This is a genomic window from Pectobacterium quasiaquaticum (genome assembly GCF_014946775.2).
Taxonomy (GTDB): Bacteria; Pseudomonadota; Gammaproteobacteria; order Enterobacterales; family Enterobacteriaceae; genus Pectobacterium; species Pectobacterium aquaticum.
Map to the genome: position 1 here is coordinate 1,899,628 of NZ_CP065177.1, position 115,343 is coordinate 2,014,970.

Below are 115,343 nucleotides of genomic sequence, written 5' to 3' on the forward strand. Positions count from 1 at the left end.
AGCGCACTTACCATGTTTTACTCCGTAACCTAACCGAAAACGGCTTGCAGAATAATAGCTTTACCTAACGCAACTGTCGCCTGTAAAGGCCGATTTTTTTAGCGGAAATGCGTTGCGTTGCAAAATTGTTTATAACCAAACGGGCTAACACATGCCAGTGGCAGAGGTATCAGCGGATATATCAAAAGAGCGTTGCCTGCTGTGGCCAATCCGGCGGGGGCGGAAAGGTCGGGTCGATTTCGGCGAGCAAGGGCCAAAGCTGCTGCGCCAGAGGTGGGGCATCACCGATATCTGGTGTATGGATAAAGAAGAAGGGATTTGCCTCACGCCACTGCGGCAGCTTGTTACGCCATGACTCGAACCAACGAAGATTTTCTTCCTGCTTTTCACTGCCGATAAAGCGAATCAGCGGCTGCGTGGCCGTCAGCACAGCGTGAACGGGCACGCGAGGCTTCTTCCGCTGGGCTTCACGCATCGCAGCGCTCTCTGGTGCGGCGTGGTGAACCGGGCGGCTGTCGAGGATCACGCGGTTAATTCTGCGCTGCTGTAGCCCCTGATTCAGCGTGCGTTCTTCATCGCCTTTGGCAAAAAACAGCGGGTGGCGGACTTCCACACCGTAGCTAAATCCCTGCGGCAAAGCATCAAGAAAGCGCCACAGCACGGGCAACTGCGCAGGGCTGAAAGTCGCGGGAAGTTGCAGCCAGAGTTGTCCGATACGGTGTGCAATCGGTTCAAGGCATTGATAAAAAAGTCCGACATCGCTAGCACAGTTCTGCAAGGCGGCTTTATGGCTGATCGCGGAGGGAAACTTGAAACAAAAGCGAAAGTCATCATGCGTCATATCACGCCAGCGCTCGACAACCTCGCGTGAAGGTAACGCATAAAAGGTCGTATTACCTTCAACACAGGTAAAATAGCGGCTGTAGTCGGCAAGGTCGTTTAAGCCCAACCGACTCCAGGCGGGATGCTGCCATTGTGGTAATCCGATATACATCATGTCGTCGCCATCAATAGAATGCCGAGCATTATCGCGTAATTGTCGGGGCAGTGCGAGTGAACTGGGAGACATCGTTTATAAAATCTCGTCTGCCCACAGTGCGGCTTCCATGATCGTGCTAAAGCCATTTTCTTCATCGGCACCCAACTGGGTTAAAAACTGCTCAAGCACTTCCCACTCTTGCTGTTCATAAATCCACAGAGCAACGCCTCGGTGGTATTGTCCTTCACATTGAAAGAGGCATGCAAGGGAAGATCGGTTTTGCAACAACTCTGCCTCGATTAGTGAACATTCCGTTAACCGGAAAGGAAATTTCGTAAAAAGAGTAGGCGGCAGCGTCGCAGAGCGTTACCTTCATGCTTATCGTTCGGGCGAATATCCTTTATAATAACCGCCTTTTTTCATCGGACAGTAACCCAGAAAAACCATGCCGTGCAGCGAAAATGCCACTGTTTTTGCACTGTGATTTACCGTGAAAAGTGATCTACCGTGAAAACGTGTGAGCTGGCGGATGAGTAAAAGGACATCGTGATGCGTACTAATTATTGCGGGCAGTTGAATTCGTCCCATGTGGGCCAGGAAGTGACATTGTGCGGTTGGGTTAACCGCCGCCGCGATCTGGGTGGTTTGATTTTTATTGATATGCGTGACCGCGAAGGGCTGGTTCAGGTGTTTTTTGACCCGGATCGTCAGGACGCATTTAAACTGGCATCCGAGTTGCGTAACGAGTTCTGCATCCAACTTACCGGTGTCGTACGTGCCCGTCCAGAAAGTCAAATCAACAAAGATATGGCGACGGGTGAAGTCGAGATTTTTGCCAACGCACTGACGATCGTTAACCGTTCTGAAGCGCTGCCGTTGGACTCCAACCAAACCAATACTGAAGAAGCGCGTCTCAAATTCCGCTATCTGGATTTGCGCCGTCCTGAAATGGCGCAGCGCCTGAAAACGCGTGCCCGTATCACCAGTTTTGTGCGTCGTTTTATGGACGACCACGGCTTCCTGGACATCGAAACCCCGATGTTGACCAAAGCGACGCCGGAAGGCGCGCGTGACTATCTGGTGCCAAGCCGCGTACATAAAGGCAAATTTTATGCGCTGCCGCAGTCCCCACAGCTGTTCAAGCAGCTGCTGATGATGTCCGGCTTTGACCGCTACTATCAGATCGTCAAATGCTTCCGTGACGAAGACCTGCGTGCCGACAGACAGCCTGAATTTACCCAGATCGATGTGGAAACCTCTTTCATGACCGCGCCACAGGTGCGTGAAGTGATGGAGAAGCTGGTGCGTGAACTGTGGCAGGACGTGAAAGGCGTCGATCTGGGCGATTTCCCGATCATGACGTTCGCAGAAGCCATGTGCCGTTTCGGCTCCGACAAGCCAGATTTGCGTAACCCGCTGGAACTGGTCGACGTTGCCGATCTGGTTAAAGACATTGAATTCAAAGTCTTCTCCGGCCCGGCAAACGATGCTAAAGGCCGCGTTGCCGCTATCCGCGTACCGGGCGGCGCACAGCTGAGCCGTAAGCAGATTGATGAATACGGCAAGTTTATTGAAATCTACGGCGCGAAAGGTCTGGCTTACATCAAGGTCAACGAGCGTGCCAAGGGCCTGGAAGGCGTTCAAAGCCCGGTAGCCAAATTCCTGAGTGAAGACGTTCTGTCTGCCGTGTTGGATCGTACTGCGGCACAAGATGGCGACATCCTGTTCTTTGGTGCGGACAGCGCGAAAGTGGTGACCGATGCGCTGGGGGCGCTGCGTCTCAAGCTGGGTCGCGATCTGAACCTGACGAAAGACAATAGCTGGGAACCGCTGTGGGTTGTCGATTTCCCAATGTTTGAAGAAGATGGCGAAGGCGGTCTTGCTGCGATGCACCATCCGTTTACCGCACCGCGTGACATGCTGCCTTCTGAACTGGCTGCCAACCCAGTTTCGGCAATCGCCAACGCGTATGACATGGTCATTAACGGTTATGAAGTGGGCGGCGGTTCCGTGCGTATTCACAGTGGTGAGATGCAACAAACCGTGTTCAGCATTTTGGGCATTACCGAACAAGAGCAGCGTGAGAAGTTTGGCTTCCTGCTGGACGCGTTGAAATATGGTACACCGCCGCACGCGGGTCTGGCGTTTGGCCTTGACCGTCTGGTGATGTTGCTGACGGGTACCGATAACATTCGTGACGTTATCGCCTTCCCGAAAACGACGGCAGCAGCGTGTCTGATGACGGAAGCGCCGAGCTTCGCCAACCCGGCTTCGCTGGAAGAGCTTGCCATTGCGGTTGTTGTGAAAGGGAAAGCGGCTCAGGATGGAAAATCCGAGAACGAATAAGATGGTATACAAGCGACCCGTTTCGGTTCTGGTGGTGATTTATGCTCGTGACACCGGGCGGGTGCTGATGTTGCAGCGGCGTGACGATCCTGAATTCTGGCAGTCGGTAACAGGCAGCATAGAAGAAGGGGAAAGCGCGTCGTATGCCGCACAGCGTGAAGTCAAAGAAGAAGTTAACATCGATATATCCGCGGAAGCGTTATCACTCTTTGACTGTCAGCGCTGTATTGAGTTTGAGCTATTTGCTCATTTGAGACGTCGCTATGCGCCGGGGGTTACGCACAATACCGAACACTGGTTTTGTCTGGCGTTACCTGCTGAGCGCGAGGTGCAATTATCCGAGCATCTTGCTTACCAGTGGCTGGATGTGCCCCACGCGGCACAGTTGACCAAGTCCTGGAGCAACCGGCAGGCGATTGAGGAATTTGTTATTTATCCGGCCTGAACAGGCTTTTTTCGGAGATTTTTATGGCAGGTCATAGTAAGTGGGCTAACACAAAGCATCGTAAAGCAGCACAGGACGCCAAACGCGGTAAAATCTTTACCAAGATTATCCGCGAACTGGTTACCGCAGCCCGTCTGGGCGGTGGCGATCCGGGTTCTAACCCACGTCTGCGCGCCGCGATCGATAAAGCTCTGTCCAACAACATGACGCGCGATACGCTGAACCGCGCGATTGCCCGTGGCGTCGGCGGTGACGATGATGCCAACATGGAAACCATCATTTATGAAGGCTACGGCCCGGGCGGCACGGCCGTCATGGTGGAATGCCTGAGTGACAACCGTAACCGTACCGTTTCCGAAGTGCGTCACGCGTTTACGAAAACCGGCGGCAATCTGGGTACCGATGGCTCCGTTTCGTACCTCTTCACCAAAAAGGGCGTTATTTCTTACGCGCCGGGTCTGGATGAAGATGCGGTGATGGATGCGGCGTTGGAAGCCGGTGCCGATGATGTCGTGACATACGACGACGGTGCTATTGACGTCTTCACGCCGTGGGAAACGTTCGGTGATGTGAAGGACGCGTTAGATGCAGCTGGCCTGAAAGCGGAGTCGGCTGAAGTGTCGATGATTCCGTCTACCAAGGCGGATATGGATGCAGAAACGGCACCGAAGCTGATGCGTCTGATCGACATGCTGGAAGACTGCGACGATGTGCAGGAGGTTTACCACAACGGTGAGATCTCCGATGAGGTGGCTGAACTGCTGTAATGGCAGGTCGGTAATGCAACGTAGCAACAGCTATCTACACGGGCGAATCGGCGGAGCGGCACGATGACAGTCGTAGCACCATGGCAATCATAGCACTATGACAATAATAGTAGGCATTGACCCCGGTTCGCGCGTGACGGGTTATGGCATTATCCGCCAGCAGGGTCGTCATCTGACGTATCTCGGCAGCGGCTGTATCCGCACCGTGGTGGACGATATGCCCACGCGATTGAAGCTGATTTACGCTGGCGTCAGTGAAATCATTACGCAATTTCGTCCAGACTGTATGGCGATTGAGCAGGTCTTCATGGCGAAAAACCCAGATTCAGCCTTGAAGCTGGGACAGGCGCGCGGTGTGGCTATCGTCGCGGGCGTGAATCAGGATCTGCCCGTGTTTGAATACGCGGCGCGGTTGGTGAAACAAACCGTGGTCGGAACGGGCGCGGCGGATAAAAAGCAGGTGCAGCATATGGTTCGCTCACTGCTGAAACTGTCGGCCAGTCCGCAGGCGGATGCCGCCGACGCGCTGGCGATTGCCATTACTCACTGCCACTTTAGCCAGAGCCTGCTGCGAACCGCGGCGGTGAAAGTGAACCCGCTGGCAGGAAGACTGCGCTGAAACAGGAGGCTGGATATTCATCCAGCCTTTTTTATGTTATATACTCGTCATACTTCAAGCCATTCTTTCCCTACGTAAAAGGAAGCGCAACGTGATAGGTCGTCTCAGAGGCATTATTCTGGAAAAACAGCCGCCGCAGGTGCTGATAGAAGCTAACGGCGTGGGTTACGAAGTCCATATGCCGATGACGTGCTTTTACGAACTCCCTGAACTCAATCAGGAAGCGATCATCTTTACCCATTTTGTTGTCCGCGAAGATGCACAGCTGCTGTTCGGTTTTAATGATAAGCAGGAGAGAGCGCTGTTCCGTGAGCTGATTAAAGTGAATGGCGTCGGGCCGAAGCTGGCGCTGGCGATCCTCTCCGGGATGTCCGCGACGCAGTTTGTCAGCGCTGTTGAGCGTGAAGAAATCGGTGCATTGATTAAACTGCCGGGCGTCGGTAAGAAAACGGCGGAAAGATTGGTTGTTGAAATGAAAGATCGCTTCAAAGGCTTGAGTGGCGATCTATTTAATCCAGTCAGCGATATTCCGCTGGCCTCACCCGCTGCCGCAGACAGCCGAGTCGGCGAGCCTGAGGCGGAAGCCGCCGCTGCACTGGTTGCGCTGGGCTATAAACCACAGGAAGCCAGCCGCATGATTTCCAAGATTTCGCGTCCCGATGCTGACTGTGAAACCCTGATTAGGGATGCACTGCGCGCGGCGCTGTGAGGTATTCATGATAGAAGCTGATCGTTTGATTTCCGCTGACGCCGTTCCTGAAGAAGAATTTCTCGACCGCGCGATGCGACCTAAGCTGCTGACCGAATATGTAGGGCAGCCGCAGGTGCGTGAGCAGATGGAAATTTTCATCCAGGCGGCCCGTAAGCGCGGGGATGCGCTGGACCATCTGCTCATTTTTGGTCCTCCTGGTCTGGGTAAAACGACGCTGGCGAATATTGTTGCTAACGAGATGGGCGTGAATATGCGCACGACGTCGGGCCCGGTGCTGGAAAAAGCAGGTGACCTTGCCGCACTGTTGACCAATCTCGAACCGCATGATGTGCTGTTCATCGATGAAATCCATCGCCTGTCACCTGTGGTGGAAGAAGTGCTGTATCCGGCGATGGAAGATTATCAGTTGGATATCATGATCGGTGAAGGGCCTGCTGCCCGCTCAATCAAACTCGATCTTCCTCCTTTCACATTGATTGGCGCAACGACGCGTGCGGGGTCGTTAACCTCGCCGCTGCGTGATCGCTTTGGTATTGTGCAGCGTCTGGAATTTTATAATGTGGCGGATTTACAGTATATCGTGGGTCGCAGCGCACAGTGTTTAGGGCTGGATCTGACATCTGAGGGGGCGCTTGAAGTGGCGCGGCGCGCGCGGGGGACGCCGCGTATTGCTAACCGATTATTGCGACGGGTGCGTGATTTCTCCGAAGTTAAGTCAGAAGGGGCGATTACCGGTGATGTAGCGACACAGGCACTGGATATGCTGGCGGTAGATACCGAAGGCTTTGACTACATGGATCGTAAGCTGCTGTTGGCGATCATCGATAAATTCATGGGTGGCCCCGTTGGTTTGGACAATTTAGCGGCAGCGATTGGTGAAGAGCGAGAAACGATTGAAGACGTGCTGGAGCCGTTTCTGATTCAGCAAGGGTTCATTCAGCGTACGCCGCGCGGTCGCATGGCGACGCAGCATGCCTATCGACATTTTGGCCTAACGCGTGAAGATTTAGGTTAACGGGTGAAAAAGCGTATCGCCTAAAAAATGCTTTCCCTATTCAGGGAGACCACGCGGTCTCCCTACGTTTATGTAATTAGAACCAGGCTTCCCACATTGCCCCAACGTTGAACGAATCAAGCTGCGTGTTGACGCTGGTCGTTGTCCGCGCGGTGTGCTTGTTATCCACTTCACCGTCGGTGACATAGAAGCGCAGCATCGGTCTGAACTCCGGCCCCATGGCGATCGAGACATTCTGGGAAAGCGTCAGTTTCCACCCTTTGTTATCACCTCCCTGACCGTAATCTACATGCTGGTAGCCCGCTTCAAGCCAGGTACGGGCGAATCCGACAGTGGTATCGGCGGTAAAGCCATCGCGGATAGCGATCATGATTGGATATCATATGGAAATCGTTTTCCATGCTGGATAGAAACGGTTATACTGCGAAGTAGCGCAATGCGCGGTTGGTGTTCAGAGTTTTGAGTCGGATTTAGCGTTTTCCAGAGGAAAATGATGTCTACAATCAACGATGTATCGCGTTTAGCTGGGGTGTCCAAAGCCACAGTCTCTCGGGTGTTGAGTGGTTCACGCGGCGTAAAGGAAGCTAGCCGCCTTGCAGTGTTAAAAGCGGTTGATGAGCTTAAATATCGGCCGAATGTCATCGCCCAATCTCTGTTAAGTCAATCAACCGGATGTATTGGCGTCATTTGTGCTCAGGACAACATCAACCAGACGACCGGCTACCTTTATGCGCTGGAAAAACACTTTAGCCGACATCAAAAGCATCTCTTGCTGCGCTTTGCCAGCAGCAGGACTGAAGTGATGAACGTGCTTGATGAGCTGACCAGCGGCCTGTGTGATGACATTTTAATCATTGGCGCGCGTTTTCCGCTGAATCTGGCCGATAAGAACATCATTTTGATCGATTGCATGGAAACGGATACCACGAATAGCCTGCAATTCGATCACGCTTTCGCCACAGAAACTGCGTGTAATTACCTGATTCGACAAGGAAGACGGCAAATTGCGCTGATCAATCCCGCCGCCAGCAGCTCAGCGGATCAGGTGCTTTTAGGGTATAAGCGGGCGCTGGAAAATAACTTCCTACCGTTCAACCGTAACCTGATCTTTATGGATGCATCTTCATCGTCGTCGGTGGCACTGCAAGTGTTGCTTAATAACAGTACGACGCTGAATTTCAATGCGCTTCTGGTGGCGGATGAACTGGAAGCCAAACGGGTTATTACGCAGCTTCAGGCGTTTAACAAATCCGTGCCAAAAGACATCATGGTATTCAGCCTGGCGGGGTCTCTCGATATTCCGGGCATTCCGGCGATACCGGCCATTGAATATTCGATGGATGCGGTGGCGGCCAGAATCGTGTCCTGGCTCAATGAGAAAACACAGGATGTGCTGGGATCGTATGTTTTGCGGGGTGATTTAATCATTCCAGATATGGCTAACCGGCAATAAACGCTGTTCGTACAGTCTTCAAAATATAAAGCCCTTCTGAATCACGTATTCGGAAGGGCTTTTTGTTATTGATTCTCTAGGCGGGTTGTCGCTTAATCAGACTGACAATAAACAGCAGCGATGCGCACAGCACCACAGACGGCCCCGCGGGCGTATTGTAGCCAGCTGAAAATGCCAAACCGCCCGTTACGGCAATCATTCCTACAATAATCGCGATGCTTGCCATTTGTTCCGGCGTCCGTGCGAAGCGTCTGGCGCTTGCCGCAGGAATAATCAGCAATGACGTAATGATCAGCGCACCCACAAATTTCATGGCGATACCAATCGTTAACGCGGTGGTCAGCATCAAGAGCAGCTTGGTGCGCTGTAGCTTCACGCCATCCACGTGCGCCAGCTCTGGGCTGATCGTCATAGAAAGGAGTGCGCGCCATTGCCAGCACATAATGGCCACCACAACGATGACACCCGCGGCGATCACCCACAGATCCTCTGTTGTGACAGAGAGCAAATCGCCAAACAGATAAGCCATCAAGTCCACGCGCACGTTATTCATCAGGCTGACGACCACCAATCCAAGCGACAGCGCGCTGTGCGCCATGATGCCGAGTAACGTATCGATAGCCAGATAGGGGCGTCGCTCCAGCCAGACAAGCCCCAACGCCAGAATGAGCGTCACGGCAATAACGGCAGCAAACAGGTTGATGTTCAGCAGCAGGCCGAAGGCGACGCCGAGTAAAGACGCGTGCGCCAGCGTGTCGCCGAAGTAAGACATCCGTCGCCAGACGACAAATGAGCCGAGCGGGCCAGCCGCAATCGCCAGCAACATCCCCGCCAGCCAACCGGGAAACAGCAGTTCTATCATGCGTCGTTTCCACCTTGTCTTTTCAGAATGATACGTCCCTGTAGATCGTGACGATGATTATGATGATGGCGATAAATTGCCAATTGCTCCGCGCCGCGGTGGCCGAACATTGCTAAAAACTCAGGATGAAGTGAAACCACTTCAGGTGTGCCGGAGCAGCAAACATGTTGATTAAGGCAGAGAACTTCATCGGTTTTCGCCATCACCAAATGCAGATCGTGCGACACCATTAGCACGCCGCAGTGGAATTCTTGCCGCAATTGGTTAATGAGATCGTACAGCGCCAGTTGCCCATTGACGTCTACCCCCTGCGTCGGCTCATCGAGTACCAGCAGTTGGGGCTGATTGAGCAGTGCACGAGCCAGCAGGACGCGTTGGGTTTCGCCACCGGAAAGTTTCTGCATCGGCTGTTCCAGCAGATGTGCAGCCTGAACCCGCTTGAGCGCCGGTAAAATATCCTGCTTTTTCACGCTGGGGCGCAGTTGCATAAAACGGCTGACGGTCAAGGGCAGGGTGGTATCCAGATGCAGCTTCTGCGGAACGTAGCCGATACGCAGCGCGGGATCCCGTACCAGCGAACCGGAGGTGGGCGACAGTAGACCTAATACCACGCGCACCAGCGTCGATTTCCCTGCGCCATTCGGCCCGAGCAGCGTCAGAATTCGATCTGCCTGCAAGGTAAGAGAGATATCTGACAGAATCTTGCGGCTGCCAAATGTAACTGAAATATTATTAAGTGATACCAATGTGGACATAGAATTCGGTTTGCATAACTCATGTGACGTTATAATATAACAAATAACACCATAAAAATCGATGGGATCGACTTTCATGCAGCAATCTATTCAACAAAAAAAATCTACTCAACAAAAAAAATGGTTAAAAAGTGTGTTTGTTGCCAGCGCGCTACTCGCAAGCGGGATGTCAATCAGCGCGGCATCCGCTGCGGTCATTACGTCAATTCGTCCTTTGGGATTCATTGCCTCGGCTATTGCCGATGGCGTGACGCCAACGGAGGTTTTGTTACCTGATGGCGCGTCACCCCACGATTATGCCTTGCGCCCGTCTGATGTCCAGCGTTTACAGTCCGCAGAACTGGTGATTTGGGTTGGGCCGGAAATGGAAGTCTTTCTCGGAAAGCCCTTAGCGAAAGTCTCACCTGAAAAGCAAATCGCACTTTCCGCGCTCCCCGCGATTAAATCTGAGCTGGAAAAAGAGGCTGGACACGATCATGAAGATGACCATGAACAGATGCATGATGACCATGAAAAAGGCCACGATCATAGCCATGCCGCCCATGATCACGGCGACGATGGCCACCATCATGGTGAGTACAATATGCACATTTGGCTGTCGCCGGAGATGACAAAACAGGCGGCTATGGCCATTCATGCAAAATTATTGGAACTTATGCCTCAGAATAAGGACAAACTAGACGCGAATCTGCTTTATTTCACGGATAAAATCGGGCAGGCAGATGAAAAAATTGTTAAGATGCTAGCGCCTGTGCGGGGTAAAGGGTATTTCGTGTTCCATGATGCCTATGGTTATTTTGAGAAACATTACGGGTTAAGCCCGTTGGGTTACTTCACGATTAACCCCGAAATCCAACCCGGAGCACAGCGTTTACACCAAATACGAACACAGTTGGTTGAGCACAGAGCCGTATGCGTTTTTGCTGAACCACAATTCAGGCCAGCCGTTATTAATGCTGTTGCCAAAGGAACCGACGTGCGCTCGAGTGTGCTCGATCCATTGGGAAGCAATATTGCACTGGGTAGAGATAGCTATGCCGATTTCTTGTTGCAGCTATCAAACCAGTATGTGAGCTGCCTGGAGGAAAAATCATGAGGATACGAATAAGTGCAGCAGATAGTCCGAACTATCGCTCTGGCGTATAACAGCTTACCTCGGCCCCATCGTGTCATGCTGGGGTCGCTTACCGTTGTGACATTGGCCGTTGCCGTTTGGCGGCCTTTTGTTTATCCCCACGTCGATGATGCTCCTGTTGTCGATGATGCTCCTGTTATTGTGAAAGATGTCGATCTGGAAACCAGCCAGCTACGTACGTTGACACCTGAAGCCAGTGAACCGATAGACCAACCCTCGCCGGATGATGATATTCCACAAGATGAGCTGGATGATAAGGGTGCCGATGAAGGTGACGTACATGAGTACGTGGTCTCTACGGGAGATACCTTAAGCAGCATTTTGACGCAGTACGGTATTGATATTGCAGATATCACCCAGCTTGCAGAGCAGAATAAAGATTTGCGGAACCTGAAAGTCGGTCAGCAAATTTCATGGGCTTTAGCAGAAAACGGCGACCTGCAAAGTTTGACTTGGCAGATGTCCCGCCGTGAAACACGCATTTATGAGCGCGCGGGTAACGATTTTAAAGAGCGTATTGAGACGCTGAAAGGCGAATGGCGCAATAGCGTCCTGAATGGCCGTGTCGGTGGTAGCTTTGTTAGCAGTGCAAAAAATGCCGGTTTGACCAGCACAGAAGTGCGGGACGTGATCAAAGCGCTGCAATGGCAACTGGATTTCCGTAAATTACGCAAAGACGATACCTTCTCTGTCTTGATGTCACGCGAAATACTCGATGGTAAAAGTGAACAGAGTGAGCTGATCGGCGTCCGTCTGAATACTGGTGGCAAAGATTATTACGCGATTCGTGCAGAAGACGGTAAATTCTACGATCGTGAAGGTTCCGGTTTGACGCGTGGCTTTATGCGTTTCCCGACCATGAAACAATTCCGTGTTTCCTCTAACTTTAATCCGCGCCGTTTAAACCCAGTGACAGGGCGTGTTGCACCGCATAAAGGTGTCGATTTTGCTATGCCAGTCGGTACACCGGTTCTGGCCGTTGGTGACGGTGAAGTTGTGATTGCGAAACGCAGTGGCGCAGCCGGTAACTATGTTGTCATCCGTCATGGTCGTCAGTATACGACTCACTTTATGCATTTGAATCGTATATTGGTAAAATCTGGCCAGAAAGTGAAGCGTGGCGATCGCATCGGGTTGTCTGGTAACACCGGTCGTTCCACTGGCCCGCATCTGCACTACGAATTCTGGATCAACCAGCAGGCGGTAAATCCGTTAACGGCTAAACTGCCGCGTTCTGAAGGGCTGGCGGGTAAAGAGCGCCGCGATTATCTGGCGCAGGTGAAGGAAGTAGTACCGCAGCTTAAGTTTGATTAATTCTACTGATTGCATGTTATGCCGGTGGCTTGCTGCCGGCATTTTCATTTATAGAACATTTGATAGAACACAGGTTCCTATTTTTTTATTATCGAGCAAACGTGTTTTTACGTAACTGTCGTCGGTGTTGCTAAACGCCGAGCGGCAATGATGATTATGTTTATTGATTGATCTGAAGAGTTTAGGCATGGAAAAAGAAAAAAAATCGAACGCTGAATTTGTTCCCCAGTTTCAACGCGCCTTTTTTCATCCGCGTTATTGGGGGGTTTGGTTAGGTGTTGGTGTGATGGCGCTTGCTGCCTATGTTCCTGCGCGATTAAGAAATCCTGTGCTGGGTGGGTTAGGGCGTTTTGTCGGGAGAATATCAAAAGGCGCACGCCGCCGTGCCCGCATTAATCTGCTGTATTGCATGCCGGAATTAACGGAAGCACAGCGCGAAGCTATCATCGATGACATGTTTGCGACAGCCCCTCAGTCGATGATTATGATGGTGGAAGTGGGAATTCGGAACCCGAAGAAAATCGAGAAATATGTTCGCTGGCATGGCGAAGACATTCTGGATCGTATTAAGGAACAAAAGAAGAACGTGATTTTTCTGGTTCCGCACGGTTGGGGGGTTGATATTCCCGCGATGCTGCTGACCTCGCGCGGTCAGCGTATGGCTGCCATGTTCCACAACCAGAAGAATGCACTGGTGGACTACTGGTGGAATCGGTTACGCCGTCGTTTTGGTGGCCGCATTCATGCTCGCAACGATGGTATTAAGCCGTTTATCAGCTCCGTACGCTCTGGGTGCTGGGGTTATTACCTGCCCGATCAGGATCACGGCGCTGAGCATAGCGAATTCGTTGACTTTTTCGCGACCTATAAGGCAACGCTGCCTGCCGTCGGTCGGTTGATGAAAGTGTGTCGTGCGGATATCGTGCCGCTGTTCCCAGTGTATAACGCTAAAGACGGTTGTCTGGATGTGTTTATTCGCCCACCGATGGACGATTTGGCAGATGCGGATGATGCATACATTGCGCGTCGCATGAATGAAGAAGTGGAAATTTTGGTCAAACCGAACCTTGAGCAGTACACCTGGATTCTGAAGCTGCTGAAAACTCGCAAACCGGGTGAGATTGAACCGTACTGTCGGGATGATCTATACCGCGACTAATTTATACCGCAGCTAATTGTGGGCTGATAGGCCGCATAGATAAAAAAGCCGGACGAGAAATCGTCCGGCTTTTTGCTATGACACTTTTGCTTTCACACCTCTCGCTATCACAACCGTCCGCTCACTCAGTTGCGGACGGTTGTGACAAGGATTATTCCACGCGCAGAATGCGGATCGTGTTGGTGGTGCCCACGGTTCCCATGATGTCACCCTGTGTGACGATGACCAGATCCCCAGACATCAGGAACCCTTTGTCACGCAGCAGGATCACTGCATCATTGGCGGCAGCAACGCCGTCCGTGTAGCTGTCGAAATGCACAGGGGTGACGCCACGGTACAGCGCGGTCAGATTCAGCGTGTGCTCATGACGAGACATAGCGAAAATCGGTAGACCGGAACTGATACGGGACATCATCAGGGCGGTACGACCCGATTCCGTCATGGCGATCAGCGCCGTAACCCCTTTCAGGTGGTTGGCGGCGTACATGGAAGACATCGCGACGGATTCTTCCGTGTTATCAAACTGTACGTCAAGACGGTGCTTGGAGACATTGATGCTTGGTATTTTCTCTGCACCTAAACACACTTTCGCCATCGCCGCGACGGTTTCAGCCGGATATTGGCCCGCAGCGGTTTCTGCCGACAGCATCACGGCATCGGTGCCATCCAACACGGCGTTAGCGACGTCCATCACCTCTGCACGCGTTGGCATCGGGTTGGTGATCATCGATTCCATCATCTGCGTGGCGGTAATGACCGCGCGGTTCAGTTGACGAGCGCGACGGATCAACTTCTTCTGAATCCCTACCAGCTCTGGGTCGCCGATTTCAACGCCCAGATCGCCCCTCGCGACCATCACCACATCGGAAGCCAGAATTATGTCATCCATGGCGGCGTCTGAGCAGACGGCTTCAGCACGTTCAACTTTTGAGACGATCTTTGCGTGACAACCCGCATCACGCGCGAGGCGACGTGCGTAGTTGAGGTCTTCACCAGTACGCGGGAAAGAGACAGCCAGATAGTCGACGCCAATTTTTGCGGCTGTAATAATGTCGGCTTTATCTTTTTCCGTCAGGGCTTCGGCAGACAGACCACCACCGAGTTTATTGATGCCCTTGTTGTTAGACAGGGGCCCACCAACGGTGACCTCGGTGTAAACTTTCAGACCTTCAACCTGAAGGACTTTCAGCTGTACGCGGCCGTCATCCAGTAACAAGATGTCGCCAGGCACCACATCGCTTGGCAAGCCTTTGTAATCGATCCCGACTTTTTCTTTATCGCCTTCGCCTTTCGCTAAATCGGCATCCAGCAAGAATTTGTCGCCGATATTCAGGAAAATTTTACCTTCTTTGAAGGTAGAAACACGAATCTTTGGACCCTGTAGATCGCCAAGAATGGCAACGTGGCGGCCTAATTTAGCCGCAATTTCACGAACTTTGTTGGCACGTAATTGATGATCTTCTGCTGTACCGTGAGAAAAATTCATGCGTACTACGTTAGCGCCCGCACTGATAATCTTTTCAAGATTATTATCACGGTCGGTAGCGGGCCCCAGGGTGGTGACAATCTTGGTTCTTCTGAGCCGTCTGGACATGTATAACTCCGTTCACTTGTGAAGCTGTAGTGTTGCGATTAAGCGTCGAATAACGGTGCAAAATGTCACTTTACAACAAAACTATTTCACCTGCGTTATCCGAACATCGTGTTGAGTCTGATTATCATACTGTACAGGTAATTCCTGCCATCTTTCCATGCCCGTAGTCTCTGACCATATCAAGATGAAACAGGGTGATGATACCGCTCATTTTTCATAGGTATAACTCAAAAACAAAGCACAACATAAACTTATCTATCACCTGAAGGGGTTAATCAATCGTTCGTCTTTATCAAAGCGTGATTCACGCAGGGCCTCTTTGACCCGTTTCAGGTTATCACGAAATTTTTCCCCACGGCGCAGCGTGAACCCTGTCGCCAGAACGTCGATCAATGTCAACTGAGCGATACGGGACACCATCGGCATATAGACATCGGTATCTTCGGGCACATCAAGCCGCAAGGCCAGGGACGCCTCACGCGCTAGCGGCGTGCCATCCGAGGTGATGGCGATAACGGTCGCGTCGTTCTCGCGTGCCAACTGCGCCATGTCGACCAGACTTTTGGTTCTGCCAGTGTGGGAGATCAATACCACGACGTCGCCGTCGCTGGAATTCATACAGCTCATACGCTGCATAACGATGTCATCGAAATAGACGACGGGGATATTGAAGCGGAAAAATTTGTTCATCGCATCATGTGCGACAGCAGCGGAAGCGCCCAGGCCAAAGAAAGAGATTTTCTTCGCCTGTGTCAGCAAATCCACGGCGCGGTTGACAGCGGCGACATCCAGACTGGATTTCACCTGCTCCAGACCAGCCATGGCGGATTCAAAAATTTTACTGGTATAGGCATCAACGTTGTCATCTTCTTCAACGTTACGGTTCACATACGGTGTACCGTTTGCCAGACTTTGCGCCAGATGTAGTTTAAAATCGGGAAAACCTTTAGTTTCAAGGCGGCGACAAAAACGATTAACCGTTGGCTCGCTGACATCGGCCATTTTGGCTAAGGTCGCGATGCTGGAGTGAATGGCTGTCTGTGGCGTGCTCAGGATCACTTCAGCAACTTTTCTTTCTGACTTGCTCAAGAGTTCTAAGTGACTCTGGATTTTTTCCAGCATATTCATACGACAAGGGCCATGTAAGTTTTTTCCAATTCCAACTAAAGGTACACTGGCATGCATTACGTGAAAAAATGCACGTCGTGAAAATATACTACGACCCTGTAGTGGTTGGCAGAGGGCAACAGGCTAAGTTGGGTCCTTTTTTTGCCAGAACATGACATGTGTCTAACTTTCAGAAAAGTAATCGACTGTCAGAAACGACGAAAAATTTCATTTTAGGGCGAATGCATAAGTGACTTCAGCCACTGTACAGACCGATTTATGCATGGTTTTCAGTCAATGCCGACCATTATTTGGCATTTTTATGATGGGTTTACTGGCTGTAGTCAAAAAGAGTACATTATCGCTGTAATAAAATTACAGCATCCTGCAACGAGGAGATGAACATGGCGGTAACTTCAACAGCCCAAGCGTGCGATCTGGTTATTTTCGGTGCTAAGGGCGATCTGGCACGCCGTAAATTGCTGCCTTCCCTTTACCAGTTGGAAAAAGCAGGTCACATCCATGCGGACACCAGAATTATCGGGGTGGGCCGTGCGGATTGGGATAAAGCGGAGTATACCCGCGTCGTGCGCGAAGCGCTTGACACCTTTATGAAAGAAGCCATCGACGATAAGTTGTGGGAAACGCTAAGCAGTCGGCTGGATTTCTGCAATCTTGATGTGGAAGACACCAAAGCGTTCAACAAACTGGGCAAGATGCTTGACCAGAAAAACCGGACTACCATCAACTATTTTGCTATGCCGCCGAGTACATTCGGTGCGATCTGCAAAGGGTTGGGAACCGCAGGGCTGAATAAAGAGCCCGCGCGTGTGGTAATGGAAAAACCGCTTGGGACCGATCTGGCGTCTTCTCGCGTCATTAACGATCAGGTCGCGGAATTCTTTAACGAGTGTCAGGTTTACCGTATCGACCACTATCTGGGTAAAGAAACCGTTCTGAACCTGCTGGCGCTGCGTTTTGCCAACTCGCTGTTCTCCTCAAACTGGGACAACCGGACGATCGACCATGTGCAGATCACGGTAGCCGAGGAAGTTGGGATTGAAGGGCGCTGGGGCTACTTTGATAAAGCCGGCCAGATGCGCGATATGATCCAGAACCACCTGTTACAAATTTTGACGATGATTGCGATGTCGCCGCCGTCTGATTTGACGACCGACCGCATCCGTGATGAAAAAGTGAAAGTGCTGCGTTCACTGCGTCGTATCGATCGCTCCAACGTGCATGAAACGACCGTACGCGGCCAATACACGGCTGGTTTTGTTCAGGGACATAAAGTGCCGGGTTATCTGGAAGAAGAGGGCGCGAACAAAAGCAGTAGCACGGAAACCTTCGTTTCGATTCGCGTTGATATTGACGACTGGCGCTGGTCTGGCGTGCCGTTCTACCTGCGTACGGGTAAACGTCTGCCGACCAAATGTTCAGAAGTCGTCGTGTACTTTAAAAACCCAGCGCTGAACCTGTTCCATGATTCCTACCAGCAGTTGCCGCAGAACAAGCTGATCATTCGTTTGCAGCCGGATGAAGGTGTGGAAATTCAGATTCTGAACAAAATCCCAGGGTTAGAGCACAAACACCGCCTGCAAACGGTAAAACTGGATCTGAGCTTCTCGGAAACCTTTAATCAGCAGCATTTAGCGGATGCTTACGAGCGTCTGCTGCTGGAAACCATGCGTGGGATTCAGGCGCTGTTCGTCCGCCGTGATGAAGTTGAAGAAGCTTGGAAATGGGTGGATTCCATCATGGATGCGTGGTCGATGGACAACGATGCACCGAAGCCGTATCAGGCAGGAAGCTGGGGGCCGGTGGCATCCGTGGCGATGATTACCCGCGATGGCCGTTCCTGGAATGAGTTTGAGTAATTTTTTGGTAATACGTCAGTAATGGGGGGCTGGCCGACAACGGTCGGCCTCCCACAGTTTTTAATGTATGGCTCACGGTGCGGTCGGACATCTGCGGCGACGCAGATCCCTGTGGCAGGGGCGCGCTATATAATTAATGATGCCTTCGGGCATGACTGGAGATAACTTTTGATGAAAAACTGGAAAACGAGCGCGGAACAGATTTTGACAACGGGTCCTGTTGTTCCTGTGATTGTGGTCAACAAACTGGAACACGCAGTGCCGATGGCAAAAGCGTTAGTCGCGGGCGGCGTTCGCGTTCTGGAACTGACATTGCGTACCGATTGTGCCATCGACGCGATTCGCGCGATTGCGAAAGAAGTACCGGAAGCTATCGTGGGTGCGGGTACGGTAACAAACCCTGAGCAACTGGCTGCGGTGGTTGAGGCGGGTGCGCAGTTTGCCATCAGTCCAGGTCTGACCGAACCGCTGCTGAAAGCCGCAACGGAAGGCAATATCCCGTTGATCCCGGGTATCAGCACCGTATCTGAACTGATGCTGGGTATGGATTACGGCCTGCGTGAGTTCAAATTCTTCCCAGCGGAAGCTAATGGCGGCGTGAAAGCGCTTCAGGCGATCGCAGGTCCGTTTGCTCAGATCCGTTTTTGCCCAACCGGTGGTATTACGCCGAATAATTACCGCGACTATCTGGCGCTGAAAAGCGTGCTGTGCGTGGGTGGCTCCTGGCTGGTGCCGAACGACGCGCTGGAAAGCGGTGATTACGCACGTATTACGGAACTGGCACGTGAAGCCGTTGCGGGTGCAAAAGCGTAAGTTTGCTCGTGACTGAATGACGAAGGCCACTCACTGCGAGTGGCCTTTTTTTATGTCGGGCAATTTATCTGTCGTCAGTGATGTCTGATTTCACCCGTCAGCAATAGAACGGTATCAGCCGCTGACTTTTACGCCCGCGGCAACGCGCTTGGCGATGGCTACGGCATCATCCGTGGTTTCCGCACTGGCTAACGCGACCCCCATACGGCGCTTGCCGCTGATATCCGGTTTACCAAACAGACGAATTTGCGTATGAGGCAGCAGTGCGCTTTCCAGCCCCTGATAACGCACGTTGTTGCTAGCCAGTTCCGGTAAAATCACGGCGGAAGCCGATGCGCCATACTGACGAACTGCGCCAATGGGCAGCCCCAGGAAAGCACGCACGTGCAGTGCAAACTCGGACAGATCCTGAGAAATCATCGTCACCATGCCGGTATCGTGCGGGCGAGGGGAGACTTCACTGAAAATAACCTCATCGCCGCAGACGAACAGCTCCACGCCAAACAGGCCATAGCCGCCGAGCGCTTTCACGACATCGCTGGCCATCTTCTGTGCGCGTTCCTGCGCCAGCGCGCTCATCTGCTGTGGCTGCCAGGATTCACGATAGTCACCGTCTTCCTGTCGATGACCGATTGGCGCACAGAAATGAATGCCGTCAACCGCATGGATCGTCAGTAAGGTGATCTCAAAATCAAAATTAACCAGCCCTTCCACGATGACGCGCCCGCCACCTGCTCGTCCACCCTGCTGGGCATAGTACCACGCCTGATCTAATTGCTCCGCAGAGCGAATCAGGCTTTGCCCTTTGCCAGAGGAACTCATGACCGGCTTAACAATACAAGGGTAACCAATCGCCTCTACCGCCTGGCGAAAGTTCTCTTCGCTGTCGGCAAAACGGTAGGTGGAAGTGGGAACGCCGAGCGTTTCAGCGGCCAGACGACGGATACCTTCGCGATTCATCGTCAGGCGCGTCGCTTCGGCACAAGGAACAACATGGTGACCCTGCTTTTCCAGCGCCACCAGCATGTCAGTTGCGATGGCTTCGATTTCCGGCACGATGTAATCAGGACGTTCGGCTTCAACCAACGCTTTTAATGCATCGCCATCCAACATATTGATGACGTGGCTGCGATGCGCAACCTGCATGGCGGGGGCATCGGCATAGCGATCGACCGCGATCACTTCGATTCCCAGGCGCTGACACTCAATCGCCACTTCTTTGCCTAATTCACCGGAGCCAAGCAGCATCACTCGTGTGGCATCCGCACGCAGGGCGGTTCCAATTGTTAACATAACCTTATACCTGATCGGGTTGTGAAAAATGGCCGCAGTATAAACGAAAACGTTTGCGTACGCATTAATGAGGGCAGGCAGTGGAATGCGATGCGCAAAAGCGCACCAAGAGACAATGACGTGGCTTGGCATTGCCTGGCAATCGTGCCACTCTTCTTGCAAAGCAAAAATTTTATGTCAAGACAACGAGATCCGACGCCATGAAGACACCGCAAGCTGAAAAAAGACCCCATGCACTAAGTACACATGGCGATACGCGTATCGACAATTATTACTGGCTGCGTGATGACCAGCGTACCGATCCGCAGGTGTTGGACTATCTGAAGCAGGAAAACGCCTACAGTGAAGCTGTCATGTCACCTCATGACGCACGCAAGCGGGCACTGTATGACGAAATGGTTAAACGCATTCCGTCGACGGATATGTCTGTGCCGTATATCAGAAAAGGCTATCGCTACCAAAGCCGCTATGAGCAAGGGAAAGAGTATGCCATCTATCTGCGCCAGCCTGAGCAGGCAACAGACGTGTGGGAAACGCTGCTGGATGGGAATCAACGTGCGGAAGGGCATGAATTTTACAGTCTCGGCACGCTTGAGGTTAGCCCTGACAACACGCTGCTGGCGCTTTCGGAGGACTTTTTATCCCGTCGGCAGTACACGCTGCGTTTTCGCGATCTGAACAGCGGCGAGTGGTTACCCGATGTGATCGAAAATGTGACCGCAGGGGCGGAATGGTCGGCGGATTCGACGGTTCTGTATTACGTGCGCAAACATGAGCAAACGCTGTTGCCATATCAGGTCTATCGCCACCGTCTGGGGAGTGATCCGGCGTTGGATGAGCTGGTCTATGAAGAGAAAGACGACACCTATTACGTTAGCCTGAGTAAAACGACATCAGAGCACTACATCACTATTTATCTCAGTAGCACGACGACGAGCGAGGTGTTGTTGCTTGACGCGACGCGCCCGGATGCGTTGCCGCAGGTAGGCATTCCACGTCGAAAAGATCATGAATATGGCATCGATCACTATCAGGATAAGTTTTATCTGCGCTCCAATCGGGAAGGGAAAAATTTTGGCCTCTACCGTTCGGATAGGCCCGATGAGCAAACGCTGGAAACGCTGATTGCACCACATGAACACCGTGTACTGGAAGGTTTTGAGCTGTTCCGTGACTGGCTGGTGGTTGAAGAACGGGAGCGCGGTTTGACCCGCTTGCGCCAGATTCACTGGCAGACGCAGGAAGAAAAAGCGATCGCCTTTAATGATGCGAGCTATGTGACGTGGCTATCGTACAACCCTACGCCAGAAACGGCATTGATGCGGTATGGCTATTCATCAATGACAACGCCCAGCACGCTGTATGAATTGAATCTGGACACAGGCGGGCAGCAGTTACTTAAACAAGCCGAAGTGAAAGATTTCTCACCGGAAAACTACCGGAGCGAGCGCTTGTGGATCACGGTTCGGGATGGCTTCGACGTTCCCGTTTCCCTCGTTTATCATCGCGATCATTTCAGCCCAGGCAAGAACCCGATACTGGTCTACGGCTATGGTGCTTATAGCCATAGCATGGATCCTGATTTTAGCGTTAGCCGTCTGAGCTTGCTGGACAGAGGATTCGTCTTTGCCTTAACGCACATTCGCGGTGGCGGTGAGCTGGGTCAGCAGTGGTACGACGATGGTCGCCTGCTCAATAAAATGCATTCCTTCACCGATTTCATCGATGTGTCTCAGGCATTGATAGAAAAAGGTTATGGCGATAGGAACAATATGTTCGCTATGGGGGGCAGCGCGGGCGGACTATTGATGGGCGCGGTAGTGAACATGGCTCCCGATCTATTTAAGGGCGTTGTTGCTCAGGTTCCATTCGTTGATGTGCTGACGACAATGCTGGATGAGTCTATTCCGTTGACGACCGGCGAGTATGACGAGTGGGGCGATCCGAATGAAAAAATCTATTATGACTACATCAAACAATACAGCCCCTATGATGGCATTACCGCGCAACGCTATCCGCATTTGCTGGTAACTACTGGGTTACACGACTCTCAGGTTCAGTATTGGGAACCTGCGAAGTGGGTGGCGAAATTGCGGGAAGTTAAAACGAACGATCGTTTGGTGCTGCTGTACACCGATATGGATGCGGGACACGGTGGAAAATCCGGTCGTTTTAAACGCTATGATGACATTGCATTGGAATATGCTTTTCTGCTGATGGTGCTTGAAATGGTTGAGGATGCGCGCGAATAAGAGCTTACAACTGTGGTTATGAGGGTAAACCCATTTTGGGGTTTACCCGATCGGCATGGCTCATTACTTAGGACACATCACATCTCAGGTTATATCAGCCTGGGGTTTCTTCGCCTTTTTATCGGCCCGTTTTTCGGCGGCCGTTTTCAGGGGCTTCTTCTTACTGTTCTTTTTGCTATCCAGTCCTTTACTCATAATTACCTCTCTTGATAAAAGGTCAGGTTGTTACACCATTAACCGCTTGTGCGGCCCGATATGCAAGCAGAAAATCATTTTTGCTGTATAAGAATGTAACCCGTGGAAAGGGGGGCCACGGCAAGGCAGCTTTCGAGCGGAATCGCTATTTAGACTTGGGTTCGTAGGGTAAACGAGAGAACTGCAGTGAACGCTGGCGGTAAAACATCACGCGTTCGCGAAAGTAGTAGCGCAAGTTCTCGGGCTGTTCCCTCTCAACGACCTCTGGTATGACCGGCATATTGTAACGTTCTTTGAAGGCTACGCCTGACGCCGCCAAGTCTACGTTAACTTTATCCATCTCTTCTTTGGACAATTCTGCCAGATTGTATCCCATACTGTTTTCTCCTGCCTATTCGCCACAGACTGATGCGTGCCACGGTAAAGTAGTGACAGGAAAATGGCAAGCGTTCACCTTATCATGTGGATGTTTATTATTCTCATTACGAAATAGGAATCATTTTTAATACAGGAATGCCATAAATCATATCGCTCGTAGTTGTTATTTTTGATAATAAAAATGATTCTCAATAATATATTTAAGCCAAAGGTTTAATGATAATAAATATCAGTTAGATTGTGCTTAAGCCATTGACTATTAGGTTATTTTTTAAATTACTATCAATGTTAATAAAGTGTTTTTTATTTTGTTTTTTCAGGCATAATGCCCTGAATAATTTCACCTGCCGGGAAAATAGGGAGTTAACATGTTAAAAAAAGAAATGATTCAGAAGCTGAATGAGCAACTTAATCTGGAGTTTTATTCCGCGAATTTGTATCTGCAAATGAGCGCATGGTGCGGTGACAAAGGTTTTGAAGGCGCATCCAGTTTCCTGAAGACACATTCTCAGGAAGAAATGCAGCACATGCAGCGCCTGTTTGACTATCTGGACGACACCGGAAGCCTGCCTGTATTAGGCGCGATTGCTGCACCTCCGATTGATTTTGATTCACTGGCTGATGTCTTCAAGCTGACCTATGAACACGAACAGCTCATTACAGCAAAAATTAATGAGCTGGCACATGAGGCGATGGCGCTGCAGGATTACTCCACATTTAACTTCCTGCAATGGTACGTTGCTGAGCAGCACGAAGAAGAGAAACTGTTCCGTTCTATTCTGGACAAACTTGCGTTGGTCAAAGCCAGCGAAGGCGGTCTGTTCTTCATCGATCAGGATCTGAAAAAAATGTCTATGGCGGCACCGTCAGCTTAACGACAAGCGACGTTTCTGTCGGCTAATGGGTATTTGAATGACGCGGGATAATATTCCCTTTATCCCGCGATTTCCCTTCTCGAACGACCTCTCTGTCTATGGCGCACTTGTAGGTTTTATTCCTGACTTCGTGCTCGACTTCACCTTTCGCTGTCGTTATGATCTCGTCAGTCGTAATATACAACTTTCTGTTTTATAAGGTTTGAGGCTGTCTTTCTCTGATCCGGATAAGGCCGAAAAACTCACACACATCATTGTCTGAATACGCCATGTCGGGAATACCATGATGAAGAAATTTTTGCTATCTGTCGTGCTTGCCTCACTTTCAGTGAATGCTTTTGCTGCCGCTAAACTGGCAAATATCAGCCGGTTTGAATACGGAGATCGCTGGGCTTTCACGCGTGAAGAAGTTCAACTGATTTGCCGTCCTGGTAATGCGCTGTACGCCTTACATACAGGGACGTTGATGCAATATCCGCTAAACGATGTTGCTATTGCGCAAATGAAATCTGGACAGGTGAGTGCGCAGCCGATAGACGTCATCTGGCTAGACGACCCTAAACATCCTGGACAGAAAAAAAGCCTCCAGCCATTTATCGAACGTGCTGAGCAACTGTGTCAGCCAGACACTAAATCATGAAGTAATTGATTTACTTATTTATGTTAAATAATTGCTTCTTTGTGGTTAAGGTAAAGTGTGAAACCTGTTCCATTTGTGATAATTGCGAATAGGCTAAGGCTGGAAAACGCGGGGGAGTTGGCTAAGCTTAAGTCTACAGGGCTACTACAGCTTGTATAAATGCCAACTTTTAGCGCACGGCTCTCCCAAGAGCCATTTCCCTAGACTGAATACAGGAATCGTATTCAGTCTTTTTTTTAATCATTGTTTTTAAAGGATTTATTTTTTAGATCCACGAAAATACACGAAAAATCCACGAAAATCGATATACGGTCTTTTATAGATAAGCGTATTCCTTCCCCCGCGTATCCAGATACTTCTCTGTCATTTTTGCTGACGTATGTCCCAACAGCTTCTGTGCAAACTCTCTTCCACGTTCCTTCTCATACAGCCGCCCAGCCAGGCTTCTTATCTCATGGAATGTCGGCGGCTTCTCATCTAATTCAATCCCCGATGCCTTTCTCGCTTTAACAAACCCCTTTGTTAACCCATTAAGCTCCACAGCTCCGTTAGGGCTATTTTTTCTAATACCGACACTAATCATGTAATCCGTCTTACTGGTATTACGGCAGTGCTCAATGACATCGGACAAGCGCAGTCCTATGGCATTGATTGTCAGGTCGAGAGGGATTGCAATTTTAGCTCCTGTTTTCTGCTGTTCGACGAGCAGCCTGTCACCAACAATATTACTAAATTTAATTGCAGCGACATCTTCCCTACGCTGGCCAGTAACGAGCGCCAAATCCATCGCCAATTGAAACCACAGGGCCTGCTTTTCAGCAGCGATGCGAATGGCTTTATATTGCTCAAGCTCCAGTCTCTCTCGCTTTACGTTTGGCTGGGGCGTTCGCGTTGGCAGCACTGGGTTATTGTCTATATGCCCCTCAACAATAGCTTCTCGGAAGATATCAGATAAAACAGATCGGAAACCTGCGGCCATTGATAACTTTTCTTGCTGTAAATAAATCTCCAAAAAACCAGCAATATCTTTCGTTGTAACCTCTTTTAGTATTTTCACTCCCAGCGATTGCTGAATTGTAGCGAGCTGGCCAGAGCGTATTTTGTAGGTATTAGCGGCCAGATCTCGGCGCTTAATAATCACATCGTAACGCTCCAGCCACTCAGCGACGGTGAGTTCTTTTTTCACCTTTAACTTTTCAATCAGAGCTATCGGGGAGAAGTTCTGCTCAATAAAACTGTTTGCTTCTATTGCCTGGCTAATTGCATCCCTGCGCGCGATCTGTCCCAGCGATATTTCTTTTCCTGTTAACGGGTTCCGCCAATAAAATGATTTATATTTCTTACGGTACGTGAGGTTGCGCGGCAAATTGGCATCATACCTTGTCGTCCTTGCCATTGATGATCCTCCTCACTAAATCTGAATTAAAGCCTTTTCTTTCGGCAATTATCCGGCGCGATAACTTGTAATCTTTTGGATTGATATATACGGCATCTTCATGAACGCGATATTCCCGCCCCTGTATTTCTGGAGCTGGATAAATCTTCCCAGCTCGCGCCCAGCGCTGGAGGGTTTGAATTGTTGGCAGGCTGTCATTTGAGTAATGACGCTTTCCCCATTCGTTTAGCGTGATGAGCTTTCCCATATTCGCCTCATAACGTTATGTGTTTAGATTTCACAGAATCAGTTTTAGCGGGGAGGGCAAGCCTCCCCATTTTAATTAGTAGACGTATTCAGGTTTCATATCGCACAGCGTTACAGCGAACTGATCATGGAGTTCGTCGCCGAGGTGACGCTTTGCCGCCGCCAGTGATTTTTCCAGCGCCGCAAATTTCTCCACGGCATCGGGTTCGTCAGGTTGGGGGAGAGAGTTAATCTCCGCCTCAATCTGGTTTTTTGCGTTAACTAGGTAATAGCGTTTCACCGCCTTGTTTTTCAACTCAGTAAATAACGCAGTACCCAGCGCTGATTTTTGAGTTTCAATATCAGCACGAATGGCTTTAGCTTTATCAACATCATCAGCCTTTTCAATTTGATCGCGAAAATCGTCAGCTAGCGCATCAATATTGCTGGTGGACTCCTGCGAGCTGACTGTTTTTTCTGGCGCGTCAGCGGTCGATGATTTAACAATCGCCTTTAGACTGACTTGTGTTGTACTTGCTGGCGTGACGTCCTTCTCGCTTCGTTCTTCAAGCTCATCAGGCGTGTACACACCAAGAATCACATCTGGGCAATAAAGCCGAGACCAGCGCTTAACTGCCAGATAAGCCAGTTGCTGGTATGGGTCATCGGCCCATAGCGTTGAGTTACGGACACGAGCCTGAGCGAGAAACAGCTCTAACTCACGCGGAACATCCTCACCTCGTAATGTCGCCCATATCTTTATCCCGACCCCCTCCTCGTCAGCCATGCTCCAACCCGGAACCCGATACTCCTGCCCCTCTTTATTTTTACGAATTTCAAAGCGACCAAGTATTTTTTCCCATGGCCCAAACCGTTTGTACTCAAAGCGATTGGACAAAACCCCGCTACGTGAGATTACTGCGTTAACTAGTTGCGCCTCATAACCCAATACGCCCTTAATTAGATGCGTCTTCTGTGCAACGGCGAACGGGTTCATCTGCCACTGTGCGGCTTGCATCGCCACTGCCATGCAGTCAGCCTGATTACCCTGAAGATGAGCGGGAACTGTAGCTGAGCCCTGCGCCATAATCTGTGCGAATGTGCTAATTGCGTTCAGATATTGTGAGTCAAACAGTGCAACGTTTGAGTTAACTACTGTGTTTTGATCACTCAGTGATACGTTAGAATTTTGCATTGTCATCCCCTTATGCTATGCGCAGCGCTTCAAGGCGGCGCTGGTCAAAATCGTTTAGTTCGTCGGCGTAGTCATCGATTATCGGAGCTGGCCACACGCCAGTATCAAAACCCGCAGCGATCGCGCGCATAGCTTTTCGATACTCAAGCATGCCCAATTCCAGAAGTTCCGCAGATGCCTCGACGATGGCGATCCAGTGGTAGTTTTCGTCCTTATTGACGAAAATCCAGAAAAACTGATCGAGCGTCGCGGTTTCGCTATACATTGCCGCGCTCAGGTGGTAATCGCGGTCGATAATCTCCCGATGCAATTTCGCGCGCAGACCATCTTGCTTAACGTTCCACATGCTGATTGTTTTCAGATCACAGCCGATGCGTACACCGTCAAGGTCAATTTCAATGTCGGGGCGCACACGGACTTCCAGCCCTGTTTCATCGTCAAACCCAAAATAACTAACTTCAACAGCTCGGCTCGGATGTGTCAGCAGCTTCCCAGCGGTCGGGTGATTCAGTAGTGCTTTCTGAATAGCTTGGGCTGTTGCCAGCTGCGCGCGGGTGACCAATATTTTGTCTTCTGGGTTCTCGCGCCATGCATCGAGCAGTTCGTCAGCGAATACCGCATCTGGATTAACCGATTTAACGGACTGAATCAGATCGGACTTTGTTCCCGAAACTTTCAACTGCGCGGGCTTCTGTGCTTCCTGTGCGACCAGATCGGGATTAATGAGCGTCAGTTGCTCGATCAATGTGTCACGGCTACCGCTGGTCTTCATTTGAGCGGGCAGGGTGGCGTTGTATTCTTTGATGCAAGCCTTCATCGCCGCCACCGTTTGTTTCTGGCCTTCTTCAATGCGCTGGTATTCTGGCGGCAGAGACATATAGCTCTGACCTGTTTCATCCGCAGATGAACCCATTGGGATCTGAGCGGGCAGGGTGGCGTTGTATTCTTCCAGCAGCGCTTTTATATCATCAGCAGAAAGCGGAGCTGGCAGGGTGGCGTTATGCTCATCGATAAACGCGCGGATCGTCGCTGTCGTAGTAAATGCGCCCTCAGGTATTACCGGCTCAATGCTGAATTCAGCCAGCAGGTTTTCTGGTTGCAGCGCCAGCGCATGCACCAAGTTACCCATGTCCAGCACTTTGGAATTCTCACGCGCGATAGTCTTGGTTACGTGGCGTGCGTTGAAGTACATCAGGCTGACCCGCGCATCTTTTACCTGAGTGCTGCTGACGCCGTTCGCCGCGTGGTAATCGTTATTTGACACCCCTTCATAGCGACCAGGCTCGAAGTGTGGCGGCTCGTTCGTGGCTGCTGGCTCGATTGGCTCCTCGGACGCACCTTCACCAACCCATTTATTTACTGCTGATTCGAGAGCTGCTCTCGCTTCTTCAATAGAGCCATCATCATTCGCTGACGCTGATACCGCTGAATTAGTTTCGCTCGATTGGTTGCCAGCCGTTTCCATCTGCACATTACCGATACCCTCAACATAGAACTCTTCTTTAGGTTCAAGGCTCTTTCTTACAAACTCAGCTTGAAGCTCCGTGAATTTCTCGCGATCAATTTCCACCCAACCATCGTTAATTAACTGAGTTAGTCTGTGATGATTGAATAGTTCGCTGAGTTTTCCCGTGGTGGAGTGAACGATGTAGAAGTGGCCATCAAGACCCTCCTGCTGTGTGGCGCTGTCATTAACAAGGCTATCAACAGAGAACACGCCACCACCCAAGCTCTTTATTTCTGGCTCCGCTTGTTGGGTTACTTCTTTTACGAGAGCATCACCTACGGTCTGAAATTCCGTATTCAGCACAACGTCGGAATCAACTGATTTGCCAGCGCGAGCGCTGTCTATTTTTGATAGAACAGTTGATGCGGACCTGTGCTGGCGTGCCTGCTGCAACGTTTCCGGCGTTGGATTCGCATGATCGGATTCGGTCAGGTTTGCGTTGATGTAACGCTGCATGCTGTCAGGGAAATGCGTTATGTCAGCGTTGGCACCGCGAATCAGAGCAAAAATTGCGGCGCGGGAGTAATCCAGAATGCCGGGCATAGCGCATAGCTTTTGGCTCCACGTTTTGAACGGTTCTTCTTTGTTGGCAATGATCTCTTTCGCGCGGCGATGTAACGACACCGGAATTTCGTAGATGTCAAAATCCATAGGCAGAGTTGCCAGAGCGATTTCAATATCGAGTGTATCGAGCGTATGCGTGTAATCAGGGTTGCGATCCGTTTCATTATCGCTGCCAGCAATGGCACCAGATTCAGTGCGCTGTACGCGAGATTTCTTCGCCCATTTGGCGGTTACTTCGTGACGATACGGACCCGAACGCTCGAGCGTAGAATCCTCGTTACGTGCGTTTAGCCACTCTTTCGAGAATGAGACGATGTCGCCCACTGACGGGGCTTTGCCGTTCTGCGGCCACACTGATTTGATTGAGTCAATCAGGCTGAATAGCGTGTCAGGAAAAACATGTTGTGCCTGTAATAGCTCCTTAGCGTTATTCAGCGCCAGCAGCAGATTCTGAACATAAGTCGCGTCCATATCGTGTTGCAGCGTAGAAATATCGGTCTGCTGTCCAGCAAACAATTTAGTGAATGAGCCGAACAGCCAACCGCCGAGAACGCGCTGAGCGAAGGAGGCTTGCTCGATAGTGATTGTGCCGTTAGATTCCGGCGCGCTGGCGGATTGAGTCAATACGGTTTGCCCCGCGACAGCCTCATGGTCATCCTGAATGCTGGTTGACGCTTGTTCTGTTGATGGAAAGCCACCTGCCCATTCTGCGGTCAGCGCATTACGGGCATCTGGTTTTGCGGCGATCCAGTCGGCCATGAACTCGGCCATAAGCACAGGATCGGGCTCATCATCCAGCGGGAACGCCTCTTTAACTGCTTGCACCAACTTCCACTCGACGTGCAGCGACAGGTCGGCAAATTCAGCAACGTCGCTGGTAGCTTGCAGCAACTTCTGCAGATAGGCATTATTAGTTTCGAGAGCGGATTCACTGGAGGCCAATTCGCTGGCGGCCAGCTGCTGTTCCTTCGTCACGTGGGTCATGTATTTGTCGTTCTGCAGGTGAATCGCCATGCGAACGCTCTTAGAGCGGTTTTCTACCAGAACCGTTGCTTCTGCAGGTGGTGTAGTTGTGTTCTTGGTGATAACTTCCGTATATTGAGGTTCGATAATGCAGATTTTTTTGCATGTAACCCCATCCTCAGCCAGTTCGTAGCGATCGAACCAGGTGTAATCAAGGCATCCTTCTTCGGGTAAGTCGTTAAAGACAGGGAAATCAATGCGGACGGGCAAGTTATAATCACCGCCGCGGCCGGTTGTGATCTCCTCGTCTTCCAGAATGTTCATGATTTCACGCTCTGCGCGTGAGTCGGATTTAGCAGATAACCAGCAGAACAGGCTCTTCTTGTCTGATTTTGCCTTTGCTTTGATGAGAAACGCGAAGGTGTTCATTGCGTTATAGCTCCTTTGGATAGTAAACTACCTGGGACTTTGATAGCTCCCATCTGGTAGTGGTCATTGGTCAAAACTCGATTCCGGTAAGCTTTGGTCGGCGAACCGGCGTACTAACCCGCTTCGGCGGGTTTTTGCGTTTTAAAAAGCGGTGGATTGGCAAAGAGAAACCGCACCACCGAAAGACATCACAACAAAGTACTTCTAAGCACAGCTATCACGGTCCTAACGTGATGGGGTTGTGGCACTGACGCGCTACCGTCACTTATTTCCCGCCGCTCTGTTTTTGTATTGGTCACCAGTTGCTGTGACTCAGCCGATTTTCGGGTCTTTGCGTCGGCCGGCGCTGCATCTCGCTTGAGAACGCCACAATCAAAAAGAGCGGAATCTCCACTGTTCGACAGGTTTCCCCGTGCACCTCAGGAACCGGCATTTCCTTTGTTGAGGGTGGAGCAGTCTTTTTTGCCCGCCGCGCTCTTTGATTGTGGTGCTCCGTAACGTGGAGCAGACGTTTCCCTGGTGCCAGCAATCCGCTAGCTAATGGTTATTATTCAAAACTCGATTAACGTGTAGCAGGGCGTTGGTCGTCGCCCGTGGAGATAACCCCCTCCACTGGATAGCATTCGCCGTGAACGCGCTGATCGTACATATCAGCAACGCAATCCTGCTTCGTGTCGTAAACACCCAGCACAGCCTCGTGACATTCGCCAGTCGTCGTACAGATGACGAGAACCAGCGCGAATAGTGTTTCCGTCATACTCCAAATCCGTATTTTTCGTTGTCAACAATCAGCCATTCATAGGTGAAGGATTCGATGGTTACCTGCTGTTTGTCTGCGTCACAAACAACCTCATCACCCTGAATTTCGTAGATACATTGAAGATCTGTAACCTTCACATCTTGGTATTTCTTAACCATCGCTTATCCCTTCTTATTGCCGTTGTCGCCCGGCTGGCGGAACGTTGATAAAACCTGCTGCGCGTTTGACATAGAGCGTTTCGCTGGTGCGGTGAGTGTCGGGCTGGTCAGGCTCAACTTTTCGTCAGGGAAACTCGACAACCTTCACGAAAACCTTACTCACCACACCGCGAAACGCTCTCAATACTTCCAGCAACTGCCGTCATGTTCTTTCGCCTCAGGCTGGCTACTTAGCTCGTTCGCATTACTGAGTAACTCGTGGTATTGCTCAGCGGGTTATGCGTTGGGGCGTTGCTGCGTTGTGTGCTTATAGTATTATCGATTAAATCGTAATGTGTCAATTAAATTTGATATCGGGGTTTGTAATGCCCGTTTCTATTGATGGATTTTTCGGTGGACGCAGGAGTTAAAAGGGAGGATGGCTATGAGAAAATAAAAAACCCGCCGAAGCGGGTTATGGGGAGAGGGATTCTTACAGAGAGTCAGGAGGGTCTATCTTTCGCCTTTTGAGGTATTCAGCCATGACATTATCAAGTTCCTTCAATCTATCCTCCATGTAACCGACGAATCGCTGCTGATCTTCTGTTGGCAACTGGCAGAATACATGCAAAAGATGAGACACATCTCTGTCCACTGAGCTGTGGTTGCCTTGCCTATTAGTTAACTGCATCGATAGCTCGTCGCTGGCATCCATGAAAAACCAATAGAGTGGCTTGCCTGTGGCCTGCGGCAATTGTTCGAGGATTTCTTTTCTCGGCAAAATGCCAGCCTGGCACCAGCCACTTACAGATTGCGGTGTTGCACCAACCCGCCTCCCAAGCTCGGACTGAGACATTCCCATTTCATCCAGTGCTTGTTGTAAACGCTCTCCGAAGTTCATTAACCAGCCTCTGCGCACATTTGTGCATAAGTATACAGATTTTTTCTACAGCAAGAATTATCGAAATAATTTGACACTATCGATTTAATTTGAATAATTGAGTCATCTTCAATCAACGAGAGAGATGTATGAAATTATCCACCCAACGAAAACTACTGTCTGTGTGCAGCCAGGCTGAGCTGGGTCGCCGACTTAATCGTCGGGCTCAGACGGTTAACGGCTGGTTTAAAAATAAGGTTCCGGGGGAGTTGGTGGTCAAAGTGGCCCGCGCCATTGACTGGAAAGTCACCCCTCACGAACTACGCCCAGACCTTTACCCAAACCCAACTGACGGCCTACCCAAGGAAAAGGAAGCCTAACCATGCATACGCAAACTTATCAGGATGATAACTACGCCAAAACGGGATTGCTGAAATCCAGAAATCAATCTCGCCAGTCTGTGTCGGCACACGCTGCTGTTCGTGACGCCGTTGATGCGTGGCAGAAAACTTTGCCAGGTAAAGCGCAAGAGGCGATCGCTCAGTTGGTGGTCGACGAATGGCGCCGTCGTGGTGGCCGCGGTCTGCAACTTGGCGATTCAGCACGCAACAACAAACAAAACCTGTTTCGTTGGCTTGATAACCCTTTCAACTCTAAGCGTTACGCAGGGTACATCGAGCAACTGACTCCGGCTATCGCTGATGTAATGCCGCTGGAGATTGCGCGCCAGTACGGGTTAAAGAAAGGGAAGACAAAGGCGGAGCTGGTGGCCACTGCGTCGCGCGAATGCTCTGAAGCAAAACAGTCCGCGCTGCTGGGCGAACCGCTGCGTGAACTTGAGCAAAAGATAAAAGAGGGGGTCATGTCGCTTATTCAGTTGGCGCCGCCCGATCGCTGGGCTGCTGTTCTGGATAGTACCGTGACGATGTTCAACGGGATTTTCTAATCGAGTTTTGACCAAAGACCATTAAGAGGTAAACCAAATGATTACTGTTTCACTGAAAGAGATTCTTGACGCTGGCGCGTGTAAAGACGGCTTCCTGCGCGTATTGCATGCTCGCGGGAAAATCACCATCGAACAGCGCGACGAACTGATCGAGGATGGCGATATTGATGGTACTGACGAACTGCCTGAAGAGATTCTATCTCTGGCTGATGATGAGCAGTTCCCGGCAGCGTCCGTAGTGACCGCTGAACACATTCAGGATGCAATTTGGGCGCTCCGCGTTCGCCCTGAATGCAAAAATCTTTGGCGTAAATACGCAGTCTGGTGCGCACGACGGGTTCAGTACCTGATGAAAGATGAGCGAAGCATCGCGGCTCTGGATGTCGCGTGGCGGCACGCTGAGGGTCTGGCCACCGACGAGGAGTGGGCCGCAGCACGGGACGCAGCAGGGGCCGCAGCAGGGGCCGCAGCATGGGACGCAGCAGGGGCCGCAGCACGGGCCGCAGCACGGGCCGCAGCAGGGGCCGCAGCACGGGCCGCAGCACGGGCCGCAGCACGGGCCGCAGCATGGGACGCAGCAGGGGCCGCAGCATGGGACGCAGCATGGGCCGCAGCACGGGCCGCAGCATGGGACGCAGCAGGGGCCGCAGCACGGGCCGCAGCACGGGACGCAGCATGGGACGCACAGACCAAAAAGCTTATCCAGATTCTCAATGCAGCCGAATGGGTTGATTGAGGTGAGCCATGAATCATCAGGATTTCATAGCCAAGCACGTTCGCGAGGATTTGCTGAAAAAGGGCTACACGCCCGGTATCGCGCAGGGGGGGGTAGCCAAGGCGCTGGAATATTACCGCCGTGTATCCCAATCCAGCGGCAAGGGCAAGATGATTGACGACTGTCTGCGAGAAGGACGGTTGTGGGCTGAGAAGTACAGTACGAAGCAGCCCAAAGCACGAACAACGAAGTAACGAGTTTTGACCAATCAACATTACTAAGGAGCCCGGTTATGAAAGAGACCGGAATTATTTTTAACGGCGAAATGGTTCGGGCGATTTTGCCCGGTCAGAAAACGCAGACGCGGCGGGTTGTGGCTAACGTCAGTCCTGATAACTGCCTTGTTTTACGCAAGCCGACAAAAACCAAAAACGGGGTGTATACGCATGTTCTGGACGCACCTCAGCATGACCTTTGCCCGTTCGGCAAAGTTGGCGATCGTCTGTGGGTGCGGGAGACGTTTAACGGATTCTGGCTTGACGATGATGCGATTCAAGAAATTAAGGACGGCATATCAAAAGCGTCAGATCTTTGCGATTACCGATCTGATTACCCCGACAGTAGCCAGCCAGTGGGAGGCTGGACGCCGTCGATCCACATGCCGCGATGGGCGTCCCGCATCACGCTGGAAATCACTGGTGTGCGCGTTGAGCGTCTGAACGATATCAGCGAAGAGGATTGCTGGTCAGAGGGTATTGATGAGGTAGATGGGCGATTTGAAAACATAGAAATCATTGATATGGCGCTAAAGATAGGGTGTTGCGCTGAGGATGCGAAACCTACGTTTGCGTTGCTGTGGCAATCCATCTACGGCGAGGAATCATGGGACGCTAACCCATGGGTATGGGCAATCACCTTTAAGCGCATTAAGGGGGCCTAATGGCTTACGAATGGATCAAGGTTGAGGTCATTACGCCCGACAAGCCGGAGATTTACCAACTGGCCGAAATATTGAGCATCGACCCTGATTCAGTGCTAGGAAAACTGATCCGCCTGTGGTCGTGGGCTGACCAACAAACGATAGACGGTAACGCAAATGGTAACGCTACGAGCGTTACAAAAAACGCTATCGATCGCATCACTTTTTTCCCCGGCTTCGCTGACGCACTGCTTCAAGTCGGTTGGCTCAAGGCTGAGGGCAATACCCTGATGTTTCCCAACTTTGAACGACATAACGGGAAATCTTCTAAAAAACGGACACTTAGCAATAGGCGCGTTACAGAACACCGTAAAAAACCGTCAAACGGTAACGCAAATAGTAACGCTACGAGCGTTACATCTGAGTTTCAAAAAGCGTTACCAGAAGAAGAATTAGAAGAAGAAGTAAAAGATAAAACCCCACACATAACGCGCGAGGAAAATTTACCTCCTGCTGAAAACAACGGACTACCTGAATACCTGCCGGGTATCGATGAACCTATCGGTAAATTCCCGATGTTTTCCGACTGGAGACCGTCGTTAGATTTTCGACAACGGGCTGCGCTGGCGGGGGTGGTTCTGACAGAGGACTACCAGCCAACTGAGTTAGCGGGTTTTGTCATGTACTGGCAGCCGGAGGGTAAGGCATTCCACCAGCTCCAGTGGGAACAGAAATTTGCTCGGCACATCCAGCAGGTGCGGGCAGGAGCAGGTAAACAAAAAACCGAGGTGAATAATCATGAGGGAGTTAACCAGGATTCAACCGCGCCACGCGCCGTTCAGCGTATCAGGGCAGCCCGTGAGCAGTGGGAGCGAGAAAACTCAGGCAACTCAGATGGCATGGCAACTATGGGAGGTTATGGGGGAAATATTCACAGACCGCTGGGCAGCGAAGAACGGGACAGCACCGTCGGAAATCTGGGTGGGAATTATCAGCGGGATGACACCTGAGCAATTGCAGCAGATTTGTGCGGGGTGCCTGGAACGCTGTGCTGCTGGAAATTCGTGGCCGCCAGATTTAGCGGAGTTTGTATCGCTGGTTGCTGAGTGCGGAGCCAACCCGTTCGGGCTGAGCACCGATGACGTGATGGCCGAATACAAGCGCTGGCGCAACGAGTCGTATCGCTATTCGAGCAGCACGGAATTCCCGTGGCGCCAGCCTGTGCTGTACCACCTCTGCATCGAGATGCGACGTGTCGGCACTGAACGCCGCATGACGGACGGCGAACTGGAGAGGCTGGCAGAGCGTTTGCTCGCGAAGTGGGTGAAAAACATCAGCCATGGCATGAGCATTCCGCCGATTCGCCGTCAGCTTGCAGCACCAAAACATCCAGGCGGGCCAACACCTGCGGAGCTGGCTTATGCGGAATTCAAGCGCCGCAAGGCCGCTGGAATGTTTGATTAACCAACAATCGAGATTTGACCAATGAAAACTAAAATGCCCGTTTCGCAGCGCATGCTGCGCCACATTCGCCGCCACGAGGGTATGACCCGACAGGAAATCGCTCGTGCACTCAACATCACATCGAAAGAGGCTGGTTCAACGCTAAATACGCTGAGAGAAAATCAGCGAGTAGTGGCAGTTGGTGCGCCCGGGAAATACACGTATTTCCTATTCCGTGAAACCCAACCAGCATTCGGCGTTCACCCCGTACAGGCTCGTTTCACTCAACTGCTGGCAGGAGTACGCGCATGAAACCTGAAATGTCTACAGTCGTGATGATTGAACGTCTGCGCGCACTGGCATCAGAGAGCCAAGACAGCGTGTTACTGAGTTCGGCAGTAAGCCGCATCGAGCTGCTGCTAGCGGCTGAATCTGGCATGTCACGCGAAATGGCCTGCATTCGTCATGCACTCGATATCCCGGCAGATCAATCCGTTCAGTCTGGCGTCGTTAACGAGTGCGTGCGGCTGAATGCGGAAATTCTGGAGCTGCGTAATCAACTGGCAGAGCTGCGGGGGCAAGAGCCGGATTTATACGTATGTCCGGTAACACGCGGCGGGGAGAAGTTGTTTTCGCAATGTGGGCGAGATTACCCGCGAGGTCGTGGATACTACATCCGCCCCGTCCCGCAAGCTGTAAGCCAGCAAGTGCCTGATTATTGGGTTTATGACACAAAATTCGGGTTGGATATATCGCGAGAGAAACCAGAGCATGAGGAAAACGTTGAGCCATATTTCCCTGTGTTTAAGGCAGCAAGCCAGCCTTACACGGTGCCGGATGAGCGTGCGGCCTATGAAACGTTTATTGCTAAGCGTCTGGGCGACAGCATCGATACTCAGCGCGCTAGAAACGGTGACCCAGAAAAACCGGATTACATGGCATGGGATATGACCGTGGGCTGGATTGCGTGGCAAGGCCGCGCCGCTATGCTCCAGTCTGGCAACTCTCCAGTATCGCCGGATAGTTCAGTGCCGGAAGGGTACGCACTGGTGCCTGATGGATATGCGCTGGTATCAATTGATTTACTGAATAAATTCCCCGAGATCAATATCTGCAACTACAACCACGATGATGTTGGAGAGTTAAATTCGTGGGGTATTGAGCTGGTTTCATCCACTGATCAGAAGCCAATCAGCAAGGACGGTGACGCATGAAGTGGAATCATAATCAACTCGCCCATGATTTGGCGGAACACCTGCGCCAAAACACAGCACGGATTGTTTGGGAAGATATGCAGTTGGGGCCAAGCGGAACGGCGCGGCCTGATGTTTATGCACTGCCATGCTCGTTCAGTAAGTTTTGTCCGGTTGTTTACGAAATCAAGGTTAGCGTCTCTGACTTTCGCGCCGATGTTACTGCTGGAAAATTCACGAAGTACTTCAAATACGCTAGCGCTGTGGTGTTTGCAGTTCCTGATGGAATGTTAAAAAAATCCGACATACCGGATGGTTGCGGCCTGATGATCAGGAAAGAATCAGGATGGCACACACTCAAAGGTCCTACTATGCGACCTATTGATAACATACCTCGCGACGCATGGATTAAGTTGGTTATCGATGGGATTAAGCGCGAAACAGAACGCAATCGAGTGAATTTTCGTTCTGCCTCCACATACTCAACAGAAAGAGAGTTAGCCAAACAGCATGGGGGCGATATCGCCAGTCTGGTTTCGCAGGCTTACTCCGCAAAGGAACAGCTCGAAGACGCAATCAAGCAGCAAGAAAAACGCAGGGCGGAGGTTTTCAAACAGACGGCCGAAGAGTCGCGCCGACATAGAGAATCCATTGAACGTGATGCGGGTCGCCTTAATGATGCACAAGTTGAGTTAGCCGTAACGCTGGGGCTGCCCGCTAACGCAACTATACACCAGCTAACTCGCGCTATTAGTCAGGCCTGTTACCGGCTATCTGAGGATGCAGAGATTCAGCGACTGCGCCGTATTTTTGGTAGCCTGGAGCGAATGTTATCTGACGCTAACGAAAAATTGCCAGGTGAATCATCAAGGGAGAGCGCAGCATGACTGACGTTCTACTCAATTACGCCACCAGCGGCTAAGTTATATAATTTATTGATGTAAATTAATATCACAGGGCTCTTAGGAGCCTTTTTGTTGCAAATGGAAATATTTTATATAGTATCTTTACTGTATGGATGTACAGTAATTTTAAGGTGAAACCGTGGCAGCAAAATTACCAGCAGCAGGCTACGCAGTTGTCCGTTGTAGCGACGATGTTGTCGTTGCAACATTTCATGATTTTCCAGAATTTGACCGCGCTCTGACTTACCGACAGGGCGATACGATCTCATTTATGCCGCTTCAGACTGACGAGATTATCGGAACGCCGACACTGTTCACACAAATGTTAGAACGAGCCGGATATAGAGTAAGCCAAGTGTAAAATAACCATATATAATTCCCGCTGATGGCTTGAACAACCATCACTGCTGCGCCAACGGAGATAAACCAATGGCGCAAAAAAACGTATCAAATCCCCAGTCACTGACGTTTAACGACGCCAGCGACTTTCTGTATTCAGCGGTCATCCTGTGGGGTGTCGCATGAAACAGCAATTCCATCTGGCAAATGATGCCGTCAAGCAAAACGCTATTAATTTTATTCGGCAGTTACCCGTTAACGAAAAGCGCCCCCTCGTCGTGGACATCAAGGAGCCCAGCCGCACGAAGGCTCAGAACGATAAGATGTGGCCGCTCCTACAAGACCTTTCCGATCAAGTCGTCTGGTTCGGTAGCAAATACGATAAGGAGGATTGGAAAGATCTGATCACTGCGATGATTGCTAAATCCAAGAAGCAAGAACAGCGCATGGCTCCCGGTCTGGATGGCGGCATTGTGATGTTCGGTCAGCGCACCAGCAAAATGAACATCCCGCAAATGGTGGAGGTGATCGAGGCCATCTACTGGTTTGGTACTCAGCAGCGCGTAAATTTCAGTGAAAAATCCAAGCTGGAAATAGAGTGGGCTAAACGCTGGGGTGATCGGAATGGCTAAATTACCCCGCCGTAAATGCAAAATCTGTGGCGAGAAATTCACCCCGCAATTTGAAAACGTCCGCTGGTGCTGCCCTGAACATGGTGCGCAGTACGCGATACAGCTCCGTGAAAAAGAAAAGCAGCGCCAGCAGCAGAAAAAACAGAAAGCGGATCAGGCTGCATGGCGTGAGCGCAAAGCGGCGGTAAAGCCGCTTTCACATTGGATTGGCATGACACAGCGTGCCGTGAACGACTGGCGGCGAGAATCCCTGCTAGCCGCTGGTGACTGTTGCATATCCTGTGGAACGCGTGAAGCGTTCGCCTGGCACGCAGGGCACTACAGAACAACCGCAGCCGCATCACACCTGAGGTTTGAGCCTGACAATCTGTGGCTACAGTGCCACACCTGCAATGTCCACAAATCAGGGAACATCGAGGCATACCGTATTTCGCTGGTGGAGCGAATTGGCGAGGATCGCGTGCAGGAGTTGGAAAGTAATAACAGCTCACATCGATGGGCGCGGGAAGAGCTCGACAAAATCCGTGCAACCGCCCGAGCTAATTTACGTGAACTGAAAAAGCAGGAGGCAGCATGACCCCACGCCAACGTCGCCAACATAATGCAGGATTGGGAGTTGTAGCCACTGCGCCTCGGAAAAGTTATCTGGGGCGTTTTACTCCATTATCCAGCATCCAGTCTGGCTGGATAAAATCATTACTCACCGCATGGGGAGAGGGGGTAAGGGGCGAGACTGGCCCTCGAATGCCACGAGGACATGCATGCTGGAATGAACTGAAGGGTAGTCGCTGGTCGGATAAAGCGCTGGAAAGTTTTACGGCTGCATTGAATCAGGCTCGTAGCGAGGGCTATAAAGGCCAACATATAATGAATCGTGCTCATGCCATTCTATGGCCACAGACCACAATCAGTGTTATCGATCAGGCTATTCGCAATGATGACGCTGATTTTGTTGAGCAGTGCGTATTACTGGCATTAGATGTTAATGATCCGGTCTACCTTGTGGGTGTTCAGTATTACACCACGCGCAAAAAAATCTCAGATATTACTCGCGAGTTGCAGGCGATTGCGCCGTGGCTAACTGAAAGCGAAGCGAGAAGACGCGTTCGCTGGTGTCTTGATATATTCAGGGCAAAGGTTTTTTTGTCGTCCCGAAAGTTATTAACTGAGCAGGTATGAGTTATTTTTTTTGATTATTTGTGCTATTTATCTATTTATATATTGAAAGTGAGCCAAAAAATTGTTTAATGTGTCCATGCTTGGCAGAGCTACGACATGATAACAGCGATGGCAGGCCACAATCTGACAAATTCGAAAACCTCGCTACTGCGGGGTTTTTGCTTTCCGGCGATACGACAGGGGTATTCGCGAGATGCATTGCATCAGTACCCCTGTCATAGCGCCGAATTGCAAAAAAAGAAAACACCGAAACCCGCCATCAGTGCGGGTTTTTTCATTTCAGGTGATGTTAATCCCTTTGTGCTCGCTGTTTAAATTAACAGATAACTATTAGCAACATAACGCTGATATTATTTGCACTCTGTTTATGGATAAGTAAAACACTGGAGTGTGTATGAAATCGGTTTTATCGTTTGTTGTTGCTATTTTATTTTCCTTTTCCGCTTATGCGTTAGCTGAAGACCAAGGATTGTCTGAGTTAATTTGGTCAAAAACATCAAACAAAGAAGCGATCCAATTAATCAATAAGAATCCTGAGTTAATCAATTCAAGGACTGGCGCTGGATTCACTCCGTTGCATTTAGCTGGGATGGTTGGCAATAAAGAGATGGCCACGTTCCTTCTGGAAAAAGGGGCGGATGTCAATGCTATTGATAGCGACGGTTATAGCCCACTAGTCAGGGCTAAAGCTAACGGCAATCAGGATATAGCAGACATCTTGATAAAGAACGGCGGCAAGGAGTTAAGACCGTAAGTTAAACCTGCCCGTCATCTAAGATAACAATATAAGGCTGCGCTAACGCGTGGCCTTTTTTATTTGAGCGGCGGGATTTCTCGGCGCACTGAGCTGAGATAGATTTTATTGTCATCAGTAGTGCTGACAAACCACTCTGATTTTATCCATTTGTTTACCGCCTGGGCATCAACGCCCATGTGCCGAGCGAATGCCGCTTTATTGCCGTCGAAGTGTTGATTGATGAATTCAGTAAGTGACATTTCATTACTCCGCGATGATTTCAGGGTTAACGATGAGATAGCTAGTGCCGTATTCATCATCCATTTCTACCGCATCGAAACCGAGACGAGCAGCTACACGACCGCGTAAACGTTGCATTTCCCAGCCTGCATCACCAGTCGCAGAGCGTGGAGAAAGGTGTTCGGCAAATGAATCATCACACTCATCATCAGCGATTGCGTTGGCGATGTCTTCGATAGCGTCTTCATCGGCTTCGATTTCTCCGCGCAGAAACTCAATAACCTCATCAATACGTGCGTTCAGGTCTGAGCTATCAGCGATGTTTTCTACGCCGTATGTGTGAACGAATTCACCGTGAGAGTCCGCAGCATCAAAATCAGCACTGGCAAAGATACCGTCAAAAACGTTGTCACCTGACATTGCAAAAGCGCCAACTTTGATTACCGGAGCTACGTTGCTGTATGAGTCGTGGAACAGTTTCATTTTGAATACCTCAGTCTCGTTTCGATATAAATAATATAGTCAAAAACTGACTATATAACAACACTTATTTTCACCTTTTTTAATCACACACAGCGCCCCGTACAGCGGAGGTGGAGTCATGATCCGTATGGACAAAATTACCACTGGTATTTCATACGGGGCGTCCGGTGCCAGTTCTGGATATTGGATGCTCCAGTTACTCGATACAGTTTCCCCGACCCAATGGGCGGCAATTGGCGTTCTTGGTAGCCTCGTTTTCGGCTTACTGACGTTTCTCGCCAATCTGTATTTCAAGATTAAAGAAGACAGACGCAAAGCAGAGCGGGGTGAGTGAGCATGAGCAAACGCAAAATTGCCGCCGGTGTGGTTTGTTCCGTCAGCGTAATCATCGGCATTGTGATGAACAACGGCCAGGTGCGAACTAACAAAGCTGGTCTGGAGCTTATCGGCAATGCCGAGTCATGCCGCCGTGACCCTTACATGTGTCCAGTCGGTATTTTGACTGACGGCATTGGCAACACACATGGCGTTGTTGATGGCACGCGCAAAACAGATGAGCAGATTGCCGCCGACTGGCAGAAAAACATCCTTGCAGCCGAAAGTTGCGTTGATAAGTACGCCGGTGGCAAGAAGTTGCCGAGTAACCCATTCAGCGCAGCAGTGAGCATTGCTTTTAATGCTGGCTGCCCAAAGGTGATGACATCTACCATGTTTCAGTTGTTTCGTGCAGGTAATATTCAGGCTGCGTGTGAGCAGTTTCCGCGCTGGGTATACGGCGGCGGTAAGGTGCTTCCGGGGCTGGTTGGACGCAGGGATAAGGAGCGGGCGTTATGTCTATCCTCTCAGGCTGGAAAATAACGGTCCTTGCGCTGCTGTCCGGAATAGCTCTCGGTTGGTACGTGCAGGGGCTCCGCTGGGATGCTGATGTAGCAGAACGCGGCAAGAAAGCGTCTGAGGATATCAGCACAGGGCAGCAAGCGATCATTGCAGGTCAAGCGCTGCAATTTCAGCGCTTCAACGAAATAGCCAAGCAGGCTAACCAGTACGCCATCAACATCAAAGGGCAGTCAGATGAAAAACAGATTATTTACCGGACAATTATTAAACGTGACCCAGCTAGTGGTAAGTGCGTGCCTGATGATGTTGCTGATCGGCTGCTCGACTACACGTACCGTTTACGTGCCAGCGCAATGCACACCGTTACCGAGCGAACTGACACAGCCCGTACTGGTGCCGCTGCCACCGGCTGCCGATTGACATACGCACAGGCTGTTTACTGGATTGATCCGTTGTTGACGGCGATTGACGAGGCGAATAGCCAACTGGCAGGGATTCGAGAAGCAGAATCAAACTGGGCCTCGCAATAGCGGGGCTTTTTACGATCAGAAGAAGGAGAAGAAGCATGTTAACAGTAAAGATTGTTACGCCTTGCGGTGGCGAGGAAATTCATTGCGGGTTGAGTGTTGGTTTCAATCCCGTAAAACAAGCGATTTCGATATCCGGCATGGATGGCCATGTTTTTCTCAAAGAAAATGATGTGGCATACGTGATGAATGCTAATGGTAAAACCATCTCTCGTTATGAATACCGAGCTACCGCCTGATTATTACAACAGGCATTCACTGAGTGCTTGTGATAATGCAAAAAACATTTTTGACATAACTGTTTTGGTGTGAGGATGGTGATCCACGCAAACAGGAGGTCTTATGTTGAAAGGTATTAATGCTTTAGATAAATGGCTTGATCGTTCCACCTGGCTTACAGGGCACGATCTCGATTTGGAAGTGTTCTTCCACGCAGTAAAAGAGATTATTGCCCAGAACCCCGAAACTGTACTACACGAAGCAGAAATTGCTGCTTATATCAAAAGCTCACAATCCGGAAAGATAGAGACCAGTGAACTTGAGAGGCTGGCAAAGGAGTATTCCCAAAAGGCGGAATTAATTTCTGACTATGTGAGGCTAACTAAGTAATCATTTGTGTTATATCGAGCCACTGGCATCCGCTGGTGGCTTTTTTATTGCCATCACATTATTCATTTCTGAGTGAATAGCGTAATGGTTTATAGAGGGCTAAAGGGGATTTTATTGTGGCAAAACCGGATATGGAGTCTATCAAGCGCGATTACTGTGCCGGTGAACTCTCTATTCAGAAGGTTGCCGACAAGCACGGAGTAGCGAAGTCCACCTTAATCGACATGGCGAAAAAATCTAAATGGGTTCGCCAGAAAAAACCGACCAAAAGCCCCGACCAAATCAACCAAAAGCCCCGACCAAAAAAAACGGTCGGACGGTCGGACGGTCGGACGAATTTACAGTCATCAAAATCAATTCCTCAAATTGAAAATAAAATTGATTCTAATTGCCCAGTAATTGAAAGCGCGAACGATGACTGGACGCTAAACCCTGATGAATACGGGCTTAACGACATGCAGGCTCGTTTCGTTAATGAGTACCTTAAAGACCTTAACCGAGTCGCCGCATACAAGCGGGCAGGGTACAAGTGTGAAGGGCAGCAGGCTTATGCTGCCGCATCGATCCTTTATAGAAATTTAAAGGTCAGCCGAGCCATTCGCGATGCTCTGGACGCGAGAGAACGCCGCACCCAAATCACACAGGATGACGTGTTGAAAATGTGGTGGGAGATTGCGACTGCTGACGCCAACCAGATTACTGAATTGCGCCGTTTGTGCTGCCGTCACTGCTGGGGATTTGGTTTCCAGTATCAGTGGCAGGATGCGGTAGAGTTTGAAGAACGGTTCGCCGACGCAATTCAGAAAAAAGGTAAGGAACCCACCGATGTAGGCGGCTATGGCTTTGACGCCCAACTCGATCCCAATCCTGAATGCCCGCGTTGTAATGGTATGGGTGTTAGCCGGTCACACTTTCATGACACGCGAGATTTACGCGGCGCAGCTCGTCGGCTATACGCTGGTGTGAAAGAAGGTAAATTCGGTCTGGAGGTCATCACCCGCAATCAGGACGACGCACTGAAAATGGTTGCTCAACATCTGGGTATGCTGAAAAACCGAACTGAGTTAACAGGCGCTGATGGTGGTCCGATCAACCAGGTGAATTACACACCGGAGGATTACGCAAAAGCGCAGGCGGCGTTAGAAAACCAACTGCCAGATCTGGATTGATTGCAGCGGAGAAAACGCAGGAAAAAATTGGTTTCATCTGTCGTTTTGATCGAACTGCAATAGTGGCGTTTTGTTATCAAAATGTTGTTGTCGAAAACTCCCATTTATTACTGAGAAAACCCGCACTTTTAACGCTTTCGTGGCGATTTTATCGCGAGTGCCGATCGCGTGGTGCGCAAAACCTACAATATGTTAAATAGCCCCCAAAACGGGAAAAATCGGGATTGAAAAATGTCACAGTTACTCGAATGGGAAAATCTGGATTTCCCCGCTCGTGTAGCCCTGAAATCCAAATCTGAAAAGTCGTTCCTCAATTTCACCCGCATTTGGTTTGAGATGCTGCAGGGTGATCGCTTGTTGGTGAACTGGCATCACAAAATGATGGCCAGCAAGATTGATGACCTGATATTCGGTCTGATGCAACCGCGAAACCTCATTATCAACGTACCGCCTGGCGGGACTAAAACCGAGTTCGTATCTATCCATGCAGCAGCGTACATCAACATGCTGGTGCAGACTGGCAAGTTACGCCGCTTTCGTAATTTGAATGTTTCCTTTGCTGACACGCTGGTAAAACGCAATTCCCGCCGAACGCGGGACATCATCGCGAGCACTGAATACCAGTCGCTGTGGCCATGTAAGTTCGGCGTAAATCAGGCTGAGGAATGGCAGGTTATCAATGCCAAAGGACGCACTATCGGTGAAACAGTCTCTCGCTCCAGTGGTGGGCAGATTACAGGCGGTCGTGGTGGTTATCCCGGCCCCGACTTTTCCGGTTTCGTGTGTCTTGATGATTACAACAAACCGGAAGATATGTTTTCCGGTACCAAGCGCGAGAACGCCAATCGCCTGTTAGTGAACACCATTCGTTCACGCCGTGGCGATAAATCGAAAGATCACCCGTCTCCATTCGTCAGCATTCAGCAGCGGTTACACACCAACGACGCCACCGGCTTCATGCTTGCGGGTGGGATGGGCGTTGATTTCCATCACGTCACAATTCCCGCACTTGTTAGCGAAGAGTACATCGATTCGCTGCCGGAGCCGTGGCGGTCGCTGTGTTGGTTCTCCGTCAAGAAAACTGAGAGCGTGGTCGTGGGGGGCGTTCGCTACTGGTCGTACTGGCCTGTAAACGAATACGTCGGCGACCTGATGCGCCTATGGGAGCGTGATGAATACACGTTCATGTCTCAGTACATGCAACGCCCGCGCGCGCTCACTGGCGGGTTGATTGATACCGACTGGTTTAAGCGTTACACGCATTTGCCGCAACTCACACACCGCGCCGTCTATGTCGATACGAACAGCGGGAAGGTCGAGGATTTCAATGATTACACCGTTTTTACGCTGGTGGGCATGGGCATTGACGGAAACCTCTACATCATCGATAGCGTTCGCGGGAAATGGGATCCAGAGGACCTGTTAAAAACGGCGATTGAGTTGTGGGAGAAATGGCGACCATTCGATCGTAAGCGTCCCGCGCCATTGCGTCACATGGGGATTGAGGACAAGCAGGCGGGGCAAGGTTTAATCACCACGCTGAAAAAACGCAAAGCGCTTCCCGTTCTGGAAATCCCGCGCGGCGCAGGACAAAACAAGTTGATCCGATGCCTTAACACCGTCCCTCAAATCAAAACGGGAACGGTATTTATCCCCGCATTGCTAACCGATGACGGCCAGCGAATCGACCAGGTGTATTACGCAGATGGAACCGTGGCCGCACGAACTGATTGGGTTATGCCGGCACTCGCGGAATGCGCGGATTTCTCCGCAGACGATAGCCACAAAAACGATGACATTCTCGATACGTTTATGGACGCGATCGAGATCGAATTAATTTCCGGCGCTGGTGCCGGGTGGGGATGGGTTTAACGATGACCGAGAGTAAATACGGCGGAAAGCCCAGAATCCGAGTTAGTAATGATGGTCTGGCTAACATGATGACCGGAATGGGGACGGAGCGTGACCGAAGAACGTTTAACCGTTTCATGTTCAACATGCTGCAAGATTTTGCAGAGCTGGAAGCTGCTTACATTGATAACTGGATCGCCCGCGACATCATTGATATCCCGGTGGATGATTCAACTCGCGAATGGCGGGAGTTTGCTTCTGATGATGCGACCGCCATTCGTGAAGCGGAGAAACTCTACAACGTTCAGGCTGTAACGCAGGATGCGTTTAAATGGGCTGGCGTATATGGCGGCGCTGGTGTGTTGATGATTACTGACCAGCCGTTCGACAAACCGCTGAACGTAAAAAAAATAAAAAAGGGCTCGTTAAAACGCCTGCTGGTTCTGGATCGCATGTTTATCAATGGGCAGGCATTTAACGTCACTAATCCGCTGGCAGAAAATTACATGCTGCCGGATTACTTCGTTGTGAACGGCGGCTCTCAACAAATCCACTATAGCCATTTTGTGAAAGCGCCGGGTGCGCCACTCCCGATGCGATTACGGATGATAAATGGCGGGTGGGATGACAGCCGTTTGCGTCGATGCTTAGAGGACGTAAAAGATGCGGTTTCTGCCAAAGGGGGTGTTGCGGCGCTGATTCAAGAGGCAAACATTGACGTCATCAATAGGGAAAATCTGGCTAACGATCTGGCAGCTGGCGACATGGATGATGTCATAGCGCAGCGATACAACATTTTTGGAATGATGAAATCCCTCTATCGTCTGGCGCTGCTGGATAAGACTGAGGAGTTTGATCGTAAGCAAATATCATTTGGTGGGCTCGGCGAAATCCTGTCTGTGTTGATGGAATGGACGGCTGGTGCCGCAGGCATTCCCATGACGCGCCTATTTGGCGTTCAGTCAAAAGGGCTCGGCGATAGCGGTCAGGGGGATATGAACAATTACTACAACACCATACGTGGTGGGCAGGAATCGAAATATCGCCCGTTCCTGAAGCGGATTGACGAGGTGTTGATTCGCTCGACGCTGGGCGCCATGCCTGACGGTCTCGATTTTGAGTTTGCCCCGCTATCTCAGCCTACTGATACCGAGCTATCCGCACAGCGGCTGGCAGATGCGCAGGCTGATGAACTCCGTTTGCAGCAGGGCGTTGTTCGCAAATCTCAAGTGGCGCGCAAACTGATGGAGCAAGGCGTTTATGGCCTCAAAGAGTCTGATATTGCCAATCTCGAATCTGACGAAAAAGCAGAGCGGGACGGTGATTACGAATTCCAGCTTGCAGAGTTTGCAAGAGCTAATGGCGAAAACGCCAACGCGCCGTCGAGCGCCAATCCGGCCAATCAAGCCGAATGACGCTGCTGAGCGGTTTTATCGGGCACAGCTCCGCGATATTGTTCGGCAAATGGCGCAGGCGGTTGATGAGGCGCTGATTCCGGTACTGCGTCGTAACTACACTGCAGATAGCTATCTAACCGACATTCTGAAAGAAGCCATACGGCAGGCGTCAGAGCGATTCATGAATACGGCGTTTCAACGCAATGCTGAGCGACTGTCTCAACGTGTCGTCAGTCGTGCTGAGTCGGACAGTTCGGCGGCGTTTGTTGAGCAGATAAATCGCGCTATCGGCATTGATATGACCGCGCTGATGGTTAGCGAAAATCTTGTCGACTATGTGGATGCGTCAATAGAGAGCAACGTTGCGCTGATTAAGTCGCTGTCATCGGATTATTTCGAAGATATCCAGATGCAGGTGTTTGACGGGATCCTGCGCGGTGATTCGCTCACAACCATTGTCCGTAATCTGCAACACAGTACGGGAACCGCATACAACCGCGCACATCTGATAGCACGTGACCAGACAGCAAAAATTCAGGCTGATATCACAAGCGCCCGCCAGCAGAACGCGGGCATTGATCGCTTTCGCTGGTCAACGTCACAAGACGTGCGCGTTTCTGGAAACCCTGCGGGGAAATATCCCCTCGCAAAAATATCTTGTTTCGCTATCTCGCGGATAGATATTGGCATGGGGGCCGGCGTTTATCTCTGGTCGCGTGGTGCGAAATATAACGGTCAAACTGACCTATTCCCCGGCAGGGCACACATCGGATGCCGCTGCCATGGCATCCCACAAATCAAAGGTCTCGACTACTGAGGACTAATCATGCGGATCACTATTCGTGACCGCGTGGCGTTTCCCGTTCCATCCCAGCGAGAAATTACACCTGAGGGCTATTTAAAAGTCCCCGGTCGGGTTGCTCGCGTCGGTATCCAGCAATATCTGGCGTCCGAATTGGGACTAACGGACAGGCCACCCGGTCAGCTCGTTAATGTCTACCGTCCACCTGAGGAGGTTTTTAAGCCCAGCAGCCTAGCTAGCTACGACAACATGGATGTCACCATCGATCACCCCGATGACCTAGTGGATTCCACTACGTTCAAAGAGGTGACGGCCGGACATGCAATATCGTCCGGTCGGCAGGATGGTGATTATGTCGTCGTTGATTTGCTGATTAAAGACCAGCAGGCCATCGATGAGATCGACGCGGGCAAGGCTGAGTTGTCAGCGGGTTATACATCCGAGTATGACGAAACGCCCGGCACTGCGCCGGATGATACGCCATACGAATTCATTCAACGTGACATCAAAATTAACCACATTGCGTTATGTGACCAGGCTCGCGCTGGCCGCAAGGCGCGATTATTCGATGCTAAACCAACGGGAGAAAACCCCATGCCATTTATTGTTGTGCTGGATGCCGGCACGCGCGCGACGGTTGCAGAAGAGGCAACCGCTCAACTACTTCAGACCAGTTTTGACAGCCTGAAAAAGCGGGTCAAAGACGCTGAAGAAGAGAAAGAAAAGGCTGAAGCGGCGAAAGACCAGACAGAAGAGGAACTGGAGAAGGAAAAGGCCAAATCCGACGCTAAAGACGAAGAGATCGAAAAACTGAAGGAGAAAACCTCCGAAGACTCGATTTCCAAATTGATCGCAGAGGTCGTGTCTGTCCGTGATTCCGCAGCGAAAATCGCGGGTGATAAATTCTCTTGCGATTCACTCGATCCGCTGCAAATTAAACGCGCCGCGCTGGATGCCGCAGGGATTAATTGCCGCAAACACGGCTCATGGGACAAGGCTCCTGATGCGTATGTTACGGCCTATTTTGACGCGGAAGAGGAACGCCGTGAAAACGACGATGACGATGATGAAGACGATGAAAGCAAGGGTAAGACCTCTACTGATTCGTTGAGCGGATTCTCTCGCGACATGGCGAAGGTAAAAACGGGTGATGCTCAGACGCAGCGTGATAGTTCGCGGCAGGCATTTATGGACAAACGTTACAACAAGAATCAGGGGACTAAATAATGGCTATTGCTCAGGATAGCTTTCCGCTCTTTCGCGGCAAAGCGTACGAGGGGCAAATATCAACAACTGATGTTGTTGAAGTGATCTCCCGCAATGTTGAAACAGCTCTGGTGTCGTTTGGACGTGCCGTTGTGCGCGGTTCTGCGCCCCGTAGCTGCGCGCCTGTTTCTGCCACGACAACAGCGGCAGAAATCATCGGGTTCAGCGTGCGTTCGCTCGCTGAATTCAGCCCATCAGCACCAACCAACCCGCCCAACTATGCATCCGGATATGACGTCAATCACGTTGCATCCATTTTGCGCCGTGGGCCGATGTTTGCGCTGTGTGTCGACGGTGCTGATGCAGGCGAAGCCGTCAGCATCATTCTGACTGCAGGTGTAAATCAGGGGCGGCTGACTACCGGCTCTGGTGCTGGCCTGCTGGTTCTCAATCAAGTTAAGTGGGTTGAGGATGTCGCGGCTGGTGAAGTGGGTGAAATCCGCGTTGACGGCATTTTGAACGTAAGCGCATAAGCAGAAGGAAAGCAGAATGAGAAAAAGTGCCTTTGATATGTCCCCTGCGGCGGTCATATCTTTCATGGTGCAGCAGGCGGCGCATATTGAGTCCGATATTTACCGTCTGGAATATCCGCAGTTCAAATACGGGTCGCTGCTGCCGCTGGATAACAGCGCTCCTGATTGGTCAAAAACAGTGGTATTCAGAGCGGTTGACTCAAGCGGGGAACTGCAGGTGATGGGGTCAAACTCTACAGACATTCCGACTGTAGACATCGCCATGAGTCAGGGTTTTCACGAAATTAAAACGGCGGCGCTGGGCTACACGTATTCAATTGAAGAGATTAATTTCTCAATGCTGAATAACGTGAATCTTGACTCCGAGCGCGGTCAGGCGGTGCGGGACGTTGTTGAGCAGGGGATGAATAAAATTTATCTGCTGGGAGACAAAGGGATCGGAGAGGGGCTATACACCAGTCCCAACGTATCATCTGAAGCGGCTCCGGCAACACTGGCTGCGCTGGTAGCTGCAATCCCAACGCAGGGAACGCAGCCGATTATTGATTATTTCGCTAACGGGTATAACTCCGTATACATCGGAAACACAAACACGGTGCACCGCCCGACAAATTGCCTATTGCCATCGACACAGCATCAATTACTGATGCGTACGCTATTGTCCACGCAAAATGCCAGCAATGTGAGCTTGCTTGAGTTTTTACGGCAAAACTTCAAGGACATCGATTTTGAAGATGACATCCTGTTGCAAGGGCGTGGTGCTGGCGGTACCGATCGCATGATGTTCTATAAGAAAGAAATGCGTGTGGTTAAAGGTCATGACGTGATGCCGCTGCGCTTTTTGGCTCCGGCGACGGCGGATAACGTCAATTTTAAAGTTCCTGCGTTAGTTCGTACGGGCGGCACTGAGTGGCGCATTCCGAAAGCTGGCCACTATGTTGATGGGGTATAAAATGGCTGAATTATTCAATAAGCATACCGCGCCCGTAACTGTTACAGATGCCGTTACGGGGCAGCGTATTACCATCCCATGCGGACACTCCGCGCTGGTTGCGGGCGATTTCCGCAATCATCTGTTCGTTACGGCAGGCATGATCCGCGCTGAACATGATGACGATGATAAGCTGATCGTAACAACGGTTAAGACGAGTGGCGTCAGTGTCGAAGAGCTGGAAAAAACTATTGCTGCATTGCGAGCGCAGCTCGATGCTGGTGCTGGCGGTGCTGGCGGTGCTGGCGGTGCTGGCGGTGCTGGCGGTGCTGGCGGTGCTGGCGACGGGGCGGATCTACTGGATAAAGATGCGTTGCGTGATCAATACGAAGAACTGTTCGGTGAAAGAGCCCCTTCAGCCGCTGGCGCTAAAACGCTGAAAAAGGCGATTGATGAGCGACTCGCAGAAATCGCCGCCCAGAGCGGTGATGGTGCTGGCGGTGCTGGCGACGGCACCAACGAAAACGAATAAACCCCGTCAATTTGGCGGGGTTTTGCTTTATGGGGGTAATGATGGAAATCACAGCGCAAATCGTTGTCGATTTTCGTGCCTATTACCCCGAATTCAGCGACGAAATAACGTGGCCGGATTCGGGGGTAATCACTGCACTTGCTGAGGGTGACGCGGAAACAGGTAAACGCTGGGGGCGGTATCCAAACGGGCAGGTAGTCAGCATCAAAAAACGCGGCATGTTTGCGTTTGCCGCACACCGTTTGGTTATGCGTCAGCGGTCTGCTGGTGGCGATGTAGGCGCGGCATATGCCATTTCCGGCAAGTCTGTTGGCGACGAATCGACATCATTCTCTGTGCCGTCAGTCACGATGGATGACCTGACGATTAACGGCGATTTACCGCTGACGACATACGGCGTGGAGTTTATGCGCCTGCGTCGCCGCGCGGGGACGGGCGGGGTGATGGTATGAAACTCAATGCTGAGACGCGTGGTGGTAATAAAATCGCGCAGAAACTAAAAGAGATTCAAGATCGCGTTATGGCTAAACGGCGGGTGCTGGTTGGTCTGCCTGCTGGTTCAGGTAATAGTGAGGATGGCACACCGTTGGTTGTCATTGGTGCGGTGAACGAGTTTGGCGGCACCATTCAACATCCAGGCGGAACCAGCTACGGCTACCGCAATGAGAAAGACGCGGTAGCGGGAAAAGTCAGATTTATGAAAAACGGTGCAGGGCTTATGCAGCTCGGTGTTACCGGACCACACACCATCAATATTCCTGAGCGTTCGTTTCTCCGTGTTCCACTCCGTCAGAATCAAGACAACATCAAAAAGGCTTTCCGGGCGTTAACTGGCGCTGTAACTCGCGGTGAAATTACAGCGCTTCAAATGCTTGAACAGATTGGTGCAAGGGCGGCAGGTTACTGTAAAGAAGCGATCGAGCAAGGTATCGAGCCCGCTAACGCGCCGTCAACCATTAAACAAAAGGGGTCGGCTAAGCCATTGGTTAATCATGGCACATTAAAAGGTGCCATTACGTATGTCGTGGAGGATTAACGATGTCATTCGGAAACGGGCTCGATATGAAAGGCCACGTCGATTCGACGTTTAATTCCCCCGTTGATGGTGGTGTACGGATAATTCGCGCTGGCGCAGGCGATTACACCGGAGCGGGAGGGCGCTGGGAACAGCAGCCAGGCGAAACGACCCCGCTAACGCACGTCAACGTCCAGACAGCGAAGTGGAAGGATATGCAGATGCTGATGGGAATGGGCGGTACCGCTAACCCGCAGGATGCGCGAGTGGTGCATATCAATGACGGCGTTAATTATCTCTACCCGGATGATAACGGCAAATTTGCTGATTTGCTGGAATTCAGTGACGGGCAGGCGGTACGCCAATGGCGTGTTATGTCGTGCGACAACCGGCCATGGCGTAATTTCTGCCGCGCCGTTGTTGAGCGGTACCGAGGTGCTGGCTAATGGAGAATATCAGCGAACTGTATAGCGTATTTCAGCGGTTGGTATCTCTGACCTCTGATGTTGAAACGGTGATTCTTGCCGATCAAGGACGTGACGCGCCAACTGGTCTGTATGCCACCTACAAACCCATCCCCATTCGCGCATACGGCTGGTCGCAGCGGCGGCGTGAATTAACCCCTGCAACGGAAGATGCCGATCCCGCGCTGGGGCAGTGGCAGGATTTACGCGAAACCGTGGCCACATCGATGGAGTTCATTTTATCCGTGAATATCATCAACGAAGGCGCAGACAGCGCAATCATGCGATTGCATAACGCTAATTTCCGTCAGCCCGTCAGTGAATTCCTGTACCGCAATGAAATAGCCTGGCGCCACGTCAGCACATGCCGAAACCTCACCGGAATTTTGCAGGCAGGCATACAACCGCGCTGGCAGGCCGACATCCACATGTTCATCGAACACACCGTTTCATACGAGCTACTGCGTGCCGCAGGCTTCGATATTCAATTAACTAACGAGGGGTAAATATCCCGATGGCCTATCCAGTTGATAACATTATTCCGGTCAACGTGCTGCTAACGCCTGCGGGACTGGGGTATGCCGATTTTTCCAGTGCGATAGTGTTCGCTGATGAGGCGGATCTGGGTGATGGAGTGACATTCGCGGTTGATACGTTCCGCGATTACGGCTCAGTAACCGATGTAGCTGCTGATTTTAAAACTGACAGTGACATTTACCGCATTGCAACCCGCTATTTTGCCAACACTCCTAAACCGCCAACGATTACCGTGTGGATGAAAAACGCGACAGATACGCTGTTGGAAATCATCAACAGCGCGAACGATCGCATTTGGCGCTATCACTATTTCCTCAAGAACGCCGATGTGACGGCGGCAATTCTGCCGGAGTTATCGGACTGGTCGGATGCTGCAAGCCACCCGCTATGGTTCACGTTTAGCGCAGATAACATCATTGACCAGAACATTACCAATGATGTGATTTCCGCCTTGAAATCGAAAGGGAACCGCCACGTGTTCGTGGGATACAAATCAGCGGCGTCCGTTACTGCCGATGCGTCACAGGCCTACGCTATGGTGCAGTTGGCGGCGGCATTCCACAAATTCCGGCCCGCAGGTATCAATACCGCTATCACGGGTGAATATCAGGTGCTGCCTGGTGTTAGCGGTGACGATCTGACCACCAGCGCATACAACGCACTGAAGGCGAAAAACGCTGTGTTTTTCACTCAGATTGAATTGGCCGGCGCAACAGATAACAGTCGAGTCATCAACAGCAAATCGATGTCGTCATACGGCGAATTTATTGATGATGTGGTTAATCTCGATGTGCTGAAAAATCACACTCAGGTGGATGGTTACAACTACATCGCGAACGCAGGTTCTAAGCGCGCCATGACGCCGCGTGATTACGCTGGGCTGCTGTCGGCCTTCTCTGCTACCTGTAAGCGATTTTTCGATAACGGCGTGCTGGGTACTGGCTCATACGTCGATCCCGGCGATGGAAAAACGAAAGTGGCGCAGTTCGGTTTTGTGCTACGCAGCTCGCCCGAGGATGTGCTCGACATGACATCAGCACAGCGTAAGGCTCGTGTTTATCCACCGACATCAATTCTGGTCATTCTGGCGCGTGCTGGTCACGTCGCTGAAATCAACATCAACGTGGAGTAACCACAATGACAATGAAACGGTATGGCGCTGACGGCGCCAACCTGACGGTATTCGGTATTCCTATCGATGACTTTGGCGATAGCGATCCACCGATCACAATCGAAGACTTGGAGCCGCGTGCCACGCTAAAACGCGGCATCGGTAAAACATCTGTTCGTCTGGACAGCCAGACGCGGCCAAAACGAGTCACCGTCAATCTGATCCCTGGATCTGACCAGGTGCGCCAGATTCTTGCCGTGGAAAAAACGGGCGTAGATGCCACGTTTAGTTTTTTTCAGACAGGAACGGCGGAAACCGTCATGGGGTTTGATGGCGTACTGGTTAACCGCGGCTCAATGACGCGCGGCGGTAAAACCAGCGTCAGCGATGAACAGTTCATTTTTGAATTTGCAGACAGCGAGGAAACCTAATAATGGGACGCCGTATTGAAATTGAGATTGATGGCGCGCTTTACACAGGCGCTACGCCGTCAGCAAAAGACCAACTCGAAATGCTACAGATTGCCACCAAAAATAGCGTACTCCCTGCGCTGGGCGACAATGCATCGGACATGGGGCTAGCTGTAGCGCTGGCCAGCATGGATGCGCTATCACTCAACCGCCTAAAAGATCTGTGTATCAAAAACGGCAAGATTGTGCGCGATGCTGACAGTATTCCGGTTGCTGAAAACCTATTTCAGGACGCAATCCAAAACTATCTGCTGCTGCTGGGCAAAGTCCTGCGGGAGAACATAGGCCCTTTCTGGAAGCTCAGCGCAGGGAGCGAAAACGGCGCAAGCGCAGCAGTAGCGACGAGCGAGACGGCAGCGGAATAAACTGGTTCCTCTGGCGTCCGTGTCTGGGGGCGGGTGATGTCTGCCCGCCGCTGGCAAGATGGTCTGATATGCTCGACGGTACCTACACGATTGATGATGTGCAGGCTATGCACAATGTAATTGAGGCTGCGATCGATAGCGTGGAAAAGGCCAGAGATAGTGCGAAAGGATAACCCGTTTCGGCGGGTTTCTCGCTTTCTATCAGGCGTGTTTATTGGGGTAGCTTGACGTGCTCCCTTATGTAATCATGGAAGTTCAGATCGAATCCCCAAACGACCAAACCGAAGCAGATCACTACCGTAGCTAAAATTTTCTTGTTCATGCGACACCTCAAGTTTAGGAGGTTCAATCCTGTCATGCGCACGGTTAGTAATTACAGGTTTTAACGGCACGTTTTGTGGTAGAAAACCTTGAAAGTATAAAATTCGCCCAACCTGATTCTTTTCTCCCCTCGCTCTGAGTCCAGTGATAGGATGTTTCCGAATATTACTGGTTGAGGGCAGGGACGTGGGGATAGTTAGCATAATAAAATCATTTTTTACCAAAGTTCCAGCCCAGAAACAAAAATGGAATTGTACTGGTGAAACACTTGATGATTTTATATTAAGGGAAATAAAAGCATCTAACATGATTAAAACGTCTTGTCGAGACGTGGTTTTCCAACATCTATCAGGTGGGGTAAAGCTTCATTGTGATGATGAAATAATAAATACGCTAACTGATGAAGGGATAAAATATAGCAAGAAAAATAAAGATGTTTTTATTCATATACGAGGGATCGCAAACACAAAGTTTAACATCACAAACCAACAGATAAGATTCAAGAGTTCAGGAATAGAGAAATATCGCATATCTGCTGGTGCGGATGGTCGGGATTGTGCTTGGTGCAAAAAAATGCATAAAAAGAAATTTTATTCCAATGTGGATTTTGTAGAACTTATAGAAGGAAATTGCACTTGTTTTACTCATTGCAGGATAACTTTGATAGCTCTTATTAAAGGCGTTGATTATAAATGAAATTATTATGGCTTACGCAGCGTAAGCCATTTTTTGTTAATGACAGTTTCTTATTAGAAATCTATCGGTTGGTTTTGATTTGTTAATTTTCATAAGGCCTGAGCCATACTCAACATAGAGCCAGTTAGCTTCTTTATAATAAATAAAAGTTCTCTTTTGGTCGTGGTATTCCAAACGAACACCATCTTCTGATTCTTTTAATATTGGCGATTTTGTATTAATCAGGTTACTAGCTACCTCCGCATATGGCGTAGTGGTTTTATGTATAGTCAGCGTCGCTGAGCGAAGCTCTTTATCTACCGCGCTATTACCATCACCAGAAAAAGCTATGTGAGTAACATCACAAGTCACAGTGTATGGATAAGCGAAGGATTTTTCGTGAATACCTAAAGCCAGAAATATAATTAACATCTTTCTCATAATCATTCCTTTGTAAAACAAAAACAAGGCTGAAATAGTATGGCTGAAAATGCAGGAACAATCGATTCCCTGTTGGTTTCGCTTGGGCTGGAGACTGACGCTAAATCATTCCAGAAAGGTGCCGATGCTATCAAAGGTGTCACTGACGGGATGATGCAACTTGCGGCTGCCGCTGGTGTGGGGTTGGGGTTCAGGTCGTTAACACAAGGCGTAGCGTCGTCGTACAACGAGCTAAAGCGCCTCTCTGATATTACAGGCTTCACCGTTCAGCAGATTCGTGGGCTTGAGTTTGCTATGCGGCGTATCGGATCTACCAATCCCGTAGCGTCAGGACAGCGCTTGGCACAGTTAATCCCTGATATTGTTCGCCGCCATGAGCTGGGGCAACTATCTGGCGATGCTTACATGAGTCAAAAATTCCAACCATCAGAGCTAGCGAGGATTTCAAAGACTCAAGGGAATGACGCTGCGACAGAATATTTCCTTAATGCCTACGGATCAATGAACACTACTGAGCGCTCATATATGCGATCTGGTTCTGGTATTTCAGAAAACGATGACATAGCCCGACTAGGTGAATATGGTGGCAAGTTCTTCCGCGATAGTGTGAACATGTCAAACGCCATGACACCAGAAATAGATCCCAAGTTGGCGAAAGTTGCTCAGGATTTTAATGATGAAATGGCAAAACTGGCGCGTAATTTTGAAAACCTCGCTTATTCAATGGGATCGCAATTACTCCCTATCGTTAATAAATTTTTAGAATTGGTAAACGGGTTTATTCATGAAAACCCTGAAATAGCCAGCGCAATGATCGGCGCGGCTGGCGTTGCAGGAACGGTTGGCGCGTTAGGATTTGGTAAAAGAATTTTGGGGTTAGGTGGTGGCGGTGGTGGCGCGGCGGCGGGTGGTTCCGGTGGCCCGTCTTGGCTCAGCAGGCTACTGATTAACCCCATAACTGCGGGGGCTGTTTCGGCATTTACACCCGGTAATTTTTTCACGTCGTCAGAAGATGCTCGGATGATGGAAAGCCCCGATGCATTTCTGCGTAAAAAATGGGAGCGTGAAAATCCGGGGGTGCCGTATAACGGGCAGTACGGCGGCGTGACACCGCATCAGGCATACCTGAAGCAAAAGGCCGGCAATATTGACGACGCTCTCAATAACCCACGCGCCCGCTCATATCTTGATGCGATATCCCGCGCAGAGGGTACTAGCGGGTATATGAATTCCGGTTATCACACCATGTTTGGCGGCGGGCAGGTTGCCAGCCTGGCCGATCACCCGCGCCAGTTAAAGGACTTCCAGCAGACGGACGGGACGTGGAATAAAACATCGGCGGCAGGCCGTTATCAGTTCACACAAAAATCATGGGATGAGGCAGCGGCGGCGCTGGGGCTGAACGACTTTTCGCCGCAAAGTCAGGACATGGCCGCATTATGGCTTATTCAGCGGGCGGGGCAGTTGGATAACGTATTGAGCGGCGATTTCATGACGGCAACGAATAACCTCGGCGGCGTATGGGCGTCGCTGCCATCATCACCATATGCGCAGCCGAAACGCAGCCAGGCTGAAATGGAGAGTTACTACACGCCTGACTACGTTCAACGCCGCAGTCAGGCTCCGTATAACTCATCTGTCAATCGTTCCGAATCGTCAAAACCTGTCAGCGTTACTCTAAATAACACTCAAAACATTTCCGGCTTAGGTCTTAATGAGCAGCAGGTTGAAGATTCAATCGCAAAGGCGCTAACGACAGCCGGAGAAAACTTAGAGCGCTCATTTAACAATAATCGGTGGTAATTATGTCAATCGTCGGAGTATTCGATAAGTCCCGCCCAGAAATCGGCGGGATTTTTTTTGATGCAATATTGGAGGAATCCAGCGAACTGAGGACGGATGTTAGCGAGTATCCGTTAGAGACAGGTCAAACAGCGAATGACAACGCGGTTACTCGTCCGATGACAGTAACGATGACGGTCGCTATATCTGATAACCCAGTAAAGGCGCTGATGGCTGAGGCTGGTCAGTTTTCTGGCATTGCGGGGATCGGTGCTGGTGTTGCAGTCGGTGCGGTCGGTTCGATTCTGGGGGGCGGTGCGGCAGCGCTGGCCGGACTGGCAGCATCGGCTGGCTTGGCGTTCGCTGCATCAGGGAGCAAACGATCTGAGTCGGCGTTACTGGAAATCCGAAAGCTACAGGTTGAAAAGTCGATTCTGACAGTTGTTGGCGTGAATTCGTCCTATGACGACATGATCATTACTAATACGCGAGTTCAGAAAAACAAACAGAACGAGGGAGGGCAGGAGATCGTCGTAGAAATGCGAGCCCTGCTGATAAAAAACAGAAATGACAGCGCCGCGACAACAAATAGGAATCTACCTGCTGGCGACTCGGCCGCTACTCAGGGTCAGGCGAACGTTCATTTAGGAGAGGTGACGCCGCAATGAAAACAGTCCCCCTTACACGCGGCCTGGCTGATTTCTCGTTTACGTCAACGCTCAATAACGCAACGTTACGATTCAATGTGCGCTGGCTCACTCGATACAGTTATTTTGTCGTAGATATTCGTGATGCGTTCGGAAATCCGATCGCGTTGGGACGAGGGTTACACGTTGGCGTAAATTTATTGGCAGGACTGAATACCGATATCGGCAGATTAGTGCTGGATGGCGAAACACCGACAATGGAAAACCTCGGCGTCACAAACAATCTGAGATGGTACCCAAATGACTAGATTATTCGGGAGAACGTATAACCTTGAAGTGACCTCAGCGGAGGGGAACAAATTAACGTGTGAGCCGCCAACTCAGGTCAAATTTCTGATCACTAATATGCCCATGAATCAGGTCGCCACGGCCATGATTATGATTTACGGCGTGTCTGATCAGTATCGGCAGTTGATACAGAAATTTGATGAAACCCGCCAGCGTTTCGGCACAGTCCGGCTGACTGCCGGATATGAGGAATCATCTGGGGAAATATTCACCGGGCAGATAAATAGCGTTGAAGTCGGGCGCGATGGCGTGAATGTTTACCTGCGCCTGAATTGCTGGTCTGTGATCTGGGCTGATGCCACTATCGGCAGGACTTGGGGAGAAAAAACGCGGGCAATAGAGATACTTCAAGACGTGGCGCGATCGTTCGGTCCACCGATCGAAACCGTTGGTGATTTCTCCGATCTGCCGATGTTTAACCATGGCTACACGCTGCCCCATACATCAAGCAGGAATTTTTTAAACGCTATGAAAGTGGCGTGGCGTTATAACTGGCTGCTGTCGGACACTAAAACCACGCTGATTCGGGATGGAGCCACACGGCCAACAACTTACGAACTGAATTCAGATAACGGCATGGAAAGCTACCCTCGCTGGTACCAGAAAGACATGGAGGTTGATTCACGTCTCAACCACATAATTCAGCCTGGCGATCTGATAAAAATCCGTTCTGATTTTTGGACTATCAACTACAGCGGCATGTACAACGCCGGACTAAATGACATGTCGAATATTCAACGCCGAACAGGTTCGTTTAGGGTGCTATCGACAACGCATCAGGGTGATTTCTGGAATGACGACTGGCGTACAACGTTCCGGTGCCAATGGAGCGCAGCATAATGAAAAGTACAAACCCGCTATTTTCAGCGATTCAAGCCGCCAGCATGAACATGCTCGGGGATTTAATGATCGGCATGCCTGGTCATGTTGTTGCCTACGATTCAGAGAAACAACGCGCCCAGGTTGAATGCGGCATTCAACGAAGAATGCCCGATGGTTCGATTGAAACCCTATCTGTGTTGATTAACGTCCCTGTGCAATTCTCCGGCTCTGCTGATTGGGTGCTGTTTCATGAGTTACCCGCGGGTACCGAGGGGTATATTCATTTCAGCCAACGCTCTGTTGATGCGTGGCTTGATATGGGCGGTCCAGTACCGCCAACATGTCCTGAAATGTTCAGTGCCAGCGATGCGTTTTTCTCACCCGGTTATCGATCGCTGAAAACGGCCATTCCCAACCTGCCCACATCCGGCATGGGCATGAGCAACCGTGATGGCTCCGTGCGTATTCACCTGACAGATAACGGCATAACCCTGATGTGTGGTGGAGTTTCGTTGACAATTTCGCCTGAGGGCGTGACAACCAACGGCAAAACAACGCTGAACGGACGGACAGAGGTTACCACTGGTGGCCTAGCTGTTGGTGATATTGAGTTTGATCATCATGCCCATGGAGGTGTTGAGCGCGGCAGCGATGTATCAGACGGCCCCCAATAATTATGACACCACATTCACGCCCCGGCATTGCTGGGGCTTTTTATGGGCGCTACTCATGATTCGTAATTTTATAGACGGCGATATTGTCACGCACGGCGAACATTTCGCCACGGGAAAAGAAGCTACACGGCAAGGGATCATCAGGCGGCTACGGTTGTTTCTCGGTGAATATTTTCTCAATGCGGCGGAGGGTACGCCGTGGTTTCAATCCATCCTCGGAAAAACGCAGGTAGACATTGCCGCAGCCAGTATTAAGCAACGCATTCTGACCGCTCCGGGCGTAATTGGCCTAACTCGGTTTGAGTTCAACATCGACCAGCTCACACGCAAAATCACGATTTACGCCTCGCTGGTGGACATCAATAACGAACAGTTTGACCTGGTGTTTGATGAGGAAATTATCTGATGGCTGAAATTACTAAAGATGGCGTGAGCGGACAGACGTTAAACAGCTATCTTGCAGTTATGCGCCAGCGATATCTGGATGTCGATGACGGCTGGAATATCAATCCAGAATCACCGGACGGCCTCGTTATCGCTGCATGGTGTGAAACGTTGGCGAATCTGGACGAAGCTGTTATCAGTGCTTATCACTCAGCCGATCCGAATTCAGCCATCGGCCAGCAACTCGATCGCATAGCGGCATTTGCGGGCATCACTCGGCTAGATGCGACGTTTTCTACTACAACAGTGACATTCACTGGCACGCCGCTTGTTGAAATTCCGATCGGCACACTGGTGCGAAACCGGATTACTGGCACGCTATGGGCAACAGATGCGACGGTAGCGACGAATAGCGGTGGCGCGGCAACCGTAAACGTCACATGCACTACAGCTGGCAGTCAGGCGGGGAATAGCAATAACCTTTCCATCATTGCCACACCGATCGGCGGCATCACGACAGTCACCAACGTAAACCCCGCATCGCTGGGACGTGATGAGGAATCAGATAACGCGTTTCGTATTCGTCGCAATGAGTCTGTTGCGTTCCCAGGTAATAACCAGCTCGACAATATTTATGCGGCATTGGTCAATCTTGACGGGGTGAAACAGCTCCGCATTTATGAAAATACTGAATCCGCACCAGATGAAAATGGTGTTGAGGGGCATTCACTCGCGATCTTCATTGATGGCGGCGAACCTGCGGATATTGTCGCAACGATAGCGAAACGGAAAAACCCCGGCTGCGGGCTGAATCGCTATAACAGCAGTATCCCGAACAAAATCAGCGCTGATACGGTTACGTCAGGCGGGAATCCGTTTAATGCTACGTTTTTCCGTCCTGAGTTTATCCCTATCTTTGTTCGCGTCAGCATTTCCAGCGATCAGCGATTTGATGATGACGAAATAAAACGCTCTATCGTTGCGTATTCGAACATCGGGTTTGAGCAAACAACCGGATTTGCAAAAACGGGATTTCGAATTGGTGAGGGTATTGGGGCGGGGCGGCTGTATACCCCAGTTAACTACATTGTCGCCGGCAGCGGATTTGCTCAGTCGATCGGTGTAGGAATGTCATCAGCATCGGCCGTGAGTGCCCAAGTTGATATCGCGTTTAACCAGCTCGGCATTTTCAGCGTAGACAACATCGAGGTGGTCTATGTATGACCACAAGAAAAAGACGTTAAGCCGAGTCTATTGGCAATATAAAAACGCTCCGAAATTAATCGAGTGGCTGAAAATATTGCCGGATATCGCTCAGGCCAGCATTGAAGATCAGGCCGATAAAATACAGCAGATGCTGGATATCGACACCGTAGAAGGGGAACAGCTTGATATCTGCGGTCGCATCGTTGGTTACCGCACGCGACCGCTCGGGACGTTCTCGCCAGCATGCCAGCCAGCGCCTGTTAATGATGACCTGTTTCGCCGAATGATTAAGGCGAAAATATTCAAAAACAACAGCGTGGCCACGATTGACGAAATCCAGTTCGCCGCTGACTACATCATGAATGAGCCAACGCGCTTACTTGATGGGCAGGACATGGAAATGCGCCTGATTTGGTTTACTCACAACGTTGATATTGGCACGCAAAAACTCATTCAGGATTATGACCTGATCCCGCGACCCCAAGGGGTGGGTAATAAAGATGTCCGGGTTATCACATATAAACCATTCGGCTTTGGTCAGCACTACAGCAATTTCCGTGCTCCGTTCTGGCACGGCGACGGCATCAAGGTATACAGCAATCTGAAACTGACGCTGACATTTACTGATGGCGTGCTATCCGGCGCGCTGACTGCTGCGGCTGGGATCGTTGTTTCAGATATTGATGTCACGCTGATTTACACGCTAGCGGGAGGGGCGACGGCTACGGAACGATTGGTAACAGATGATAACGGCCAGTTCAGCACTGTGCCTGATTTCAATGTCGGCTACAGTGTTGTTGCACGCGCACAGGTTTTAAACCCGCTATGTGAATGGGAAAGCGTCGAGTCGTCATTATCTAATCGAACCAAATTCAATGGCGCTATTAAGTTTAATGGCTCAAATAAGTTTAGAGGCTAAACATGTCAGACATAATTACACCAGAGGATTTACCGCCGATTAATGAACTTGACGAGTTCACAGCTAATATTCCAGAACTGCAAATAGACACCGATGTTTTAGCCGGAACAGGTGGACCCGCAAATTTTCAAGCCCAAGCACTGGCGAACCGGACTAAATATTTAAAGCGTATTCTTGATGCGGTGAGTCTGGAATTAAATGGAATCAACCAGGCTGTAGCCACAGCGCAGCAAGTCGCTGATGCGTCTATGAAAAAGGCGGCGAACGGGGCTGATATTGCGGATGCTGCACAATTTCGCAATAACGTCGGCCTGAAAAACGCCGCTACGCATGACGTGCAAACATCGGCATTTGATGCCACATCTGGCTCTATTTTGATAAACGGAGCCTGGGGTTGGGGTGGTAGCGGGCAATTGTCCAACATAAATTCAGACAGCAATTTGCTGACTTATCTGCGAGGAGCCAATACACCAAGCAGTATACTGAGACTCCAATACAACAGCGCATACGCGAAGCAGAACTCTGCAAGTGTTTATGCGCGGGTCAATGATATGTGGTCGCTGATTAGCGTTGGTCCGCACAGCTCATCTGGTAATGCTGCCAATGGCGTTAGAATGTCGGCAGGTACAGCGTCGGGAAGTCAGACGGTTGTTTATGAGTTGTGGACAAACCAAAACCTAACACCAGCAACGCTAGATACAGATCAGACAATCAGCGGGGTGAAATTATTTACCAAAAACGTAGCAGTTCAAGGGGATTATCCGGGCATTGGCTTTGTATCAACCAGAGTAGCGTCAGGGACGCTAGGCCGAACTGTCAGATTTGAGCACGATGGGGTATCTGCGAAACCCTATCTAGTCAGAAGTAATGGCGTCAACGCAACAGGTCAAATTGTAGTTGGCATCCCTATGGATGCATCGGGAGATGTGTTAACAACTAGCAGCGCTCAAGCAATTACGGGCACAAAAACTTTTAGGGGCGAGCGCCCAGTGCAGTTAGTTGCGAACTCAATTGGAACGCCTGTTTATATACCGTTTTACGATTCTGACGGGCTCACAAGAAAGGCATGGATTGGCCGAGGCTCGTCAAATGATTCGTTTCAAGTAAACAATGATGTGACATCTGCGAACCTGCAATTGATGCCAAATGGCGATGTTGTGCTTAATCCCCAAAGCGGCAGTATCGTTCGTGTGGGCGCTAATAGAATATTGGCGCAAGGCTTAAATGCAGTCGCGGATTCTGGCGGATTTTGGAAAACAGCATCCCCTGTCATCAATATCTATTCAGATGGTTCATTCACTACTACAGACGAAGCCGTAGGCGTCGACGTCAAACGACTGAGTGAAGGCGTTTACAAAATCACTGGCTGTCAGGGGATGCACCCTAATGCGGCTTGGAATGGCATAGACGGAGGTGTGAGTAATCCAAAATGCCGAAACGACAAAGCGCTGCTATGGAACAACTACGAAGTTGATGAAGACGGCTCGATCACTGTCTACACGTTCCACCGCGTACACCCCGACGCGATGCCGTTTGCACAGAACCGTTTAACGCTCGACAAAAAGCCGTTTGACGCAGAGAAAGGGCACACACCGGAAATGGAATGGCCCGATCAATCACCTATCGACGTGCCGAAGGGCCTATTCATTCAGGTCCGTGTAAACATGCCGGAACGCATCGAGCCGAAACCCTTCGTCAGCCACAGTAACGTTTACTGCAATAGCGTTTCCCCAGCTAAATAAGCGCAATCAAATAACCTCAATAGCCGCACTCTGCGGCTTTTTTCATTTCTGGAGCTACATCAATGGATCAGAAATTTTTTCGCGTGCCGTTCGCGCAGAGCGGCGATCGCCAAACCGTTCCCGACGCATTACAGAGCAGCGGCGTGGTGTCGTTCCCCAGCGGCTGGGGAGGGGATTACGCAAAAGACCCGACCGTAGACGCGAACGCAAAGCCGGTCGAACGCGAGGCGATGAATGCGATTCTGTACGCAATCACTAACGCTGTGCGGCAGTATCAGGTTTTCGGATTCCCAGAGTACATAACGCCAGCGGACAACAACGGCAGCGTGTTTGCGTACAGTTCCGGCGCAGTAGTTCGCTATCGCCAGTCCGCTGCGCTTGCGTTCAAATCATATGTATCAGTAGATGATAACAATACGTCAGTGCCAGGCACCGACGAAACAAAATGGCAGGAGTTCATTTATCGGGAATCCAGCACCGATGAAGCAGCCGATCCAACCAACGAAACAACGCAAATTACACCCCGTCGATTACACCCTGTCATAGATGCGGCTATTGAACAATTTCAACTGATCATCAACCCACAATTAGTTCCCGTAGGTTTCGGAGGCATTTGGTTTACCGATACCCCTCCCGATGGTTGGCTAGAAGCTAATGGCCAGGCATTTGATATTGAAAAGTATCCTAAGCTGGCACAAAAATTCCCATCCGGCCGCGTGCCAGATGCTAGAGGGAGGTTTGCGAGAGGTTGGTCGCACGGCTCAGCCACTGACCCTGATTCTGAGCGAGAAATATGCAGTACTCAGGAAGACGCAATGCAAGAGATTAAGGGGGAGTTTGTTATTGATGACTGGGGTTGGGCTGACGGGAAATTATTCAAAATTGTCAGAGGAGGGAGTAGTGGGTGGGATAGTCAGGGCGGGGGACTTGTCGTTGAGTTTAACTCGTCGAATGTTGCACGAACATCAATAGAGACCAGGCCGAAAAATATAGCCGTAATGTATATTATAAAAACGGATCTGGCAGAAACAGAACCCAGCATACCAACTCCGACAGCAATAGTAATCACACCGCGTTCATCAAATATCAATGCCGGTTCCTCACTGCAATTTCTGGCTAGTGTTTTGCCTGTAGAATTCCATGATAACTACCCTGTTGACTGGGCGGTGAGTGACGCTAGTCTGGGTAACATTAGCTCCAGCGGGAACTATACAGCAAGTGCGGGGATGACGGGCGTACAGACAATTATTGCTTCAATTAGCACCGGGCTAACCGCTCTCGTAACCATCAATCAATATGTTTATTTAACTAATATCTCTGTTGCGAATATTCCCAATATTAGTGTCGGTGATAACTACAATTTAGCAATAACATTTTCCCCAGCCGGATATACTGAACCTGTTGATTACGCCAGTAGCGATGCGCAAATAGCGAGTATCGGTGCGGGAATGATAACAGGTGTATCACCTGGAACAGTAACGATAAGCGCTACGGGCCGATACTCCGGCGTTACGGTATCGCGTCAAGTAACAGTCACGCCGAAGGTCATTGTCGAAAAATATCTGCAAATTAATGAACGACTGTCTGAGATTGCCGCTGCCGGCGCAGCAGCGCAGGCCGCAGCGCGTAATAATTTGGGGCTGGGTGGACTGGCAACGAAAGACGGCCTCACAGCTGCTGATGTGAGCGCAGTTCCGCAGGCCAGCGCGTCACTCGGCACTGAGAACCTGAATACCGTGATATCACTTGGTCGTAAATTTCAGGCGCTGACGAGTAACGCAACGTTAGCGCGGAATTATCCCGTCGCGCTGGCGGGCATGCTTGACGTTATAAAAACGACAGACGCAGGCATTCGCCAGACGTTCTACCCGTACAACACGACTGACGTTTATCACCGCTACTGCGTTGACGTAGGCGCGAATCCAATAGTGTTCAGTGCGTGGGGGAAATCTGGTGGCGATTTTCTGGAGAAGCCACAGAACCTGGCAGACGTGCCTAACAAACCGACCGCCCGCGAAAATCTCGGCGTGGGGTATACAATATCGACAGCAGCGCCGCCGACTAGCGCCAGCGGCTACGCTCAGGGGCATATTTGGTATCAGGTGGGGGAATCATAATGCCGTTATTTCGTGAATCCGGGGGCGTATTTGCCCCTATTCAGCGTCTCGATATCAATGATAACGGGACTATCAAAAACGTTATTGCGGCGTGGGTTTGTGATAACGGAACGTTTAAACCCGTATTCCCGAATGAGCGCCAGTATCACGATCCGTCAGCATATTACGACATAGCGAACGCGTCGGGCGGGACAATAACGCGCGCTGAGACTGCGGTAGAAAATGCGTATGACTTCAGGGGTTGGAAAATCGCAGAGTGCCAAATTCCATTCGCTGGTGCGCTAAATGATGTTGATTGGTCAACGTGCGATGTCATCGTTGTTGCGTCGGGCGATGCGCTAGTGTGCGATCCGCTAGCAACAGGATTCACTCAGCCGAGTTGCAAATACATCGAATACAGTGGCGGCAGCACAGTAAATCTCGGTAGCTATGTGTCAAACAACACAAACTATGCGGTTTCTGTCAGGTCGGGATATATAGGGCAGATGGCATTCTACAACTATCTAAAAACAACGCTGCACCCAGCGGATTTTTCAGACAAATATAACACGCAGCTCGGTGTACGTTGGCGCTGGCATAGCAAACTGCACGACATGTATTTCGAGCACATATTCACGAATGCCAGCATGATTATTACGCCTGTTTGATTACGCAAAAAATGACAAGCGTCCGGCAATGATGTCGAGCGCTTCTTCGAGTGTTGGAATTGGATCGATGTGTATCGCTGGCGCGTCAGTTTCGCCGACGCGTACAGCGACATAAAACCCGCTATCTTCGATCACAGCATATGAACCGATTGGGCAATCAGTTAGCATGTCGCTGTCGTTTAAAACGCAGATTGTTGTTCCGTTATAGTTGATAACTTCCATTATTTTTACCCGAAATTTTCCCGTCCATGTCCGAAAAATATAGCATGTGTTTGATTTTGAAGGATAGATAAAGACGGTGTTTTTGATGGTTTTTAGATGAATAAGAGGATTAAATTCTTATATTTCAATTATTTAATTTACTTTTGGCGACTAAAGGAATCGTATTCAGTCTTTTTTTGCTTCAAAAAATCAATATGAGAAATAATGCACCTAGCCTTCGATGCCTTTGGCTTACTCTATACTTTGTATTCACTCATAAAATAGTGCGGGTGGAACCTCATATGGCAGCTGTTTTTCTGATGTATCGGTTGGCGATTCTTGTCAATTAAGATGTTGAGACGAGACGAATTTCGTTTCTGCGAGCCTTTTAAAGGTTTTTTTTAATAAATACTTGCTAAAGATATTGATACATGAGTTAATGACTCGTCGGTTTGATTCGCAGACGTAAAAAGCAGTTTAGTAAAGCAGTTCTCATTTCAAAGTGTTATCCATAGATATCCCTTCTTTTGAGCCTCCTTATTGTTGCTAATTAAATTCTGTGCACAGGCCCTATTTTGCCGGAAGGCGCTATAAAATTAAGGTAATTTCTATGTCTAATAAAATGACTGGTTTAGTAAAATGGTTTGACGCTGGTAAAGGTTTTGGTTTCATTACTCCTGACAACGGTAGCAAAGATGTATTCGTACATTTCTCTGCTATCCAGAGCAACGATTTCAAAACGTTGGACGAAGGCCAAAAGGTTGAGTTCACCATTGAAAATGGCCAGAAAGGCCCCTCAGCTGGCAACGTTGTCGCACTGTAAAAAGTTGCGCCACAATAAAGCCAAATGAATTAATGTTTCTCTTGCGATAGCGATGATGGTTTAAGCCGGAGCAGTCAAGGAAAGCACTAAAAAACCCCTAGCGTAAAGCTGGGGGTTTTTGTTTATTTATATCTCATAGCAGCGTGCTGAATTTTATATTCAGAACCCAGCAGCCTATATTGTTTTATTCCTCATCAACCCGTAAGCACTTAGCTTCATTAATTGCTGTATAGCGAATGAACATAATTCCTCTAAAATTCAGTGTGCTTTTTTGGTAACTCGCTGGGGGAGGAATATAACGCCACACACGCTAATCACTTTCATTTTGGCATGCGCGGTTTTGGCGTGTGTCGATGAGAATACTCTGGCGGGAAAACTAAAAGTCAGCGTATTCCTGAGCGGGGATCCAGAAACCGTCAATATACTCTTCGATGGGGAAGCAACCCGCACGACGCAGGCGCTGTTCATTCATCGCTTGCAGACACTGTGCTTCTGTGTTGTAGGCACCGACGACCAAATCGTCGCAGCCATGCCCGAGATAACAAACAAATATCACTAATGCAAACATGCCGTTCTCCAGACATTACCGATTTTCTCTATCTGTCAGGATAATTGTAGATGAAAATCAGTGAGGAAAGGCAGAACGGGCGGTTCATCAGGTGGTTTTATCGCCACCTGATGCAGAAACCGCATTTATTCTTTAGAAAGAGGCTGAGCTGAGGCCGCGCCATCCCGCACCAGATCGCGCGGCAGATTGTTTTTTATCCGGCTGCTGATACGTTTGGCCAGGCCGACAGGCGTGTTCTGGTAGGTTAAAATGAGCTCATCCGCAGCAGGAGGCGGTTCTGGATAGCTGTCTTTCCCCTGAAACCAATCACAGGCGATGCGATCGGTCAGCGCGTAGGCATTCTTCGCGTTCGGATCGGCCAGCGCAACAATGGCTTCATGTTGCCAGCGGAAACCTTTAGGGAAGCGTTCAGCGAGTTTAATTCCAATTCGTGAGAATTTGATATTGCCAAAAGCAGACGTCAGCGCCGCAGGGAAGAGCCAGATCTCGCTATCACGCTGCCACAGCTGAAGTAATGTCTCATCCCAGTGAATACCCTGTTTGCCTGCCGCTTGTTTGAGTAATGCAGAATCTTTGGGCGGCATCGGAGAAAACGGGAATTTACCCACTTTATAGCCCGGTCGTGGCAGTGGTGGCACGCTGGCGGTTTTCCGCAAACGGGCAACAAAGAAGCCTTCGCTGTCATAAATTTGTGGGAAGACGTGCAGGAAGCCTTCTTCGGTTGTCGCGCGTTCGGCGTCGGTGAAGAGATCGTGTAACGATTCAAATTCGCACGCATCAGGAAACTGTGCCTGTAACCAATGGCAAACCTGCTGATTTTCCTGCCTATTTAACGTACATGTGGAGTAAATCATCACGCCGCCAGGCTTCAGTGCATGGAACGCGCTCAAAATCAGGTCACGCTGTGTGGCCGCAATATCGGTAATGCTCTCCTGCGACCAGTGGCTCATCGCCGCGGGATCCTTACGCACCACGCCTTCACCCGAGCACGGGGCATCCAGCAGAATCGCATCAAAATACTCCGGCAGCGCCGCACCGAAAACTCGCCCGTCGAAGTGTGTCATCGCGGTATTGCTGACGCCGCAGCGACTGATGTTAGCATGCAACACTTTTACTCGGCTGGCTGAATACTCATTGGCGACGATAGCCCCTTCATTATTCAATCTAGCCGCGATCTGCGTTGTTTTAGAACCCGGTGCTGCCGCGACGTCCAAAACCGTTTCCAGCGCATCGTTACGATGGAAAAGGGCGCTGACGGGCAGCATGGAGCTGGCTTCCTGAATATAAAACAGTCCACTCAGGTGCTCCAGCGTATTGCCTAGCCGCGTGTTTTCTTCTTCCGCATTCAGCAGCCAGAAGCCTTCCTGACACCAGGGAATCGGCTCAAGCTGCCAGCCATAGGGCTGTACAAGCTCAAGAAAGGCATCGACGCTGATTTTTAACGTATTCACGCGGACGCTCCGACGCAGCGGACGCTGGCAGGCGGCAATAAAATCCTCCATCGAAAGGGATGAAGGCATGATGTCCCGCATAGTGTCGAGAAATTCAGCAGGCAGGCTGGCTGGGGTAAATTTTGCCACGGCGTGGTTCCGTACAGGTTATTCAGTAAAACGAGGGGAAGAAGCGGCGAAGTGTAGCACGGATCCTTCATACATCATGTGAAAACGACGAGACGGCGCGTGAAAACGACAGGGAAACGATAGGGTCGCCCTGTCCGATGGTGAGTTTAATTATTGGGCGTTGGAATCGCCGTTCCCCATTGCCGCCACTCTTTAGGCTCTTCGTTCCTCAGCAGGAAATGCCTTCCTTCCTGTGCTTTGGGGGCGAGTGGCGTGCTGGGTGGCGTGGCAAACGCGATACCGCCGCGAATGAACTGCTGGAAGGTTCCGCTCTTGATGACGCCGCCTGTCAGGCCGAATTCCAGGTTGTAACCCGAAGCCAGCCAGAAGACGGAATTGTTGCGCACCAGATGCTGATAGCGTTTGCTGATGCGCAGCGACACGGCGATACGGTCGGAAAGCGTGCCCAGCGACAGCCCAGTTACCGTACCGACTTCAATGCCGCGGAACAGCACCGGCGTACCAACCTGCAACGCGCCGGCTTCCGGTGTATCAACGCTGATATTCAAGCCGTCCTGATAGCGAGAATCAGAGATGGTGGCCTGCTGCAGCTCAAAATTCCGCGTTACGCTGCCGTTACCCGGTTCGACGTTGATATAAGGCTGGAATAGCGTCTCCAGATGATTCACACCGGCAGCGGAAATCTCTGGCGTGACGACGGAAAAACGCGTCCCGGAACGGGCGAAATTACGCACATATTCAGGGTAGAGGACAGCCTGCACCAGCACTTCATTACGCTGCTCGGAGAGTTTCAGTGAATCCAATTGACCGATATCGATTCCCAGATAGCGGATCGGCATGCCCGGCGCGAGTTTGCTGGCATCATAGGTGCGCAGAATGATGCGGCTCCCCACGGCGCGCGCCGCCGTTTCGTTGTTGTAGAGGACGCGTTTGCCGCTTTTAATTTCCGGTGCACCTTCCAGATTATCAAAACTGATCGCCCCTTTAAGCGCTCGGTTCAGCGGAGAAGCCTGCACGGTCAGGCCCGACGTATTCAACTGCACTCGGGCACCGCCTTCTGCCCAGAATACGCTGTTTCCCGTCAGTAACTTGCGGTGTTCGGGACGAATATAAACGTCAACCTCAAAGGTATCCGCCTTCGGTCGCACCCGCATGATTTCGCCTACCTGAAATTTACGGTACAGCACGATGGAGCCGTCCTGAATATCCGGCAGGCTGTCGGTCACTAAGGTGAGAGTCGGGGACGGCGTGGCACCGCGAATGCCTTCTTCGGCTTTTTCGAGATCGCTGAACAGCGGGTAACGCGTCTGAACGTCGCCTTTGCTGCCCGGTAAAACCTGAATACCACCGCTGACCCACTCTTGTGCGCTGGCACCCAGCACTTGAATCCCATCCAGCCCCATCTTCACATTCACACGGCTGTTCACGATGAATTTGCTGTCGCGGTGTAATAGCTGGCGATATCGCGGCTCGATCACCAAAAGGAAGCTGACACCTTGTTCGTCCAGCGTACGTTTGACGACCTGACCGACTTGGACACCGTGCAGCAGCACGGGTTGGCCGCTATCAATGCCATAGCTTTGTGCAGCCGTGAGCTGAATGGAAAGCGCACCGGGCTGGGTGAGCTGTTGTTGCCCGCTATCCAGTACGTCAAAATGCTGACGCGGTTCGCCTTCACCGGGGATGAGCGTCAGCGTTGGGCCGCTCAGCAGACGTGAAACATTTAGGTCACTGAGTGAAAGCTGGGGCTTGCTGAGTTCGATACGCGTACCTTCCCGCATCAGCGAAACCACGGAAGGATCGATGATGAGCTCTCCGCTGACCTTGCCGTTGTCTGGGTTCAACGTGATTTTATTTAGCGTGCCGACTTCCAACCCCTGATACATCAGCGGCGTGCGCCCTTCGGATAGGCTGTCGCCGGAAGGCAAGTCCAGCGTTATTTTCACACCGCGCTGGCTTTGTGCCAGGTCGGGATAGAGGCGATAGGATTGTTCGGCACCCGCATTCTCGCTCTCTTCCGGCGAATCGAACGCGATCGCGCCGTTAACCAGCGCCGCCAGATTCTCCATCTCAATTTTTGCGCCGCTGACGCTAATGTCTGCATTAAAGCCAGACACATTCCAGAAGCGACTATTTTTTTTCACCAGATGGGTAAAGCGGCGTTCAACCAGCACGTCAATCATCACACCGTGGCTATCCTGGGAAACGGTATAATCGTAGACTTTCCCCACCGGGATTTTACGGTAGTAAACCAGCGAACCGGTATTCAGTGAGCCGAGATCGTCGGCATGAAGATGAATCAGCAGTTCCCCAGTATTCACGCGGTATTTGGGCTGCGTATCCAGCGCGGAAAAGTGCTCTTGCGGATCGCCGGATCCGGGCATCATACCGATGTAGTTACCGCCCACCAGCGCATCCAGCCCTGACACCCCTGCGAGAGAGGCTTTCGGGGTAACCAGCCAGAACTGCGTGCCGCTGCGCAACGCTTCCTTCATATCGCTTTTGATACTGGCTTCGACCTGAATGGTACGCAAGTCTTCACTCAGTTTGATATTTTGCACGGTGCCGACTTCGACTCCCTGGTAGCGTACGGGGGTACGCCCAGCGACAATGCCGTCAGCGGAGACAAAATCGATAGTGACCGTTGCACCGCGCTCCTGCTGATTGGTGTAAATCAGCCAGCCAGCAATCATCAACGCAATCAGCGGCAGCAGCCAAAACGGCGACAGGCGACGCTTGTTCTTCACGGTAGCTTCAGTTGGTGTCCCTGGCGTATTATCTTGCATTGTTATTCCACATCAGTGTTATCCCACATCAGTCGGCTATCCAGCCATTCAACGGCAAGGATAGTGAGAATCACCGCTGCGCCAAAGTAAAAGGCAGCAGGCCCCATGGTGAAAGCGAGTAATTGATCGCGGTTGACGAGCGACATCGTCAGAGCAATCACAAATAAATCGAGCATGGACCAGCGACCGATCCAACGGATAACGCGCAGCATCTTCATGCGCATCATTATGTTGCCTTCTGAGCGAAGATGGATACTCACCAGCAGCCCGAACAGCACAATAACCTTAGTAAACGGCACCAGAATACTGGCGATAAAGACCACTAACGCGATCGGAACATTGCCTGACGCAAGCGAAAGAATACCGGAAAAAATCGTGTCCTCCGTACGCGCACCGTTGACATAAATAATCGATATGGGCAACAGGTTGGCGGGGAACAGTAAAACGATAGAGGCAATGAGCGCTGCCCAGGATTTTTGCAGACTTTGTCGCTGACGCAAGCGAAGTGGAATATGGCAACGGGGGCAGCGCCCTCGGTTGTCGGGTGAACTGGTGAAATGGCAGGAAAGGCAGATTCGGTAGCGATCCGGCGAAATTAAGGGTCTCATGCGCGGATAAAACCGCTGCCAAAGCTGGTCGGTATTTAAGTGAATCAGCGTCAACAGGCTTAAGATCATCAGCGCCAGAAAGGCGACTAGCCCGATTCCCGCCTGAACATCCGCGAATTCACGGACTTTGATTGCGGCAACGGCCATGCCGACCAGATAGATATCCAGCATCATCCATTCTTTTAGCCGTTGCAACATGAGGAGGATGGGCCGCAGATTCATCCCGATGCGGGGAGCAAAGAACAGGTATAACAGAGAAAAAACCAGCGTGAGCGGGGCGCCAACGGTACAGAAGGCGACCATACTCGCCGTGAGCGGGTGACCTTGACGGGTGATTTGCCAAATGCCTTCAAACAGGCTGGCATTGATGGTGACGCCCAGCAGCTGAATACTGATCAACGGTTCAGTGAAGGCGAACGGCATCAGTACCAGCATGGCAACGGCCATCGCAGTCAGCCGAGAAATGCTCCAATCTCGGCCTGAACTGACTTTGGCATCGCAGCGCGGACAGCTCGCCGTCTGAGTTTGCTTCAACGGCGGCAGCGCAAAAAAGGCATCGCATTCAGGGCAGCGATGATAGCGTTCGATCGCAGGTACGGTACTTTTTGCGCCATCGGTTAACGGTGGCCGAGGAGAAGGAAACGGCGCAGGGCTGGCTATACTCTGTATTTTCATCTTTCCTGCGATCCGGTAAAAGGTGTTAAGTCCTGTTATATTCACGATAGATAACGTATTCACAGCTATTTAGTGTAACTGAAGGCTAACTGAATGATAAATTCATAATAAGGCTCTGATCTCTGCCCGATATTATTTTACAGGTGGAAATAGCACGATATGCACGACAGCGTTACAGTAAAGCGGATGATTCTTCGCGCGAAGGCGCTAATCTTATGGCATTCTGTAACCGATGCTAATGCAGTCTGTGCGGGAATGGTTCGCACTGTTTTGAAAAGACAACGATATACTTTATGAATAAGCAAGTATGAACAAACAAGAATTTTATCAGGATCTCATTCGCGACATGTCATCGCTTATCGCGGATGAAAACCGTTTTATTACGATTTTATCAAACAGTAGTGCGCTGCTGTTTGAGCGTTTGGATGGGGTTAACTGGACAGGTTTTTACCTGTTGGATAACGACACGCTTTTCCTGGGACCGTTTCAGGGCAAGGTTGCCTGTGTGCGTATTCCGGTTGGCAAAGGTGTATGCGGTGCGGCGATAGCTGAAAATCGCATTCAGCGTGTGGATGATGTCCATGCGTTCCCTGGTCATATCGCCTGTGATGCCGCGAGTAATGCTGAAATTGTGCTACCGCTTGTCGTTAACGGGCAACCGATTGGCGTTCTGGATATTGACAGTCCCCTTTATCAGCGTTTTGACGCAGATGATGAAGAAGGGCTGAAGGCGGTGGTGAGCGTACTTTGTGCTCAACTGGAAGCGAGCGATGTGATGACATTCATCAATTCTCTCACGTTGAAGCAAGGTTAACGTGGCAATTGCCGATGGCGTCATTATAATGACGCCTGTTCATGCCTGCGCCGGTTGGCAAACCCGTTGTAATCAGGAAATTTCATGGAAAATCAACCTAAGTTGAACAGTAGTAAAGAAGTCATTGCCTTTTTGGCAGAGCGGTTCCCACTTTGTTTCACCATTGAAGGTGATACTCGTCCGTTAAAGATCGGTATTTTTCAGGATCTTGTTGAGCGTGTTCCGGAGTCCGATAACGTCAGTAAGACGCAATTACGCTCTGCGCTGCGTCTTTACACCTCAAGCTGGCGGTATCTGTACGGTGTAAAATTGGGTGCCCAACGTGTGGATCTGGATGGTAACCCATGCGGTGAGTTGGAACAGCAGCATGTCGATCATGCTCGTAAGCAATTGGAAGAAGCGAAAGCGCGAGTTCAGGCTCAGCGTGCAGAGCAACAGGCGAAAAAACGTGAAGCAGCCGGGGAATCGGCAGAAGCAGCGCGTACTCCTCGTCCCGCTCAGAAACGTGCGCCGCGCCGTGATGCTTCAAACAATGCCTCTCAAAACCGTGCATCCCAAAACAATGCATCCCAAAACAATGCATCCCAAAACAATGCATCCCAAAACAGAAACAACGCACCGCGTAATCCACGTCAGCCTTCTTCCGGCCAATCGCAGTCCTCTTCTCAGCAATCCGCTAATGCTCAATCTCGTCAGGCAAAGCCTGCTAGCAATGAGCCTCAACGGGTAGCGGTTACGGATGTTTCCAAACTGCAAATCGGTCAGGAAATCAAAGTCAGAGCCGGCAAAGACGCCATGGATGCCACCGTGCTTGAAATTGCTAAAGGCGAAGTCAGAGTACAATTGGCTTCTGGATTGGCAATGATTGTACGCGCAGAACACTTGCAGTTCTGATACGGAGGCCAACCTGGGCATGAACAACTTAGTCAGAATAACCGCCATTGCAGGCTTACTGCTGGCGGGCTCTAGTTTTGCAAATGAAAACATTACGCGTGTTGAGCAGATCCCTCAGCTACATCAGGAGCCTCAACATGCTACCGTTAGCGACAGGGTGGCCTCACGTTTCCTGCGTTCGCACTATCGCCAGTTTATGCTGGACGCGCAGTTCTCTGAGAAAATTTTTAACCGCTATCTCAACATGCTGGACTACAGCCACAACGTGCTGTTGGCCTCTGATGTGGCACAATTTTCTGGGCAAAAAGCCCAACTGGGCGACGCGCTGAAATCCGGTCAACTAGATATTCCGTACGCGTTGTACAATCTGGCGCAGAAGCGTCGGTTTGAGCGTTTTCAATATGCACTGTCGCTGCTAGATAAACCGGTCGATCTAACGGGTAATGAGACGTTTGAGCTCGATCGCAGCAAAGCCCCTTGGCCGCAGAACGCAGGTGAACTTAACCGCCTGTGGGATGCCAAGGTAAAATATGACTGGCTCAGCCTGAAGCTGACCGGTAAAGATGATAAAGACATCAAAGAGACGCTGACCAAGCGTTACCAATTTGCCATTCGCCGTCTGGCGCAGAGCAATAGCGAAGATGTTTTCCAACTCGTCATGAACGCCTTTGCGCGTGAAATTGACCCGCATACCAGCTACCTGTCACCGCGTAACACCGAGCAATTCAATACCGAAATGAGCCTGTCGCTTGAAGGGATTGGCGCGGTGCTGCAGATGGATGACGACTACACCATGATTAATTCCATGGTGCCAGGCGGCCCAGCAGCGAAAAGCAAAAACATTACCGTCGGTGACCGCGTGGTTGGCGTAGGCCAAAACGGCAAGCCGATGGTGGATGTTATCGGCTGGCGTCTGGATGATGTCGTCGCGCTGATTAAAGGCCCGAAAGGCAGTAAAGTGCGTTTGGAGATTCTTCCCGCAGGTAAAGGGACGAAAACGCGCATTGTTACGCTGACGCGTGAACGCATTCGCCTTGAAGACCGCGCGGTGAAAATGTCCGTCAAGACGGTCGGTAAAGATAAAGTTGGCGTGCTGGACATCCCCGGTTTCTATGTCGGCCTGACGGATGACGTAAAAGTACAGCTTCAGAAGCTGGAAAAACAGAACGTCAGCAGCATTGTGATTGATTTACGTACGAACGGCGGCGGCGCGCTCACGGAAGCGGTAGGACTTTCTGGTCTGTTTATCCCAGGCGGCCCAGTGGTTCAGGTACGCGATAATAATGGCAAAGTGCGTGAAGACAGCGACACCGACGGTATTGTGTATTACAAAGGCCCGCTGGTGGTGCTGGTAGATCGCTTCAGTGCTTCCGCTTCCGAGATCTTCGCGGCGGCAATGCAGGATTATGGCCGCGCCTTGATCGTGGGTGAACCGACGTTTGGTAAAGGCACCGTGCAGCAGTATCGCTCGCTGAATCGGATTTACGATCAGATGCTGCGCCCTGACTGGCCAGCGCTGGGTTCCGTGCAATACACGATTCAGAAGTTCTATCGTATTGACGGCGGCAGTACGCAGATGAAAGGCGTGACGCCTGACGTGATGATGCCAACCGGCACGGAAACGGTCGATACCGGTGAGAAATTTGAAGACAATGCGTTACCGTGGGACAGCATCAAAGCGGCTAACTACACGAATAGCGGCGATCTGAAGGCGCTGATTAGCAAACTGAATGAACATCATCAGGAGCGTATCGCCAAAGATCCTGAATTCCAGTATGTTGCGCAAGATATTGCCCGCTACAACGAGCTTAAGGATAAGCGCAACCTCGTGTCGCTCAATCTGGCTCAGCGCGAGAAAGAGAATGACGATGATGAAGCGATGCGTCTGAAGCGGGTGAATGATCGACTGGTGAGAGAAGGTAAAAAACCGCTCAAATTGCTGGAAGATCTGCCGAAAGATTATCAGGCACCCGATCCTTATCTGGATGAAACGGTGAAAATTGCTAACGATTTGGCACAGGAAGAAAAAGAGTAATTCGCTAAAATCGTTCCGATAATTAAACGCCCTGTCTGGTTTATCCAACAGGGCGTTTTTTTAACTTACGTTGAGCGTTTTGGGATGAAAGCGCGGTGCTGTAGATGACGATTAACGAATCTTGGTTGGCGAACAGCCAAAACGATTTTTAAACCGTTCGGAAAAACGCGCCGAGGATTTATACCCGCAGGCTTCGGCCAGACGCTGCATACTCCATGATGTCGTCTGTACCAGCATCATCGCGTGTTGCATTCGCGTCTCCAGCAACAGCACTTCAAAGCGTGTCTGCTCGGCGGATAGCCTCCGGCGCAGCGTAGCCTCGCTCATCGCCAGCAGGCGACCCGCAGACTGTGCGGTCCAGTGTTGTTCCGGCTCTTCACTGATAAGCACACGCAGCTGTGCCGTAACACCGGGCTGTGGTGGTGCGCCAAAACGATATCCCCGTTCCAACAGCGCCAGTAGCATATCCATTAGCCGCAGTTCGAGACGCAATTCATTAAGTGCGTTGCCCGTAATCCCCTCAACCAGATACTGCAATGTGTGGGTGAGATCGTCATCCAGCGTGAGGGTAGTGAAGGGACGCGGATGATGCGCAGGGGCTAATATTTCAGGGTAGCGTTGATAAAACCGTGCCAGAAGCGTGGAGGAAAACGTCAGAAAGATCGACCGGAAAACGGCATCATGACCGCCTGGCGTTTTCGCCAAATCGGCGCTTACGTCAGGCGTAATCAGACAAAGCTGAGACGGCGTATCGACAACCGTCGTTTCGTTCTGTTCAAGAAGGGTTAATCGGCCAGAGAGAACCAGCAGAAGCGTGGCCTCATAAAAATGAAAACACGTTGTCTGCTGTGGCGTGCGTAAGTGAGGCTGAGCTAGCGCACACAGGCCATACCGCTGTAGCGGCTGGCCTGATGGCAATCGCCAGTCCGCCTCTGCACTAAGAGGCGGGGCGGCAGAACGTAAAGCGGTCACGCTCATAGCCGATCATTCTTATAACGAGGCATGATCATAACTGATTATTATCACAATAATTTACTATCACAACAATGCGGGGTTAAGCGTATACAGCCCGGTGAGTGTCGCTTCTGCCAGTACTGGTGCGTTAGCCAGCGCAGCGCGGACATTCGCTCCGTTAAGTTCACCTTCTATCGTTAAAGTTGGTGTCGCGAGAGCGTAGAGTGTGAAGATGTAATGATGGACGATCGCATCGTTCCACGGCGGGCAAGGACCATCATAGCCATAGTAAGTGCCTTTCATCTGTTCGTCCGTGGCAAACCAGCCCGTGTAATCATTGATGCCGTGCCGGAGTCCGGCCGGTGCATTCGGGCCTGCTTTCCCACGCGGTGTGATGCCAGTGGAATGCGAGGCCGCAGGAATTTCATTGATGCTGGCTGGAATGTCCAGCAATAGCCAATGGTAGAAATCGACACGCGGCAGAGAGGCGCTAACCTCGCGGCCTTCCTGATTCACGTCGTCACCGCGGCTGGGTACATCTGGGTCGTGGCAGATCAATACGAAAGACTGTGTCCCTTCGGGCGCGTCGTGCCAGGCAACGTGAGGGTTGTGGTTAGAAGACAGCGCAATGTGGCTAGTTGCGCCCGGTACGGCAAACGCAAATTCGCCTGAGATAGTGTCGCCGTCCTGAAAACTGTGGCTGGAGAGTTGCAGCATAGTGGTGCTCCTTATCGTGATTCCAGTGAGTGTTGAATCATTATAGAAGAAGCGGAGCGTAATTATTTTCCTAATGCCGTCAGGATAATGCTTTTGGCTGTCAATTTGATAGGTTTAGCTGTTATAGCTTGCTAGGTGATGTGAAAAACGACTTCCCATAAGAGAAGCCGTCGTAACGTCGTGACAGCGTGCGCGATTAACGACCGGCTTTTAGCTGCTGGAAGTAGGTTTCATAAAGCGTGCTGGCGCTGCCGACGTCGTTCTGCCATTCGCCTTTCGCGATGGTTTCCGCGACCTGTGCCGCTACTTCTGTGCGCAGCAGGAAGTCGATCAGCTTCATCGCGCCGTCAACGTTTTTGGCATTGGCCGGAGCAGAAATTCATTCAGATGGTCGTGTGTACTCAGAAAAATTTTCAGCCCGTAATTGCGGATTAGTGAGTTGGTCCAAAACGGCACAATCAGTAGAAACAGCTGCAGCGGCTGAGTTTTTTTCGGTAAGCGCGCCAGAATTAAAGGCAAACGGAGAGCCGAGCAGCAGACAGCAGAACGTTGCGATAACGGCCATGCTTTCCGCCTGCATGCCGCCGCCAAGCTCTTCCAACTGCACCATTTTCAGCGCCTCAGTCACGCGTGGTGTAATCTCTGCGGCGGGTGTTTTCTGCATGCGCAGGCCGAATGCCACGTTCTCAAACTCGCTGAGATGAGGAAACAGGGCGTAGCTTTGAAATACAGTATTAACGTGCCGCTGCTCAGCGGTCTGGTGGGTGAACGATTGGTGGTGATTCAGTCACTGAATTAGCGCAAATGTTTCCTTATTGTTACCTGATTTGGGCATTCTTCGTGACGCGACCGCCGCTTTTTGGCCTGACCTCTGGTCTGGCAGTGTGTTAAATCGGGAAAAAACTGACCTGACGCAATATCTACCGAGGTAGCCCTATCCATAATGCCTTTCAGGGTTCAGCGGACATAAATAAGATGGATAAATTACTCGACAGATTTTTGAATTACGTTTCGTTCGATACACAGTCTAAATCCGGCGTTCGGCAGGTGCCGAGCACCGACGGTCAGTTGAAACTGGCGCGTGCGTTGCAGCAGGAACTGCTCGAACTAGGATTTGAGCAAGTTGTACTGAGCAAGCAGGGCTGCCTGATGGCGACGCTTCCGGCAAACGTTGCCTGGCCCGTTCCGGCTATCGGCTTTATTTCGCATATGGATACGTCACCGGATTTTAGCGGCAAGAATGTGAATCCGCAGATTCTAGAAAACTACCGCGGTGGTGATATTGCTCTGGGCATGGGGGATGAAGTGCTGTCACCCGTGATGTTCCCAGTGCTGCACCAGCTACTGGGACACACGCTGATTACGACCGATGGCAAAACGTTGCTGGGCGCGGATGATAAAGCGGGGATCGCGGAAATTATGACCGCGCTGGTGCGTTTGAAGACAAGCCAGCTACCGCACGGCGATATTCGTATTGCCTTTACGCCTGATGAAGAAATTGGCAAGGGCGCGCAGTTTTTTGATGTCAAAGCGTTTAACGCACAGTGGGCCTATACCGTAGACGGCGGCGGTGTCGGCGAGTTGGAGTATGAGAATTTTAATGCCGCCTCGGTTCAGGTGAAAATCGTAGGCAACAATGTGCATCCCGGCAGCGCCAAAGGCGTGATGGTGAATGCGCTGACGTTGGCTTCTCGCTATCACCAGCAGGTGCCAGAGAGTCAATCACCGGAGCAGACGGATGGCTATCAAGGGTTCTATCATCTCCACAGCATGAAAGGCTCTGTGGAGCGCGCAGATTTGCATTACATCGTCCGGGATTTTGACCGCAACGGCTTTGAACAGCGTAAACAGACGATGCTGGATATTGCGGAAAAGGTTGGTGCGGGGTTGCACCCTGATTGCTACATTGAAGTCACGATTACCGATACCTACTACAATATGCGTGAGCAGGTTGAGCAGCATCCGCACATTATTGCGCTGGCGCAGCAGGCGATGCGGGATTGCGACATTGAGCCGAATATGAAGCCGATTCGCGGCGGTACCGACGGTGCACACCTGTCATTTCAAGGGCTGCCGTGCCCGAATCTGTTTACCGGCGGCTACAACTATCATGGCAAACATGAATTTGTCACGCTGGAAGGCATGGAAAAGGCGGTGTCTGTGATTATGCGCATTGCCGAACTGACGGCGCTGCGCGCGAAGCCGTAAGTGTTTCCATTTTGCAGAGACGAATAAGGCGGGACATTCCCGCCTTATCTTTGTACTAGCCCGTATCCAAGATGGGTCTTAATCCGCGAAGTACCAGTAACCGCTGTTAATCAGAACGGTAAGCTGTGCGAGGAAAGAAGGATCTTCCAGCGCGTCGCCGAGCAGTTCTGCACCAATAGCAGGATGCTCAGCCAGCGCAAACAGCGCCGCCTTGTGCGTACTGTTCACTTTTTCCCCGTTAACGAAGCAGCTATCGCCAACGCAGATGACCCGCAGGCCGCCTAAACGACGCAGGGGTTCACCCTGTTGCAGATATTCATACACTTCGCCTGCCTGATAAGGTGGCTCCGGCGGTGAGAGATCGAGCTCGTGACGGGACTGGGAAATAAATTCGCCAAACCAGTTCTGGAAATGCTCCGGCTGCTGCACCAGCTCCAGCATCATTTTTTGCAGCGCATCCAACTCTTGCGGTAGTACGCTGGCGATATGATCGCGGGAGGGGATCTCGGGATCGCTATAGCGATAGCTGCCGAGTTCTCGGGAAAGGACATAATCCGCAAAGCCGCTCACCAACTCGCGAGCATTCGGTGCACGGAAACCTACTGAATAGTTCAGCGAATTCTCCAGCGAGTAGCCTTCGTGCGGGAAGCCCGGCGGAATATACACGATATCGCCCGGTTCCAGCTCTTCATCAATAATGGCGTCAAACGGATCGACCTGCAGCAGGTCGGGATGCGGACAGTGCTGCTTCATCGGGATTTTTTCACCGATGCGCCAGCGGCGACGTCCCGTTCCCTGAATAATGAAAACATCATACTGATCCAGATGTGGTCCTACGCCACCGCCGGGAACGGAAAATGAAATCATCAAATCATCGGTGCGCCAGTCCGGCAGTTGTCGAAAGGGCTGCATCAAGGCAGAAGAGGGTTCATGCCAGTGATCGACGGCCTGCACCAACAGCGACCAGTTAGTTTCTCCCAGATGATCGTAGCTCTCGAAAGGACCATGGCTTACCTGCCAGCGGCCGTTTTGATGGCTGACCAGACGGCTATCAACCTCATTTTCCAACGCTAAACCGGCGAGTTCGTCAGGTGAAATGGGGTCGATAAAATGCGTGAAACCGCCTTTAATCAGGAGCGGACGTTTTTGCCAGTAGTTCGCTAAAAAATCCTGCCAGTCGAGATTGAGCTGATAGTTCATACCGTTTTCCAGAAACTCGTTTTTGAGGAAATGACTGTTCTTGAAGACATGATTTTTCTTGAAATAATCAGTATTTTAAAACAATCAGTATTTTGGCGATAAGTATATACTCTAAATAATTCGAGTTTCATGCAGGCGGCAAGAGAAGGAGTCCCGATGAGCTTACTTAAGTAAGTGATTCGGGTGAGTGAACGTAGCCAACGTACATGCAACTTGAAGTATGACGAGTATAGCGGAAGCATCGCGCGCTGTACTGCCTTTCACCCCTCATTCTGGTTCAGGTTCTGGCGGGAGAAAATAGCTTCGACCCGGGCACCGCCCAGTGCGCTGTCGCTGATGAGGATCTCCCCCTGATACTGTTCGATAATTTCGACCGCAACGGCAAGGCCGATACCTTGTCCGGGACGCATACGGTCGGCGCGTTGTCCACGCAGGAAAATCATTTCGCGCTTGCTTTCGTGGATGCCGGGGCCATCATCATCAATGATCAGATGCAGTTTGTGATCGGAGTATTGCACGCTAATTTCGACAAATTCCAGACAGTATTTACAGGCGTTATCAAGAATATTGCCCAGCACTTCCATGAAATCATTTTTCTCACCGACGAAGGTCAGCTCGGGCGGAATATCGAGCGTCAACACCACGCCCTTGCGTTGATACACCTTATTTAACGCGGAACATAAACCGTCCAGCAGCGCCGGAACCGAGTGCACTTCGCGTATCAGCAGATTATGTTCAGAACGTACGCTGGCGCGATGCAAGTAGTAACCAATCTGCTGCGAGATGCGGCTGATCTGCGACAGCATAATAGGTTCAGCCTGATCGATAGTGATCTCTTTGCCGGTTCGCAGCGCGCGTAACGTGGTCTGTAAAACCGCCAATGGTGTTTTCAAACTGTGGGTGAGGTCGGTGAGCGTTGTGCGGTATTTATGGTAGCGCTGGCGTTCGTTATTCAGCAGGATATTTAAGTTTTTCACAAGACTGAACAACTCGCGCGGCGAATTTTCATCCAGTTGATCGCGCGTGCCTTTTTCCAGCTCGGCGATCTGCTTTACCAGATGCTGAATAGGGCGCAGACTCCAGTGAGCACCCAGCCAAAGCAGGGGAAGCACCAGCAGAAGATTGGCGATCAACACATAGCTGAACCATTCCCACACCACGTCTTGCTGTTGGAGTTCCTGCGGGATGCGATCGACTACAACAATCGTGATGGAAGGGAGATGTTCGGTCTTCGGGTAAACGTTCACGGCGATGGAGTGCGTTAACGCATTGCTCTGCGCGCCGTTCAGCGCCCGCAGGCTGCTCAGCAATAAGGTATTGCCCGTTAATACCGCGCTGCTGGTATCGGTGTCGGTATCTAGCTCGTGATAGGCTGTCTTGTTCAACCATTCCGGCTTGATTAGCGCTTCCAGCTCGGGAACGTGTTTTTCTCGCCATAACACGTTGCCATGCTCGTCGTATATCAACACCAGTGTGGGAAAATTGATGTCAACGTCGGACGGCGTGACGATATTCAGTTGGTTATCGCGCCACTGCGCAAGGCTGTAGTAGAGGTTACTTTCGCCGCGCAGCAAACGGAATGAGGTTTTATCAAAGTTGACGCTGTAACCGATAATGGCGACGACGCCATAGGCGAGCGACAGCGCCAGCACGATGGCCGCTGTCGCGAGTAAAAAACGAATACGCAGCGAGAAGGGCTGTTTCTTATCGCTCATGCTGAGCCTGAAGGGATATCAATATCAAAGCGATATCCTTGTCCGCGTACGGTAGTGATCACATCCGAGGCTTCTGCTTGCTGAATTTTCTTGCGTAACCGCCCCATCAACACGTCGATGGTATGACTTTCCCGCAGTTCTGCATCGGGGTACAGCTGCAACATTAGCGACTCTTTGCTGACGACTTTGCCTTTATTGCGAATCAGCGTCTCGATAATGGTGTATTCAAACGCAGTCAGCCTGATGGCCGATCCGTGGATTATCAACTCGCGGCGCGATAAGTCGATCTCGAAGGGGGGCAGGCTGATGACTTGCGATGCCAAACCGCTGTTGCGCCGCATCAGTGCTTGCAAGCGCGCCACGACTTCTTCCATATGGAACGGCTTGGTCACGTAATCGTCTGCACCGGCTTCCAGCACCGCCACTTTGTCCTGCCAGCCTTCACGGGCGGTCAGCACCAGAATCGGGAGCTTGACCTGATTAGCACGCCAGCGACGGATCATGCTCATGCCGTCTTCATCGGGCAACCCAAGGTCGACAATGGCGATATCCGGCATATTCTCATGCAGAAAATAATCCGCTTCTTTGGCGTCAGATGCGGCGTCAACCTGATGCCCCATTTCGTTCATCTGAACGGTTAAATGGTGGCGCAATAATGCATTATCTTCAACGACCAGAATTCGCATCGCTATATCCTCTGTCGGATAGAAATGGCCATGTTTATCGAAATACTGCTATGCGCCATGTCTTTCATGTATGTCTCTTCCGCGTATCAACATTATACGCAGCGAACGGTATTTATTTGATTTGTTAAATTATCCACAGGGAGAATAAACCGGGTATAAACAGGCTGGAAATGGTCATACTCGTCATACTTCGAGTTGCATGTGTGTTGGCTACGTTCAGTCACCCGAATCACTTACTTGAGTAAGCTCATCGGGATTCCTTCGCTTGCCGCCTACCTGAAACTCGAATTATTTAGAGTATGGTTAATTAGAGATCTGGCGGGCAGAGCGCCCGCCAGAGAGAGGTCATGTTCGGGTTTGAGAACGGTTATTTCAGGTCATCAACCATTGCGATAGCGCGGCCGATATAGTTGGCTGGCGTCATCGCCTTCAGGCGCGTTTTTTCCGCTTCTGGCAACGCCAGGCCATCGATAAATTCCTGAATACCGGCAGCATCAATGCGTTTGCCACGCGTCAGCTCTTTCAGCTTCTCGTACGGCTTTTCAATGCCGTAGCGACGCATCACGGTTTGGATTGGCTCAGCCAACACTTCCCAGTTGTGATCCAGTTCGTCAGCCAGACGATCGCGGTTCACTTCCAGTTTGCTGATGCCTTTCATCGTGGCCTGATACGCAATCAGTGCATAGCCCACGCCGACGCCCAGATTACGCAGCACGGTAGAGTCAGTGAGGTCACGCTGCCAACGGGAAACCGGCAACTTGCTAGCCAGATGCCCCAGAACGGCATTCGCCAGACCCAGGTTGCCTTCCGAGTTTTCGAAGTCAATTGGATTCACTTTATGCGGCATGGTGGAAGAACCGATTTCTCCCGCAATAGTCTTCTGCTTGAAGTGATTCAGGGCAATGTAGCCCCAAATATCACGGTCAAAGTCGATCAAAATCGTGTTGAAACGCGCGATGCAGTCAAACAGCTCTGCGATGTAATCGTGCGGTTCGATCTGCGTGGTGTACGGGTTCCAGTTGATACCCAGTGAGGTAACAAAACTTTCGCTGAACTGGTGCCAATCCACTTCCGGGTAGGCTGCCAGATGGGCGTTATAGTTACCGACAGCACCATTAATCTTGCCCAGAATCTCAACCTGTTGCAACTGGCGATACTGGCGGTCCATACGGTAAGCCACGTTAGCAAATTCTTTACCGATAGTGGACGGCGTAGCGGGCTGGCCGTGTGTACGGGAAAGCAGCGGGATATCGCGGTATTCCTGTGCCAGCGTTTTCAGCGCATCAATGATTTGACGCCAGTGCGGCAGGATGACATCGCGGCGAGCGGTATCCAGCATCAGTGCATGAGACAGGTTGTTGATGTCTTCTGAAGTACAGGCGAAGTGGATGAATTCATTGACGGCGTGCAGCGCTGGGATAGCGGCAACTTTCTCTTTCAGGAAGTACTCAACGGCTTTCACGTCGTGGTTGGTCGTGCGCTCGATGGTTTTAATACGTGCCGCATCTTCTTCACTGAATTCGGCGACAATTTTATCAAGGAAAGCGTTTGCGTCAGCGTCAAATGCAGGAACTTCCTGGATCTCTGCACAGGCTGCCAGTTTTTGCAGCCAACGTACTTCAACCTGCACACGGAATTTCAGCAAACCGAATTCGCTGAAAATGGTGCGCAACGTGCTGACTTTATCGCCGTAGCGTCCATCAATTGGGGAAACGGCGGTCAGTGAGGATAATTCCATCGCAAGCAACTCCTGAGATTGGTTTCAATAACGATTAATTTCAATAAGAACGGCGATTTCAATAACAACAAGCCGTTTCAATAACTGCAACGGGTTAGTGACGCTGGCGTGAATCACACCAGCAGCACCAAGGATAGCGGCAAGAATAGCATCAAACGGATGAACAACGCGCCAATATCTGTTTCGCTTCTTTCACCAACTGGCCGCGTGAGAACATCAGCTGTAAGCGCCCGCCGCCAATTTGCTGCCAGAGTACCGCAGAACGTATACCGGCCAGCAGCGCGGCACGCACTTTAGCCTGCACCTGGCTGTTTTTCAGCACGTCCGGTGAACCGGTAACCTGAATACGTGGCCCGAGCGTACTGATGACATCCACGTAAATCGCCGCCAGCGCGCTCACAATCGTTTCGGAGAGCAGGTCAAAATGCTCCAGTTGGCGCTCCAACTGCCCGATGCGTTTGCCCAATTCGTCAAGCGCGGCGGGTTTCGCTTTCAGTTTGCGCTCTAGCGCAATCAGGCTGAAAGCGTAGCGTGAGAGTTCCGCGCCCGCGCCTTTGTTGCTGCTGGTATTCAGAATCCCTAACAGCGTTTCCAGCCCAACTTTCAGATTTTGCTCGTCATTGCCGTAAACGGCCAACGTGGACGCCGGATTGAGATTCAACACGCTGTTCAGCGAGGTATGCAGCACATCGTTATTACAGCTACCGGTATGAGCCAGTTGCTGGACTACATACGCCGATTGGCAAATGCCCGCTAGCGCCAGCGTAATTTCATAATAGTTCTTAGCCACGGTTACTCCTGTAAGCGTTCTTCAATGATACCGCCGCCAAGGCAAACGTCGTCCAGATAAAAGACGGCGGATTGGCCAGGAGTCACTGCTGCGACAGGCTCATCAAAACGCACGGTAATGCGATCGTCGCCCAGTGGCGTGACGGTGCAGGGGATATCCGCCTGACGATAACGGGTTTTCACCGTACAACGTAATTCAGCGGTGAGAGGCTGACGATCGACCCAGTGTAACTGCTGTGCGATTAAACCGTACGACATCAGGCGAGGGTGTTCGTGACCCTGCGCGACATACAGAATATTGTTGGCGACATCTTTATCTACCACGTACCAAGGGTCTTCGCCGCCGTCTTTGACGCCGCCAATACCCAGACCTTTACGCTGCCCCAGCGTGTGGTACATCAGCCCTTGATGCTGTCCCATCGGTTTGTTGTCGTCGACGGACAGAATCGGACCCGGCTGTGCGGGCAGGTAGCGCGCCAGAAAATCGGTAAATTTGCGCTCACCGATGAAGCAAATACCGGTCGAGTCTTTTTTCTTCGCGGTTGCCAGTTCCAGCTCTTCGGCAATTTTACGTACCTGCGGTTTTTCCAGCTCGCCGACCGGGAACAGGCTCTGTGCGATCTGCTCGTGGCTCAGCGTATAAAGAAAATAGCTCTGGTCTTTGTTGCCGTCCATGCCGCGCAGCAAACGGCTTTTTCCGTCAACGTCGTGACGACGGACATAGTGGCCTGTCGCGATGTAGTCTGCCCCGAGATCCTCGGCGGCGAATTCCAGGAAGGCTTTGAATTTGATTTCTTTATTGCACAGGATATCGGGGTTAGGGGTACGGCCCGCTTTGTATTCTTCAAGGAAGAGTTCAAACACGTTGTCCCAATATTCAGCGGCAAAGTTGACGGTATGTAATTCGATACCCAGCTTGTCGCAAACGGCCTGCGCATCGGCAAGATCGGTGGCCGCTGAGCAATACTCTGTGTCGTCGTCCTCTTCCCAGTTCTTCATGAACAGGCCTTCAACATGATAGCCCTGTTGCTGTAACAGGTAAGCGGAAACGGAGGAATCAACACCGCCGGACATACCGACAATCACTTTTTTCTGGCTGTTATCTGACATGGAAGTCTCACGAACTGAAATTTACTGACGCATTGATGCGAAAAACAAGCGGAATATTTTAGCATGTTGAACTGAGGGCTGCATCGCTATTCCTGCCGTGCGGTGGTTAAGTCCGTTCACAGCAGGAATAGCAAGATGCCTAAAATGGCCAATTGAACGCGCCCAATACGGTTAACGGGTAGCGTTCTTGCTGCTGATAGCAGCGAATACTTTCGGCCACCAGTGGTGAACGAAGATGACGCGAATGCAGAATTTCCTCGGCGGTCAGCCAGCGGCAGCATTCGATATCGCTGTCGTGCGGCTGGGTGTTGACCCGCGCAGGCAGATCGAGGGCGAAGCAAAAGCGTAGAAACGGCGTATTGTCGGGCGCGATCCATTGGTGCAGACGCAAGAAACTCTGCGGTGTGGCCTGAATGCCCGTTTCTTCCCACAGCTCACGGCTTGCAGCCTGAATCAGCGTCTCGTTGGCTTCCAGATGGCCCGCGGGCTGGTTCCACAATAATTTATCGTTAATTAACTCTTCAACGACCAGAAAATGGTTTTCGGCCTGTACCACACAGGCGACTGTCACATGGGGTTTAAACATCCATTATCTCCTTCCATTCTCCAGGTAACAGGTTTTCTACGGTCTGATTGGCCATGCCGTATCGAATCAGACGCAAGGTAGGATACCCGATATTTGCCGTCATACGCCGGACTTGCCGATTACGGCCTTCATGTAGCGTGATTTTTAACCAGCAGTCGGGAATGCTTTTACGCTCGCGGATAGGGGGATTACGCGGCCACAGCCAACTGGGTTCCGGTACGATCTCCGCACCGGCGGGCAGTGTTTTGCCGTCATTCAGATCTAAACCCGTACGAAAGCGCGTCAATGCGGCGTCGTCAGGAATACCTTCGACCTGAACATAGTAAATTTTGGCCGTTTTTTGCGTCGGTTGGGTCAGTCGAGCCTGAAGTTTGCCGTCATTGGTGAGAATCATCAGGCCTTCGCTGTCGCGATCCAGACGCCCGGCGGCATAAATACCGCTAATCGGAATATAATCTTTCAGCGTCCGGCGGCCAGCTTCATCAGTGAATTGCGGCAAGACATCGAAAGGTTTATTGAACAAAACGATGCGGCGCGGCGCGTTGTCTGGCTGCCTTTTTCTTGCTGGCTGTGAGCTGAATCGTTTAACTTTGTGATTTTTAACAGAGAATTTATTCATCATCTTTATAGTCGCGGATAACAAAAGCATTATACTCAAATGGTTTGCGATTGGCGCGGGCTAAATATTCAAGTAGTATTGACACGCATCTTACAAGTCATTAACAAAATTGCGCTCGAAGGAGAGGTTAATGGAAAGCAAAGTAGTTGTACCGACAGAAGGTCAGAAAATCACGGTTGACGCTCAAGGCAAACTGGTTGTTCCAAACAACCCGGTCATTCCGTTTATCGAAGGCGACGGCATCGGTATCGATGTCACGCCTGCCATGATCAACGTCGTTGACGCCGCTGTGAAGAAAGCCTATCAGGGCAAGCGCGCGATTTCCTGGATGGAAATCTATACCGGTGAAAAATCCACGCAAGTCTACGGTAAAGATGTCTGGCTGCCAGAAGAAACACTGGATTTGATCCGTGAATACCGTGTGGCGATTAAGGGCCCGCTGACAACGCCAGTCGGTGGTGGTATTCGTTCTCTGAACGTTGCACTGCGCCAACAGTTGGATCTGTATGTTTGCCTGCGTCCGGTACGCTACTACGAAGGTACACCTAGCCCGGTTAAACAGCCTGAACTGACCGACATGGTGATCTTCCGTGAAAACGCCGAAGACATCTATGCAGGTATCGAGTGGAAAGCAGGTTCTGCTGAAGCAGACAAAGTGATTAAATTCCTGCGTGAAGAAATGGGCGTTAACAAAATCCGTTTCCCTGAGCAGTGTGGTATCGGTATTAAGCCGTGTTCCGAAGAGGGTACCAAACGCTTGGTTCGCGCTGCTATCGAATACGCGATTACCAACGACCGTGATTCCGTCACGCTGGTGCACAAAGGCAACATCATGAAATTCACCGAAGGCGCGTTCAAAGACTGGGGATACCAGTTGGCGCGTGAAGAATTCGGCGGTGAGCTGATCGATGGCGGCCCATGGGTGAAAATCAAGAACCCGAACACCGGCAAAGAGATCGTGGTAAAAGACGTGATCGCCGATGCGTTCCTGCAACAAATCCTGCTGCGTCCTGCTGAATACGATGTTATCGCCTGTATGAACCTGAACGGTGATTACATTTCCGATGCATTGGCAGCACAGGTTGGCGGTATCGGTATTGCTCCGGGCGCTAACATCGGTGACGAATGTGCACTGTTTGAAGCCACGCACGGTACTGCACCGAAATATGCGGGTCAGGACAAAGTGAACCCAGGTTCCGTTATTCTGTCTGCTGAAATGATGTTACGTCACCTGCAATGGTTCGAAGCGGCTGACCTGATTGTTAAGGGCGTTGAAGGCGCGATCAAGAACAAGACCGTGACTTACGATTTCGAACGTCTGATGGAAGGCGCTAAGCTACGGAAATGTAGCGAGTTTGCGCAGGACATCATCGATAACATGTAATCTGCTATTCAGCGCAGATGAAAATCAGGGGCCAATTTGGCCCCTTTTTCTTTATGGATGACCAATCCCCTGTGAGTCGGGAATGAGCCGGAAGTACATGTTTTCGGGAATCGGACTGTCCCAGCCGCCGATGTACATCGCAAAGCCGATCATGCCGAAAAGGATGCCGAGCACCAGTAGCGTCATCGTAATACCGGACAATGCAGTTTGTCGCCATAGCGATTTGGTTGTTTCGCTGCCTTTTGCCTGCGAGCCTGAGGGCTTTGTAAGCGAAAAATGGAGTGTGGATGCTACTGGGCAGGATTCGACACAGGTCATGCAGGCCGTGCACTCCGCCGTTCTCACCTGAATGAGCTTATCCACCGAAATGTTAGATGGGCAGGCCTTGGCGCACTTGCCACAATTGATACAACTGGTGGCGTTGCGGCGAATCTTGAAGGGTGACAATAGCGAAAATACCCCCAAGAGTGCACCGTAGGGACAAAGGTAGCGGCACCAAAAATGGCGGACGAACAGGCTGACAAACGTAAAAAGAAAAACGCAGACTAACGTGATGGTGCCGATATTGCGGAAGAAGCCGAGCATTTTGACGTCGGCGATTAAGCCGTAAGGCGACATCAGGAACATATAAATGCCTTGTGCTGGCATTGATAAGGCGATATAGAGGAAAAAGCCTAATAGCAAATATTTCAGGCTACGCAGTGGAATATCCAGCCACTTAGGAAGAATGAATTGACGTCCAACTATTTTTTTCCCCAATGCACCTACCCACTCGGAAATCGTGCCGATAGGGCAGAGCCAGGAGCAGAACGATTTTTTCAGTAACAGGCTGGTGAGAATAAATGCGAGAAGTAATAGCATTGACGCAAGGTGGATAGGGGGAAAATCACCGGTTTCCCACGTGAATTTCACGTTCATCAATCCGGCAATTGGCAACCAGCCCTCAATACCGCCCGGCCTTGACATATAAAGGCTCGTGCCGCCAGTTTCAAAGTAGCGTACCCAAAAATAGAAGGTGATACCGATATAAACGTTGATCGCCAATAGCAGAATCTGTGTTGCTCTGCGCCAGGTTAGGGCGTTGCGCCAGTCATTCCAGGGACGTTTACCACCAGTGGTTCCGGGGCGGCGTTGCCACCGCTTTCTTGCTTTCTCACTCATTGCTCTCAATTGCCCCCATTTATTTTTTTCACTCGGCGCTTTCAATCCGCCGAAGGGATCGTGGGGCAACGTTATCACGCTCGGAATGGTCAAAAATTGATTTGTGCATTGTAAATGCATGTTTGTGGTTTTTTTAGCTGATTGATTTGAATAAGAAGAGAGGTAGAGTGCAGAAGGGCAATTTTTTCTAAGAGAAAAATGAGAGATATAAAAAAGAATGGATACGCAAACGTACCCATTATATTAATTACCACACGGTATTATCTTTGAATATCTCTGTCATGTTTCAAACTACGTGTGTGGACCTGCGTCAGCGTATAGAAATACCTTGCTACATTTGCATAATTCTCATGACTTAGGTTATTTTTTATTAAAAGAAAAATTATCGTTGTTATTAAATGATCTATTCTATTTTTTTAATTATCACCTGGGTTTTTAATTCATGGCTTTTGTATTATGCCTGAGTGTGCTGTTTTGCCTGTAGTTCCTCTTTTCGCATCGTTCTGACAATTTTATAAATCCATTGCAGCGAGACATTATATTTTTTAGCCAGAGTGCTGTGATTGCGCCCGTCAAACTCTTCATAGATTTGAAGATCGCGTTGAGACGCGCGCCAGGATATTCCCATCGGGAAATAAACGTTTTGCCCGCCCCATACGGTCATCATATGTTTGGCAACGGCATTACCGACCAGCTCAGCGGTTTGTGGATCTAACTCCGTGACGGTTTTGACCGTATCGGCAACGTGTTGAGAAAGCTCGACCAGAAGCTCAGGACCTTTACTGCGAAATTGTGGCTCAGTCATAAATCACCCTATTGTTATGTGTGTTGTTGCTGACGTGAAAACTGGGTTGTTACCTTTGCAGAGGCTTCCCTGCTGCTATGTGTTTATTTAAAACTATAGTTTTTTTTGTGTCAACATCTTTAGTTTTAATTTGGGTTGTTTTTGGTTGTAAAAAGAAATAACAACGGGAGGGGCTACACGCAGAAGATGCCCAGCGAGGGACAAAAAAATCCCGCCACAGGGCGGGAAAGGAACAATATAGACAGGGTGAATAACACAACATCAACAAGGGTTGGTGAAACAATAGCACGGGGATTGTATAACACTGTTGCGCGTAAGTAAGGTTACTTGGGCGGGGGTAAGCGTTTTTTAGCGCTGAAACGTTTGTTGATAAAGTGGTTACTCACAACCCTTTTATAGGCAAAATATTGGTTGATAAAACAAACCGGTGTCCGTATCGGTCCACCGGCTTTGATGAGAAGAAAAGAGAGCGGGATACCGCCAGTATCGGGCTATAGCAGCACCGAATACCAGAACACGCGGCCGATGATCTCGACGTCAGATTCGTAGGCTTCTTCGTCAGTCTCGCGATTGAAGCTATGGATGACGAGAAGACCGCCCGGCTTGCGGTAAAGTTGTTTGATTCGTTTCAGTTTGTCGTTGCCGCCGCCTTCCTGAGCGATGGCGTAGAGCTTTCCATCAATGATGCGTTTGTTGTTAGTATCAACCGCAACGGTGGTTCCATCAGGAATGATGGGTTCCATACTGTCGCCCGCGGCTGGGAAACAAAGAACGCCTGAACCGTCCGTATTTGCCCCCACCTTACGCAGCGTCGCTTTGGAGAAACGGAGCTTAAAGCCGTTGTAATCCTCACTTTGAATGCGTCCGTCGCCGCAAGCAAACTCAATATCCTTTAAAAAAGGCACTTCCACCTCGTCCTCTGATAGTTCTGTCGTGCTGTCCCAAGCTGATACGGTGCCCCATTGGGATTTTGGCGGAATGCTTGATTCCTGAAGCGAGCGAGTGACTTCGCTGCTACGCATTGGATCTTCGCCGTTTGCCAACCATTCAGGGCGAACATGTAGTGCATTGGAAAGCTCAACAATCTTGGTTGTCTGCGACGCTTTCCCCACCTCGATCTTCTGTATGGCGGCCTGAGATACGCCAATCATGTCGCCAAGTGCTTTTTGACTAAGCCCTTGTGCAGTTCTGGCGGTCTTTAATCGTTCTGCAAGTGTCGTTTTCATCCGATCAATGTACAACCTAGGTTGTCATTTATCAAGCGGGTATTAATCTTGTTTAAAAAAAGCCACCGCCGTTCGTCATTGGTACATGTAATAATTGCACATAAATACAACTTGAAATACGATTTTAGTTGTTATCTTGTGGCGCTAATCCTGTGTGGCAGGATGAGATAACGTCGGCATCCCTAAGCGCTATCGCTCGATTATCAAGAATCCTAATAAGTATCAGGCAGTCATAGTATCGTCTTATTCCTCCCCCTGATTTGCTTTAAACATGTGAGTCACTTGATCTAAATCACAATCTGGCCGTATGCATTTTGCTTTTATGGGCATCCCGTTGTGGGAAATATAATCAATAAATTCGTTTCATTAAGCATGCGCATGACTGCGTGTCGCGGAGGATGTATGTCTGTAATTCGCACGTGTTTAAGTCTGTTTGGTGGTGATACGGTAATTGTCCGGTGTACTAATACATTTGAAGTGCAAATGAGCAATGGTGAACAGGAAACCATGACTGAAGAGAATAGTGCTACGCAGGACTCTATTTGCCGTCATGCGGAAGGCGAAGTGTATTTAACGGTGCCTTATACAGGGATTTGGGATGTCGTGATCCGAGCAAAAAATGATACACCTGAGCATTCAATAACCTATTTCCCCGCCTGATTATTCTCTGGTTGGTTATATTCTGTTAATAACTTGATAATAGGTTGCCGTTATCCGGTCGAAGTACTTGAATATACCAACCCTTCTCCTTTCTTTTCTGGCCTTATCGCTCAACGTTGTGAGTGCGGCGGTATCTTTCTATTTCGCGTTTCATCTATTATCTTAATTCATGCTTCTACTTGTTGTTATTCATGATTTGCATGGAGGATAGAGTCTGGATCTTTTGCCATACTCAATACTCAGTTACCATACGTCTTGACTCTTGGCAAGAGAAGGGCCTTAGTTTGCTAACGTTGGCCTGCTGCTCTTATCATTGCTGCAATATTTTGGATTTATCGCTAAATTTTTGTCTAATATGAACATTAATACGATGGGAGGGGGAACCCATGAGTCGTGCCCCAATAAGCAAAGATGAAGACAAACGTCTTGCTGCTCTTCGTGAGTATGGCATTAAGAACGTATTATTTGATCCAGGTCTGAGTAACCTGATTAGTCTGGCCGCTAACATCTTCAGCGTGCCTATCGTATTGGTGTCGTTAGTAGAGGCTGAACACCAACTGTTTGCTGCCAGCGTAGGCGTTCCTTTTTGCGAAACGTCTCGCGATATCTCTTTTTGTGCCCATACGATCCTAAAGAAAAAGATCATGGTCGTGCCCGATGCCCTTAAGGATGCGCGTTTTAAAAATAATCCGCTGGTTGTGGGCGTTCCCTACCTTCGTTTTTATGCTGGCATTCCACTCATTACGTTGTCTGGGCATGCCATCGGCACCTTGTGCATTATCGATTTGAAACCCAGAACGGCATTCACCAAACGTGATGAGCACAATTTGCAGGATCTGGCTTCATTAGTGATGGATAAGCTGGAAATGCGACGTTTGGAACTGGCGCGGAAAGCCAGTCAGGTGCGTTTTGAAAATATTGCCAATACCTCGCCTGATACCATTTTGTGCGTTAATGAGAAGGGGATGATCACCTTCTGGAATACCGCAGCGGCACACATGCTGGAATATACTGACGAGGAGATTATTGGCCGCAGTATTAATACCATCGTGCCCGATGCCTTTGTCGTGCAGCTTAACCACTTGGTCACCGAGCGGGATTCGCTGATGAAAGGCGTAACGCTGGAGCTCAACGTACAAGCTAAAAGCGGTAGTCTGGTTCCAGTTGAATTATCGGTTTCTATGTGGGAAGACAACGATAATATTAACTATGGCGCGATATTGCGTGACATTACAGAACGGCGGCGAAATGAAGAACGGCTGTTTTTGCTGGCGCATCTGGACCCGTTAACTGGGTTGGCAAACCGGACGTTGCTGAAATCCAGCCTGGAAACCGCGCTAAAGAATGAACCTGCGGTTTGTATCATGATGGTCGATCTGGACGGGTTTAAGGATGTGAATGACAGTCTGGGGCATTCCTGCGGCGATAATATTCTGGTGCATGTCGCCAAAAAAATAAAAGCCACGGTTCGCTCCGGTGATGTTGTAGCGAGAATGGGCGGTGATGAATTTGCGCTGCTTTTTCCTGGTCTGAGTGACAAAAAGGTTGCAGGCAAAATCGCAGAGCAAATTATTCATGAAATTTCGCGGGCGATGATTATTGACGATCATCAAATCAATATTAGTGCCAGCATTGGTGCGGTGCTGTACCCAGAATATGGATTGACCGTGCAGGATCTGTTGACAAGCGCGGATTTAGCGCTGTATCAGGCGAAGTCTGAAGGTCGAAACTGCTACCGCTTTTTTACGCGAGAACTACTTGAGGTCTTTCAGGCTAAGCATGCTTTCCAGTTAGAATTTGTGCGCGCTTACGAGCAGCATGAGTTTGAGATGTTCTATCAACCACAGGTCAAACTGTCGACGAATGAGATTGTTGGTGCCGAGGCGCTGCTGCGCTGGCGTCACCCAGAAAGAGGGGTGCTTAGCCCAGCCGCGTTTCTTACTGCACTGGAAAACGGCCCATGGGCAGAACGTGTCGGGGATTGGATCGTCGAAACGGCATGCAGGCAGGCGGCAGAATGGTGTCAGGCGAGTGACAGCTATTTTCGTATCAGCATTAATCTTTTCAGCGCGCAGTTTCGTACCGGTATGTTGGCGCAAAAGATTATGGATGTTCTTGCGCGTACTGGGTTACAACCCCGTTCTCTGGAGCTGGAAATCACGGAGAATATCATCCTGCGGTATGATGAAAGTATGCTGCAACAGTTAAAAACGTTGCGTGAAGCGGGAGTCGGTATTGCCTTTGATGATTATGGAACGGGTTATGCGTCGCTCAGCATGCTTAAAAACTATCCGGTGACTCGACTGAAAATTGATCAAACGTTTGTCAGAACCATGTGTGAGTCGCCGCCGGATGCGGCGATTGTCCGAGCGATCCTGTATCTCGGGAAAAGTTTCGGTCTGGGGGTAATTGCCGAGGGTGTGGAAACCTTAGAGCAGAGCGAGCGTCTGCGAGGTAAAGGGTGCGAAGAAGCACAGGGCTATCTGTTTGGGCATCCGATTCCTGCGGAGGAATTCACCCAGTTGCTGAAACTGAATAAGCCAATAGACGTGTAAGCAAGGTAGACGAACAGCGTTTTTACTATCCTGTCCTATCGAAAACCAGCATCCGCTGGCTTTCATACTTTGCGCTCTCCACACGGTTCACAGACTAAAAAGTGGAATCTGGATCACATTTTTTCTATAGTGCTGGCTTGTAACTCTGTACCGGATGTCCCGTGCACGAAATATTTGAAATGCTCCTTGCGGTCTTCGACCGCGCCGCGCTGATGCTGATTTGTCTATTTTTCCTGACAAGAACGCGTCAGTTCCGGCAATTACTGCAAAAAGAGCAGCACTCGCTTGGAGAGCGGGTGACGGTGACGGCCATCTTTTCGTTGTTTGCGCTGTTTGGTACGTATTCCGGCATTAATGTTGAAGGGTCGCTCGTCAACGTGCGCGTGATTGCCGTGATGTCCGGCGGTATTCTCTTCGGTCCTTGGGTAGGCATTGCAACTGGCATCATTGCGGGGGCACACCGTTATCTCATCGATATTGATGGCATCACTTCCGTACCTTGCCTGATTACCAGCATCATCGCGGGTATCATTTCCGGCTACATCAATAAGAAAGTCAAAAAAGAACAGCAGTGGAGCATCGGGATTCTGGGCGGCATGCTGTGTGAGTCGTTAACGATGCTGCTGGTTGTGGCATGGGCGACGCCGATTGAGTTAGGGCTGGATATTGTCTCAAAGATTGCGGTGCCGATGATTCTTGGCTCCGTGTGTATCGGCCTGATCGTCCTGCTGGTGCAAAGCGTGGCGAATGAAAAAGAGGTCATTGCCGCTAGGCAGGCCAAACTCGCGCTGGATATCGCACACAAGACACTGCCGTATTTCCGCAATATTAACAGCGATTCATTGACGGCCATCTGTAGGATCATTCGGACTGAAATTAATGCAGATGCAGTGGCAATAACGAACACGCAGCACATTCAGGCGTATGTGGGGATTGGGGAAAAAAAATATAATATCGGACACGATATTATTAGCCCAATGACGCAACAGGCGATTCATGACGGGAAAATCATCATTAAAAATAATGATGAACAGCACCTGACGCCGGAAATCCATTCGATGATTGTCATCCCACTGTGGGAGCATGGGCAGGTGACCGGCACGCTGAAAATTTATTATCGCCATGCGCATAAAATTACCTATTCATTACGCGTGATGGCCGTCGGTTTATCGCAAATCATGTCAACGCAAATTGAAGTGTCCCGCACAGAGCAACTGCGTGATATGGCAAATAAAGCGGAACTGAGAGCGCTGCAAAGTAAGATCAATCCGCACTTTCTTTTTAATGCGCTGAATGCGATTTCCTCATCTATTCGTATTAATCCCGATACCGCGCGCCAACTGGTGATCAATCTGTCTCGCTATTTGCGTTATAACCTCGAACTCAACGATGATGCGCTGATCGATATAAAGAAAGAGCTATACCAAATTCAGGATTATATCGCGATTGAGCAGGCGCGGTTCGGTGCCAAGTTAACGGTGATTTACGATATCGACGACGATTTAGCGTACAAAATCCCCAGCTTGTTAATTCAGCCGCTGGTCGAAAACGCGATTGTGCACGGTATTCAGCCTTGCAGAGGCAAGGGGACCGTGGTGCTGTCCGTGAAGGAGCAGGGCGATAAGCTACTGGTCGCGGTAAAAGATACGGGTAATGGTATCAGTCAGGAAACGATGGATCGCGTTGCGCGTAACGAATTGCCCGGGAATAGAATTGGTCTGCTAAATGTCCATCACCGGGTTCGCTTGCTCTATGGCGACGGTTTGCATATTCGCCGGCTGGAACCTGGGACTGAAATTTATTTCTACATCCCACGAGAAGATAAAACCCCATCGGCGTTGCCGGATGCCGTTCAGGTGCCGCAGCCGGGATATTCTGCTGCTGAACAAACAGGAGGCAACCCATGAAAGCCATTATTGTTGAAGATGAGTTCCTCGCGCAGCAAGAGCTGAGTTACCTCATCAAGCAGCACAGTGATATTACGATTGAGGCGACATTTGATGACGGGCTGGATGTACTGAAATATCTGCAACATAACGACGTCGATGCGATCTTTTTGGATATCAATATCCCCTCGTTAGATGGCGTATGGCTGGCGCAAAATATCAGCAAATTCGCGCATAAGCCTTACATCATTTTTATTACGGCGTACAAAGAACATGCGGTTGAGGCGTTTGAAGTTGAAGCTTTCGATTACATTCTCAAGCCGTATCATGAATCGCGTATCGTCACGATGCTGCGTAAGCTGGAAACGACCTGGCAACAGCGACAAATGGCACCTGCTGTTGAAACGGGCGTGCCTTCTGGTGCCCCGAGAAGTGCGCAGCACACCATTAACCTGATGAAAGACGAACGGATTATCGTCACGGATATTAACAATATCTACTATGCGGCCGCGCAGGAAAAGGTCACGCTGGTTTATACCCGGCGTGAGGAATTCATCATGCCGATGAATATTACGGAGTTTTGCAGCCGCTTGCCGGAAGAGTACTTCTTCCGTTGCCATCGCTCTTACTGCGTCAACCTGACGAAAATCCGTGAAATTGTGCCATGGTTTAACAATACCTATATTCTGCGATTGAACGATCTGGATTTTGAAGTCCCAGTAAGCCGAAGCAAGATAAAGGCGTTCAGGTCATTGATGCGTCTTTAATGGCATTTCATTCCGCGTTTCAGGCATCTCATTCCCCATTCGATCAACCACTGTCAGCCCGCTTGTATACTGGCCTCAGCCCATAAGCTGACAGTGTTTTGATGGATTTTCTCTTCTCCACGTCAGCTTATATTTTTTAGCGTACCGAGTGAATCGGACCAATTTGATGTAGGGGAAAGCCCATGAATACCAAACCTATTAACCGGGGATTGATCGTCCTCGGTACGATCATCACCCAAATGGGACTCGGCACGATTTACACCTGGAGTTTATTCAACCAGCCGCTGGTGGACAAATTTGGCTGGACGCTGAGCTCCGTGGCGACGACGTTTTCCATTACCAGTTTCTGTCTGGCATTTGCCACGCTGTTTGCTGGTAAATTTCAGGAGCGTATTGGTCTGTGCCGCTTAACGATGATCGCCGGTATCGCGCTGGGTGCGGGTCTGATGGCGAGTGCAGTAAGCCCGTCGCTGACGCTGATTTATCTGCTGATGGGCGTTGTTGTCGGTTTTGCGGACGGCACGGCATACATCACGACGCTGTCCAATCTGATCAAATGGTTCCCTAACCGGAAAGGGTTGATTGCAGGCATTTCTGTTGGTGCCTTTGGTACCGGAAGCCTGCTGTTCAAATACGTCAACAGCTTTTTGATTGCGGAAGTCGGTGTGTCAGAAGCCTTTTTCTACTGGGGCATTATTGTCATGGCGATGGTTTTGGTCGGTAGCTCACTGCTGAAAGAGCCTGCTGCAGTACCGGTTCAACAGGCTGCGGTTCAGTGGCAGACGCGTGATTTTTCGCTGGCTGAAATGTTGGCGACCAAAGAATCGTATTTGCTGTTTATTATCTTCTTCACCGCGTGCATGAGTGGCCTGTATTTGATTGGCATTGTGAAAGATATCGGCGTGCAAATGGCCGGAATGGATATGGCAATGGCGGCCAATGCCGTGTCTGCGATTGCGATTTTTAATACCGTTGGACGGATTGTGCTTGGTGCGCTTTCCGATAATGTCGGACGTATGCGGGTGATCAGTTTTACCCTATTCGTGACTATTCTGGCGGTGTCAGTGATGACATTCCTGCCGCTTAATCCGCTTCTGTTCTTTACCTGTGTCAGCGCCATTGCCTTCTGTTTTGGTGGCAATATCACGGTGTTCCCGGCGATTGTGGGCGATTTCTTTGGCCTGAAAAATCACAGTAAAAACTACGGCGTGATTTATCAGGGGTTCGGTATCGGTGCATTGTCTGGTTCGTTTATCGCCGCGCAGTTGGGCGGTTTCCAAGCCACCTTTATGGCCATCATCATTATGTCAGTCATCTCGCTACTGATTACCCTGTGGGTTAAACCACCTAAACATCAACCCGTTGAGGCCTCAATGCGTACGGATATGGCACACGTGCAGAGCTAATCGAATACCGTGGCGTGCAGTCGAAGGGCTGTCCGCCACAACGCTTTTCTGACATAAGGTTTTTCTGCCACACGATTTCCCCTCTCTTATCGGCTGAAATATCGCGATACAGTTCATCACCTTCCCAGTCATCTACGTGTCACAGGCGAACTCTAGCGTCGTTATCAGCACGCCTTTTTCCTAAAACACGTTTTCCAAAATGAAATTTTCCTAAAAAAACGCGATTTTTAAATCGTACCGGAGAAAACATCATGATGATTCGGTTTAGGTTTACGTCTGTTTTTTTGATGCTGTTAAGTGTGGCCTTGCTCATTCCGTTGTCTGCTAGGGCGGCGGTTGAGCTGACGTTTTGGCATAGCATGGACAGCAACCTGAATACGGAATTAATACGACTGGTCAACCGGTTTAACGAATCTCAGACGGTGTACCACGTTGAGCCTATCTACAAAGGTAGCTATGAACAGACGCTGGCCGCTGGCATTGCCGCTTATCGCACGGGTAACGCGCCGGATATTTTGCAGGTTTATGATGTCGGTACACCGAATATGATGCACAGCGGGGCGATTATCCCGGTGTTCGATCTGTTCAATCAGGTTGGTATCGATAATGACGAAAAAGCCTTTTTGCCTGCGGTGGGACTGTTTTACAGCGACAGTCAGACCGGACACCTGATTTCCCAACCGTTTAACAGTTCCACCCCCGTTCTCTACTACAACAAAGATGCGTTTATTAAAGCGAGGCTCGATCCTGATAAGCCGCCACGCACCTGGAATGAGCTGGCGTACGACGCAATGCGGCTGCGCGAGAGTGGAATGACATGCGGTTATACGAGTGCAGGACAGCAGGGCTGGATATTACTGGAAGCTTTTAGCGTGTGGAATGGATTGCCGATTGCGACGAAAAACAATGGCTTCGATGGTGTCGACGCGCACCTATTGGTGAACGGTCCGTTGCAGGTTGCCCACATCACCCAACTTGCGGAGATGATGAAGAAGAAGGAATTCAGCTATTTCGGCCGCAATGATGAAGGCACCACACGCTTTTATAACGGCGACTGCGGCATATTGACTACCTCATCGGGTGGGTTACGCAAGATTCAGAACTATGCCAAATTTCACTACGGTGTAGGCATGTTGCCTTACAGCGAGGAAGCGAAAGGCGCGCCGCAGAATACGTTCATCGGAGGGGCAAGCCTTTGGGTCATGAAAGGGAAAGCAGCATCGCATTATCAAGGGATCGCGGAATTCCTGCATTTCCTCACGCTGCCGGAAAATGCCGCCGAATGGCATCAGATGACGGGATATTTACCCGTGACAAAACCCGCTTACGAACTCACGCGCGATCAGGGATTTTATGCCCGATACCCCGGCAGCGATGTTGCGATGAAACAACTCACTAATAAACCGCCACTGCCTTATACGCGCGGGTTCCGCTTGGGCAACATGCCACAAATTCGCACCATCATGGATGAAGAGCTGGAAAAGGTCTGGGCAGAGCAAGAAACGCCGCAGCAGGCGCTGGACAATGTGGTTTCTCGGGGCGATCTCCTGTTGCAGCATTTCGCGCAGTCGGTTTCCCGTCACTCGTGACATTTCCCGTTTATTTGGAGTTTTCGACAGATGACAAGGCAAAATAGAGGCATAACTCAGGACGTGATTGCGGCGCAAAACGCGACGGTTCTGGCAGTAGCGCATCGTGGCGTTTGGGATTCGGCACCGGAAAATTCGCTGGCGGCGCTGCGTGAGGCGATTCGTCTGGGCGTTGATATCGTGGAGATCGATGCGCAATTGACGGCTGATAGCCACGTTGTCGTGATTCATGATGATACGTTCGATCGCACGAGCGATATGCGCGGCTGCATTGGCAAGATGACGCTGGCGGAGATTCGTCAGGCACGTCTACGCGGGAGCGATGACGGTTCTGCATGGCCATTGAGCAACGAAAAAGTCCCGTTGCTGTATGAAGTTCTCGAAGAGGCGCGAGGACGTATTGTCATCAATGTGGATGTCAAACATGAGCATGAATTTGGTGTTATCGCCCGTGATATTCGCGATAAAGGCCTGAGTGCTGGCGTGATCATGAAAAGCCCAGTTGATCTTGCCGCTGCCCGTTTTCCTATTGCCTCACCGTCGCGGGATACCCAGGTGCCCTATATGCCGATGTTCCACCTCAAACGGGGGAAAACCGTCGATATTTTGCGACAGATTGATGATATTGGCGTCGGCATTGTGGAAGCCAATTTTGATCATATTGATGCGGTGACCGAAGCCTATGCCGAGTTTCAACGGCTTGGGGTTCGGATTTGGGTTAACACGCTGGATTGCTCGCATTCACTCGACTATAGCGACACGCGAGCCTTAGCCGAACCTAATGCCGTATGGGGCGCATTAATTCGCGCGGGGGTGGGGGCGATTCAGGTGGATCACGCTGCCGAATTTATCGAGTTTCGGTCAACGTTGTCGCGCTGACATATCAGGATTGACAGCGGGCAGGATGCCGCTTTCCTTTTGAAAAGTGTAAAGTTATGTGGATTTAGTAACTGAAAAGTTAAGAATGCTTGAAAATACCACGGCAACCCATACGATGTAGGTGTTGCAAACTTTATCTTTCTGCAAGAGGAAATTAGACCTTTATGATGCGTATTGCGCTTTTCCTGATCACCAACCTGGCGGTGATGTTGGTTTTCGGGCTGGTACTCAGCCTGACGGGAATTCAGTCCAGCAGTGTCCAGGGCTTAATGATTATGGCTGGGCTGTTTGGCTTTGGCGGTGCGTTTGTTTCACTGCTGATGTCTAAATGGATGGCGTTACGGTCCGTTGGCGGTGAAGTCATTGAACAACCACGTAACGAAACTGAACGCTGGCTGATGGAAACGGTTCGTTCACAGTCACAGCAAGCTGGTATCGCGATGCCACAGGTGGCAATCTACCATGCACCGGACATCAATGCGTTCGCGACGGGAGCCCGTCGTGATGCGTCGCTGGTGGCCGTGAGTACTGGTTTACTGCAAAATATGAGCCGTGACGAAGCGGAAGCCGTTATCGCGCATGAGATTAGCCACATCGCAAATGGCGACATGGTGACCATGACGTTGGTTCAGGGGATCGTCAACACCTTTGTTATCTTTATCTCTCGTCTCATCGCACAAGTCGTTTCCGGTTTCCTGTCCGGCAACCGTGACGAAGGTGAAAGCAGTAATGGTAACCCGCTGGTTTACTTTGCTGTCGCCACCGCGCTGGAACTGGTGTTTGGTATTCTTGCCAGCATCATCACTATGTGGTTCTCACGCTACCGTGAATTCCATGCGGACGCCGGTTCAGCTAAGCTTGTGGGGCGTGAGAAAATGATCGCTGCACTGCAGCGCCTGAAGACCAGCTATGAGCCGCAGGAAGAGAGCAGCATGATGGCGTTCTGTATTAACGGAAAATCGAAATCCTTCAGCGAACTGTTCATGTCACACCCGCCGTTGGATAAACGAATCGAAGCACTGCGCTCCGGCGAATACCTGAAATAATTCACAACACACCTTCCCAAAGGCCCACACGGGCCTTTGTTATTTCTGCATTTATTGGCTCATCGATTCTGCGTTTTCTCCGCCCGAATGTTTTCATTCGATCTGAAACAGGTGGTGAAAATAGGAAGAATGTTTTATAAAATAAAACCACGATCACGGAAAAATGAAACATTGTTTCTATAATGCCGATATAACAGGCGTCTCGCGTGAGATTGGTGGCCTAATTTTTGAACAACCGATGTCGGGATGACCGATTTATTGGGCGAACGAAATGTCAGGTTATCGAAGAGTATGCGCGTGTGTCGTCAGATTCTTCATGATAAGTTCTAAGGATTTACGGATGGCCAAAGGTAACAAGATCCCCCTAACGTTTCATACCTATCAGGATTCAGCAACTGGCACCGAAGTTGTGCGCTTAACCCCGCCCGATGTTATCTGCCATCGTAACTATTTCTACCAGAAGTGTTTCTTCAATGACGGCAGCAAGTTGCTGTTTGGCGCTGCGTTTGATGGTCCTTGGAATTACTATCTGCTCGATTTAAAAGAGCAGAGCGCCACGCAGTTGACGGAAGGGAAAGGCGACAACACTTTCGGTGGCTTCCTGTCTCCTAATGATGATGCACTGTATTACGTTAAAAATACCCGTAATCTGATGCGTGTCGATCTGGCTACGCTGGAAGAGAAAACGATTTATCAGGTGCCTGACGATTGGGTCGGCTACGGCACCTGGGTTGCCAACTCTGATTGCACTAAAATGGTTGGTATTGAGATCAAAAAAGAAGACTGGAAGCCATTGACCGATTGGAAAAAATTCCAAGAATTCTACTTCACTAATCCATGCTGTCGTCTGATTCGTGTCGATTTAGTCACGGGGGAAGCAGAGACTATTCTTCAGGAAAATCAGTGGCTGGGTCACCCAATCTATCGTCCTGGTGATGACAACACGGTTGCGTTCTGCCACGAAGGTCCGCATGACTTGGTTGATGCCCGTATGTGGTTCATCAACGAAGATGGCACCAACATGCGTAAAGTCAAAGAGCATGCGGAAGGCGAAAGCTGCACCCACGAATTCTGGGTACCGGATGGTTCTGCAATGATTTATGTTTCTTACCTTAAAGACGACACCAATCGCTATATCCGCAGCATTGATCCGGTCACACTGGAAGATCGTCAATTGCGCGTCATGCCACCGTGTTCTCACCTGATGAGTAACTATGATGGTACGCTGCTGGTGGGTGATGGTTCCGATGCGCCGGTTGACGTGCAGGATGATGGCGGTTACAAAATTGAGAACGATCCGTTCCTGTATGTTTTCAATCTAAAAACAGGCAAAGAACATCGCATTGCACAGCACAATACCTCTTGGGAGGTGTTGGAAGGTGACCGTCAGGTTACTCACCCACATCCTTCCTTTACGCCGGATAATAAACAAGTTCTGTTTACTTCTGACGTAGATGGAAAACCTGCGCTGTATCTGGCGAAGGTTCCTGATTCAGTCTGGCATTAATAATACTAATAAATCCGCGTCACATTTTATGGCGCGGATTATTTTTAAAATATTTTCTTACATATTATTTTATTAAGTCTCTGACGCGGTTATTTCTCAAGCTTAACTTGATTATCGTTATTGCTCCATTGCCATAATCAAAGCGTTCCCTTTATACTAAAACCATTGTTCTATTTTTTTTAAAACAAAAAAACCTGAGTAGGGTAACCACAAAAATGGCTAGTGCAGATTTAGATAAACAACCCGATTCCGTGTCGTCCGTTTTAAAGGTTTTTGGTATTTTACAGGCATTAGGTGAAGAGAGAGAAATTGGTATTACCGAACTTTCTCAGCGAGTCATGATGTCCAAGAGTACCGTTTACCGCTTCTTGCAGACGATGAAATCCCTGGGCTATGTTGCGCAGGAAGGTGAATCAGAGAAATATTCGCTGACGCTTAAGTTGTTTGAACTTGGCGCAAAAGCATTGCAGAACGTAGATTTAATCCGCAGTGCGGATATACAGATGCGTGAGTTGTCTGCACTAACGCGTGAAACAATCCACCTTGGCGCGTTGGATGAAGACGGCATCGTTTATATCCACAAGATTGATTCTATGTATAACCTGCGTATGTATTCACGCATTGGCCGTCGCAATCCGTTGCACAGTACCGCAATTGGTAAAGTGCTGTTGGCTTGGCGCGATCGCGGTGAAGTGGAAGAGATTTTATCAACTGTCGAATACACGCGCAGTACGCCACACACGCTGTGCTCTGCTGAAGCGCTTCTCAACCAATTGGATGTCGTGCGCGAGCAAGGCTACGGAGAAGACAACGAAGAGCAAGAAGAAGGGCTGCGTTGTATTGCCGTGCCAGTATTCGATCGCTTTGGTGTGGTGATTGCGGGCCTCAGTATTTCTTTCCCAACGATTCGTTTTTCAGAAGAAAACAAACACGAATATGTCGCTACGCTGCACACCGCAGCCAGAAATATTTCTGAGCAAATGGGCTACCACGATTACCCTTTCTGATATTCCCTATCAATGCCAGAGCCTGTCCTTGCTGACAGGCTTTTTTATGGCGAGCCATTCCTGGCTGTCACCCTGCGCGCCGTCGCAAGCGACGTTGAAAAACGTTCCCCACGTTTTTTTATTTTTGTACCAACACGATAGCGATGCGCATCAACATGATGTGGATAACGGATAGGGTTGGGTATCGAACTTGGCTATGCCACGGTGGTAAGATAGCCAACAGGTACCTGTCATAAGTGGTTATAAGTGGAGTCGTTGTGAACATATTAGAAGTGGTTTTTGTCTTGTTGATTGTGCTGCTGGCCGCGCTGGTCTGGTTTTTTGTTAATCGGGCGAGTGTCAGAGCGAATGAGCAAGTGAAATTGCTGCAGGAAATCGTAGAGCAGCAACGCCAGCAGTTAGCGTTATTGAAAAAATTGCTGCCCCAGAATGCAGAGAAAAGTGAGCCTGAGGCGCTTGCCGCTGAGCGCGATCGTGATGATGTGGAGTTAACGTTTAAAAGTGTCATCCCTGAACGTTAATGGCTCAATCACTGTGTAACGCGTAAAACACCTATCCCTTTGCCTGCTTACATCATCCTTCATGCTGATGGCGTAAGCAGGCATTGTTATAAAATGAAGAAGGCTTTACAGGAAGCACAAAAACAACATGGCAAATGCTCAAAACAACATAGCAAACGATCAACAGGAATTGGTTCTAAAACGAGGGTTAAAGAATCGACATATTCAACTGATTGCGCTGGGTGGCGCGATTGGTACCGGATTGTTTTTAGGGATATCGCAGACTATCCAAATGGCAGGTCCGTCCGTTTTATTGGGCTATGCGATTGCCGGAATGATTGCGTTTCTGATTATGCGGCAGTTGGGTGAGATGGTGGTGGAGGAGCCGGTAGCGGGTTCGTTTAGCCATTTTGCCTATAAGTACTGGGGCGATTTTGCGGGCTTTCTGGCTGGCTGGAACTACTGGGCGATGTTTATTCTGGTAGGGATGGCTGAACTAACGGCCGTGGGAATTTATATTCAATACTGGTGGCCTGAAACGCCAACCTGGCTGTCCGCCGCGATATTCTTTGTGCTGATCAACCTTATCAATCTGGTTAATGTGCGGATGTTTGGGGAAACGGAATTCTGGTTTGCCCTGATCAAAGTGCTTGCCATCGTAGGGATGATTGTCTTCGGCAGTTGGTTGCTGTTGAGTGGCAATGGCGGCGAAACGGCAACGGTGCGTAATTTATGGATCCATGGCGGATTCATGCCAAATGGCGCAAGCGGATTGATCATGGCGATGGCGGTGATCATGTTTTCATTCGGCGGTTTGGAATTGGTGGGTATTACCGCTGCCGAAGCGGCCGATCCGAAGCGTTCTATTCCTCAGGCGACCAATCAGGTGGTTTATCGCATCCTGATTTTCTATATCGGTGCGCTGTCTATTTTGTTATCGCTTTATCCGTGGGGAAAGGTTGTCGATGGCGGGAGTCCGTTTGTCCTGATTTTCCATGCGCTGAATAGCAACATGGTGGCAAACATACTTAATATCGTGGTGCTAACGGCGGCGTTATCGGTTTATAACAGCGGCGTGTACTGCAATAGCCGGATGCTTTACGGTTTGGCAAAACAGGGAAATGCGCCGAAATCTCTCGCGAAGGTCAACGCGCGTGGTGTCCCTGTTCGTTCTATCGTGCTGTCAGCATTAGCAACATCGTTCGGCGTGGCGATCAACTATCTGATGCCAGGCAAAGCCTTTGAACTGTTGATGGCGCTGGTGGTGTCGACGCTGGTGATTAACTGGATCATGATCTGCTTTGCGCACCTGCGTTTTCGTCAGGCGATGATAGAGAAGGGCATTGTTCCTGCATTTAAAGCCTTCTGGTATCCGTGGGGTAACTACCTGTGTCTGGCGTTTCTGGCGGGGATTCTGGTGATTATGCTGCTGTCTCCGGGGATTCGCATTTCGGTCATCTTAATTCCGTTCTGGATTGCCGTTATTTGGCTTGGTTTCCGATTCTCCCGCAAAAATAATGCAGCGATGAAGCCGGTGCAGACACAGTAATTCCCCGTAGCCTGTTCATCACGATGCAAAGATGAACAGGCCACTATCCGGCTTTAACACACCACTTATAAGGTGTATTATTGCCCCGACGTTATCCATGTCACGCTAATGCGCACCTTTAGTGTTCGCATCATGTGTATATATTTCACAGAGTAAAGAGAAATAGCATGGTTAACACTTTTGATTTTCAATTGATATACGATTTTTTGCATGTGAGCTTTCGTGTGGCTCACCACTGTAAATAAGGGAATTATAATGCCAGTTATCACCCTTCCTGATGGAAGTCAGCGTCATTACGACCACGCCGTTTCTCCCCTCGATGTTGCACTTGATATTGGTCCCGGTCTGGCAAAAGCCTGTATCGCAGGACGTGTCAATGGCGAGCTGGTTGATGCCAGCGATAAGATCGATACCGATGCGCAGTTAGCCATCATCACTGCTAAAGATGAAGCCGGTCTGGAAATTATTCGCCACTCCTGTGCGCACCTATTGGGCCATGCAATTAAGCAGTTGTGGCCAGATACCAAAATGGCGATTGGTCCTGTTATCGATAACGGTTTTTACTATGACGTTGATATCGACCGTACCCTGACTCAGGAAGACATTGAGCTGCTCGAAAAGCGTATGCACGAGCTTGCTGACACCGACTATGATGTCATTAAGAAAAAAGTCAGTTGGCAAGAAGCGCGCGATGCGTTCGCTGCACGCGGTGAGACCTACAAAATGGCGATTCTGGATGAGAACATCAGTCGTGATGATCGTCCGGGTCTGTATCACCATGAAGAATACATCGATATGTGCCGTGGTCCGCACGTACCGAATATGCGTTTCTGCCACCATTTCAAATTGCAGAAAACGTCTGGCGCTTACTGGCGTGGCGACAGCAAAAACAAAATGCTGCAACGCATTTACGGCACTGCATGGGCAGATAAAAAGCAACTGGCTTCTTACCTGCAACGTCTTGAAGAAGCGTCTAAGCGCGACCACCGCAAGATCGGCAAACAGCTTGATCTGTACCATATGCAGGAAGAAGCGCCAGGTATGGTGTTCTGGCACAACGACGGCTGGACGATCTTCCGCGAGCTGGAAGCGTTTGTACGCATGAAGCTGAAGTCTTACCAGTATCAGGAAGTAAAAGGTCCATTCATGATGGACCGCGTGATGTGGGAAAAAACCGGTCACTGGGAAAACTATAAAGAAGCGATGTTCACGACGTCATCAGAAAACCGTGAATACTGCATCAAGCCAATGAACTGCCCAGGCCACGTACAGATTTTCAATCAGGGATTGAAATCATACCGCGATTTACCGCTGCGTATGGCCGAGTTCGGTAGTTGTCACCGTAATGAACCGTCAGGCTCTCTGCATGGCTTAATGCGCGTGCGTGGCTTCACTCAGGACGATGCGCACATCTTCTGTACGGAAGAGCAGGTTCGTGATGAAGTGAACAGTTGCATCAAGATGGTGTATGACATGTACAGCACCTTCGGTTTTGAAAAAATCGTGGTGAAACTGTCTACGCGTCCTGAAAAACGTATTGGTAGCGATGAGATGTGGGATCGCGCTGAAGCCGATTTGGCGGCCGCGTTGACTGAAAATAACATCGAATTCGCCTATCAGCCGGGTGAAGGGGCGTTCTACGGCCCAAAAATTGAATTTACCCTGCATGACTGTTTGGATCGTGCGTGGCAGTGTGGTACGGTGCAACTCGACTTTTCATTACCGGGCCGTCTGAACGCGTCTTATGTTGGCGAAAGCAACGAGCGTCAGGTTCCAGTTATGATTCACCGGGCTATTTTGGGATCAATGGAGCGTTTCATCGGTATTCTGACCGAAGAATTCGCCGGTTTCTTCCCGACCTGGTTAGCCCCAGTTCAAGCGGTGATAATAAATATCACTGATAGCCAGTCTGATTATGTCAACGAATTGACCCGAAAACTGCAAGAAGCGGGCATTCGTGTAAAAGCAGACTTGAGAAATGAGAAGATAGGCTTTAAAATCCGCGAACACACTTTACGACGTGTTCCCTATATGCTGGTTTGTGGCGACAAAGAGGTCGAGGCAGGAAAAGTTGCTGTCCGTACTCGTCGTGGTAAAGACCTGGGGAGCCTTGACGTCAGTGAAGTCATCAGTAAGCTGCAACAAGAGATTCGCAGCCGTAGTCTTCATCAATTGGAGGTATAAGTATTAAAGGCGGAAAACGAGTTCAACCGGCGCGTCCTAATCGCATCAACAGAGAGATTCGCGCACACGAGGTACGCCTATCAGGCGTCGAAGGCGAACAGCTGGGCATCGTAAGTCTAAATGAAGCATTAGAAAAAGCCGAAGAAGCAGGTGTTGATTTAGTCGAAATCAGTCCGAACGCCGAGCCGCCGGTTTGCCGAATTATGGATTACGGCAAGTTCCTTTATGAGAAGAGTAAGGCCACAAAGGAACAGAAGAAAAAACAAAAAGTTATTCAGGTCAAGGAAATCAAATTCCGACCTGGTACCGATGATGGCGACTATCAGGTCAAACTACGCAACCTGATTCGCTTTCTTGAAGATGGTGACAAAGCTAAAATCACACTGCGTTTCCGCGGTCGTGAAATGGCGCACCAACAGATTGGTATGGAAGTGCTTAACCGCGTTCGTGACGATCTGAGTGAACTGGCAG

At 50.3% G+C, this 115,343-nt stretch carries 118 protein-coding genes and 5 pseudogenes (2 of these 123 only partly in view); 83 read left to right on the plus strand and 40 right to left on the minus strand.

Annotation, left to right across the window (positions count from 1 at the left end; genetic code table 11):
- Together IG609_RS08725 and IG609_RS08730 are read right to left on the minus strand one after the other, a co-directional pair.
- Nucleotides 1-14 carry the start of an MAPEG family protein gene (locus IG609_RS08725; protein ID WP_193400497.1) on the minus strand. It extends 382 nt beyond the left edge of the window, so only the first 14 of its 396 coding nucleotides appear in the window; its start codon is at nt 12-14; the stop codon falls past the left edge of the window.
- Nucleotides 15-181: 167 nt separating this feature from the next.
- The gene (locus IG609_RS08730) at nt 182-994 is read right to left on the minus strand and encodes a DUF72 domain-containing protein (protein WP_193400560.1); all 813 of its coding nucleotides are present in this window, start codon (nt 992-994) and stop codon (nt 182-184) included.
- 534 nt (nt 995-1,528) lie between these two features.
- Here IG609_RS08730 and aspS point away from each other — a divergent pair.
- From aspS to ruvB, 6 genes are all read left to right on the plus strand, one after another.
- The gene (aspS, locus tag IG609_RS08735; protein WP_193400499.1) at nt 1,529-3,325 is read left to right on the plus strand and encodes an aspartate--tRNA ligase; all 1,797 of its coding nucleotides are present in this window, start codon (nt 1,529-1,531) and stop codon (nt 3,323-3,325) included.
- Between the two features lies 1 nt (nt 3,326).
- Nucleotides 3,327-3,770, plus strand: coding sequence for a dihydroneopterin triphosphate diphosphatase (gene nudB / locus IG609_RS08740; protein WP_039273284.1), 444 nt, complete (start codon nt 3,327-3,329; stop codon nt 3,768-3,770).
- Nucleotides 3,771-3,793: 23 nt separating this feature from the next.
- Entirely contained in the window at nt 3,794-4,537 is a 744-nt protein-coding gene (locus tag IG609_RS08745) for a YebC/PmpR family DNA-binding transcriptional regulator (RefSeq protein WP_010275900.1), read from the plus strand.
- A gap of 97 nt (nt 4,538-4,634) precedes the next feature.
- Nucleotides 4,635-5,156, plus strand: a complete 522-nt coding sequence (gene ruvC / locus IG609_RS08750; RefSeq protein WP_014915152.1) for a crossover junction endodeoxyribonuclease RuvC — start codon at nt 4,635-4,637, stop codon at nt 5,154-5,156.
- A 91-nt stretch (nt 5,157-5,247) separates the two neighbouring features.
- Nucleotides 5,248-5,865: a Holliday junction branch migration protein RuvA gene (ruvA, locus tag IG609_RS08755; RefSeq protein ID WP_193400501.1), complete on the plus strand. Its 618-nt coding sequence runs from the start codon at nt 5,248-5,250 to the stop codon at nt 5,863-5,865.
- Between the two features lie 7 nt (nt 5,866-5,872).
- Nucleotides 5,873-6,883 (plus strand): Holliday junction branch migration DNA helicase RuvB, encoded by a 1,011-nt coding sequence (gene ruvB, locus IG609_RS08760; protein WP_193400503.1) that lies wholly within the window; start codon nt 5,873-5,875, stop codon nt 6,881-6,883.
- A 76-nt stretch (nt 6,884-6,959) separates the two neighbouring features.
- Here the strand turns inward: ruvB and IG609_RS08765 are convergent.
- Nucleotides 6,960-7,199 (minus strand): annotated as a pseudogene (locus tag IG609_RS08765) (carbohydrate porin); the annotation flags it as partial.
- Between the two features lie 177 nt (nt 7,200-7,376).
- Between IG609_RS08765 and IG609_RS08770 the strand changes: the two are divergent.
- Nucleotides 7,377-8,336 (plus strand): LacI family DNA-binding transcriptional regulator, encoded by a 960-nt coding sequence (locus tag IG609_RS08770; protein WP_193398136.1) that lies wholly within the window; start codon nt 7,377-7,379, stop codon nt 8,334-8,336.
- Nucleotides 8,337-8,412: 76 nt separating this feature from the next.
- Here IG609_RS08770 and znuB read toward each other — a convergent pair whose 3' ends face one another.
- Both znuB and znuC read right to left on the minus strand, forming a co-directional pair.
- Nucleotides 8,413-9,198 (minus strand): zinc ABC transporter permease subunit ZnuB, encoded by a 786-nt coding sequence (gene znuB / locus IG609_RS08775; protein ID WP_193398135.1) that lies wholly within the window; start codon nt 9,196-9,198, stop codon nt 8,413-8,415.
- A complete protein-coding gene (gene znuC, locus IG609_RS08780) occupies nt 9,195-9,953 on the minus strand; it encodes a zinc ABC transporter ATP-binding protein ZnuC (protein ID WP_193398134.1) in 759 nt (252 codons plus the stop codon). The genes znuB and znuC overlap by 4 nt, the downstream gene beginning before the upstream one ends.
- A 76-nt stretch (nt 9,954-10,029) precedes the next feature.
- Here znuC and znuA point away from each other — a divergent pair, with 76 nt between their 5' ends.
- From znuA to lpxM, 3 genes are all read left to right on the plus strand, one after another.
- Complete coding sequence (gene znuA, locus IG609_RS08785; protein ID WP_193398133.1) at nt 10,030-11,049, plus strand: zinc ABC transporter substrate-binding protein ZnuA; 1,020 nt, start codon at nt 10,030-10,032, stop codon at nt 11,047-11,049.
- 12 nt (nt 11,050-11,061) lie between these two features.
- Nucleotides 11,062-12,402, plus strand: a complete 1,341-nt coding sequence (gene mepM, locus IG609_RS08790; RefSeq protein ID WP_193398132.1) for a murein DD-endopeptidase MepM — start codon at nt 11,062-11,064, stop codon at nt 12,400-12,402.
- A gap of 187 nt (nt 12,403-12,589) precedes the next feature.
- Nucleotides 12,590-13,561, plus strand: coding sequence for a lauroyl-Kdo(2)-lipid IV(A) myristoyltransferase (gene lpxM / locus IG609_RS08795; RefSeq protein WP_193398131.1), 972 nt, complete (start codon nt 12,590-12,592; stop codon nt 13,559-13,561).
- Nucleotides 13,562-13,712: 151 nt separating this feature from the next.
- On the opposite strand, the gene pyk is transcribed toward lpxM, so the two are convergent.
- Together pyk and IG609_RS08805 are read right to left on the minus strand one after the other, a co-directional pair.
- Nucleotides 13,713-15,155 carry a pyruvate kinase gene (gene pyk, locus IG609_RS08800; RefSeq protein ID WP_193398130.1) on the minus strand — a complete coding sequence of 481 codons (1,443 nt, stop codon included), beginning with the start codon at nt 15,153-15,155 and terminating at the stop codon, nt 13,713-13,715.
- Between the two features lie 258 nt (nt 15,156-15,413).
- Nucleotides 15,414-16,283 (minus strand): MurR/RpiR family transcriptional regulator, encoded by an 870-nt coding sequence (locus IG609_RS08805; RefSeq protein WP_193398129.1) that lies wholly within the window; start codon nt 16,281-16,283, stop codon nt 15,414-15,416.
- Between the two features lie 383 nt (nt 16,284-16,666).
- On the opposite strand from IG609_RS08805, the gene zwf reads away from it, so the two are divergent.
- Entirely contained in the window at nt 16,667-18,142 is a 1,476-nt protein-coding gene (gene zwf, locus IG609_RS08810) for a glucose-6-phosphate dehydrogenase (RefSeq protein ID WP_102117835.1), read from the plus strand.
- 171 nt (nt 18,143-18,313) lie between these two features.
- Nucleotides 18,314-18,955 carry a bifunctional 4-hydroxy-2-oxoglutarate aldolase/2-dehydro-3-deoxy-phosphogluconate aldolase gene (locus tag IG609_RS08815; protein WP_039344379.1) on the plus strand — a complete coding sequence of 214 codons (642 nt, stop codon included), beginning with the start codon at nt 18,314-18,316 and terminating at the stop codon, nt 18,953-18,955.
- Between the two features lie 114 nt (nt 18,956-19,069).
- On the opposite strand, the gene purT is transcribed toward IG609_RS08815, so the two are convergent.
- A complete protein-coding gene (gene purT, locus IG609_RS08820) occupies nt 19,070-20,248 on the minus strand; it encodes a formate-dependent phosphoribosylglycinamide formyltransferase (RefSeq protein ID WP_193400505.1) in 1,179 nt (392 codons plus the stop codon).
- Nucleotides 20,249-20,448: 200 nt separating this feature from the next.
- On the opposite strand from purT, the gene IG609_RS08825 reads away from it, so the two are divergent.
- Nucleotides 20,449-22,500: a S9 family peptidase gene (locus IG609_RS08825; protein WP_193400507.1), complete on the plus strand. Its 2,052-nt coding sequence runs from the start codon at nt 20,449-20,451 to the stop codon at nt 22,498-22,500.
- Between the two features lie 340 nt (nt 22,501-22,840).
- Here the strand turns inward: IG609_RS08825 and IG609_RS08830 are convergent, their stop codons facing one another.
- Nucleotides 22,841-23,071, minus strand: a complete 231-nt coding sequence (locus IG609_RS08830) for a DNA polymerase III subunit theta (RefSeq protein WP_193398127.1) — start codon at nt 23,069-23,071, stop codon at nt 22,841-22,843.
- A 370-nt stretch (nt 23,072-23,441) separates the two neighbouring features.
- Between IG609_RS08830 and ftnA the strand changes: the two genes are divergently transcribed.
- Both ftnA and IG609_RS08840 read left to right on the plus strand, forming a co-directional pair.
- Nucleotides 23,442-23,948 (plus strand): non-heme ferritin, encoded by a 507-nt coding sequence (gene ftnA, locus IG609_RS08835; protein ID WP_039480733.1) that lies wholly within the window; start codon nt 23,442-23,444, stop codon nt 23,946-23,948.
- 283 nt (nt 23,949-24,231) lie between these two features.
- Nucleotides 24,232-24,588, plus strand: coding sequence for a YebY family protein (locus tag IG609_RS08840; protein ID WP_102117840.1), 357 nt, complete (start codon nt 24,232-24,234; stop codon nt 24,586-24,588).
- A gap of 316 nt (nt 24,589-24,904) precedes the next feature.
- Here IG609_RS08840 and IG609_RS08845 read toward each other — a convergent pair whose 3' ends face one another.
- From IG609_RS08845 to IG609_RS08875, 7 genes are all read right to left on the minus strand, one after another.
- The gene (locus tag IG609_RS08845) at nt 24,905-25,984 is read right to left on the minus strand and encodes a tyrosine-type recombinase/integrase (protein ID WP_193398126.1); all 1,080 of its coding nucleotides are present in this window, start codon (nt 25,982-25,984) and stop codon (nt 24,905-24,907) included.
- On the minus strand, nt 25,962-26,231 hold the full coding sequence (locus IG609_RS08850) for an excisionase (RefSeq protein ID WP_181844255.1): 270 nt from the start codon (nt 26,229-26,231) through the stop codon (nt 25,962-25,964). Before IG609_RS08850 ends, IG609_RS08845 begins: the two co-directional genes overlap by 23 nt.
- A gap of 75 nt (nt 26,232-26,306) precedes the next feature.
- Nucleotides 26,307-27,404 carry a RecT family recombinase gene (locus tag IG609_RS08855; protein ID WP_193398125.1) on the minus strand — a complete coding sequence of 366 codons (1,098 nt, stop codon included), beginning with the start codon at nt 27,402-27,404 and terminating at the stop codon, nt 26,307-26,309.
- Nucleotides 27,405-27,414: 10 nt separating this feature from the next.
- The gene (locus IG609_RS08860) at nt 27,415-30,867 is read right to left on the minus strand and encodes a RecE family exodeoxyribonuclease (protein ID WP_193398124.1); all 3,453 of its coding nucleotides are present in this window, start codon (nt 30,865-30,867) and stop codon (nt 27,415-27,417) included.
- 562 nt (nt 30,868-31,429) lie between these two features.
- A complete protein-coding gene (locus IG609_RS08865; RefSeq protein ID WP_193398123.1) occupies nt 31,430-31,624 on the minus strand; it encodes a DUF1482 family protein in 195 nt (64 codons plus the stop codon).
- Nucleotides 31,621-31,785: a hypothetical protein gene (locus tag IG609_RS08870; protein ID WP_193398122.1), complete on the minus strand. Its 165-nt coding sequence runs from the start codon at nt 31,783-31,785 to the stop codon at nt 31,621-31,623. The genes IG609_RS08865 and IG609_RS08870 overlap by 4 nt, the downstream gene beginning before the upstream one ends.
- Nucleotides 31,786-32,257: 472 nt before the next feature.
- Entirely contained in the window at nt 32,258-32,665 is a 408-nt protein-coding gene (locus IG609_RS08875) for a helix-turn-helix domain-containing protein (protein WP_193400509.1), read from the minus strand.
- Between the two features lie 128 nt (nt 32,666-32,793).
- Between IG609_RS08875 and IG609_RS08880 the strand changes: the two genes are divergently transcribed.
- The 15 genes from IG609_RS08880 to IG609_RS08950 all read left to right on the plus strand — a co-directional run bounded on the left by IG609_RS08880 (nt 32,794) and on the right by IG609_RS08950 (nt 41,669).
- The gene (locus tag IG609_RS08880; RefSeq protein ID WP_193400511.1) at nt 32,794-33,024 is read left to right on the plus strand and encodes a transcriptional regulator; all 231 of its coding nucleotides are present in this window, start codon (nt 32,794-32,796) and stop codon (nt 33,022-33,024) included.
- A gap of 2 nt (nt 33,025-33,026) precedes the next feature.
- Nucleotides 33,027-33,590, plus strand: a complete 564-nt coding sequence (locus tag IG609_RS08885) for a toxin YdaT family protein (protein ID WP_193400512.1) — start codon at nt 33,027-33,029, stop codon at nt 33,588-33,590.
- Nucleotides 33,591-33,627: 37 nt separating this feature from the next.
- The gene (locus IG609_RS08890; RefSeq protein WP_250127248.1) at nt 33,628-34,326 is read left to right on the plus strand and encodes a hypothetical protein; all 699 of its coding nucleotides are present in this window, start codon (nt 33,628-33,630) and stop codon (nt 34,324-34,326) included.
- 8 nt (nt 34,327-34,334) lie between these two features.
- A complete protein-coding gene (locus IG609_RS08895) occupies nt 34,335-34,559 on the plus strand; it encodes a hypothetical protein (protein WP_193400514.1) in 225 nt (74 codons plus the stop codon).
- Between the two features lie 38 nt (nt 34,560-34,597).
- Nucleotides 34,598-35,245 (plus strand): ASCH domain-containing protein, encoded by a 648-nt coding sequence (locus IG609_RS08900; protein WP_193400516.1) that lies wholly within the window; start codon nt 34,598-34,600, stop codon nt 35,243-35,245.
- Nucleotides 35,245-36,234 carry a DnaT-like ssDNA-binding domain-containing protein gene (locus IG609_RS08905; RefSeq protein ID WP_193400518.1) on the plus strand — a complete coding sequence of 330 codons (990 nt, stop codon included), beginning with the start codon at nt 35,245-35,247 and terminating at the stop codon, nt 36,232-36,234. Before IG609_RS08900 ends, IG609_RS08905 begins: the two co-directional genes overlap by 1 nt.
- Nucleotides 36,143-36,688, plus strand: coding sequence for a replication protein P (locus IG609_RS08910; protein WP_162940876.1), 546 nt, complete (start codon nt 36,143-36,145; stop codon nt 36,686-36,688). The genes IG609_RS08905 and IG609_RS08910 overlap by 92 nt, the downstream gene beginning before the upstream one ends.
- 21 nt (nt 36,689-36,709) lie before the next feature.
- On the plus strand, nt 36,710-36,979 hold the full coding sequence (locus IG609_RS08915) for a helix-turn-helix domain-containing protein (RefSeq protein WP_121268682.1): 270 nt from the start codon (nt 36,710-36,712) through the stop codon (nt 36,977-36,979).
- Complete coding sequence (locus IG609_RS20515; RefSeq protein WP_193400522.1) at nt 36,976-37,881, plus strand: hypothetical protein; 906 nt, start codon at nt 36,976-36,978, stop codon at nt 37,879-37,881. Before IG609_RS08915 ends, IG609_RS20515 begins: the two co-directional genes overlap by 4 nt.
- Nucleotides 37,878-38,747, plus strand: coding sequence for an MmcB family DNA repair protein (locus tag IG609_RS08925; protein WP_102117853.1), 870 nt, complete (start codon nt 37,878-37,880; stop codon nt 38,745-38,747). The genes IG609_RS20515 and IG609_RS08925 overlap by 4 nt, the downstream gene beginning before the upstream one ends.
- A gap of 157 nt (nt 38,748-38,904) precedes the next feature.
- Nucleotides 38,905-39,126: a hypothetical protein gene (locus tag IG609_RS08930; protein ID WP_193400523.1), complete on the plus strand. Its 222-nt coding sequence runs from the start codon at nt 38,905-38,907 to the stop codon at nt 39,124-39,126.
- 160 nt (nt 39,127-39,286) lie between these two features.
- Nucleotides 39,287-39,736: a recombination protein NinB gene (locus IG609_RS08935; RefSeq protein ID WP_193400525.1), complete on the plus strand. Its 450-nt coding sequence runs from the start codon at nt 39,287-39,289 to the stop codon at nt 39,734-39,736.
- Nucleotides 39,729-40,313, plus strand: a complete 585-nt coding sequence (locus tag IG609_RS08940) for a recombination protein NinG (RefSeq protein WP_193400527.1) — start codon at nt 39,729-39,731, stop codon at nt 40,311-40,313. The genes IG609_RS08935 and IG609_RS08940 overlap by 8 nt, the downstream gene beginning before the upstream one ends.
- The gene (locus IG609_RS08945) at nt 40,310-40,915 is read left to right on the plus strand and encodes a hypothetical protein (RefSeq protein ID WP_161545837.1); all 606 of its coding nucleotides are present in this window, start codon (nt 40,310-40,312) and stop codon (nt 40,913-40,915) included. The genes IG609_RS08940 and IG609_RS08945 overlap by 4 nt, the downstream gene beginning before the upstream one ends.
- 394 nt (nt 40,916-41,309) lie before the next feature.
- On the plus strand, nt 41,310-41,669 hold the full coding sequence (locus IG609_RS08950; RefSeq protein ID WP_104210136.1) for an ankyrin repeat domain-containing protein: 360 nt from the start codon (nt 41,310-41,312) through the stop codon (nt 41,667-41,669).
- Between the two features lie 59 nt (nt 41,670-41,728).
- Here IG609_RS08950 and IG609_RS08955 read toward each other — a convergent pair whose 3' ends face one another.
- Both IG609_RS08955 and IG609_RS08960 read right to left on the minus strand, forming a co-directional pair.
- Entirely contained in the window at nt 41,729-41,911 is a 183-nt protein-coding gene (locus IG609_RS08955; RefSeq protein WP_161545836.1) for a hypothetical protein, read from the minus strand.
- Nucleotides 41,912-41,915: 4 nt separating this feature from the next.
- Entirely contained in the window at nt 41,916-42,374 is a 459-nt protein-coding gene (locus IG609_RS08960) for an AcrIF11 family anti-CRISPR ADP-ribosyltransferase (protein ID WP_193398107.1), read from the minus strand.
- Between the two features lie 118 nt (nt 42,375-42,492).
- On the opposite strand from IG609_RS08960, the gene IG609_RS08965 reads away from it, so the two are divergent.
- The 21 genes from IG609_RS08965 (at nt 42,493) to IG609_RS09065 (ending at nt 57,747) form a co-directional block, all read left to right on the plus strand.
- Nucleotides 42,493-42,708 (plus strand): class II holin family protein, encoded by a 216-nt coding sequence (locus IG609_RS08965; RefSeq protein ID WP_193398106.1) that lies wholly within the window; start codon nt 42,493-42,495, stop codon nt 42,706-42,708.
- A gap of 2 nt (nt 42,709-42,710) precedes the next feature.
- A complete protein-coding gene (locus IG609_RS08970) occupies nt 42,711-43,232 on the plus strand; it encodes a lysozyme (RefSeq protein WP_193398105.1) in 522 nt (173 codons plus the stop codon).
- The gene (locus tag IG609_RS08975; protein WP_161545834.1) at nt 43,205-43,741 is read left to right on the plus strand and encodes a hypothetical protein; all 537 of its coding nucleotides are present in this window, start codon (nt 43,205-43,207) and stop codon (nt 43,739-43,741) included. The genes IG609_RS08970 and IG609_RS08975 overlap by 28 nt, the downstream gene beginning before the upstream one ends.
- Nucleotides 43,742-43,776: 35 nt before the next feature.
- Nucleotides 43,777-43,977, plus strand: coding sequence for a hypothetical protein (locus IG609_RS08980; RefSeq protein ID WP_193398104.1), 201 nt, complete (start codon nt 43,777-43,779; stop codon nt 43,975-43,977).
- A 103-nt stretch (nt 43,978-44,080) separates the two neighbouring features.
- Entirely contained in the window at nt 44,081-44,347 is a 267-nt protein-coding gene (locus IG609_RS08985; protein WP_161545832.1) for a hypothetical protein, read from the plus strand.
- A gap of 116 nt (nt 44,348-44,463) precedes the next feature.
- Nucleotides 44,464-45,516 (plus strand): terminase small subunit, encoded by a 1,053-nt coding sequence (locus IG609_RS08990; RefSeq protein WP_161545831.1) that lies wholly within the window; start codon nt 44,464-44,466, stop codon nt 45,514-45,516.
- A 231-nt stretch (nt 45,517-45,747) separates the two neighbouring features.
- Nucleotides 45,748-47,388: a phage terminase large subunit gene (gene terL, locus IG609_RS08995; protein ID WP_161545830.1), complete on the plus strand. Its 1,641-nt coding sequence runs from the start codon at nt 45,748-45,750 to the stop codon at nt 47,386-47,388.
- 2 nt (nt 47,389-47,390) lie between these two features.
- Nucleotides 47,391-48,782 carry a DUF1073 domain-containing protein gene (locus tag IG609_RS09000; RefSeq protein ID WP_161545829.1) on the plus strand — a complete coding sequence of 464 codons (1,392 nt, stop codon included), beginning with the start codon at nt 47,391-47,393 and terminating at the stop codon, nt 48,780-48,782.
- Complete coding sequence (locus IG609_RS09005) at nt 48,727-49,581, plus strand: phage minor head protein (RefSeq protein ID WP_226374227.1); 855 nt, start codon at nt 48,727-48,729, stop codon at nt 49,579-49,581. Before IG609_RS09000 ends, IG609_RS09005 begins: the two co-directional genes overlap by 56 nt.
- 9 nt (nt 49,582-49,590) lie before the next feature.
- On the plus strand, nt 49,591-50,793 hold the full coding sequence (locus IG609_RS09010; protein WP_161545828.1) for a DUF2213 domain-containing protein: 1,203 nt from the start codon (nt 49,591-49,593) through the stop codon (nt 50,791-50,793).
- On the plus strand, nt 50,793-51,305 hold the full coding sequence (locus IG609_RS09015; RefSeq protein ID WP_161545827.1) for a structural cement protein Gp24: 513 nt from the start codon (nt 50,793-50,795) through the stop codon (nt 51,303-51,305). Before IG609_RS09010 ends, IG609_RS09015 begins: the two co-directional genes overlap by 1 nt.
- A 16-nt stretch (nt 51,306-51,321) precedes the next feature.
- Nucleotides 51,322-52,257 carry a DUF2184 domain-containing protein gene (locus tag IG609_RS09020; protein WP_161545826.1) on the plus strand — a complete coding sequence of 312 codons (936 nt, stop codon included), beginning with the start codon at nt 51,322-51,324 and terminating at the stop codon, nt 52,255-52,257.
- Nucleotide 52,258: 1 nt separating this feature from the next.
- Nucleotides 52,259-52,768 (plus strand): hypothetical protein, encoded by a 510-nt coding sequence (locus tag IG609_RS09025; RefSeq protein ID WP_250127249.1) that lies wholly within the window; start codon nt 52,259-52,261, stop codon nt 52,766-52,768.
- Nucleotides 52,769-52,806: 38 nt separating this feature from the next.
- On the plus strand, nt 52,807-53,220 hold the full coding sequence (locus tag IG609_RS09030) for a DUF4054 domain-containing protein (protein WP_226374229.1): 414 nt from the start codon (nt 52,807-52,809) through the stop codon (nt 53,218-53,220).
- Entirely contained in the window at nt 53,217-53,804 is a 588-nt protein-coding gene (locus tag IG609_RS09035; RefSeq protein WP_161545823.1) for a hypothetical protein, read from the plus strand. The genes IG609_RS09030 and IG609_RS09035 overlap by 4 nt, the downstream gene beginning before the upstream one ends.
- Nucleotides 53,805-53,806: 2 nt before the next feature.
- On the plus strand, nt 53,807-54,229 hold the full coding sequence (locus IG609_RS09040) for a hypothetical protein (RefSeq protein WP_161545822.1): 423 nt from the start codon (nt 53,807-53,809) through the stop codon (nt 54,227-54,229).
- Nucleotides 54,229-54,753: a phage neck terminator protein gene (locus IG609_RS09045; RefSeq protein WP_161545821.1), complete on the plus strand. Its 525-nt coding sequence runs from the start codon at nt 54,229-54,231 to the stop codon at nt 54,751-54,753. Before IG609_RS09040 ends, IG609_RS09045 begins: the two co-directional genes overlap by 1 nt.
- An 8-nt stretch (nt 54,754-54,761) precedes the next feature.
- Complete coding sequence (locus IG609_RS09050; protein WP_161545820.1) at nt 54,762-55,916, plus strand: DUF3383 family protein; 1,155 nt, start codon at nt 54,762-54,764, stop codon at nt 55,914-55,916.
- Nucleotides 55,917-55,921: 5 nt separating this feature from the next.
- Nucleotides 55,922-56,326 carry a hypothetical protein gene (locus tag IG609_RS09055; protein ID WP_161545819.1) on the plus strand — a complete coding sequence of 135 codons (405 nt, stop codon included), beginning with the start codon at nt 55,922-55,924 and terminating at the stop codon, nt 56,324-56,326.
- 2 nt (nt 56,327-56,328) lie between these two features.
- On the plus strand, nt 56,329-56,730 hold the full coding sequence (locus IG609_RS09060) for a phage tail assembly chaperone (protein ID WP_161545818.1): 402 nt from the start codon (nt 56,329-56,331) through the stop codon (nt 56,728-56,730).
- Between the two features lie 507 nt (nt 56,731-57,237).
- Nucleotides 57,238-57,747, plus strand: a complete 510-nt coding sequence (locus tag IG609_RS09065) for a hypothetical protein (protein ID WP_161545817.1) — start codon at nt 57,238-57,240, stop codon at nt 57,745-57,747.
- Between the two features lie 36 nt (nt 57,748-57,783).
- Here the strand turns inward: IG609_RS09065 and IG609_RS09070 are convergent, their stop codons facing one another.
- Complete coding sequence (locus IG609_RS09070) at nt 57,784-58,167, minus strand: hypothetical protein (protein ID WP_161545816.1); 384 nt, start codon at nt 58,165-58,167, stop codon at nt 57,784-57,786.
- Nucleotides 58,168-58,206: 39 nt separating this feature from the next.
- On the opposite strand from IG609_RS09070, the gene IG609_RS09075 reads away from it, so the two are divergent.
- From IG609_RS09075 to IG609_RS09125, 11 genes are all read left to right on the plus strand, one after another.
- Complete coding sequence (locus tag IG609_RS09075) at nt 58,207-59,970, plus strand: glycoside hydrolase family 24 protein (protein WP_161545815.1); 1,764 nt, start codon at nt 58,207-58,209, stop codon at nt 59,968-59,970.
- A gap of 2 nt (nt 59,971-59,972) precedes the next feature.
- Nucleotides 59,973-60,617, plus strand: coding sequence for a phage baseplate protein (locus IG609_RS09080; protein WP_161545814.1), 645 nt, complete (start codon nt 59,973-59,975; stop codon nt 60,615-60,617).
- Nucleotides 60,614-60,904, plus strand: a complete 291-nt coding sequence (locus tag IG609_RS09085; protein ID WP_161545813.1) for a phage baseplate plug family protein — start codon at nt 60,614-60,616, stop codon at nt 60,902-60,904. The genes IG609_RS09080 and IG609_RS09085 overlap by 4 nt, the downstream gene beginning before the upstream one ends.
- Nucleotides 60,897-61,784, plus strand: a complete 888-nt coding sequence (locus IG609_RS09090; protein ID WP_193400531.1) for a phage protein — start codon at nt 60,897-60,899, stop codon at nt 61,782-61,784. The genes IG609_RS09085 and IG609_RS09090 overlap by 8 nt, the downstream gene beginning before the upstream one ends.
- The gene (locus IG609_RS09095) at nt 61,784-62,440 is read left to right on the plus strand and encodes a Gp138 family membrane-puncturing spike protein (protein WP_193400533.1); all 657 of its coding nucleotides are present in this window, start codon (nt 61,784-61,786) and stop codon (nt 62,438-62,440) included. The genes IG609_RS09090 and IG609_RS09095 overlap by 1 nt, the downstream gene beginning before the upstream one ends.
- 55 nt (nt 62,441-62,495) lie before the next feature.
- Nucleotides 62,496-62,846, plus strand: coding sequence for a contractile injection system sheath initiator (locus IG609_RS09100; RefSeq protein WP_193400535.1), 351 nt, complete (start codon nt 62,496-62,498; stop codon nt 62,844-62,846).
- A complete protein-coding gene (locus tag IG609_RS09105) occupies nt 62,846-64,048 on the plus strand; it encodes a baseplate J/gp47 family protein (protein WP_193400538.1) in 1,203 nt (400 codons plus the stop codon). Before IG609_RS09100 ends, IG609_RS09105 begins: the two co-directional genes overlap by 1 nt.
- Nucleotides 64,041-64,949, plus strand: coding sequence for a baseplate wedge 1 family protein (locus tag IG609_RS09110; RefSeq protein WP_193400540.1), 909 nt, complete (start codon nt 64,041-64,043; stop codon nt 64,947-64,949). The genes IG609_RS09105 and IG609_RS09110 overlap by 8 nt, the downstream gene beginning before the upstream one ends.
- Nucleotides 64,950-64,951: 2 nt before the next feature.
- The gene (locus tag IG609_RS09115) at nt 64,952-66,691 is read left to right on the plus strand and encodes a phage tail fiber protein (RefSeq protein WP_193400542.1); all 1,740 of its coding nucleotides are present in this window, start codon (nt 64,952-64,954) and stop codon (nt 66,689-66,691) included.
- A 62-nt stretch (nt 66,692-66,753) separates the two neighbouring features.
- On the plus strand, nt 66,754-68,808 hold the full coding sequence (locus tag IG609_RS09120) for a tail fiber protein (RefSeq protein ID WP_193400544.1): 2,055 nt from the start codon (nt 66,754-66,756) through the stop codon (nt 68,806-68,808).
- Nucleotides 68,808-69,455 carry a hypothetical protein gene (locus IG609_RS09125; RefSeq protein WP_193400546.1) on the plus strand — a complete coding sequence of 216 codons (648 nt, stop codon included), beginning with the start codon at nt 68,808-68,810 and terminating at the stop codon, nt 69,453-69,455. The genes IG609_RS09120 and IG609_RS09125 overlap by 1 nt, the downstream gene beginning before the upstream one ends.
- Here IG609_RS09125 and IG609_RS09130 read toward each other — a convergent pair whose 3' ends face one another.
- Complete coding sequence (locus IG609_RS09130) at nt 69,456-69,677, minus strand: hypothetical protein (RefSeq protein WP_193400548.1); 222 nt, start codon at nt 69,675-69,677, stop codon at nt 69,456-69,458.
- Between the two features lie 589 nt (nt 69,678-70,266).
- On the opposite strand from IG609_RS09130, the gene cspE reads away from it, so the two are divergent.
- Nucleotides 70,267-70,479, plus strand: a complete 213-nt coding sequence (gene cspE, locus IG609_RS09135) for a transcription antiterminator/RNA stability regulator CspE (protein WP_005967874.1) — start codon at nt 70,267-70,269, stop codon at nt 70,477-70,479.
- A gap of 258 nt (nt 70,480-70,737) precedes the next feature.
- A pseudogene (locus IG609_RS09140) lies at nt 70,738-70,836 on the plus strand (extensin family protein); the annotation flags it as partial.
- Nucleotides 70,837-70,855: 19 nt separating this feature from the next.
- Here the strand turns inward: IG609_RS09140 and IG609_RS09145 are convergent.
- The 4 genes from IG609_RS09145 to yebS form a co-directional block, all read right to left on the minus strand.
- Nucleotides 70,856-71,047, minus strand: coding sequence for a YdfD/YebW family protein (locus tag IG609_RS09145; RefSeq protein WP_180785031.1), 192 nt, complete (start codon nt 71,045-71,047; stop codon nt 70,856-70,858).
- 125 nt (nt 71,048-71,172) lie between these two features.
- Entirely contained in the window at nt 71,173-72,627 is a 1,455-nt protein-coding gene (gene rsmF, locus IG609_RS09150) for a 16S rRNA (cytosine(1407)-C(5))-methyltransferase RsmF (RefSeq protein WP_193400550.1), read from the minus strand.
- A gap of 146 nt (nt 72,628-72,773) precedes the next feature.
- Entirely contained in the window at nt 72,774-75,413 is a 2,640-nt protein-coding gene (locus IG609_RS09155) for a PqiB family protein (RefSeq protein WP_193398079.1), read from the minus strand.
- A gap of 2 nt (nt 75,414-75,415) precedes the next feature.
- A complete protein-coding gene (yebS, locus tag IG609_RS09160) occupies nt 75,416-76,696 on the minus strand; it encodes a membrane integrity lipid transport subunit YebS (RefSeq protein ID WP_193398078.1) in 1,281 nt (426 codons plus the stop codon).
- A gap of 307 nt (nt 76,697-77,003) precedes the next feature.
- Between yebS and IG609_RS09165 the strand changes: the two genes are divergently transcribed.
- The 3 genes from IG609_RS09165 (at nt 77,004) to prc (ending at nt 80,439) form a co-directional block, all read left to right on the plus strand.
- Entirely contained in the window at nt 77,004-77,510 is a 507-nt protein-coding gene (locus IG609_RS09165; protein ID WP_102117890.1) for a GAF domain-containing protein, read from the plus strand.
- An 84-nt stretch (nt 77,511-77,594) separates the two neighbouring features.
- Nucleotides 77,595-78,404 (plus strand): RNA chaperone ProQ, encoded by an 810-nt coding sequence (proQ, locus tag IG609_RS09170; protein WP_116166599.1) that lies wholly within the window; start codon nt 77,595-77,597, stop codon nt 78,402-78,404.
- A gap of 19 nt (nt 78,405-78,423) precedes the next feature.
- Nucleotides 78,424-80,439 carry a carboxy terminal-processing peptidase gene (prc, locus tag IG609_RS09175; protein WP_193398077.1) on the plus strand — a complete coding sequence of 672 codons (2,016 nt, stop codon included), beginning with the start codon at nt 78,424-78,426 and terminating at the stop codon, nt 80,437-80,439.
- 111 nt (nt 80,440-80,550) lie between these two features.
- Here the strand turns inward: prc and IG609_RS09180 are convergent, their stop codons facing one another.
- The 5 genes and pseudogenes from IG609_RS09180 to potA form a co-directional block, all read right to left on the minus strand.
- Complete coding sequence (locus IG609_RS09180; RefSeq protein WP_193398076.1) at nt 80,551-81,417, minus strand: helix-turn-helix transcriptional regulator; 867 nt, start codon at nt 81,415-81,417, stop codon at nt 80,551-80,553.
- Between the two features lie 60 nt (nt 81,418-81,477).
- Nucleotides 81,478-82,110 (minus strand): YbhB/YbcL family Raf kinase inhibitor-like protein, encoded by a 633-nt coding sequence (locus IG609_RS09185; RefSeq protein ID WP_193398075.1) that lies wholly within the window; start codon nt 82,108-82,110, stop codon nt 81,478-81,480.
- Between the two features lie 196 nt (nt 82,111-82,306).
- Nucleotides 82,307-82,489 (minus strand): annotated as a pseudogene (potD, locus tag IG609_RS09190) (spermidine/putrescine ABC transporter substrate-binding protein PotD); the annotation flags it as partial.
- Nucleotides 82,480-82,678: pseudogene (gene potB / locus IG609_RS20610) on the minus strand (spermidine/putrescine ABC transporter permease PotB); the annotation flags it as partial. The pseudogenes potD and potB, both read right to left, overlap by 10 nt.
- A 6-nt stretch (nt 82,679-82,684) precedes the next feature.
- Nucleotides 82,685-82,888 (minus strand): annotated as a pseudogene (potA, locus tag IG609_RS09195) (spermidine/putrescine ABC transporter ATP-binding protein PotA); the annotation flags it as partial.
- Between the two features lie 197 nt (nt 82,889-83,085).
- Here potA and pepT point away from each other — a divergent pair.
- On the plus strand, nt 83,086-84,318 hold the full coding sequence (gene pepT, locus IG609_RS09200; RefSeq protein WP_180787141.1) for a peptidase T: 1,233 nt from the start codon (nt 83,086-83,088) through the stop codon (nt 84,316-84,318).
- A gap of 78 nt (nt 84,319-84,396) precedes the next feature.
- Here pepT and IG609_RS09205 read toward each other — a convergent pair whose 3' ends face one another.
- From IG609_RS09205 to rluE, 8 genes are all read right to left on the minus strand, one after another.
- Nucleotides 84,397-85,518 carry a ribosomal protein uL16 3-hydroxylase gene (locus IG609_RS09205; RefSeq protein WP_193398074.1) on the minus strand — a complete coding sequence of 374 codons (1,122 nt, stop codon included), beginning with the start codon at nt 85,516-85,518 and terminating at the stop codon, nt 84,397-84,399.
- Nucleotides 85,519-85,778: 260 nt separating this feature from the next.
- Entirely contained in the window at nt 85,779-87,233 is a 1,455-nt protein-coding gene (phoQ, locus tag IG609_RS09210) for a two-component system sensor histidine kinase PhoQ (protein WP_193398073.1), read from the minus strand.
- Nucleotides 87,230-87,919, minus strand: coding sequence for a two-component system response regulator PhoP (phoP, locus tag IG609_RS09215; RefSeq protein WP_193398072.1), 690 nt, complete (start codon nt 87,917-87,919; stop codon nt 87,230-87,232). The genes phoQ and phoP overlap by 4 nt, the downstream gene beginning before the upstream one ends.
- Nucleotides 87,920-88,286: 367 nt before the next feature.
- A complete protein-coding gene (gene purB, locus IG609_RS09220; RefSeq protein ID WP_193398693.1) occupies nt 88,287-89,657 on the minus strand; it encodes an adenylosuccinate lyase in 1,371 nt (456 codons plus the stop codon).
- A gap of 151 nt (nt 89,658-89,808) precedes the next feature.
- Entirely contained in the window at nt 89,809-90,447 is a 639-nt protein-coding gene (gene hflD / locus IG609_RS09225; protein ID WP_102117898.1) for a high frequency lysogenization protein HflD, read from the minus strand.
- A 2-nt stretch (nt 90,448-90,449) separates the two neighbouring features.
- Nucleotides 90,450-91,556: a tRNA 2-thiouridine(34) synthase MnmA gene (gene mnmA / locus IG609_RS09230; RefSeq protein WP_010275749.1), complete on the minus strand. Its 1,107-nt coding sequence runs from the start codon at nt 91,554-91,556 to the stop codon at nt 90,450-90,452.
- Nucleotides 91,557-91,695: 139 nt separating this feature from the next.
- Nucleotides 91,696-92,142: an NUDIX hydrolase gene (locus tag IG609_RS09235; RefSeq protein WP_193398692.1), complete on the minus strand. Its 447-nt coding sequence runs from the start codon at nt 92,140-92,142 to the stop codon at nt 91,696-91,698.
- Nucleotides 92,135-92,761, minus strand: a complete 627-nt coding sequence (rluE, locus tag IG609_RS09240; RefSeq protein WP_014915250.1) for a 23S rRNA pseudouridine(2457) synthase RluE — start codon at nt 92,759-92,761, stop codon at nt 92,135-92,137. The genes IG609_RS09235 and rluE overlap by 8 nt, the downstream gene beginning before the upstream one ends.
- Nucleotides 92,762-92,891: 130 nt before the next feature.
- Between rluE and icd the strand changes: the two genes are divergently transcribed.
- On the plus strand, nt 92,892-94,145 hold the full coding sequence (icd, locus tag IG609_RS09245; RefSeq protein WP_010275741.1) for an NADP-dependent isocitrate dehydrogenase: 1,254 nt from the start codon (nt 92,892-92,894) through the stop codon (nt 94,143-94,145).
- A 51-nt stretch (nt 94,146-94,196) separates the two neighbouring features.
- On the opposite strand, the gene IG609_RS09250 is transcribed toward icd, so the two are convergent.
- The 3 genes from IG609_RS09250 to IG609_RS09260 all read right to left on the minus strand — a co-directional run bounded on the left by IG609_RS09250 (nt 94,197) and on the right by IG609_RS09260 (nt 97,337).
- A complete protein-coding gene (locus IG609_RS09250) occupies nt 94,197-95,306 on the minus strand; it encodes a 4Fe-4S binding protein (protein ID WP_193398691.1) in 1,110 nt (369 codons plus the stop codon).
- 454 nt (nt 95,307-95,760) lie between these two features.
- On the minus strand, nt 95,761-96,111 hold the full coding sequence (locus IG609_RS09255) for a Mor transcription activator family protein (protein ID WP_193398690.1): 351 nt from the start codon (nt 96,109-96,111) through the stop codon (nt 95,761-95,763).
- Between the two features lie 491 nt (nt 96,112-96,602).
- Complete coding sequence (locus tag IG609_RS09260) at nt 96,603-97,337, minus strand: XRE family transcriptional regulator (RefSeq protein ID WP_102117929.1); 735 nt, start codon at nt 97,335-97,337, stop codon at nt 96,603-96,605.
- A 402-nt stretch (nt 97,338-97,739) separates the two neighbouring features.
- On the opposite strand from IG609_RS09260, the gene IG609_RS09265 reads away from it, so the two are divergent.
- From IG609_RS09265 to infC, 14 genes are all read left to right on the plus strand, one after another.
- Nucleotides 97,740-97,997: a hypothetical protein gene (locus tag IG609_RS09265; RefSeq protein WP_102117905.1), complete on the plus strand. Its 258-nt coding sequence runs from the start codon at nt 97,740-97,742 to the stop codon at nt 97,995-97,997.
- A gap of 386 nt (nt 97,998-98,383) precedes the next feature.
- The gene (locus tag IG609_RS09270; protein ID WP_193398689.1) at nt 98,384-100,552 is read left to right on the plus strand and encodes a sensor domain-containing phosphodiesterase; all 2,169 of its coding nucleotides are present in this window, start codon (nt 98,384-98,386) and stop codon (nt 100,550-100,552) included.
- Between the two features lie 161 nt (nt 100,553-100,713).
- The gene (locus tag IG609_RS09275) at nt 100,714-102,459 is read left to right on the plus strand and encodes a sensor histidine kinase (protein WP_193398688.1); all 1,746 of its coding nucleotides are present in this window, start codon (nt 100,714-100,716) and stop codon (nt 102,457-102,459) included.
- A complete protein-coding gene (locus tag IG609_RS09280) occupies nt 102,456-103,205 on the plus strand; it encodes a LytR/AlgR family response regulator transcription factor (protein WP_010275727.1) in 750 nt (249 codons plus the stop codon). The genes IG609_RS09275 and IG609_RS09280 overlap by 4 nt, the downstream gene beginning before the upstream one ends.
- Before the next feature lie 182 nt (nt 103,206-103,387).
- Nucleotides 103,388-104,611 carry an L-lactate MFS transporter gene (locus IG609_RS09285; protein WP_193398687.1) on the plus strand — a complete coding sequence of 408 codons (1,224 nt, stop codon included), beginning with the start codon at nt 103,388-103,390 and terminating at the stop codon, nt 104,609-104,611.
- A gap of 254 nt (nt 104,612-104,865) precedes the next feature.
- A complete protein-coding gene (gene ugpB / locus IG609_RS09290) occupies nt 104,866-106,200 on the plus strand; it encodes a sn-glycerol-3-phosphate ABC transporter substrate-binding protein UgpB (RefSeq protein WP_226373266.1) in 1,335 nt (444 codons plus the stop codon).
- A 30-nt stretch (nt 106,201-106,230) separates the two neighbouring features.
- Nucleotides 106,231-107,079 carry a glycerophosphodiester phosphodiesterase family protein gene (locus IG609_RS09295; RefSeq protein WP_193398685.1) on the plus strand — a complete coding sequence of 283 codons (849 nt, stop codon included), beginning with the start codon at nt 106,231-106,233 and terminating at the stop codon, nt 107,077-107,079.
- Nucleotides 107,080-107,243: 164 nt separating this feature from the next.
- Nucleotides 107,244-108,125, plus strand: a complete 882-nt coding sequence (gene htpX / locus IG609_RS09300; protein ID WP_102117910.1) for a protease HtpX — start codon at nt 107,244-107,246, stop codon at nt 108,123-108,125.
- 340 nt (nt 108,126-108,465) lie between these two features.
- Nucleotides 108,466-109,632 (plus strand): oligogalacturonate lyase, encoded by a 1,167-nt coding sequence (gene ogl, locus IG609_RS09305; protein ID WP_116162312.1) that lies wholly within the window; start codon nt 108,466-108,468, stop codon nt 109,630-109,632.
- A 215-nt stretch (nt 109,633-109,847) separates the two neighbouring features.
- Entirely contained in the window at nt 109,848-110,639 is a 792-nt protein-coding gene (gene kdgR / locus IG609_RS09310; RefSeq protein WP_180784214.1) for a DNA-binding transcriptional regulator KdgR, read from the plus strand.
- Nucleotides 110,640-110,896: 257 nt separating this feature from the next.
- A complete protein-coding gene (locus IG609_RS09315) occupies nt 110,897-111,160 on the plus strand; it encodes a YebO family protein (protein WP_010275709.1) in 264 nt (87 codons plus the stop codon).
- Nucleotides 111,161-111,287: 127 nt separating this feature from the next.
- Nucleotides 111,288-112,688 carry an amino acid permease gene (locus IG609_RS09320; RefSeq protein ID WP_193398684.1) on the plus strand — a complete coding sequence of 467 codons (1,401 nt, stop codon included), beginning with the start codon at nt 111,288-111,290 and terminating at the stop codon, nt 112,686-112,688.
- Between the two features lie 255 nt (nt 112,689-112,943).
- Nucleotides 112,944-114,872 carry a threonine--tRNA ligase gene (gene thrS, locus IG609_RS09325; protein ID WP_193398683.1) on the plus strand — a complete coding sequence of 643 codons (1,929 nt, stop codon included), beginning with the start codon at nt 112,944-112,946 and terminating at the stop codon, nt 114,870-114,872.
- Nucleotides 114,873-114,874: 2 nt separating this feature from the next.
- Nucleotides 114,875-115,343, plus strand: the 5' portion of a protein-coding gene (gene infC / locus IG609_RS09330) for a translation initiation factor IF-3 (protein ID WP_102117915.1). 74 nt of this gene lie beyond the right edge of the window; only the first 469 of its 543 coding nucleotides appear in the window; the start codon lies at nt 114,875-114,877; its stop codon lies off the right edge, out of view.

Coding starts and splice junctions, on each gene's coding strand:
- IG609_RS08730 (WP_193400560.1), bottom strand. CDS start 994: ATGTATATCGGATTACCACAATGGCAGCATCCCGCCTGGAGTCGGTTG.
- aspS (WP_193400499.1), top strand. CDS start 1,529: ATGCGTACTAATTATTGCGGGCAGTTGAATTCGTCCCATGTGGGCCAG.
- nudB (WP_039273284.1), top strand. CDS start 3,327: ATGGTATACAAGCGACCCGTTTCGGTTCTGGTGGTGATTTATGCTCGT.
- IG609_RS08745 (WP_010275900.1), top strand. CDS start 3,794: ATGGCAGGTCATAGTAAGTGGGCTAACACAAAGCATCGTAAAGCAGCA.
- ruvC (WP_014915152.1), top strand. CDS start 4,635: ATGACAATAATAGTAGGCATTGACCCCGGTTCGCGCGTGACGGGTTAT.
- ruvB (WP_193400503.1), top strand. CDS start 5,873: ATGATAGAAGCTGATCGTTTGATTTCCGCTGACGCCGTTCCTGAAGAA.
- IG609_RS08770 (WP_193398136.1), top strand. CDS start 7,377: ATGTCTACAATCAACGATGTATCGCGTTTAGCTGGGGTGTCCAAAGCC.
- znuB (WP_193398135.1), bottom strand. CDS start 9,198: ATGATAGAACTGCTGTTTCCCGGTTGGCTGGCGGGGATGTTGCTGGCG.
- znuC (WP_193398134.1), bottom strand. CDS start 9,953: ATGTCCACATTGGTATCACTTAATAATATTTCAGTTACATTTGGCAGC.
- znuA (WP_193398133.1), top strand. CDS start 10,030: ATGCAGCAATCTATTCAACAAAAAAAATCTACTCAACAAAAAAAATGG.
- lpxM (WP_193398131.1), top strand. CDS start 12,590: ATGGAAAAAGAAAAAAAATCGAACGCTGAATTTGTTCCCCAGTTTCAA.
- pyk (WP_193398130.1), bottom strand. CDS start 15,155: ATGTCCAGACGGCTCAGAAGAACCAAGATTGTCACCACCCTGGGGCCC.
- IG609_RS08805 (WP_193398129.1), bottom strand. CDS start 16,283: ATGAATATGCTGGAAAAAATCCAGAGTCACTTAGAACTCTTGAGCAAG.
- zwf (WP_102117835.1), top strand. CDS start 16,667: ATGGCGGTAACTTCAACAGCCCAAGCGTGCGATCTGGTTATTTTCGGT.
- IG609_RS08815 (WP_039344379.1), top strand. CDS start 18,314: ATGAAAAACTGGAAAACGAGCGCGGAACAGATTTTGACAACGGGTCCT.
- purT (WP_193400505.1), bottom strand. CDS start 20,248: ATGTTAACAATTGGAACCGCCCTGCGTGCGGATGCCACACGAGTGATG.
- IG609_RS08825 (WP_193400507.1), top strand. CDS start 20,449: ATGAAGACACCGCAAGCTGAAAAAAGACCCCATGCACTAAGTACACAT.
- IG609_RS08830 (WP_193398127.1), bottom strand. CDS start 23,071: ATGGGATACAATCTGGCAGAATTGTCCAAAGAAGAGATGGATAAAGTT.
- ftnA (WP_039480733.1), top strand. CDS start 23,442: ATGTTAAAAAAAGAAATGATTCAGAAGCTGAATGAGCAACTTAATCTG.
- IG609_RS08840 (WP_102117840.1), top strand. CDS start 24,232: ATGATGAAGAAATTTTTGCTATCTGTCGTGCTTGCCTCACTTTCAGTG.
- IG609_RS08845 (WP_193398126.1), bottom strand. CDS start 25,984: ATGGCAAGGACGACAAGGTATGATGCCAATTTGCCGCGCAACCTCACG.
- IG609_RS08850 (WP_181844255.1), bottom strand. CDS start 26,231: ATGGGAAAGCTCATCACGCTAAACGAATGGGGAAAGCGTCATTACTCA.
- IG609_RS08855 (WP_193398125.1), bottom strand. CDS start 27,404: ATGCAAAATTCTAACGTATCACTGAGTGATCAAAACACAGTAGTTAAC.
- IG609_RS08860 (WP_193398124.1), bottom strand. CDS start 30,867: ATGAACACCTTCGCGTTTCTCATCAAAGCAAAGGCAAAATCAGACAAG.
- IG609_RS08865 (WP_193398123.1), bottom strand. CDS start 31,624: ATGACGGAAACACTATTCGCGCTGGTTCTCGTCATCTGTACGACGACT.
- IG609_RS08870 (WP_193398122.1), bottom strand. CDS start 31,785: ATGGTTAAGAAATACCAAGATGTGAAGGTTACAGATCTTCAATGTATC.
- IG609_RS08875 (WP_193400509.1), bottom strand. CDS start 32,665: ATGAACTTCGGAGAGCGTTTACAACAAGCACTGGATGAAATGGGAATG.
- IG609_RS08880 (WP_193400511.1), top strand. CDS start 32,794: ATGAAATTATCCACCCAACGAAAACTACTGTCTGTGTGCAGCCAGGCT.
- IG609_RS08885 (WP_193400512.1), top strand. CDS start 33,027: ATGCATACGCAAACTTATCAGGATGATAACTACGCCAAAACGGGATTG.
- IG609_RS08890 (WP_250127248.1), top strand. CDS start 33,628: ATGATTACTGTTTCACTGAAAGAGATTCTTGACGCTGGCGCGTGTAAA.
- IG609_RS08895 (WP_193400514.1), top strand. CDS start 34,335: ATGAATCATCAGGATTTCATAGCCAAGCACGTTCGCGAGGATTTGCTG.
- IG609_RS08900 (WP_193400516.1), top strand. CDS start 34,598: ATGAAAGAGACCGGAATTATTTTTAACGGCGAAATGGTTCGGGCGATT.
- IG609_RS08905 (WP_193400518.1), top strand. CDS start 35,245: ATGGCTTACGAATGGATCAAGGTTGAGGTCATTACGCCCGACAAGCCG.
- IG609_RS08910 (WP_162940876.1), top strand. CDS start 36,143: ATGGGGGAAATATTCACAGACCGCTGGGCAGCGAAGAACGGGACAGCA.
- IG609_RS08915 (WP_121268682.1), top strand. CDS start 36,710: ATGAAAACTAAAATGCCCGTTTCGCAGCGCATGCTGCGCCACATTCGC.
- IG609_RS20515 (WP_193400522.1), top strand. CDS start 36,976: ATGAAACCTGAAATGTCTACAGTCGTGATGATTGAACGTCTGCGCGCA.
- IG609_RS08925 (WP_102117853.1), top strand. CDS start 37,878: ATGAAGTGGAATCATAATCAACTCGCCCATGATTTGGCGGAACACCTG.
- IG609_RS08935 (WP_193400525.1), top strand. CDS start 39,287: ATGAAACAGCAATTCCATCTGGCAAATGATGCCGTCAAGCAAAACGCT.
- IG609_RS08940 (WP_193400527.1), top strand. CDS start 39,729: ATGGCTAAATTACCCCGCCGTAAATGCAAAATCTGTGGCGAGAAATTC.
- IG609_RS08945 (WP_161545837.1), top strand. CDS start 40,310: ATGACCCCACGCCAACGTCGCCAACATAATGCAGGATTGGGAGTTGTA.
- IG609_RS08950 (WP_104210136.1), top strand. CDS start 41,310: ATGAAATCGGTTTTATCGTTTGTTGTTGCTATTTTATTTTCCTTTTCC.
- IG609_RS08955 (WP_161545836.1), bottom strand. CDS start 41,911: ATGTCACTTACTGAATTCATCAATCAACACTTCGACGGCAATAAAGCG.
- IG609_RS08960 (WP_193398107.1), bottom strand. CDS start 42,374: ATGAAACTGTTCCACGACTCATACAGCAACGTAGCTCCGGTAATCAAA.
- IG609_RS08965 (WP_193398106.1), top strand. CDS start 42,493: ATGATCCGTATGGACAAAATTACCACTGGTATTTCATACGGGGCGTCC.
- IG609_RS08970 (WP_193398105.1), top strand. CDS start 42,711: ATGAGCAAACGCAAAATTGCCGCCGGTGTGGTTTGTTCCGTCAGCGTA.
- IG609_RS08975 (WP_161545834.1), top strand. CDS start 43,205: ATGTCTATCCTCTCAGGCTGGAAAATAACGGTCCTTGCGCTGCTGTCC.
- IG609_RS08980 (WP_193398104.1), top strand. CDS start 43,777: ATGTTAACAGTAAAGATTGTTACGCCTTGCGGTGGCGAGGAAATTCAT.
- IG609_RS08985 (WP_161545832.1), top strand. CDS start 44,081: ATGTTGAAAGGTATTAATGCTTTAGATAAATGGCTTGATCGTTCCACC.
- terL (WP_161545830.1), top strand. CDS start 45,748: ATGTCACAGTTACTCGAATGGGAAAATCTGGATTTCCCCGCTCGTGTA.
- IG609_RS09000 (WP_161545829.1), top strand. CDS start 47,391: ATGACCGAGAGTAAATACGGCGGAAAGCCCAGAATCCGAGTTAGTAAT.
- IG609_RS09005 (WP_226374227.1), top strand. CDS start 48,727: ATGGCGAAAACGCCAACGCGCCGTCGAGCGCCAATCCGGCCAATCAAG.
- IG609_RS09010 (WP_161545828.1), top strand. CDS start 49,591: ATGCGGATCACTATTCGTGACCGCGTGGCGTTTCCCGTTCCATCCCAG.
- IG609_RS09015 (WP_161545827.1), top strand. CDS start 50,793: ATGGCTATTGCTCAGGATAGCTTTCCGCTCTTTCGCGGCAAAGCGTAC.
- IG609_RS09020 (WP_161545826.1), top strand. CDS start 51,322: ATGAGAAAAAGTGCCTTTGATATGTCCCCTGCGGCGGTCATATCTTTC.
- IG609_RS09025 (WP_250127249.1), top strand. CDS start 52,259: ATGGCTGAATTATTCAATAAGCATACCGCGCCCGTAACTGTTACAGAT.
- IG609_RS09030 (WP_226374229.1), top strand. CDS start 52,807: ATGATGGAAATCACAGCGCAAATCGTTGTCGATTTTCGTGCCTATTAC.
- IG609_RS09035 (WP_161545823.1), top strand. CDS start 53,217: ATGAAACTCAATGCTGAGACGCGTGGTGGTAATAAAATCGCGCAGAAA.
- IG609_RS09040 (WP_161545822.1), top strand. CDS start 53,807: ATGTCATTCGGAAACGGGCTCGATATGAAAGGCCACGTCGATTCGACG.
- IG609_RS09045 (WP_161545821.1), top strand. CDS start 54,229: ATGGAGAATATCAGCGAACTGTATAGCGTATTTCAGCGGTTGGTATCT.
- IG609_RS09050 (WP_161545820.1), top strand. CDS start 54,762: ATGGCCTATCCAGTTGATAACATTATTCCGGTCAACGTGCTGCTAACG.
- IG609_RS09055 (WP_161545819.1), top strand. CDS start 55,922: ATGACAATGAAACGGTATGGCGCTGACGGCGCCAACCTGACGGTATTC.
- IG609_RS09060 (WP_161545818.1), top strand. CDS start 56,329: ATGGGACGCCGTATTGAAATTGAGATTGATGGCGCGCTTTACACAGGC.
- IG609_RS09070 (WP_161545816.1), bottom strand. CDS start 58,167: ATGAGAAAGATGTTAATTATATTTCTGGCTTTAGGTATTCACGAAAAA.
- IG609_RS09075 (WP_161545815.1), top strand. CDS start 58,207: ATGGCTGAAAATGCAGGAACAATCGATTCCCTGTTGGTTTCGCTTGGG.
- IG609_RS09080 (WP_161545814.1), top strand. CDS start 59,973: ATGTCAATCGTCGGAGTATTCGATAAGTCCCGCCCAGAAATCGGCGGG.
- IG609_RS09085 (WP_161545813.1), top strand. CDS start 60,614: ATGAAAACAGTCCCCCTTACACGCGGCCTGGCTGATTTCTCGTTTACG.
- IG609_RS09090 (WP_193400531.1), top strand. CDS start 60,897: ATGACTAGATTATTCGGGAGAACGTATAACCTTGAAGTGACCTCAGCG.
- IG609_RS09095 (WP_193400533.1), top strand. CDS start 61,784: ATGAAAAGTACAAACCCGCTATTTTCAGCGATTCAAGCCGCCAGCATG.
- IG609_RS09100 (WP_193400535.1), top strand. CDS start 62,496: ATGATTCGTAATTTTATAGACGGCGATATTGTCACGCACGGCGAACAT.
- IG609_RS09105 (WP_193400538.1), top strand. CDS start 62,846: ATGGCTGAAATTACTAAAGATGGCGTGAGCGGACAGACGTTAAACAGC.
- IG609_RS09110 (WP_193400540.1), top strand. CDS start 64,041: ATGTATGACCACAAGAAAAAGACGTTAAGCCGAGTCTATTGGCAATAT.
- IG609_RS09115 (WP_193400542.1), top strand. CDS start 64,952: ATGTCAGACATAATTACACCAGAGGATTTACCGCCGATTAATGAACTT.
- IG609_RS09120 (WP_193400544.1), top strand. CDS start 66,754: ATGGATCAGAAATTTTTTCGCGTGCCGTTCGCGCAGAGCGGCGATCGC.
- IG609_RS09125 (WP_193400546.1), top strand. CDS start 68,808: ATGCCGTTATTTCGTGAATCCGGGGGCGTATTTGCCCCTATTCAGCGT.
- IG609_RS09130 (WP_193400548.1), bottom strand. CDS start 69,677: ATGGAAGTTATCAACTATAACGGAACAACAATCTGCGTTTTAAACGAC.
- cspE (WP_005967874.1), top strand. CDS start 70,267: ATGTCTAATAAAATGACTGGTTTAGTAAAATGGTTTGACGCTGGTAAA.
- IG609_RS09145 (WP_180785031.1), bottom strand. CDS start 71,047: ATGTTTGCATTAGTGATATTTGTTTGTTATCTCGGGCATGGCTGCGAC.
- IG609_RS09155 (WP_193398079.1), bottom strand. CDS start 75,413: ATGCAAGATAATACGCCAGGGACACCAACTGAAGCTACCGTGAAGAAC.
- yebS (WP_193398078.1), bottom strand. CDS start 76,696: ATGAAAATACAGAGTATAGCCAGCCCTGCGCCGTTTCCTTCTCCTCGG.
- IG609_RS09165 (WP_102117890.1), top strand. CDS start 77,004: ATGAACAAACAAGAATTTTATCAGGATCTCATTCGCGACATGTCATCG.
- proQ (WP_116166599.1), top strand. CDS start 77,595: ATGGAAAATCAACCTAAGTTGAACAGTAGTAAAGAAGTCATTGCCTTT.
- prc (WP_193398077.1), top strand. CDS start 78,424: ATGAACAACTTAGTCAGAATAACCGCCATTGCAGGCTTACTGCTGGCG.
- IG609_RS09180 (WP_193398076.1), bottom strand. CDS start 81,417: ATGAGCGTGACCGCTTTACGTTCTGCCGCCCCGCCTCTTAGTGCAGAG.
- IG609_RS09185 (WP_193398075.1), bottom strand. CDS start 82,110: ATGCTGCAACTCTCCAGCCACAGTTTTCAGGACGGCGACACTATCTCA.
- pepT (WP_180787141.1), top strand. CDS start 83,086: ATGGATAAATTACTCGACAGATTTTTGAATTACGTTTCGTTCGATACA.
- IG609_RS09205 (WP_193398074.1), bottom strand. CDS start 85,518: ATGAACTATCAGCTCAATCTCGACTGGCAGGATTTTTTAGCGAACTAC.
- phoQ (WP_193398073.1), bottom strand. CDS start 87,233: ATGAGCGATAAGAAACAGCCCTTCTCGCTGCGTATTCGTTTTTTACTC.
- phoP (WP_193398072.1), bottom strand. CDS start 87,919: ATGCGAATTCTGGTCGTTGAAGATAATGCATTATTGCGCCACCATTTA.
- purB (WP_193398693.1), bottom strand. CDS start 89,657: ATGGAATTATCCTCACTGACCGCCGTTTCCCCAATTGATGGACGCTAC.
- mnmA (WP_010275749.1), bottom strand. CDS start 91,556: ATGTCAGATAACAGCCAGAAAAAAGTGATTGTCGGTATGTCCGGCGGT.
- IG609_RS09235 (WP_193398692.1), bottom strand. CDS start 92,142: ATGTTTAAACCCCATGTGACAGTCGCCTGTGTGGTACAGGCCGAAAAC.
- rluE (WP_014915250.1), bottom strand. CDS start 92,761: ATGAATAAATTCTCTGTTAAAAATCACAAAGTTAAACGATTCAGCTCA.
- icd (WP_010275741.1), top strand. CDS start 92,892: ATGGAAAGCAAAGTAGTTGTACCGACAGAAGGTCAGAAAATCACGGTT.
- IG609_RS09250 (WP_193398691.1), bottom strand. CDS start 95,306: ATGAGTGAGAAAGCAAGAAAGCGGTGGCAACGCCGCCCCGGAACCACT.
- IG609_RS09255 (WP_193398690.1), bottom strand. CDS start 96,111: ATGACTGAGCCACAATTTCGCAGTAAAGGTCCTGAGCTTCTGGTCGAG.
- IG609_RS09260 (WP_102117929.1), bottom strand. CDS start 97,337: ATGAAAACGACACTTGCAGAACGATTAAAGACCGCCAGAACTGCACAA.
- IG609_RS09265 (WP_102117905.1), top strand. CDS start 97,740: ATGTCTGTAATTCGCACGTGTTTAAGTCTGTTTGGTGGTGATACGGTA.
- IG609_RS09270 (WP_193398689.1), top strand. CDS start 98,384: ATGAGTCGTGCCCCAATAAGCAAAGATGAAGACAAACGTCTTGCTGCT.
- IG609_RS09280 (WP_010275727.1), top strand. CDS start 102,456: ATGAAAGCCATTATTGTTGAAGATGAGTTCCTCGCGCAGCAAGAGCTG.
- IG609_RS09285 (WP_193398687.1), top strand. CDS start 103,388: ATGAATACCAAACCTATTAACCGGGGATTGATCGTCCTCGGTACGATC.
- ugpB (WP_226373266.1), top strand. CDS start 104,866: ATGATTCGGTTTAGGTTTACGTCTGTTTTTTTGATGCTGTTAAGTGTG.
- IG609_RS09295 (WP_193398685.1), top strand. CDS start 106,231: ATGACAAGGCAAAATAGAGGCATAACTCAGGACGTGATTGCGGCGCAA.
- htpX (WP_102117910.1), top strand. CDS start 107,244: ATGATGCGTATTGCGCTTTTCCTGATCACCAACCTGGCGGTGATGTTG.
- ogl (WP_116162312.1), top strand. CDS start 108,466: ATGGCCAAAGGTAACAAGATCCCCCTAACGTTTCATACCTATCAGGAT.
- kdgR (WP_180784214.1), top strand. CDS start 109,848: ATGGCTAGTGCAGATTTAGATAAACAACCCGATTCCGTGTCGTCCGTT.
- IG609_RS09320 (WP_193398684.1), top strand. CDS start 111,288: ATGGCAAATGCTCAAAACAACATAGCAAACGATCAACAGGAATTGGTT.
- thrS (WP_193398683.1), top strand. CDS start 112,944: ATGCCAGTTATCACCCTTCCTGATGGAAGTCAGCGTCATTACGACCAC.